Here is a 115,343-nt window from a genome sequence, read left to right as displayed (position 1 = left end):
ATGGAAATGATGCGAGCTTCCTGTTCTTCGCTTTTTGCGTTCAGGATCAGGTATGGCAGGCTCTCCTTGTCGAGAAGGGAAGCCAGGTGTTCGGATTGCTCGATGGAGGTCGTTCCAACAAGGATCGGACGTTCGGTCGCGTGAAATGATTTGATATCGGTCACGATTCGTTTGAACTTATCAGCAATTGTGCGGTAGACAACATCTGGCAGGTCAGCACGCTGTCTCGGGCGGTTCGTAGGAATCTCAACGACATTCAAATGATACGTGTTGTAAAATTCCTGTTTTTCCGTAGACGCTGTACCTGTCATGCCGGACAGTTTGCTGTAGATTCTAAAATAGTTCTGGATGGTAATGGTCGCCTGGGTCTCGTTCTCGTCTTTGATCTCAAGCCCTTCTTTTGCTTCAATCGCCTGCTGCAGCCCGTCACTGTAGCTTCGTCCTTCCATAACGCGTCCAGTGAACGAATCAACAAGCATTACTTCCCCGTCTCTTACGATGTAATCCACATCGCGTTTCATGACCGCGTGGGCACGAAGAGATTGAAGAACAAAATGGAACAACAGCTGATGCTCTTCATCAAAGAGGTTGGAGATGCCGAAAGAACGCTCGATCGTCTGGACACCTTTCTCGGTAAGGAAGAGCTGCTTCGTATCCGCAACAAGTTCATAATGATCATCTCTTTTAAACATGGAGACGATCTGGTTTGTAATATAGAAAAGATCAGCCGACAGCTGTGATTTATTGGCGATGATCAGCGGAGTTCTTGCTTCATCGATTAAAATAGAATCAATTTCATCGACGATCGCATATTGAAGCGGGCGCTGCACTTTTTCAGTAGAGTGAAGCACCATATGATCGCGCAAATAGTCAAAACCGAACTCATTGCCCGTTCCGTATGTAATGTCGGCGGAATAGGCTCTTTGCTTCTCTTCTTTAGAGATCTGTGATGTGTTCAAACCGACCTCAAGGCCAAGGAAACGATGGATCTTCCCAATGGTTTCAAAGTCACGGCTTGCGAGATATTCATTGACTGTGATAACGTGAACGCCTTTTCCTTCAAGCGCGTTCAGATAGCTCGGCAGTGAGGCAACGAGTGTTTTCCCTTCCCCTGTCTGCATTTCGGCGATCGAGCCCTCATGAAGGACGAGTCCTCCGAGAAGCTGTACGTCATAGTGGCGCTGGCCGAGGATCCGTTTGCCGGCTTCCCGGACAACCGCGAAAGCTTCCAGCTTGATATCCTCCAGCGTCTTTCCGCTGTTCAGCAATTCTTTAAAATAAGGTGTCTTCTGCTGCAGCTCCTCATCCGATAAGAGTGAAATTTGGGCTTCAAGCTCATTGATTTGCTGTACTTGCTTGTTAAATCGTTTAATATCTGCGGAAGAGTATCCTTCCATAACCTTTTTTACTATTCCCAGCATAATAAATTTGCTCCCTTTGTCACTTGCATATATATGGCATTTCTATCATATAAAACTATTTATTGGATGTCTATTCCAAATCAATAATATATTAACAGAATTTATCGGTGCCTGGCACCCTGTTTTGACAATTGTCAAAAAGAGGTGCCAGGCACCACTTTTTTGTCTTAAAGGTATTCAAAAATAGAGAAAACCTGCCGATATAACTACTATAAATCTCTGCAAATGCCTTGGCGTTTAAGTCTGTCTTTTCATCCATCAACATTCATCATCCAATCAGCCTTTTTATTTCAAGATAAAAACCTCCTGGAAAACGATCAGCACACCAAGTTGATAGAAAGGCAGTGCTTGCGGCCATATTAGCCGTCTTGCATTCGGATGAGGATAGAAAGGCAGTGAGAGATCCATTGCGTTCAAAGCTGAATATACTTATTCGTCCAATTCCTGGGAAGAAGTCTGTAAATCTGGAGATCCTTACAAAAACCGCTGTGAAGTTATTTCAAAAGAAACACAGACTCAATGAAACAGGAATACTGGATGCCAGCACCCGATTTTTGCAAGCAAGCAAGTTACTGGAGCTGCACAAAAAGCAAACAGCAGCCCAGCCAGCTTTATCGCAGAATGCCGTGTATGCTGAGCCTGCAGGACAGGTCAGCATTCCGGCTCCTTTTATACGTGTCCTTCAAAAAGGAAAGAGTAATAGATTTGGCGGGGGATAGATGGCCCTCGCTCTATCTATGTCGAATGAAAATTTTACAAAATTTAAAATAATTGTAGAAAAATAGGTTATTTTTCCTTACTATGTAATTAGTCGTAATTAAATACATATTTATACAATTTATAAGGACTTATGCAGGGGGAGAAGATGAAGAAAAAGAAGTTTCAAAGTTTACTGGTTTTATCCATGGCCATTTCCATCGCCTTTCCGTCTGCCGAGGCAGCTGCAGCGGATTCGCCTGCTTTAAAAATGGGGAGCAAGGGCACAAGTGTGAAACAGCTCCAGCTGGACCTGAAGAAAGAAACCGCCCCCAAAAAAGCACAAAGAGCCGCCTATCCATCAGGCTTCAGCAGGGATCTAAAAAAGGGGATGAGCGGAAATGATGTCGGCAAGCTCCAGTCCTATCTGATTAAGCTTGGACAAACCCTTAAGGCGGACAAGAAATTCGGAACTCAAACCTATAATGCGGTGGTCAGCTTTCAGAAAAAGAATAAGCTGAACGCTACTGGAACGGCAGATCTCAAAACATTAAACGCCATCGTAAAGGCAAATACAACGGCATCAGCGGCAAAGCCCCTGGCTCCAGCTGTACCGGTGCCTTACCCGGAAGGCTTTAAGCGGACACTAAAATCTGGCCACCAGGGACCTGATGTCCGGCTGCTTCAGGCTTACCTGACGAAAGCGGGATACAGGTTAGGTGTTGACGAAGTGTTTGGGAAAAATACGTTTGAAGCCCTTCGTAAATTCCAGCAGTCCATCAAGTATAAAGACAACGGGATTGCCGGACCGAAAACGCTGACGAGGCTCGTGCTGAAAGCTACTGTTTCGCCTGCCTACAAAGGCTATTCTTTCTCCGGAAAAGGGTGGGGCCACGCCGTTGGAATGACGCAATGGGGCGCACTCGGCATGGCGCAAAAAGGCTTCGGTTATCATGATATCCTGAAGTATTATTACACCGGGGTTGATTTTAAAAAAATCGACACGTCGAAACAAAATATTCGTGTCTGCCTCTCAAAAGAAAAAACATCGGTTGACTTGAACGGAACAGGGAGCTATTCCATCCAGGACATGCAGGGCAATGTATTATTTGAACCGGCTGCTCAAACTCCAACGAACGTTACCGTGGAAGACGGGGAGTTTCTACTTACTAACGGGGACGAAACAGCCTATATTGATCAGCCTTTTAAAGTGGTTTCTGTAAAAGGAAAATATTTGTCTCATAAGAAAATGAATTATAACGGTGTGCTGGAAGTGTCGTTTTCCGACAATAAAAAGAAACGAATCAATGTCATCAACCGCCTAAACGTGGAAACGTATCTGCAGGGAGTGGTGCCATCAGAGGTCAGTTCCAAATGGCATCCTGAAGCCATCATGGCCCAAACACTCGCTGCTAGAACCTATGCATTAAAGCACCTCAGTCCAGCAGGCAAATGGGACGTTTACGACACCATCGATTCACAGGTTTATAAAGGTGTAGGCCAGGAAGCAGCCAACGTCAATGCCATCATCAATGGTGAGACAAAAGGCGAGGTCATCACCTACAAAGGGGCCTTGATCAATGCTTACTTTTCTGCCTCAGCCGGCGGGTACACGGTGGGTTCTGGATTCGTTTGGAGTACGGATTTTCCTTATTTAGTCGGTAAGCCAGATCCATATGATCAGTCGAAATACGCGAAAAACTGGTGGACGTACGAACTAAGTTTTGAAGAGATCAGCAAAAGGGCTGCTTCGTTCAATATTGGTGAGGTAGTCAATATCAAGATCGTGGAAAAAAAGTATACCCGGCCTACGAAGGTAAGGATCACAGGGTTTAATGGAACAATTGAAGTATCAGGTTCTGCGTTCCGAAAACTAATGAACGGGGACGCCATGAAATCGGCCATTTATTCAGCAGATCTCGTTAAAAATGAACCAGTAAAAAAAGAGAGTTATCCAAAAGGATAACTCTCTTTTCAGGGGTTAGGGGTTAGGTGGTGGTTATATTAGCTATGTACCCCGGCTGTCTCTCATCTAAACCTAATTGAACAAATTTTTTTAAGATGCTGCGAAAACTTATTTATAAATCGTATACTGACGCTTAAAAGAGACCCTCAAGTCTTTTTTCTCCAATAAGAAGGGGTGATAGCTGGCGGTTCAATCACACCAGATTTACAAAAAATTGAAATACTGATTGTGGCTTGATTGACTACAGCGTAAAATAAAGGTAGCATGAATCATTAATGAATACATACAGCCTACACAGTTGTACTGAGCGAGGTATAAATATGAAGAAGAAAATTAAAGTAATGACGATTTTCGGCACTCGGCCTGAAGCCGTTAAAATGGCTCCGCTCGTCATGGAGCTGAAAAAGTACAAGGAAGAGATCGAGCCTGTTGTGACAGTAACGGCTCAGCATAGACAGATGCTTGATTCGGTGCTCGATACGTTTAACATCACACCCGACTACGATCTTAATATCATGCAGAACCGGCAGACGCTAAGCCAGATTACGACGAAGGCACTTACCGGACTGGAAGGGATCCTGATCGATGTCAAACCGGACCTTGTGCTGGTCCATGGGGATACAACGACGACGTTTGTGGCGAGCTTGGCCGCTTATTATCAGCAGATCGCGGTCGGCCATGTTGAGGCTGGATTGCGGACGCATAACAAGTTCTCGCCGTTTCCTGAGGAGCTGAACCGTCAGCTTACCGGTGTGATCGCTGACCTCCATTTTTCACCGACACCGGCTGCTGCCCGCAACCTGCTGGATGAAAATAAACAGGGAGACAGTATCTTCGTAACAGGAAATACCGCGATTGATGCGTTAGCCACGACCATTCAGGACGTCTACACGCATGAAGTGCTTGAAAAGGTTGGAGATGACCGTCTCATTCTTGTCACGGCTCACCGCAGGGAAAACCTCGGAGAACCAATGCGAAATATTTTCCGAGCCATTAAAAGAATGGTGGAAGACTTCTCTGATGTGCAGGTCGTTTATCCTGTTCACTTGAACCCGGCCGTTCAAGAGCTGGCTAACGAAATTTTAGGTGACGATCCAAGGATTCACTTGATCGAACCGCTCGGCGTCATCGATTTTCATAACTTCGCTTCACGTGCCCATTTGATTTTGACAGACAGCGGCGGTGTGCAGGAAGAAGCACCGTCACTCGGTGTTCCGGTGCTAGTGCTCCGCAACAACACGGAACGTCCGGAAGGTATCGGAGCAGGCACGTTAAGGCTTGCAGGAACAGAAGAAGAAAACATCTATACGATCACAAAAGAATTGTTAACCAACAGCCAGGCCTATGAGGAAATGGCGAAAGCGTCCAATCCGTACGGAGATGGACAGGCATCACGGCGGATCGTCGAGGCTATACTCTACCATTTCGGTTTCCGTACCGAGCGGCCGGATTCCTTTCATGCTTAATACTTTTACAATATAGTCCGCATGCCTTCATGAATTTTTTCATGAAGGTTTTTATGTTTTATTAAGGAGACATCTGGGGAATATAAGGCCGTATGTATTCAATATTTTATTGGAGGGATCGTATGTCTTCACCTTTTCGGCAGACAGCCAGAGAAATACTTCAGAGTGATAAAATCGAAATCGTGAATCACCCTTCGAGGAGGCTGGCCAAATGGTTTGGCCGCAAAAAGAAAATTACCGTCGTTACAGCGGCTTACAATGTAGAGACGTTTATTCAGAAGACTGTTGATTCAGTCATTCATCAAACCATGGACTTCGATGACATAGAATATATTATCGTGAACGACTGTTCTACGGATAAGACGAAGGAAATTCTTCATCAGTATGCGTCTATGCATAAAAACATATGTGTGGTTTCCTTAAAAGAAAACACAGGAACACCTGGTACTCCGCGTAACATTGGGATCGAGCTCGCAACGGGAAGGTACATCACGTTTTTAGACGGAGACGATTGGCTTGAGCCAGTCGGGCTGGAAACGCTCGTGAACATCCTGGAGGAGACCGGTGATGATTATGCGGTCGGGAAAACGATCAAAGTCACCTCGGATTCTGAGACTGTGATCGGCGAGCATGAGTCGGTAAAAGAGAGGCGCAGCATCACACCGTACGAGATTCCTCGCATGTTTTACCATATGGGACCACGGGCGAGAGCGGTAAAGCTGGATCTTCTCAAAGAGCATGATATCGGCTTCCCGGATATGAAGTTTGGAGAGGACAAGCAGTTTTTCTGTGATGTCTTTTTCCATGTAGATACGATTTCTACGACAACAAAGCCGGTGTTTTACGTCAACCGGACTGACGAAAATCCTGGTTCACTCACAAAGGTCACTTCTGTGCTGGATAAACGGCGCTGCGATCTGAAGGTCATACAGCATATTAAAGCGCAGAATCTGCCTGTTGAAAAAGAGAGAGCAGCGTTAACACGTCTGTACGAAATCGATATGTTCAAGACCTTTGACAGCCAGGTGTTTGTAAAATCGGATGAAAAAGAGGCGTTTGTTGACGTGCTCCGCGAGGCAATGGCAATGGCCAAAGACCTCCGCTATGACATCAGGGAGACTTTCCAGGTTCCGTTATACCGAGCGGCGGCTGATCTTTTTCTGGAGGACCGGATCGATGATTTCATCAGGCTGTTCACGTGGCTGAAAAGAGAAAAGAACAAAAAATACGTGATCAAAGAAGGGCTTCCGTATTATGAGCTTCCTTTTTTAAAAGACAAGTATCAGCACATCCGGATCCCGATGCTTGCACGGGCTATCGATTCCTATACCGAAAATGAAGAGTATGTGCAGACCTTCGAAATTTACGGCGATTACCTTGCCAATGTAAACACGGTGTTGATCAGGGACAGAAAAAACTATGTTAATGAAATTCAAGCGGATTTCAAGATCAGCGGCAATAAAGGAGAATTCCGTATCCCATATGAGAAGCTGAACGAATTGAAGACAGCATTCTTTACGGTTTTCATCCGGTACAACGATTATGAACTGATCAATATCAAACGTATCTTAAAAAACGAAATCAACTATAAGGACCGCAAATTTGATTTTTACTCTACAAAAGCAAATAATATCGGACTGAAAATAACGGAATAACCTAGCAAGCCAAGGACTTTAGCGGTCCTTGGCTTTTTTTTTCTAGCTTCAGCATAGTTCCTCGAGACGCTTCACTCTTACCTCTCAACACAAAAAAACGTGTTGCTGTGTAAGAGCTCCAGCGCTTGTCGGACCTTTGCAGGGCGCTTCAGCTTTTCGTAATTTCCAGAAGTTTGAACTAAAAAGATGGAAACCGGTTGTCAAAAAACCAATTATCTCTAAGAATACTATGAGTGGAAAGAAATTTGTCGAATTTTTGGGGGCATTTACGGCTTCTTTAAAAAATGTTTACAAAATAAAGTACAAACGAAAGGACTTTTTTTTATGCTTTTTAGTTCAACTGTATTCTTGTTTTTATTCTTGCCAATCGTATTGGTGCTTTATTTCCTTTCTCCGCGTCCGTTTAAGAATACGGTCTTGCTCGGTGCTAGTTTGTTTTTTTATGCATGGGGTGAACCGCGGTTTGCCATTATCATGCTCTTTTCCACCGCGATGAACTATGTGTTTGCATTGATCGTCGATGCGAAGCGTGAGGACACAACGAAGGTGAAGTGGATCATGGGAGCCATGGTTGTTTCTAACCTGCTTCTACTTGGCGTGTTTAAGTATTCGAACTTTATCGTGGATAATATTAACGCAATGTTGGGGACGGGCATCGATATTCCTAAGATTCCGCTGCCGTTGGGAATCTCCTTCTTTACGTTTCACGCCATAAGCTATGTGATCGATGTCTACCATAAAGAAAAAGCGCAGAAAAACCCGATCAACCTGGCGCTTTATATCGCGTTTTTTCCACAGCTGATCGCAGGGCCAATCGTCCGATATCATACGATTTCTGACCAGCTTAAAATGCGTTTTGAGACGTTCCAGCGGTTTGCTTACGGAACAAAGCGGTTCATTATGGGGCTGGGAAAAAAAATGATTCTCGCCAACGGCTGCGCTTATGTGGCTGACCATATTTTCGCCCAGAACCCGGGAAGCATGTCGACAAGTCTTGCCTGGATCGGAATCATCGCCTACTCCCTTCAGATTTACTTTGATTTTTCGGGGTATTCCGATATGGCCATCGGGCTGGCCAAGATGTTTGGCTTTGACTTTCTTGAAAACTTCAACTATCCCTACATCTCACGTTCCATCAGTGAGTTCTGGCGCCGCTGGCATATCTCGCTTGGCTCCTGGTTCCGTGATTATGTGTACATCCCACTTGGCGGAAACCGAAAAGGGGAGATGAGAACCTACTGGAACCTGTTCATCGTATGGATGGCAACTGGCATCTGGCACGGTGCGAGCTGGACGTTTATCGCATGGGGTCTGTATTATGGAGCATTCATCATGCTTGAAAAGGCGTTCCTCGGAAAGCTGCTCAAACAGCTGCCGCGTTTTATCCAGCACTCTTATGCTGTTTTTATCGTGATTATCGGCTGGGTGTTCTTCCGTTCTGAAACGTTCAGTTACGCTTATGCTTACATTCAGACCATGTTTGGATTCAATGGTACAGGTCTTTGGGACACACATGTTTCTTATTATCTTACCCAGTATGGAGTAGTCATCCTGCTCGCCATCATTGGATCAACGCCATTATTAAAGCTCTTGATCGACAAGGTCGAGGACAAAGCGGAAATATCCCAAGGAATCCGTATTTTCGGCCGGGATATCGCGGTGACAAGCTATTATGCTGTCATCCTCGTCATTACTGTCGTTTACATGGTGTCTAATTCGTTTAACCCATTCATTTATTTCCGTTTCTAAAAGATTTCATAGAGAAAGGAGAGGATCAAGTCATGAAGAAAAAAGCTGCTGATATTGTTTTGGTTGGATTTTTGCTGCTGTTCATCTTTGGCTTTGGATTATGGACATGGCTGAAGGATGATCAGCACGTGTCAGCCTTGGAGAACAGGGATTTGAAAATGCGCCCGGATGCGACGGTTCAGAGGCTGCTTTCCGGGGATTATTTTAAACAATTTGAAGCCTATTTTAATGATCAATTCCCGGGCAGACAGGCCTTTATTGAAGCCAATGCATCGGTTGATAAATACATCATGCAGAAGGATGAGATACGGGATGTGTATTCTCTAAAGAATGGCTACCTGATCAATCCGGTGCATCCGAAAGATAAGACGAAGGAAGTAAACGATAAGGTCAATTCCTTCGCTCATACGCTGAAAAAGAAAAACATTGATGTGTATTTTGCATTGCCACCGAATAAATCCACCATTATGGAGAAAAAACTCCCGGATTACATCGAGGCTCACGGCAATGAACTGTCGGACAAGCTGATGGCAGGTTTCTCAAAGGATGTTCATGCGATGGATTTAAGGCCGACTATTCAGCCTCATCTTCAAGAGGACAATATGTATTTCCACACCGACCATCACTGGAAACCGCGTGCAGCTCATTATGCGTATGAAAAGGTTATTGATGAAATGAGCAAACAGCATCCTGGTGTCGGCAAGCCGATTCCGAAAAGCCAGTTTACATGGAAAGAGGCTCCTGAGACATTTTATGGATCCGATGCACGGAAAACAACGAAGTCGTATGCTTCCAAATCGGATACGATTACGATTGCTAAGCCGAAGTTCAAAGAAAAGCCGATTTCCATCTGTTATCGAAAAACGTGCGGCCATAAATTTTATGACATGTCCAAGTTAAAGTCAGAAGGGACATATGCCAACCGTTATGAGACTTATTTCTCTGGAGATGTATCGGAGGCTGTCATCAAGAACCCCAACAAGCCAAAGGGACCTAAAGTGCTGATTCTGAAGGATTCGTATGTGAACCCGATGATTCAGTTCGTGTCCCGCAACTTTAGCGAGACACGGATCATAGATATGCGCCACTACAAACAGAAGAGCGTCTATGAATACATTGACCAGCATGATATTGATGCCGTCTTATTCGTGCACAATATCAACTCCATTAACATCACGCCAGCCTTTATAGACTTCAAACACCCAGGCGGCGGAGAGAACCAATAACCGTGTTAATGGCGCGGTGCCAGTTGTCGCCGTGTCAGGCACCGCTAATAGACAAATTGAGAAAACCATCCATACCGGGAGGACAGCCTCCTGGGAGTGGATGGTTTTTTTCTTTTTAAAAGCGAAAAAGGATGGCTGGGGCAGCAGTTTTTTTAAAAAGGACTAATTTGGGGTTTTAAAACTTACTCAGGGGCAACCAAAGCGGCTTTTTGGAGCTAAGATTCTCATTTACTGTCCAAAACACATGATTTACCCGCCAAAACAGAGAAAATACTGTCCAAAATAAGAAAATACAAGCCAAAATCGAAGAAATACGAGCCAAACGGACATTATGGAAACTAACATACGGCCAGGGGTATTCACAAAAAAACGACATCCAGCCAGACTCGCCAAAAAAACCCCCCTCCGCCAAGGAGAGGGGTTTTCACTTTCTTCCTATTTATTAGGCCGCCTGATGGCATTCAATACGGGTCTGTAATTTTGGCCAACCAGTCCGACTCCCTCAACAACAAGCTCAATGCCAAGGGTAAGGATGGCGATAATGAACAATGAGCCCCAAAGCGTTGATGTAGAGAAGAGGATCGCTGCAATTCCGAATACTGCGCTCATCGCATAGATGAGCAATACGGTTGTGCGGTGGGAGTATCCCAGGCGCAGCAGGCAGTGATGCAGATGCGATTTATCTGGTGCTGACAGCGGCTGCTTATGCAGAATCCGTCTGATGATCGCAAAGATCGTATCAGATATGGGAACACCAAGGATGATCACCGGGACCACAAGGGAAAACAACGTAACGTTTTTAAACCCGAGGAGTGATACGACCGAGATGATAAATCCTAGGAACAATGCTCCCGTATCCCCCATGAAAATTTTAGCGGGATGAAAGTTGTAGAACAAAAATCCAAGAGTTCCAGCTAAAACGATACCTGCAATAGCCATAACAAGGACGTTGCCCATGATAAAGGCCATTGCGGCAATCGTAAACAGTACTATAGAAGAAACACCTGCAGCAAGCCCGTCCAAACCGTCAATCAGGTTGATCGCGTTAGTGATTGCCAGGATCCACAGAACCGTTAGCGGAATGCTGAACCAGCCCAGCTCCAGGCGCCCATCGAAGGGAAGGTTGATGAAATGTACCTGAATGCCTCCGGAAACGACAACACAGAGAGCAGCTGCGATCTGGCCAGCCAGTTTTACTTTTGGTGATAATTCGTAAATATCATCGAGTAAACCGGTCATAATAATGATAGCTGACCCCATTAGGATGGGCATGGTATATGGGCTTTCCGGGTGTAAAATCCAGAAGCCGATTAAAAAGCTGATAAAAATAGCGAGTCCGCCTGCACGAGGCATCACTTTCGCATGTACTTTTCGGTTGTTGGGATTATCGATCGCTCCGATGAAGAAGGCGGCTTTTTTTACTAAAGGTGTTAGTATGATCGATGCTAGAAAACATACGAACAGTGTAACGTAAAGCATATGACACCTCATCAATTTCAAGATATGTTTCTGTATACTCTCATAAGGGTCGAAAAGAATTGTCTATTCTTGTAGGTTGCAACAGAAACAACATGGTTATTGTCAAAATTTTTATTTTTGTCTATCGAATTATATCATAGAAATTCCAATCTAATGTATAAAAATATAAATATTTGGAAATACTGCACAGTCCATTAAAAAATCCCCGGTAGGAGAAGCAAGAATGCTTTCCTTTCCAGGGATGGTTTGATGAAATTTTATCGGACTGGAACTTTCGTCATCTGCTGCATTTTGAGTTGAAGAACTTTAAAAGCAAATTGCGGAAGAGCGATCTGCCGTTTCCAGCGGGATGGCTGCTTCACTAGGCGGTAGAACCACTCCAGGTTCATCTTCTGCCAAACTTCTGGTGCACGCTGCACTTCTCCGGCAAGAACATCAAATGTGCCGCCGACTCCCATGAAGATACCGTGTTCGAAGCGGGAAAGATGCTGGCTGATCCAGGCTTCCTGGCGGCCGGCACCGAGAGCAACGAGAACGATGTCCGGTTTAATGTGCTCAATCGTGCTCGGGATTTTATCATCGTTCAGATCAAAGAATCCATGATGATAACCGGCGACGGTCACGTTTGGATATTCCGCTTCAATCGCTTCTGCAGCTTTTTCAATCACCTTGTCCTGACCGCCAAGCAGATAAACACTGTAGTTTTTCTCATTCGCAAGGCTTAGCAGGCGAAGGGTCAGATCAAAACCAGTCACGCGTTCAGGGAGCGGAAGTCCGAGAAGACCTGCTGATTTAATGATGCCGATTCCATCTGCTGTCACGTAGTCCGCGTTTTTGATGACACTCATAAAATCTTCTTCTTTACGCGCCTTCATCACGACTTCAGGGTTCGCCGTTACGACGAATGCCTTCTTACGGTCCTCAAGGTGAGATTGAAGTGTATTTATAAAGTTGTTAATCGTTGTATTTAGAAAGTCTATTCCTAATATGTTCACTGTATTGTTCATAGTTAATTCCCCACTTTTAGTGATTAAATCATGCACAGCCTCTGCAAAAGGACTAGGTTTGTCCGACGTCCTGTCTGCAGCTAAATGCCTAGAGCATTCAACAGCTGTTTAATATGTGAGTTGCATTTATTCCGAATGAATCGAGTGAGCAAGAAATAAATGTCATTGTTTATTAAGACCTTGTAAAAAGACCTTAAAGATTATATTATAAGTATTGACGTTCCAAAGGGGAACATCTTTTAAAACCTAGTATACCATGAAACTTCTAAGTTTGTAAAAAGTATATTAAGATTTCGTTAACGTAAGGCTGAAATGAGCTTATTGTCGGCCGCGCAGTGCTTTAACGCTATTATATAAAGAAGCTATTAATTTGTATTCCCTTTATATTATTCATAAAACATTTACAATAAGTTAATAAAACGTCAATTCCATGCGAAGAGATTAATAGCGAGAGAGACAAGCATTGATATAATTTACAAAATATTTACCTGTTATTAATTTATTGGAAAAAGGGTAAATACAACTAGATCAATTTAAGGAGAGGATTGTAAGATGAAAAAGGTGTTAACATACGGTACATTTGACCTGCTTCATTGGGGGCATATCAACTTATTGAGAAGAGCAAAAGATCTTGGTGACCATCTGACTGTTGGTTTATCAGCAGATGAGTTCAATGCGATCAAAAATAAAAAATCATACCATAGCTTTGAGAATCGTAAAATGATTTTGGAGTCCATCCGTTATGTGGATGAAGTCATTGCGGAAAAGACTTGGGACCAAAAAATCTCTGATGTCGTAGATAACAACATCGATATTTTTGTAATGGGTGACGATTGGGAAGGGAAATTTGACTTCTTGAAAGAGTATTGTGAAGTTGTTTATTTGCCGCGTACGATCGGAATCTCGACTTCTCAGATCAAAAAAGATCTATTTACTGTTAAAAATGGTTAAAGAAATAGCTATCTGGCTGTATCTGTTTTACTTCAAGCTTCAGTTTACATTTTGTAAACTGTTTCCTGTGCGGAAGAATAAGGTAACCTTTGTTGTCTCTTTTGGGGATAACTCCGTGTTTCTTTATGAAGAATTGAAGAAGCTGCAGCCGGATAGCCATATTGTTTTTTTGGCGGCGAAAAAAGCGATTCCTAAATTGCAGCCTTACCAAAACAGTGCAAAACTTATCACCTTTGAAAATTCGATAATGAGCATGGCCAGGTCGGCGTATCACCTGGCAACTTCCAGAGTGGTCCTTGTAGATAATTATTTTGGTTTCCTGTCAGTCACCAATTTTAAAAAAGAAACAGAATGCATACAGCTTTGGCATGCCGCGGGCGCTATTAAAACGTTTGGACTGAAGGATGAATCCATTTCCTTTAGAAGCCGGCGAGCGCATAAGCGGTTTTTACATGTTTACAAAAACTTTCACAAAGTCGTTGTTGGATCGGACGCGATGGCTGATATATTTAAAGAAGCTTTTCAACTTTCATCCGCCAATTTTTTACGGACCGGTGTACCAAGAACCGATCTTTTTTTTAGTGGAAATCGGACGAAAGCTGTTAAAGAAAAACTATATCGGGAAAATACTGTTCTGAAAGACAAAAAAGTGATTTTGTACGCACCGACCTATCGGGATGACCAGTTGGATGAGTTTGAACTGCAGCTTGATCTTGATATGCTGCAGCGTGAACTTGGAGCAGAATATGTGCTTCTGATCCGCAGCCATCCAGTACTTAAGAATAAAATCAATGTTGAAGAGCAGTATCCCGGCTTTGCATTTGATTATTCCACCGGTTCTGATATTAATGAAATTTTATTGATTACCGATATTTTAATTAGTGATTATTCTTCCATTCCTTATGAATTTTCATTATTAAACAGACCGATGATTTTTTACCCGTACGATCTAAAAGAGTATAGTAAAACAAGGGGGCTTTGGGACAGCTATGAAAAACTCGTCCCGGGGCCGATCGTGTTTGACAGCCTCGAAATGGTAAAGGTAATTAAAGAAAAGGGTTATGACATGAATAAGGTTCAGCAATTTTCGGCCATGTGGAACCAATATCACTTCGGGCACTCGAGCCGGTTATTGGCTGAATATATTCTTGAAACAGAAAGAGAGAGAAACGTAAATGCAAGCGGAAGCTAACTTACAGATCCAAGAAGGTTTTGCACCCACCAAAAGAAGAAAATGTATTCTTCATAATATTGAATTCAAACAAGATATTGCTATCGTAAAATATCTTTTGAAATACAATTCAGTCTTTCAGGAGCCTTTAGCCGGGCACCTTCTATTTGTTGAGCGTATGTCAGGCCGTGAATGGCAGATTCCTTTTATGGTGTTAGAGGCAAATGAACAATATTATGTCCTTGAATCCAGGCTGGATCAGGCTGAAATGGTAAAAGGGCTTGTTTGGGACGTTTACCTCATCATTCATGCGGAACAAGCAGTGTCTCCTGAGGAACAGGAACAGCCAGGAGACGTTAATGCAGATGATGACGCAGACGAAGGGGAAGCTGCTGAAGAAGAAACAGCAACAGATGCTGACAATGACAGCGTAAACGAAAATGACAGTGAAGATGATCCCGAACCGGAAGAAACCATTGAAGAGTTTGGAGTTATCGAAAAGAAATACCGTATGAGGACGAAGCATTCATTCCTTGAACTTGGTTCTATAGTCGATCCTGAAACGAAGCAGGCGATTACACCTTATACGACGAACAAAGGAAACCTTTCCTTTAAAGTCCATGACCGCGGTCCAGTTGTTAAAGTGGAAAATGCGGAGCTTGATAAAAGAGGAAACGTGACGCTGGAAGGGTTCTATTTTTCTCCTTTTCCATACGAAAATGAAGAACTGGAAAAAACGTTAGTCATCGGAGGCCCTGAAGGCTTTGAAGAACGTGTGATTCCGTTCGAGAACGTTGTACGGGAAGATCTTAATCCTTACTATCAGGAGCAGCAGCCATATAAAGCAAAAGGCTTTAAGGTGCACCTCCATGTAAAGGATCTGTGCAATACAGATGAGAATTCATTGACATTCCGCCTCTATTTCAAGTGGGAGGATGAGGACACTGCAGGGCCGGATCAAGGAGATTTGGCAATTCCGCTTCAGCTGATTTCTTTTAAAAGAAGGATCAACAAGTATATTATTCTCAATACGGACAGCGGAAAGAAGAAGGTCTCACTCATTGCACGGAAGAAAACGAGATCGATGCTCATTAAGGTGGTTCAATACAGCTTTGTGCAAGAGCTGAAAAAGAAAGTTCGCCGCACGATAACAAAGGTAAAACAGCACAAAAAGACGAAAAAAGCTTATATGGTTGCCTTTAAGATGGCTGGCTATCTGCCTGTTAAGAAGAACCTGGTCATGTTTGAAAGTTTTCTCGGCAAGCAGTACAGCTGTAATCCGCGTGCGATCTACGAATATTTAAAAGAGAACCGTCCTGAACTTGAGCTTGTCTGGAGTGTTGACGGAAGAAGTATCAGCAAGTTTGAGAATGCCGGCATCCCTTATGCCAAACGCTTCTCAATAAAATGGCTCTTTAAGATGGCACGTGCCCGCTATTGGGTGACCAACAGCAGGATGCCGCTATGGATTCCAAAAGCCAAACATACGGTTTATTTCCAAACGTGGCATGGAACACCGCTTAAGCGTCTGGCCGCTGATATGGATGAAGTTCATATGCCTGGAACGAACACAAAGAAATACAAAGCGAACTTCCATAAAGAATCAAGCAAATGGGACTATCTTCTATCACCTAACGCTTATTCGACCGAGATTTTCCGTCGCGCGTTTAATTTCAATAAAGAAGTAGTGGAGGTCGGCTATCCGCGGAACGATGTACTCTACACGAAGAACAATCCTGCGGCCATCAAGGAACTTAGAGAAAAACTTGAGCTTCCTCAAGATAAAAAGATTATCCTTTATGCGCCAACATGGCGTGATGACCAGTTCTACGGCAAAGGACGATATAAGTTTGATCTTGAGCTAGACCTTCTGCAATTGAAGGAAAAATTTGGGGAAGATTATGTTATAGTGTTAAGGATGCATTATCTTGTGGCGGAGAACTTTGATCTGTCGCCATACGAAGGTTTCGCTTATGATTTCTCTTACCATGGGGACATCAATGAGCTTTATCTCGTATCTGACGTCATGATTACCGACTATTCTTCTGTGTTCTTCGATTATGCGAACCTGAAGCGGCCGATGATTTTCTTTGTTTATGATATCGAATCATACCGCGATAAGCTGAGGGGCTTCTATTTTGACTTTGAACAGCTTGCGCCTGGTCCGCTCGTGAAGACAACAGATGAAGTCATTGCAGCAATAGAGAAGTTTGAGTCAGACGGATTTACGATTCATTCAGAGATCTTTGATGACTTTTATGAACGATTTTGCTACCTGGAAAATGGACAATCTTCTCACAAAGCCGTTCAAAAAGTATTCTAAACCAATCTCTTTGGGAGAGGATTACGAAAATGATTTCAGCTTTTAAAGTACTAACAGAACAACTTAACAGCTTTTACCTGATGATGCGTTTATCCATGTATGAGCTTAAAATTAAAAACAACAATAACTATTTGGGGATGCTTTGGGAGATCCTGAATCCTGCCATTCAGATCAGTGTGTATTGGATCGTCTTTGGGATGGGAATGCGAAGCAACCGTTCGGTCGATGGTGTGCCTTTCCTTCAATGGCTTGTTGCAGGGATTGTCGTCTGGTTTTTTATCAGCCCGGCCATCCTGCAAGGGTCAAAATCGATTTATACACGAATTAAAATTATCGCTAAGATGAACTTTCCATTAAGTGTTATTCCAAGCTATGTTATATTTTCGATTCTATATCCTAATGCTATATTATTGGGAATCATAGCAGTTATCTTTCAATTTACTGAAAAAGGAAAGATCTCATTATATTATTTGCAGCTTCCTTATTACATGCTAGCTGCGGTAGCACTCGTTTTTTCACTGTCATTGATCACCTCGACACTGTCAACGATCGTACGCGATGTACAGATGTTTGTGCAATCCATCATGCGGATGCTGTTTTATGTGACTCCGATTCTTTGGGATCCATTTAACAATCCAAAATTGCCGCATTTTCTAAAATTGATTGTAGAAGCCAATCCTTTTACTTATATTGTAGAAGGGTACCGGGATGCCCTCTTAAGCAAAGGCTGGTTTTTCGGTGATAAACTCGAATACACGCTGTATTTCTGGGGACTGGTGCTGGTACTGTTCCTGATTGGTTCCACGCTGCATGTGAAATTAAGAAACCGATTCGTGGATTACTTATGATGCGGAGAGATGGACATGAGTAAAACTGTTGTAGTAAGCAATGTTACGAAAAAATTTAAAATGTATAAAAAGCCCGCTGAAAAGCTGCTGGACATCATTCTGCCCAACGGATATGGCGAAGATTTTTATGCGATTCAAAATATAAGCTTTGAGGCAGATCAAGGCGATGTCATCGGCATCGTCGGGGTCAATGGATCAGGGAAATCCACGCTTTCCAACTTGATCTCCGGGATTATCCCGCCGACGTCGGGTACGATCGATCTAAAGGGAGAGGTATCGCTTATCGCGATCGCCTCTGGCCTGAACAACGAACTGACCGGCCGTGAGAACATTGAGCTGAAATGCTTGATGCTTGGCTTCAGCAAGCAGGATATCAAAAAGCTTGAACCGGAGATCATTGAGTTTGCTGAAATCGGAAAGTTTATCGATCAGCCGGTTAAAAAATATTCGAGCGGGATGAAGTCGCGTCTCGGGTTTGCTATTTCTGTGACGGTTGATCCTGACATCCTCGTGATTGACGAAGCGCTTTCTGTCGGTGACCAGACGTTTGCCGATAAGTGTCTCGACAAGATGAACGAATTCAAAGAGCGTGGAAAAACGATCTTTTTTATCAGCCACTCCATGGGGCAGGTAAAGAAGTTCTGTGAAAAGATTCTTTGGCTAGAATACGGAGAAGTCAGGGATTACGGACCAATGAAGGACGTACTTCCGAAGTATCAGGCGTTTTTAAAAGAATATAAGGCGATGACAAAAGAAGAGAAGAAACGATTTAAAGAACAAGTGCAAAGAAAGCAAAGCGGACTGTCGCCAGTGGATAAAAAAGAGTTGCAATCAACGAAATAATATATAACTGAAAATAAATTGGGTGCTGCTCTTGAAAAAGAGAATGCATCCTATTTTTTTTAGACAAGATAAGGGAACTTGATACAGTTTCTAACCATAATTTTTCTTTAAACGAAAATGAAAAAACAGATAATGATCTACGGCGACACAAAGGTTCATTTAGAAAAAGGAGAAGTTTTGATGAAGAGACAAGGGGATTTCCTAAATCGTATGATTAAGCCTTTTACACCACAACCCAAGATAAAAAAAAGAAACTCTTATAAACAAGCCTTGACGATCCATCAGGACAACGAAATTATTAGGCTGACCGGCCGGTTGGGTAAAGAAGATATTATTGCAAAAGAACTGCTTCTTTCCTCGAGGGAAGATGGAGAGATGATTAAAGTAGCAGAAGGAGGCAATTCGCCAGATTTCACTTTTGAATTCTCCATTCAGCAGATTCTTCCCTATTTTAAAGAAGGGGAAAAGAGCAATTTTGATCTGTATCTAAATATACAGCGACCTAAAGAACACTTTACCGAGGAATCCTTTACAAAGATTGAAGAACGGGCGGTTTTGCAAACGAGAGACGATGAAGGTACAGATGTCATCTACCACGTCCGCCTCGGCCGTTTTAACGAAATGGAGGTACTGCATTACGTTCCTTATGAGGATCAAGGTCTGCAGACGTTCATTTACGTAACAAAGAAAGGCAATGTGTCGCTGGCTGCCAATGCTATGGTCAGGCTCAAGCCAAAGGTGCAGATCGATGAGATTGTCATCCGTAATCACCAGCTATTCTTTAACGGAAAGCTATTTACAAGGGATGCAAGCATCAAGAAAGCTGTATTGCTGCTGAAAGGGCGCGATACAAATAATGAAGTAAGAATAGATGTTACTACGGAAAAATTAAGTGAACAGACGTTGAATAAATACGGGATGCACCGTTATAAGTACGAAGTGGAAGCTGATTTTCAAAGGATTTATGAAGATTTGGCGTTCGGACAGGACATCTATGATTTCTTCTTTGAACTAACCTTTGATTTTGCTGAAGAACCTCTGCTGATCCGTATAGGAAAACCCCGATTTAGAGCGAGGAACTTCTTAAAAGATGGCTATGTTGAAAGAGGACAGAATATCTATGCTTTGACCCCGTATTTCACGTTTAAAGGATTTAATCTATCCCTTCAGGCAGATGAATTCTCTCACGAGGCTTACTGGTATATGAAGAAAATTAAGCGATGGTCATGGCTCCTACGCCCCTTTTACCGCAGCCAAAACATATGGCTTGTCGGTGAGCGGCCTTATAAAGCACAAGATACAGGATTTCATTTCTTTAAATATCTCAGGGAGAAGCATCCGAAAAGAAAAGCGTATTACGTGATCGAAGAAACGTCGCCTGAATTAAATCAGGTGAAACCGCTTGGCAATGTTCTCTATTATAAGTCCAAGGAACATATATTCCATGCATTTATGGCAAGAAAAGTGATTGGGTCTCATCATCCTGATTATTTGTTTCCATTACGCACGAAAAGCTATAAAAAGGCGATTAAAGCAACAAAAGTCTTTTTGCAGCACGGTATTATGGGAACAAAGAACATGGTCGCCAATTATGGAAAGAGAGCACCGGGATTTGATACAGATCTATTTCTTGTCAGTTCTGATTTTGAAAAAAATATGATTGTCCGCGACTTTGGCTACCATTACGATGAGGTTAAAGTTACGGGGCTCTCAAGGTTTGACAGCCTTCTTGCAGGAGACGTGGAAACGAAACGCCAGATTCTCATCATCCCTACATGGCGGGACTGGATCATCAATGACGATATCTTTTTGGAAAGTGAGTATTTTGAAAGATACCGGGAACTGATCAATCATCCAAAACTGCATGAACTGGCCGACAAACTGGGTTTTGAATTGATCTTCTGCCTTCATCCTAACATGCAGAAATTCACTTCCTATTTTTCAGGTACGCGCGTGCGCATCATCAGTCAGGGAGAAGTGGATGTCCAGCGGCTTTTGAAAGAATCGGCTATGATGATTACCGATTATTCATCGGTCGGTTTCGACTTCAGTTTTCTTCATAAGCCCATTTTGTATTATCAGTTTGACAAGAACCGTTTTATCGGGAAAAGACGCTCACACCTTGATCTTGAAAACGATTTACCAGGTCAGATTGTCTATGAAGTGGATGACATTCTTGATGAAGTAGAAAAGTATGCGAATCAGCAATTTAAAGCTGAAGAAGAGTATATTCAGCGTTCGGCTAAGTTTTTAAAATACCGCGATCGGCATCATAATGATCGGATCTATGAAGCGATTCAAGAATTTGAACCCCGTAAGAACTGGTTTGTGAAGCTTAAAGAAAGTGAGCTTTTTCAGGTGTTGTTTAAACGGTACCGAAAGAGCAAATATTATTTTCCTACCATGCGTTTGTTCTATAATGTTGCGCGGCGGTTGATGCCTGTTGACCCAAACCTGATCGTTTTTGAAAGCGGGGTAGGCAAGCAGTATGCCGACAGCCCGCGGGCGATTTATGAAGAGATCGTCAGCCGTGGACTGAACTATAAGAAGGTATGGATCTATAACAAGAATATTAGATTTTCCGATGAGGATACGAAGATTGTTAAGCGGCTCAGCCCGAGCTATTATTACTATCTCGCTAAAGCACGCTACTGGGTGAACAATCAGAACTTCCCGACCTACCTTGGGAAACGCCCGCAAACGACGTATATCCAGACATGGCACGGAACACCGCTCAAGAAAATGCTGTTTGATATCGAAAAGGTTGAAGGCCGTGATGAAGGTTATGTTGAGCGTGTGCATCGGGCGACGAAGACATGGGATTATCTCATCTCACCAAGTGCCTATGCAACGAAAGCCTTCCGCAGTGCGTTCCGCTATGAAGGCGAGTTGCTTGAGATCGGCTATCCGCGCAACGATATCTTTTACCGCGATGACCGCGAGCAGCTGGCCGAAAGGATCCGCCAGCGCCTGAACATCCCAGAGGGGAAAAAGGTTATTCTCTACGCACCGACCTTCCGGGATAACCAGACGTCGAAAAACAATAAGTTTACGTTCGAGTTGCAGTTTGATTTTGAACAGATGCAGCGAGAACTCGGCGATGAGTATGTGCTGCTGCTTAGGATGCACGTCGTTGTCAGCAATAAAGTGTACATTCCGGAAGAATATCGAGACTTTGTGTACAATGTATCGAACTATCCAGATATTCAGGAGCTTTATCTTGTGACTGATGTTTTGATCACCGACTATTCTTCGGTCATGTTTGACTTTGCAAACATGAACCGCCCGATTCTGTTCTTCACCTATGATTTCGAGATGTACCGTGATCAGCTCCGCGGCTTTTATATGGACTTTGAAAATGAAGCGCCCGGCCCGCTGCTGCGCACATCTGATGAAGTAACAGCGGCGATCAAGAACATTGATCAGGTGAAGCATGACTATGAAGGCCGTTATCAAGCCTTTCATGAGAAGTTTTGTTCACTGGAAGACGGGCATGCGGCAAGCCGTGTAGTGGATCGGTTTTTTGATTAAGTGGATTTAAGAGGATTGGAGCCCGGATCTGTGTGCTGCTTGAGGGCAGTGTTCAGGTTCGGGCTTTTTTGTTGTGGGGAGGTGGGGCTTTGACGAAATCATTGTGTTAGAACCGGTCGAACGATGTCGAGCTTATCTTGTTCGATAATATATTGGGCGTTTTCGATAATATATTTGGTTTTTCGATAATAAAAAGCTATTTTCGATAATAAATTTGGAATATCGATAATATAAGATAGCTGCGATCCGGACGACAGATGTTTCCCTCTGATATGCCTGTTTTTGGCCGAAATAACTCGGAAAATGCTCTAAATTAGCTGACATAAGGCTAACGGAAAAGAATAAACCCTAATTAGTCTTTATTTTTATATAAAAACTCACCCAAAACAAACTGAAAGCCAACTAAATCATACAAAATCGCACATCCGCAGCAAAGCCCCAACATCCTATCAAACCCATCACTTCACCAAACCCCAAAGAAAAAAGCCGGCCCCGATGGCCGGCTTAAACTTAATTTCCGTTGTTTGCTTCCGAAGTGCTATCTGTAGTGGAATCGGTACTGCTGGAATTTGTTCCGGTACCCGTTCCGCTGTCCTGTGTGCCTGAGCCGTCATAAGCAAGATGCTCTTTCAGCTGGGCGGACACATTTTGTACTGATTGTTCGTTTAAGGAATAGTAATAAATATTATTGATTCTTGCGTCTGTTCCTTCTAATTTAAGCGATTCGACATCTCCTACGGATTTCGCGTATTTGAGAAGTGCGAGCATGTTGCCGAACGTAAAGTTGGTGGACATGTTGTCGCCGACGTTCTCGATAAGCTTGCCGTATTTAGGAATCGATTTGATCTGTGTTGATTCTTTAAGGATAGCTTCGACAATCTGTTTTTGCCTGTCGCCGCGCATGATGTCTGAGTCGGCATGACGCGTACGCGCGTATGCGAGAGCTTCCTCAGCGTTTAGCCTTTGCTGGCCTGGCTCGATTGTGATGGCTCTAGGACGGTCCTTGCTGTCCTGTTCGACGATTTTCTTCTGTACGTCGACATCAACGCCGCCAAGTGTATCTACAATCTGCAAGAATGCATCAAAGTTTACTCTTACATAGTAGTCGACCGGGATGTTGAACAGATGTTCCACTGTATCCACGGTAAGATCCATACCGCCGAACGCGTGGGCGTGGGTGATCTTGTCCTTGTTGATGCGCCCCGGAATCGTAACGTAGGAGTCACGAGGGATGCTCACCATTTTCACGGATTTTTTATCACGGTTGAAGGTGGCGAGAATGAGGGCATCTGTCCGGTTGCCTGCAAATCCCTTTTCCCCTTTACGGTGCTTGCTGTCGTCGATCCCTGCAATAAGGACGGAAAAGTTATCCTTGCCAGGGTCAACTTCATTCAGGCGCAGCTCTGATTTTCCTCCCCGTGATAGGGTTTCCTGCGCTTTTGATGATGCGTTGGCTAATTTATAGGTTAAATAAGATCCGAAACCGACTGTTCCTAAAAGAATCAGAATCAATGGGAAGACGATAAACTTTATACGTCTCTTTTTCTTCTTCTTTTTCCGCATTTGTTGACGGTCCATCTATAGTAATCTCCTTTTCTTCTCTACATCTATATCTATGGTTTTGTTGGTCTGTTATTTTCTTTTCTGGTGACAGAATAGGATCGTACAGACAATGCAACTTCGTAATCCTTGTCGAATTGGCTCGACATAAGGAACGTAAATTTATGGAAGCATACAATAAAGATACCTTTAAAGTTGTGTAAATACAATAAAAATCATATAAAGAATATTACAGTTTAATGAAGAATTCGGTAACTGTAAAGATAATTCGGACAAAGATTTACAAAAGCTTCATGAGAAATTTAAGTTGAGTTAATAAATGACCCCTATCATGATAGTTCAGGCCTCCGTTAGGCTTTTTATGCGAAAAACGGAATTGCAAAAATAAAAATCGGCCTGCGAAAGATTAAGAGAACACCCTTATATATGCTCTTTTTGGCAAGAATGATTAAGAGCTTCAGGATTCAAAGGATGGTGAACACATTGCAGAATGGCATAAAAACAGCAAGAGAGCACATGATCCTGATAACCAACCGTTATCCTTACCTGCCCGGGGAGCAGTTTTTAGAAACCGAAATGAAATACATGGAACACTTATTTGAAAAGATTGAAGTTGCTGTTGTAAACGGAACCGGAGAGCAGCGGCCTGTTCCTGAAAAAGTGCAAGTCCACCAGCTGCCGGGAAGGCCTGGGGGCACAAAAAAATACATTCATACGTTTTACAGTGTGACGGCAGATCCTCAGGGACGCCGCTGGCTTTCAAGAGAGCTTCCAAAAGCCCGTATGTTTGGCAGCAGAGGGTTGATGCAGGTGGCTAACTGGCTGAGCCATGCAATTCGGATTCGTGATGAAATCAAGAGAAAGTGGCTGGATGATCCGAATTTTGATATAAGCAATTCCGTTTTTTATTCGTACTGGCTGACGCCTTCAGCGGTAGCTCTTGCGATGCTGAAGGAAACGCACCGGGATCTTTTTGCGGTATCCCGCGCCCACGGAGGGGACGTGTACGATTACCGGCATTCACTGCCTTATCTGCCGTTTCAGGAAAGAGTGATCTCGTCACTCGATTCGGTGCGGATGATTTCTGATGACGGAAAGAACTATTTTAATACGAAATATCCAAACGCGAATGCCCATCTTCTCGTGAACCGGCTCGGGACTGAAAAACCTGGCTTTACCGCAGCCCCTTCACAAGACGGAATTCTCAGGATGGTTTCCTGTTCATACGTAAAGCCGGTAAAACGGCTGGATCTGTTGGTGGAGGCGCTAAAACAAACGTCATCGCCGATCCACTGGACGCATATTGGAGACGGTGAACAGCGGGAAGAGATCGAGAACAAAGCGAAAAATGAGCTGCCGGAACATGTCACCATCGATTTTAAGGGGCACTGGACCCAGCAGCAGATCTTTGAATTTTATCAGTCACAGCCGCTCGATCTTTTTGTGAACGTGAGTGAGAGTGAAGGAATTCCCGTGACCATTATGGAAGCATTCAGTACTTCGATTCCGGTCATAGCGACAGATGTCGGCGGTGTAAGGGAACTTGTTGATGAAAGCAATGGTTTCTTGATTCCGTCAGAGGTTTCGTCTGCTGAGCTGGCGGATGATATCGAGCGATTCGCCGCGCTGCCGGATGAAAAGAAAATGAAGTACCGTTCGAATGCCTTTGCCAAATGGGAAAAGGAATATGATGCAAAGAAAAATTACACAGACTTTTTAAAAAGTGTAAAGAAAGGGAGCGGATCGTGATATGAGCGACGGCAACCGAAGCTTTGTCAGAAACAGTTTCTTAACCTTTTCCAGACAGGTGACCAATATCGTCATCGGGATATTGCTGCTGGTTGTGCTGGCCCGGATCTTGGGTCCTGCTGGACAGGGTAAGTATGCACTGATCACCCTGCTGCCGACGGTTCTGCTGACCTTTTTGACGCTCGGCATCAACACGTCGACGATCTATTACATCAGCAGGGGAGACGTGAAGCTGAATACGGTCTACAACAATAACATCATCATCGGTACGCTGCTGAGCCTGGTCAGTATGGGGATCGGGGCTATTGTGATCTACTTTTTCTCGGAAAAGTTCTTCAACCATACTCCGCATACTTTGTTGTACCTTTGCTTATTGGCGCTGCCGTTCATGTTTTTGCGCGAATATTTCCAGACGGTCTTTCAGGGGCTGCAGGATTTTAAACTGTTCAATACGGCTATGGTCGTGAACCAGGTGGGAATTCTCGGCTTTGTCGCTGTTTTCGTCCTTATTTTCAGGCTCGGCCTTCCAGGGGCGATTATGGCGTTCATCGCCGGGAACTTGATCAACGTCGCCTACATGGTCTATCAGCTGAAGAAAAAGCATAGACTGCGTTTTAATATCAGGGGATTCTCTTGGGAGTATTTCCGCAAATCTGTCAATTACGGGCTTAAAGCGCATATCAGTAACTTTGCGAGCTTTTTGAACTATCGTATCGTTGTTTTCCTCATCGGGTTTTTCATGGTGGATTCAGCGGTAGGGATCTACGTAACCGCAATGAATATCGGGGAGAGGCTGACTATCTTTGCGGCTTCTATATCCAATGTCCTATACCCAAAAATCGCAGCCATTGAAACTGATGAAGAGAGAAACCATCTCACTTCTCTCGTATCAAGAAACATTATGGCGATTACGTTAGTCATTGCGCTGATTGGGACTATTGTCGCAAAGGATCTGATCGTTACGCTTTTCGGACATCAGTATGAGAACAGTGCGAGCCTGCTTCAAATCACTCTGCCCGGTGTGGCGCTTCTGTCGGTCGAGAAGATTCTGTCCAATGACATTGCCGGCCGCGGAAAGCCCGAGTTAAACATGTATCTTTCCATCTTCAATGTGCTGTTTAACCTGGTGCTGAACGTGGTGCTCATTCCGAGGTATGGAGTGACCGGAGCCGCATTTTCTGCGACGATCACGTATTTTGTCAGCTTCCTCGTAAAGGTCGTCTTATACAAAAAAGTGACAAACGAGCCGTACCACCGCTTTTTGCTGATCAAGAAAAGCGACCTGCGGCTCTATAGAACGGTTATTCGAAAACTAAAACTCAGGTACTGACGGGAGGATTCAGCATGAATGTATTGGTAACGGGCGGAGCAGGATTCGTCGGGACATTTACGAAAAACGCACTGATGAAGGAAGGGCATACCCCGATTTTGGTGGATAACTTTCTGACGGGAAGCGAAAGCAATGTAAACACGGAAGATGTGATCATCCAGAGTGATATTCTTGATCCCTCTCTGCCGGAACGGCTGCAGCCTTATGAAATTGACGCGATCATCCATCTGGCGGCCCAGACAAGTGTGCCTTCTTCCGTAGCAGACCCGCTTAACGATATGAGGATGAACATTGAAGGGACGGTCAGAATGCTGGAGCTGGCCAAATCTCTGAATGTGAAGAAGTTTGTCTTCGCATCAACAGCGGCCATCTATGGGGACAATGAAAATGTGCCGCTCAAAGAGGGTGAGCATTTTCAGCCAACTGCTCCATACGGGATTTCAAAAGCTACATGTGAAATGTACATCGCTAACTTTTGCGAAACACACAGCATAAGCTACTCCATTCTTCGCTATTCCAACATCTATGGACCGAAGCAGACGAAGGATGGAGAAGGCGGCGTTATCAAGATTTTCCTTGATAAGCTTCTGAGCGGACAGCCGGTCTCCATTTATGGCGACGGCAATCAGACCCGTGATTTTATCTTTGTTGAGGACGTGGCCCGGGCCAATACCGCTGCCTTGTTATGTAAGGACGGCATCTTTAACGTCAGCACGAACGAAGAGATCACGGTGAACGAGCTATACCGCGTTATGGCGAAGGAAATGGGCAGCAGCCTGGAGCCTGTTTACGGAGAGCCGCGTGAAGGTGATATCTACCGCAGCTGCCTCGACAACCGCAAGTTCATGGCGCTTGTGAACTGGAAGCCTGAGGTGCCCCTTGCAGAAGGCATCAAACAGACGGTGGTTCAGATGCAAGCACAGAGAATTTAACATAAATGCACGGACAATAAGAATATATATATAGCACTCTTCTTTTTACAGAGGGGTGCTTTTCTTATGGGCTCATCATGTTCTGCCTGTTTGAGGGGGTCGATTCGCATCTGGGGAGAATCTGCTTTATTAGGCTGTTTTTCACTTCATTGACAGGTTAATTGGAGTGCAAGGTGCGAGACTCCTGCGGGGTAAGCGTGACAGGTGAGACCCAAAGGCGCTTGCGCCGTGGGGCTCAGCGCACGCCCCGCGGAAAGCGAGCAGCCTGGAACGGAAATTAACCACCCTCAAGAGCAACAAAGGTTGCGAAAAGAGCCTTTTATTAAGAAAATGTAAATCCCGTACTGTGTGACGCGACAGGCCTTATGGGCAATAAGACCCGTCCTGCAGAGCCTTTTTGTAAATGGCCTTAACAATCTCTTAACCGAGAATTTACCTGAAATTCCTTGGAAATAATATAAAATGAACGAAGAAATCTAGTGAACAGAAAGTTATTGTTTTTAATCAAAAGGAGTTTTGTCGATGCTTAATTTTGCGATTGTAGGATGCGGACATATTGCGAAGAAACATGCAGAAGCCATTGACCGGGCAGAAGGCGCAGCACTTGCTGCTGTATGTGACATGATCCCGGAAAACATGGAGTTCTATCAGGAAACGTATAACGCCAAAACGTATACAGATTATGCGGAGCTGCTGGCCGATAAGGACATAGACGTGATTAACATTTGTACCCCGAGCGGCTTTCATGCAACGCTTGCCGTACAGGGTGCGGAAGCGAAAAAGCATATAGTCGTAGAAAAGCCGATTGCTCTTTTAATGGATGATACAAATGCCATCATCGAAGCGTGTGAACGTAACGATGTGAAGCTGGCGGTCGTTCACCCGAACCGATTCCGACCGGCGATGAAAAAGCTGAAAGAAGTGGTCGGGAGCGGCAAGCTGGGAAAGATCAGCCACATTAACGCAACGGTCCGCTGGAACAGAAACCAGGCGTATTACGATCAGGCGCCATGGAGAGGAACGAAAGGATTGGACGGCGGAGTACTCATGAACCAGGCCATTCATAACCTGGACCTCATGCTCTGGATGATGGGTGATGTGAACGAGGTGTTCAGCATGAGCGCCACTCGCATCCGTGACATCGAAGCAGAAGATGTCTGCACCGGGCTCGTGAAGTTTACGAGCGGAGCCCTTGGAGTGGTTGAAACAGCCACCACCATCTACCCGAAAAACTTTGAAGAATCACTCAGTATCTTTGGTGAAAAAGGAACCATTAAGATCGGCGGTCCTACTGCAGTCAACGTGGAGCACTGGAACGTTGAAGGCACGAGTGAAGAAGAAACGGCCGAACTTAAGAAAATGATAGAAGAAGATCCATTTGGAAAGCCCGGCCATCAATGCATCATCGAAGACATGGTCGAGGCAATAAAAGAGAACCGGGAGCCGATCGTAACAGGTGAGGATGGCAAAAAAGCGTTAGAACTGGTCCTTGCCATGTACGAATCAGCAGAAACCAATCAGCCTGTCAAAATGCAACCTCAGGAGGTTTTAAACTAATGGAAACTCTACAGACTACACAGCGAGATGTTACAAAGCAACTATTGAACAAGATCGAAACGAAAGAGGCTGTCATCGGAGTGGTTGGCCTTGGTTATGTCGGACTGCCGCTTGCCGTTGAAAAAGCAAAAGCAGGCTACAAGGTAATTGGCTTTGACGTTCAGGAAAACCGTGTTGAAATGGTGAATGACGGAATCAATTATATCGGAGACGTTGTGGACGAAGAGCTGGCGATGCTTACTTCTTCAAAACAGATTCGTGCGACAACGGATTACTCTCTGATCTCAGAAGTGGATGCCGTTGCGATCTGCGTGCCGACTCCATTGGATATTTACCGCCAGCCGGATACATCCTATGTAGAGAGCTCAGGTAAAGAAATCGCACAGTTCCTGCATGAGGGCATGCTGATCGTTCTTGAGAGCACGACATATCCGGGAACGACAGAAGAGCTTCTTCGTCCGATCCTTGAATCTTCAGGGTTTACGTGCGGTAAGGACTTCCACCTTGCGTATTCGCCAGAACGTGTCGATCCGGGCAACAAAGTGTTCAATACGAAGAATACGCCGAAAGTGGTAGGCGGAGTAACTCCGGAATGTACAAAAGTGGCTTCTGCTCTCTACCGTGCTGTACTTGAAGGAGAAGTGCATGAAGTTTCCAGTCCTTCAGTGGCTGAGATGGAAAAAATTCTTGAGAATACCTTCCGAAACATTAACATCGGGCTGGCGAACGAAATGGCCATCCTCTGCGACAAGATGAACATTAATGTTTGGGAAGTGATTGATGCTGCCAAAACGAAGCCATACGGATTCATGGCCTTCTACCCAGGCCCGGGCCTTGGCGGGCACTGCATTCCGATCGATCCATTCTACCTCACTTGGAAAGCACGTGAGTACAACTACCATACCCGCCTGATTGAAACAGCGGGGGAAATCAACAACAGCATGGCTGACTTCGTGATCGAACGCAGCATGAAAATTTTAAATGAGGAAAAGAAAGCGATGAACGGCGCGAAAGTCGTTATTCTAGGAGTCGCTTATAAAAAAGACATTGAGGACATGAGGGAATCACCGGTCATTCCGATTCTTGAAAAGCTGGATGCAGCGGGAGCCAATTACACGGTTGTTGATCCGCACGTTAACACGTTCCGCTACATGGGCGGTATCGTGGAAACTCATGACCTTTCCAAAGAAGTACTTGAAAGTGCCGACCTTGTTCTATTAACAACCGATCATACAGCGTTTGACTATGAACTGATCGCAGAACACAGCCCGGTATTGTTCGATACACGAAACGCGATGAAAGATCTGTCAGCGAAAGTGAAAAAGTATCACCTTCTATAAGCTTGTACGCTTATAAGATGGTTGTATGTGTAATCTTTGTTGCTCTTGAGAGGGTTGATTTCCGTTCCAGGCTGCTCGCTTTCCACGGCGCAAGCGCCTTTGGGTCTCACCTGTCACGCTTCTCCCGCAGGAGTCTCGCACCTTGCACTCCAATCAACTTGTCAAGGAAGATCTTACTAAAATCTTTCAAAGATCCAGTCTTTAGACCAAAAATAAAAAACCAGGCCAGCCAAGGTCTGGTTTTCCATGCGAATGGTAACTCCCAAACCAAAGGTAGTGAACGTTGCCGTGAAAATCTGTCATTTAACTTCAGTCCATCCCGCTGACGACATCCGTATTTTTGTGAAAGAATGCCGGTCGCTAGCTCTTGCGGGACACGATGTATATTTAATAGCACCAAATACCGAAAATAAAATAATAGACGGCGTAAAAGTTGTTGGTGTGTCCTCAACGGCAAGCAACCGCTATTCACGGATGATTGCTGCTGCAAAAAGTGTGTATCAGGCGGCGATTGAAGTAGACGCCGATGTATACCATTTCCATGATCCCGAGCTGATGATCATCGGTCTTCTCTTAAAAAAGAAAGGCAAGAAAGTCATCTATGATGTTCATGAAGATGTGCCTGAGCAGGTCCTCTCCAAACAGTGGATTCCGAAGCTGCTCAGAAAGAACATCTCGGTCTCGGTAAAAAAGATGGAGAAATACGCAGCCAGCAGGTTTGATGCCGTTGTGACGGCCACACCGACGATCACGAAGCGTTTTAAAACGTATAACGCCAGCACGGTGACGGTACACAATTTCCCGATCCTGCAAGAACTGATGGGAAATCCGTCAGAGAGCCATACTGCGAAACGGAAAGAAAACAGCTTCCTTTATATCGGGGGAATCACGGAACTTCGCGGCATCAAAGAGATGGTTTCGGCGATCGAAGTTCTGAACGGACAAGGAAAACAAGGCGAGCTCGTTCTCGCCGGCAAATTTGCTCCGGAACAGCTGGAACAGGAAATGAAGCAGCAGAAAGGCTGGAGCCATGTCGACCATAAAGGCTGGCTCAGCCGAAACGAAGTAAAGGACGTGCTTGACGAGTCCACCGCCGGGCTCGTACTGATCCGGCCGGAACCGAGATACATGGTCTCCTACCCGATCAAATTGTTTGAATACATGGCAGCCGGACTTCCATCCATCGCTTCCAACTTCCCGCTCTGGGAGGATTTCGTCATCGGGAACCACTGCGGACTATGTGTGGACCCGCTCGATCCTGACGCGGTAGCCGATGCCATGAGATGGATCATGGAACATCCGGAGGAAGCGAAACAGATGGGTGAAAACGGCAGGAAGGCCGTCATTGAGAAGTACAACTGGGAAAAAGAAAGCCAAGAGCTGGTTGCGTTATACGAAAGGTTGGCCATGGCTGACAACAGGTCTTTAAAATGGGGTGAACAAGCAGATGAAGGTATGGATTTTAAATCACGTAGCGTTAAAACCGTCGGAAACAGGAATAACTAGACACTATGACATTGCCCATGAACTCGTAAAAAAAGACCATAAGATTCGGATTTTCGCAAGCAGCTTTCTGGCTTATCGCTTTGTCTGGAGAAACAAGCAGAAGAAGAATTACAAGGAAAACGTGAACGGCGTTATTTTTGAATGGCTCTGGACCCTGCCTTACAAAGGGAACGGGGTCATGCGGATCTTGAACATGATTTCCTTCTTTTTCATGGCGCTGTGGCGCGGGATGATGAAAAAAGAGCGTCCTGATGCCATCGTAGGCTCATCGGTTCACTTGTTTGCCTGCCTGGCTGCCTACTTTTTAAGCAAATGGAAGAAGGCTGCTTACATTGTGGAGATCCGGGATCTATGGCCGCGGACGCTGATCGAGCTCGGTTCGATGTCGAAGCACCATCCCGCAGTTCTTATGTTCGGTGCAATCGAGAAGTTCGTGTATAAACGTGCGGACCAGATCATCGTTACGCTGCCGGGTGCGGCACAGTACATTAAGGAGATGGGAGTGGATGAAAAGATCATCCACGTCATCCCGAACGGCATCAACATGGACCGTATGGAAGAAAAAGAGGGCAAAAGCTCGCTTGAGGATGAGATCAGCAAGATCAAAGAAAAGCACGGACAGGTCGCGATGTATGTCGGCTCCCACGGTGTAGCCAACTCACTGGAAACGGTCGTGAACAGCGCCAAGTTTGTCTCTCCGGAGAAAACAGCCTATGTCCTTGTCGGAGACGGTCCGGAAAAAGACAATCTCAAAAATCTCGCCAGTGAATATGAGCACGTGTATTTCTTTGATGGCATTCCGAAAAAAGAAGTGATGCCAACACTTGCTCTTGCAGATGTATTGTTAGTTTCCATGCTGGATACCCAGCTTTATAAATACGGAATTTCGTTAAATAAACTGAACGATTACCTTCTGATTGGAAAACCGATCCTGTTTGCCGGCAATGTGTCCAACGACATTGTGGCAGAAGCGAAAGCCGGCAAGTCAGTTGCTCCTGAAAAGCCGGGAGAGTTTGCTGAAGGATTGGAAGAGTTATTGAATTTAAGTGAAGAAGAAAAAGCAGAGATTTCAAGGAACAGCTATCGGTATGTGAACGAGAAGCACAACATCACGAAGCTTGCTGACCGCTTCCTGGACATCTGTGCTTTCCAGGAGCGTGAGAACGCCTCCCGTGCCTACCAGCTCAGCGTAAAAGAAAATTAAGTAAATGCACAAACCAATAGCTTACTGCCGCTAAAAGAGACCCTCGAAGTCTCCCCTTCAGCGCGCCGGCTGGGGTTCGCAAAGCGAGCCACCAGTAGGCCAACCCGACTAAACATCGGTAGCAAAAGGTTTTAACAACAGTATGCAATACAAATATAGAGGAAGAAAGAGGGATCATAGATGAAAGTGCCTATGCTTGATCTATCAGAACAGTACCAATCATTGAAAGAGGAGATTTTTGCAAGCTTGGAAGATATCATGTCAGGGTCTCGCTTTATTTTGGGAGATAACGTTAAGAAACTGGAGCAGGATGTAGCAGAATACAGCGCGGCAAAGCATGGAGTGGGGGTAGCGAACGGCAGTGACGCCCTGCACATTTCTTTGCTTGGATGCGGAGTGAAACAGGGGGATGAGGTCATCGTTCCTTCTTTTACGTTCTTTGCAACTGCAGGTGCGGTGGCTCGTGCAGGAGCTGTTCCTGTTTTTGTCGACATCGATCCTAAAACGTACAATATTGATCCAGCAAAAATTGAAGCAGCGGTAACAGAAAAAACGAAAGCAATCATCCCGGTTCACTTGTACGGCCAGATGGCAGACATGGAGCCGATCGCTGAAATCGCGAAGAAGCATAACCTGGCGATCATTGAGGATGCAGCTCAAGCCATCGGTTCCAAATACAAAGGGAAAAATGTCGGTGAGCTTGGCACGACAGCAACCTACAGCTTCTTCCCGACGAAAAACCTTGGCGGGTACGGTGACGGCGGCATGATCATCACGAATGATGAGGACATTGCTGAAACGATGCGTGTGATCCGTGTTCACGGCAGTAAGCCGAAATACTATCACCACATCCTGGGGTACAACAGCCGTCTGGACGAGCTGCAGGCTGGAATCCTGAACGTTAAGTTTCCTCATCTGAACACATGGAGCGAAGCACGACGTGAAAAAGCTGCGATTTACACAGAACTGTTGAAGGAAAAGCTGGGTGATCTTGTTATCACTCCGTTTGTGGAAGAACACAACTATCATGTGTTCCACCAATACACGATTCAAGTGCCAGACCGCAGCGGTTTGCAGGAGTTTTTGAAAGAGCAGGGAATTGGATCTATGATTTACTATCCAAAACCGCTTCACCTTCAGCCGGTATTCAAAGAACTCGACTACAAGGAAGGTGACCTGCCTGAAACAGAAAAAGCAGCAGACCGAGTACTTTCACTTCCGATGTTCCCTGAACTGAAGAGGGAGCAGCAGGAGTATGTCGTTGAACAGATCGCCGCTTATTTCAGCAAAAATCCTGTAAACGAATCAAAAGAAAAATCATTCGCATAAACGCATTCAGCTTTTAGGAAGAAAGGGTGTTCTCATTGACGGTCAGCCAGGGGAGTAATGTAGTATTAGGAAAAGACGTACAGCTCGGTTCAAACGTGATCATCGGGCATAATGTGGTCATTTACGACGGAGTCTCAATCGGAGATAACTGCATCATCCAGGATAATGCGGTCATCGGCAAGCAGCCAGCAAGAGCAAAGAATTCAGCGCTGCCGGAATTAAAAACACTGCCGCCCGCAAAAATCGGTTCAGGGGTAACGATTGGAACCAATTCGATCATCTACGCCAGCGCAGAGCTGGCTGACGATGTCTTCGTCGCTGACCTTGCGACCATCCGCGAGCGGGTGACGATCGGCCATAAAACGATTATCGGACGTGGCGCTGCGGTCGAGAACGACTGCGTCATCGGAGTAAAATGCAAGATTGAAACAAATGCTTACATTACGGCTTATTCCGAGCTTGAAGACCTCGTGTTCATCGCACCGGGTGTTGTTACGACCAATGACAACTATATGGCCCGGTCCAAAGAACGGTTTAAACATTTTAAAGGCGTTACCGTAAAAAGAGGCGGGAGGATCGGAGCCAACTCCACGATTCTTCCTGGCAAAGTCATTGAACAAGAAGCAGCGGTGGCAGCCGGAAGCCTTGTTACAAAGGATGTAGAAAGCCAAGATCTCGTGGCCGGCCATCCGGCTAGAAAATTCAAAAGCGTGCCAGACGACCAGCTGCTGAAAAATCAAGAGGCGTAATTTCCCGTGTTTCCCTTGAAAACAGCGATGAAACTTGCATCTATGAAGGAAAGGCGAAGGGAGGGAAGTACATGCCTGATTTGCGGAGTCTTTTTCAATCGAAAATTACACAGCTCATTCTGGCGTTATGCTTTGCGGCCATTACGGGCAGCTGGCTGATCGACAGAGTGCCAGTCCAGTCACCGCTGCTTCTGACAGCGGCACTTGCAGGATACGTCGCTTTAATGGCTGTTTTTATCGCTATCAAACCGGTTGTGCAGCAGATTCCGATGATGAACTTGCTGCTTTATCTCCTGATTTTTTCATCATTCCTGGGCGCGGGAATCATGAGCATCCCCGTAGGGCCGATCTCGATGTTTCCGTACAGGATGATTTACGTTTTGATGGTTCCAGCCGTTCTTTATCTCGCCCTTTTTAGAAGAGACGTGCTGGATTGGGAGAAGGTAAAGGTCAAACCTATGCTGTACTTCCACCTGTTCTGGGTGCTGTACGCCCTCTTCTCCCTGAGCTGGAGCCGCTCCCTTTCAATGGGTGCGGTTGACCTGATCTTCTTGATCATCGGGATTTCTCTTATCTTTTTTATGGTCTTTCTCATGAAAAAGGAAGAGGAGTTTAAGCATGTGTACTGGATCTGGCTTGGCATGTTCGCCGTGCTGACCGTGATCGGGCTGTGGAACCATGTGACGCATCATCATCTTGCCATCTCAAGGATCAATAAAGTGGCAGAGTATCAAAAGGGGATACCGACATCCGTTTTTGTGAACGAGAATGATTTTGCGAGCTTTATTTCGGTCAGTTTTTTTCTCGTATTAGCCTTTGTCCACCGGACGAGGTCATGGCTGCTTAAGGCTGCGGGAGCCGTGTTGATGCTTCTCTCTCTTTATGTGATGGTCTTTACGTCATCCAGGGCGAATTTTATCGCGATCCCATTGGGTCTTGCCTTCTGGTTTGTCTTTTTAACAAACAAGAAAGTGAAAAGGAGATTTGTCATTCTCGGTTTCATAGGTATGACCGCTTTGGTGGTTTTATTTAAAGAAAAGTTTGCTGCTGCCATCGGAAAAGTAGAAGGCATGCTCCACAGCTTGCTGGCAAGCGGTTCACAAGCCGAGATCGCCTCGGTTGATATCCGGTCCAACCTTATTAAGAACGGACTGCTTTTTTTTGAAAAAAGCTTTGGATTCGGCATCGGTTCGGGGAACTCTAAATACTATCTCATGCATTATGCGGAATTTCCGACGAAGGGAATCATCAATGTCCATAACTGGTGGATCGAGATTCTCGTCAATTACGGAGCTGTTATTTTTGCCGGTTATGTCCTCCTGTATCTCTGGGTCATCCTGCAGCTTTTCCGCATCTTCAGGCAAAGTGATACCCTTTATGAAAAAATGATCAGTGAAGGGCTGCTTGGCGGCATGATTGCTTTCTCGCTTTCCTGCATCAGCCCAAGCTCGCAAATTTCTCTAAACTACCTCTGGCTGCTTTTCGCGTTCTCCATCAGCTATATTAATTTCTGGAGAGTGAAACAAAATGAGGTTCAATATCGACCAAAGAAGTAAGGGAGTAAGTGTATGGACAAGCAAATGAAAGAAATCACGGAAAGTATCTGGCAGCGGTTCAAAAAATTCTTCGTTCTATTGCTGCTGATTCCTGTTTTAACGACAGTGATCGCCTACTTTATGGCTTCAAAAGCGCCGAGCACGTCCCAGGCGACCGCGAAAGTGAAGCTGGGACAAGCTGAAAACTCCATCCTGAACACGCCGGACAGTGCGAAAGAGTACCTTACGAGCGAAGAGTTTTTACGTTCTGTCAAAGGTTTGAACAAGGATGAAGAAAAGGCGATGAAAGACAAGCTTCAGGTCGTTCCTGAAACAGATACTATCATCACGCTGTCATTGATGGATGAGGATAAAAGCAAAGCAAAGTCCCAATTGAAGCCAGTGGTGAAAGAATTCATGAAAGAAAGCAACCACCAAACTGAAAAATGGAAAACAACGCTGGAGGATCAAATCAAGAAGGTAGAAGGAACACAAGTCTCTGGTGAAGGCACCATTAAGAAGGAAGAATATTTATTTGACCTGAAAACAAGAGTGCTGAAAGTAAAAGAACCAAAGCTTCTTGAAAAAGTAGATACGACAGACATGGCCGGGGATCCGAAAAGGAAGGCTGTGCTGGGTCTCCTGGTGGGACTGATGCTTAGCGCCTCCATTCTGCTGCTGCCAGAAATTTTTAAAAAGTAGCTTCAAACCTCTGATTTAGTGGTAAAGAGTAGAGATGATCAGCAATTATGAAGCGAAAAATTCCGGTTCTTCAGCGGACAAGCATAGTTTTACTTTTGTTTATCACGGTTTCGAGATATAATTTCTGAAGAAGATGAATGCGAATTTTCATGGGGCGTTGTTGGGCAACATAAGCAGGAGGACCCTTGCTTAAATCCATTGAAGAGTTGGAAAAAGAGGGATAACATGAATGTTCAATTGATCATTGCTGCGGTTGTGTCGTTCGCGGTTGTCGTGGTCGCCATGCCTTTTATCATTAAGCTGGCGGTCCGCCTGAATGTGACCGACAAACCAAATCAACGAAAAGTACATCAAAAATTAATGCCTCGCTGGGGCGGAGTCGGTATCTTCCTTGGCGTAGTTGTCGGATATTTTGTCTCGGGCCTGTATGAAATGCAGCTAACCGGGATTATTGTAGGTGCAGTTCTTATTGTCGTGATCGGCATGATTGACGATAAATACGAATTAAGTGCGAGAGTTAAGCTTGTCGGCCAGATTTTTGCGGCCCTTCTCGTGGCTTCTACAGGATTAACCATTGATTTGATCACCATACCTTTTGTTGGTACATTTCATTTAGGTCCATGGGCATTCATCACGACTATCTTCTGGATTATCGCCATCACCAATGCGATCAATCTGATTGACGGCCTGGATGGCCTGGCAGCGGGTGTATCGGTCATCGTGATGGTGACCATCGCGATCATGGCGGGATTAAACGGAAACATGATGATTCTTTCCCTTGCCCTCATCATCGCAGCTTCTACGGCAGGCTTCCTGATGTACAACTTTAATCCGGCCAAAATCTTTATGGGTGATGCAGGATCTCTGTTCCTGGGCTACTCCATATCGATTCTGTCACTGCTCGGACTGTATAAAAGCGTTACTCTGTTCAGTTTCGTTGTACCGATCATCATCCTTGGCGTCCCGGTTTTCGATACTTCCTTTGCCATCATCCGCAGAATGGCGAACAAAAAGCCGATTTCTGCACCGGATAAAGGACATCTGCATCACCGTCTGATCAACTTGGGATGGTCCCACCGCAAGACCGTACTCGTGATCTACGCGCTCAGCATCGTGTTCAGCGTGGCTGCCGTCGTGTTTGAATCCAGTACATTGTGGGGCTCTGTCGTGATCATCATCGGACTTCTGCTGATGCTTGAAGTCATCGCAGAGATCATTGGACTCGTCCATCACAAATACCGCCCGGTGCTCTTCCTCTACAAGAAGTTCATCGGCACCATGCAGGTCAACAGCCCGGACAAGGAGTAACTAAATATAAGGTGCCAGGCACCCGTTTTTGACATATGTCAAAAGCCGGTGCCTGGCACCTTTTTTGTTTGTCTCACAGGCTTGTATAGGGATTTGTTCAAGTAGAAAACTCTTCTCCTTAAACTTGTTCAAAAAGCGTTAAATAAGGGAGATGTGAGGCTTACAGAAGGGGGATGCTCTCCTTTTATACTCTATCACTAGGGTAGTAGGCCCTCATTTAAAGGCATAACTGCGCAGCCAGTGACGCTTACTTGCAAAAATAACTGTTTTACTTGCGAAATTAGTCGGATTACTTGCGGTTCGACACAAAATACTTGCGAAACTTACCCAATTACTTGCGAAAACCTAAACTTTACTTGCAAACTAAAGCATTTTTCAAAAAAGGCACAAAAAGAAACCCGCCAATCGGCGGGTTTCTTCATTTATCTTATTCTCCTGTTCCCTGACTTTGCTCGCTAGTCCCATTAGAACTGCTGCTGTCAGCGGAAGCGGAGCCTTTTCCTTTATAATTAAGGATCTCTCTAATACGGTCTCTTACTTTTTGAACGACTTGCTCATCAGGGCTGAAGTAGTAAACACCGTTAATGTATTCATCCTGTCCACCGATGTTCATGCGTTCAAGCTCTTTACTTTGAATTTGTTTGTAGAAGTTTCTCATGCCGAACAATTCTTTTAAGGAGATATTCGTTTGAACGTTGTCTCCTACAGAGTTCAGCAGGTTGTCCGCCCTTGAGATGGACTTGATGGACAACGCTTTGTCCGCTACAGCTTTCATTGCCTGCTGCTGGCGTTCCTGGCGTCCAAAGTCCCCGCGTTTATCCTGTTTACGCATTTGTACGTAGGTTAGTGCTTCGTCGCCGTTCAGATCCATTTTTCCTTTATGGAAGTAGATCTTGTGGCCTTTCAGGTTCTTCTGATAGAAGTCGAATGGTACGTCTACTGTAATTCCGCCGACAGAGTCAACAACTTCTTTGAAGCCCTGGAAGTTTGTACGTACATAGTAATCGATCGGAACATCAAGGAAATGCTCTACCGCATCAATCGTAGCCTGCTCTTTATGGCCTTTCTTGCCGTAAGCATAAGCGTGGGTGATTTTGTCTTTGCGTCCCGCATCAGGCAAGTACGTTCTAGTATCCCTCGGGATACTTACAATCGATGCTTCCTTGGTATCCGGGTTGATGGTCAGTACCATCAGCGCATCGGAATGGCCTGGTGAGCCTTTATAGTCTTCGACACCCATCAGGAGAATGTTGACAGGGTCTTTACCCATTGTGACTTTATCCATGCGAAGATCGGATTTGTTGCCATGGGCAAGTCCTTTATAGCTGTTGTCTGCCGTTGATTTAACCTTATACGCTAAATAGCCGGCATACGCGACTCCGCCCAGCATACAAAGCACAAGGAGAACGAGAATAATACGGATCAAGCGCCGAAAAGGACGGCGTTTCCTTTTCTTGACTCTCCTTCTGACAAGCCGTGTCGGCTGCCTTTCTTCATTATAATAACTCATGTTTTATTCCTCACTTTAACGGAAAAGTTCCCTAATTGATCTCTCAATAATTCAACCCTACAGTCCATAGGTTTCGACAATATCTGAGATAAATGGGGATAGAATCACAAGATTTTTTCTTCCAGATATTCCAATGAACCGTCTTCTATTGTAGCATGTGCATTCGTGAGGTTTATTAAGTATTCTTTAAAGTTTTGTAAGTCTTTTACCGCAACATACGTTAAAATTTCGACCTGTTCGAGGTAATTGATCTCTTTGATCATATAGGGAGAGGACCTTATATCGTTTTCTACTTTGCCGAGAAGAGTGTAGTCGATTTTAGTATGCACAATTTGCATGAGTGTACGTTCAACGACCCCGATGGCGTTCAATCCTTCGCTCACGCTCTTTCCGTAAGCGCGTATCAATCCTCCTGCTCCGAGTTTAATGCCGCCGAAGTAACGGGTAACCACAACGACTACATCTTTTAATTTCCTTTTTTTCAGAACTTCTAACATCGGAACACCGGCTGTACCGCTCGGCTCTCCATCATCATTCGCCTTTTGGATATGGTCATGCTCCCCGATCAGATAGGCGGAACAGTTATGGTTGGCGCTATGATGCATTTTTTTGATGCGTTGAATAAATTCTATCGCTTCAGCCTCAGTCTTTGCCCTGGCGAAATGAGCGAGGAACCTTGACCGCTCGATGACAATCTCATGCTCGCCGGTTTCTTTGACAGTAAAATAATTGGATAACATTTTTAGCGTGCTCCTTACTAATGGATTTAAGTAAAAACCTTTAATTAGTAATAAATTTCAATAAGATAAATGGTAATGGAAAAATGTAAAGTTCTCATAAAAATTATCCCGAAAAAACTACAAATTCAGGGGATTTAGTGCTATCCTTCATTATAAGGCGCGAGCAACCTTCCTACAAATTTCTTTGCAGAATAGACATAAACTTCCTTTTTCATACGAAAGATTTATGGAATAAATGTTTTTATTTGGATTCATAGTAAGAAAGACCTAAGCTTAAATTAGGTAGGATGGTTCTAGAACTAAAGTCTGTTCTTCTTTATCGTTTTAATTGGAGGATATTTACAAGATGGCAGCTAAAACACAAATCGATCCAAAGCTTTTAGATGGCATTCTTACAGAAACCATCAATACCGTTAAAGTAAGCCAGACTCAAGTGTTTGATATCAGCGAGGAATCTCGCCAGGAGTTTCTTCGGCTGAATAAAGAGCTTGAAGATGTGAAGGAAAAAGCGCTCGAGGCCATTGACCGGTCGGACCTGCTTGAAGAAAGGTCCAAGATTGCCAGGTCAAAGCTCGCTCAAGTAAGCAAACATTTTCAAAAGTACAGTGAGGGCGATATTCGCGACGCATACGAAAGCGCGAACGCCATTCAGATCGAAATGTCCATTGCCCGCCAGACTGAAAAACAGCTGCGGGAAAAACGAAACGATTTGGAAAGGCGTTTAAATGGCCTGAAAGAGACGGTGTCTAAAGCAGAATCACTCGTCGGCCAGATATCGGTTGTCCTGAACTATTTAAGCGGAGATTTACTGAAAATTAATGAGCTTGTGGAAGATGCCAAGCAAAAGCAGGAATTTGGCCTTCAGATCATTGAAGCTCAAGAGGAAGAACGCCGCCGGGTATCACGTGAGATCCATGACGGCCCGGCCCAGCTTATGGCTAATGTGTTGATTCGTTCCGAGCTGGTCGAAAAGGTGTTTAATGAAAAAGGTACAAAAGCAGCAGTAACTGAAATTAGAGACTTAAGAGAGATGGTCAGAGCCTCCTTGAGGGAAGTCAGGAGAATTATCTATGATCTCCGGCCAATGGCGCTTGATGACCTTGGGCTCGTCCCTACATTAAAAAAATACTTGCGCAACGTCCAGGAAAGTACCGGTATTGAGATCGAACTCGTTCCGATGGGGAATGAGCGGAGATTTCATACGAAGATGGAAATAGCGTTATTTCGATTGATTCAAGAAGCTGTCCAGAATTCTTGCAAGCATGCAGAGCCGAAGAACATCTCTGTGAAAATTGAATTCACGGACCGCAATGTATCCTTATTTGTAAAAGATGACGGTAAAGGTTTCGATGCCACAGTACCGCAAAAGACCAATTCATTTGGGCTGATCGGCATGAGAGAACGCGTGGAGCTGCTGGAAGGCACTCTGAAAATCAATTCGCGTCTAAACATTGGAACCAACGTTTATATTCAAATACCTATACGAGATCGGGAGGGTTCAGAATGAGAAGTGTAGATGTTTATGAATCCAGTGCCTCTGCACCGGACAAAACAAGAATTGCAATTATTGATGACCATCGATTGTTCCGGGAAGGCGTAAAGCGCATCCTGGATATGGAGGACGAATTCTCTGTTGTAGCCGAAGGAGATGACGGTTCAGAAGCCGAGGATATCGTGAACGAGCACCATCCTGATGTTGTGCTGATGGATATCAACATGCCGCATATCAATGGTGTAGAAGCAACTCGCCGTTTGGTTGAAAAGGCTCCCGATACGAAAGTGATCATTCTCTCCATCCATGATGACGAGACCTATGTGACGCATGCGGTTCAGACAGGGGCTTCCGGCTACCTGTTAAAAGAAATGGATGCTGACTCCCTGATCGAAGCAGTGAAAGTCGTAGCAGATGGCGGAGCGTATCTTCACCCGAAGATCACGTACAATCTATTAAATGAGTTCCGCCGTTTGTCTACAACAACGAAGAACAATGCCAACAATCCGAACAACATCGGCCTTAACGAAATTGAGTACCGCAAACCGCTTCATATCCTGACACGCCGTGAATGTGAAGTACTGCAATTGCTGGCAGACGGAAAAAGCAACCGCGGTATCGGAGAAGACCTGTTCATCTCTGAGAAAACGGTTAAAAACCATGTGAGCAATATTCTTCAAAAAATGAACGTGAACGACCGAACCCAGGCGGTTGTTGAAGCCATTAAAAACGGCTGGGTAAAAGTAAAATAATAAATGATTGATGCAGCCCGGTTCTTTAAGAGCCGGGTCTTTTTATGCCTGCAGCTTTTTAACTTGCAGTAGGGCTTGGCAGTTCTTTCACGGCTTCAGCAGGAAGCGTGATCTCTGCAAGCGTCCCCTCACCAAGCGTGCTCGTGAACCGTAAATGCCCCATATGGTTATCCAGAATCTTTTGGCTGACCATCAATCCCAGTCCCTTGCCGTTCTCTTTCGTCGTGAAAAAAGGATGAAAGAGCTGTCTTAAATGGACTTCAGATATTCCCACACCTTCGTCATTGATCTGAATGAGCAGATTTTCGTTTTGAATGCCTGTAACGGTTATTGTTACCTTGCCGCCATCAGGCATAGCTTCGATCGCGTTCTTGATCACATTAACAAACACTTTCTTTAACTGGTTTTCTTCGCCTTTAACTATTCCGCTGTCAATGTAAAACTGCGTCTCAATCTGTGTATTGTTGAGGCTTGCCTGCCCGGTCAAAAGCAGGGTAACCTGTTTGATCAAGGGGAGCAGGTCGATCCGCTTTGTCATCGTCAAATGAGGCTTAGCCAGCACCATAAATTCATTGGTAATGAGATTAATGGATTCAATCTCTTCCAGCATGATATTTAAATATTCTTCACGGCCAGGAATGTTGGGATGATCTTTGAACATCTGTGTAAAACCTTTAAGCGAGGTGAGGGGATTGCGGATCTCATGGGCAACCCCAGCTGCAAGTTCTCCGACTACGGCTAATTTTTCCGACAGGCGTAATTTCTTTTCCATGCGCCTGAATTCTGTCAGGTCCTTGATCGTACCGATAATGCCGATCAGTTTGTTCTCAACAAAATAAGGGATATTTGTAATTTCCGCCTCGAACTCTGTTCCGTTTTTATGTTTGATGCGTGTCTCGCGTTTGACCGGTTCACCGGCAAGTGTACGCTGAAAAAACTCCTCTGTTCTCTCTGCTTCTGACGGGGCCAGGAGAAAGGTATAGAGAGAGCCCTGCAGTTCATCTGCAGAATAGCCCGTGATCTTTTCTAAAGAATGATTGCCGCCTGTAATCTTTCTGTCCTTGCCGATCATATAAACGCCATCTGGATTCAGTGCGATTAAGGAATGGTTGCGCTGTTCGCTTTCATCCAGCTGCAATGATTTCAGCTTCAGCTGCTGATCACTCATTGCCCCCAGTACATACAGAAGTGCGATGAACAACGAAGCAACGATTACAATAGCCGTAGCGATCAAAGAAAGACTTCCGAGGCGTGGATCGTGCATGACGAGAAAAATGTGATGAGACTTCATAAGCATCGCTTTTTCACCGATATAATGTAATCCCGTCAATGACAAAACCATAAACAGACTATTGATGAATTGGGTGAATAATGAGGGCTGAGAGGCAGAAAATTGGCGGTAGAGCGCGATGGCTGAAAATAGATAAGCGGCTGCAGCAGCAAGCGTAGACACAAAAAAGTCATAGTGGAGATTGGAGTTTATTGCTGCTGTTTTCATTCCGAAATAATGAAGGGCGATGATGCAGGAGCCCATGAAGAAGGCAGAAAGAAAGACACTGCTTTTTTTATGAAAGGATTTGGTGAAATAAAAGGCCCCATATGTTCCGGCAACAGCGATCAGCATACATTGGCTGATGGCGGGAATATGATGGGCTGCAGTCAAAGACATGTTCACAGACATCATCCCGACGAAATGCGTACCCCATATTCCGATCCCCATGGTCAATGAAGCGCTGAACAGCCACAAACGGCGGGATGACATCGTTTTACGGTTACTTCTGCGGACAAAATCTAAGGCGACGAATGTGTAGACAATGGAAACGACGACAGATAGTGCCACGATATATAGATTATGCTGCATAGTATGAAGTACCTCCAATTCATGAATATATTTTACTAATTTCTTACAATTTCGACGTTTTCCTTCTTTTACTCTCAAATTTTTACAAAAAATTATTAGGTCCATTGAACCCTCTTTAAGAAGGACTCTTACCATAGAACCATGTCCTGTTTTTAAACCGTTTTTTTCTATCCTGCCAGGGGTAATAGTAAGAAAAACAGGAGTGGTGGCATACATGGGAGATAAATATTACCTAACAACAGATATTGGCGGTACCAATGTGGAAGCAGCCCTTTTTGAAGCAGATGGTACAATGCTGGCAAACAGGGAATTTCCGACACAGGAATTTGTGGATTCCGGTGTTTTAATAGAATTGGCGAAACAAGCTAAAGAGATGGCTGAAGAAAAGAATGTCAGCTGGGAGGATATTGTTTCGGCAGGAATCGTGGCACCAGGTGTCATTGATCCGGATAAGGGCGTAGTGTTTCATGCCCCTAATCTAAAGTGGCAGGATTATGAGCTGAAAAAAGAAGCAGAAGAAATGCTGGGCGTACCTGTTCATATCGATAATGACGTAAATGGCGGATTGCTGGGAGAGGTCTATTACGGAGCCGCAAAAGGAAAGAAAAATGTCCTGCTATTCATGATCGGAACGAGCATCGGGGCAGGGTTATTGATCAACGGTGAAATCTACCGCGGAGCCCACTGGGCATCAGGGGAGGTGGGCCATATGATCAGCGATCCTGAAGCGGCTACGGGTTCATTTATTCCAATCAAGGACGGCTACGGCTTTTTAAGCAGCAAAATGGGCGGTGTGGCCATCGCACACCATTACCGGGAGGCAAAGCGGCTGGACGGTGAGGTTTCTGGAGAAGAGCTAAATAGACTGAAAGCATCAGATGTGTTTCAGTTCGCGGAGGAGGGAGACAAGCTCGCCCAGGGCATTATACGGGAAGGCATCCTTCATATGGGGATGGCCATCGTCAATGCTGCTGCCCTTATCAATCCTGAAACGATCGTCATCGGCGGAGGCGTTGCTCAGTCGGGAAATTGGTTCCTTGGAAAAATAAAAAGCATGCTTGAAGAGTTTGTGCCGTGCCCGACCGAGGTTGTCCTTGCGGGATTAAAGGATCAATCCCCGCTCTATGGGGCGCTGGCTCTTTGTCAGCTCATGGATAAAGAGAAAAAGGTTTGGGCAGGAAATGGATGAAAGATGGAGAAAGAAAGAAAAATAGAGATAAAGAAATGCGCCGTTTTAATGAAAACGGTGCCTGTTTCGTGTAATCTACTAACGTAGATGAGACAATGGACGAAATATTGTCAGGAAAGGAAATTACAATGAGCAAGGTAGCGATAATGACAGACAGCACGGCATATATACCGGAACACATCAGAAACGAAAAAAACATTGTAATGATTCCGCTCAACGTTATTTTTGGCAATGAATCGTATAAGGAAGAAGTGGAGCTTAACAAGGATGATTTTTACAGGATGGTTGGCAAGGGAGGAGCACTTCCTAAAACGTCACAGCCATCCATCGGCGAACTGGCAGACACGCTCGAACGATTGTCAAAGGATTATGATGAGGCGATCATGATCACCCTATCGAGCGGCATCAGCGGTACATACCAAAGCGCTCTAAGCGCCGCAGATATGGTCGAAGGCATCAAGTTCCATGTGTTTGATTCTGAGATCAGCTGCGCCCCGCAAGCCTTTTATACGTATAAAGCAGTCGATATGGCGAAGGAGGGAGCAAATGCAACGGAAATCATGGAGGAACTGAACTCTATTAAAGAGCGCGGCATTCCCGCCTATTTCGTGGTCGATGATCTCAACCACCTGCATCGCGGCGGACGTATGAACGCAGCCCAGCTTCTCGTCGGGAACCTTCTGCAGATCAAGCCTGTGCTTCATTTCCAGGATAAAAGAATAGTTCCTTTTGAAAAAATCCGTACGAAGAAAAAGGCGATCGCCCGCATACATCAGCTCATGGAGCAATCGGTAAAGCCGGATGAGAGTTTCAAAGTCAGTGTGATCCATGCCCAGCGTGAAGAAGAGGCGAAGGAAATCGCAGCCGATATTCAGGGGAGATATCCCAATGCTGATGTCTCGGTAGATTATTTTGGCCCTGTTATCGGGACCCACCTTGGCGAAGGATCGATCGGCATCACGTGGATGAAAGAGTAGTCTTTTAGATAACCTTTGTTGCTTTTGAAAGTGGTTGATTTACGTTACAGGCTGCTCGCTTTTACAGGCATAAACGCCTACTTTCGCGGGGCGTGCGCTGAACCCCTTGGCGCTTTGCGCCTGCGGGTTTCACCTGTCACGCTCGTCCCGCCGGAGTCTCGCACCTTGCACTCCAATCAATTGAGCAATGAAGATTATTTACAAGAATGCGGTCCAGGAAAAATCACGGCTGCTTTCGTAATCCTTGTTGCTTACTGAGAGTGGTTGATTTACGTTACACAGGCTGCTCGCTTTCGCGGGGCATGCGCTGAACCCCTCGGCGCTTGCGCCTGCGGGTTTCACCTGTCCCGCTCCTCCCGCAGGAGTCTCGCACCTTGCACTCCAATCAACTTGGCAATTAAGGATTCTTACAGAAATCTTCCCAAAGCAACAATCTTTTAGAAAAGAGCCTAAATAAACAAATGGAGGAATTGATAATGAAAATTCCTTATCAACAGGAGACGGCACCATGAGGTTCGTCTCTTTTTTTGTTGATGGAAAAAGCGTGGCGGTTCCTGAAGTGCTGAAGCCGCCAGTTGTCAGTACTGTGCCTGTTTCCTTTCACAAGCTTCAAGTCCTTGATACCCCCGATTTTAGTGAGGTATACCCCTTTTCTGCTGAACTACAAGCCTCTTTATCAGGCAAACTCCTCTTATTTGATGAACTACCCTACTCGATTGATGTGATTCATGAGCATTATCTTAATGGCTGCTTAACCTATGAAAAAGGAATAGAAGAAGCTGGCGGTTCGTTTGTATGCAAGCGTTGTGGCAACGATAAGCCGCGTTTATTTGCGTCTTTTTCCTGTTTTCGTTGTAAGGAGAAGCAATGTGTATACTGCCGGAAGTGCCTTGTGATGGGGAGGGTGAGCCAATGTACCCCGCTTGTCCGCTGGTGCGGTCCTGAGTTGGAATGGAAGCTGGATGAGGTTGCTTTGACGTGGAAGGGTGAGTTGTCGGCTGCTCAGAGGAAGGCTTCGGATGAGTTGGTTTCCCGGGTTGGGGGTAAAGGTGAGTTGCTGATTTGGGCGGTGTGCGGTGCTGGGAAAACAGAGGTGCTTTTTCATGGTGTAGAAAAAGCGCTGAAGGCTGGACAGAGGATTTGTTTGGCCACTCCGAGAACCGATGTTGTGCTCGAACTGCTGCCTCGGCTTCGCAAAGTGTTTCCTGGTATTACTTTGGCAGGTTTGTATGGAGGAAGTGAGGAAAAGCTGGAAGGTGCACAGCTTGTGGTTTCAACAACACACCAATTATATCGTTATCGGGATGCGTTTGATCTCGTGGTGGTTGATGAAGTGGACGCCTTTCCGTATTCGTATGACTCGTCCCTGGAGCATGCGGTTCACCAGGCAAAGAAGGAGGATGCTCTGCTTCTCTACTTAAGTGCAACCCCGGGAAGGAAGATGAAGAAAAGAACGGTGGCAGGAGGACTTCCGCATGTGAAGATTCCGCTTCGGTTTCATGGCTTTCCACTGCCTGTTCCACGGTTTGAATGGAGTGGTAACTGGAAGAAAGGATTGAAGAAAAGCAGATTGCCGAGCAACGTGATGAAATGGGTGGGGCGTCAGATAGAGATGAAGAGGCAGGGGTTTCTGTTTGTTCCGTCTGTTTCGGCTCTTCATCAGGTGGCGGCGTTATTGCAGGCAGTTTTCCCGGGTATTGAGGGTGTGCATGCGGAAGACCCTGATCGGCAAGAGAAGGTCATGAAGTTTCGGAAGGGCGATATATCCATATTGGTGACAACGACAATCCTAGAGCGCGGTGTTACAGTTCCCTATACGGATGTAGCAGTGCTCGGTGCAGAAGAGGATATTTTTACGGAGAGTGCACTCGTGCAGATTTCCGGTCGTGCCGGACGAAGCAAGGATGACCCAGACGGCGAGGTTCTGTTTTTTCATTATGGAAAAACGAATGCGATGGTGGATGCTAGACGGCACATTGAAGGGATGAATCGGGAGGCAGGTTTATGAATTATTGCATGTATTGTGATGAAGGCTTTTACGAGACGGTGAGCTGGAGCTTTGTGCTTGGCATTGCTGGTGATATGCACTTTTGCGAGGAATGCAGCTCTTCCTTAGAGAGAATTGAAGGGGAAATATGCGAGATCTGCGGACGCTCTTTTTCTTTATTTCCCGAGCAATATCGACAAGAAAATAGATGTAACGACTGTATACGTTGGGAAGAAGACGACAATTGGCGCGGTGTTCTTGTTAAGAACCGGTCATTGTATGTCTACAACGATTTTTTAAAGGAACTAATCAGCCGGCTGAAATATAGAGGTGATGCCGAGCTGGTGAAGGGGTTTAGACAGGAGCTTAGAAAAATTTATCTGCACGAGTTTAAAGGATTTGTAGTTGTACCTGTGCCATTGAGTCAGGAAAGGCATTATGAGCGGGGATTTAACCAGGCACAGTTGCTGGCGGAATTATTGGGTGTGGATGTCGTGCATGCACTGAAAAGGGTCTTGCATGAAAAGAAGCAGAGTAAGAAGTCGAGACAGGAGCGGCTGGAGATGAAGGAAACAATTTTTGAGCTGGCTGTTGACGCTAAGTTGACTAAAGGAAAATGCGTCGTTCTTGTTGATGACGTATATACAACGGGGGCAACGCTCAGACAGGCTGCAAGGGTGCTGAAGGAAGCAAGTGCTTTGCAGGTTTCGTCCATGACACTCGGCCGTTAAGGAAGGTTTTCACTTTTTTTGTTTAGTTAGGATGAGGGTGTATCAACATTCCAATCTTCCTTCCGATAATTACGGTAGAGATATTAGAGGAGTGATCGGAATGGGAGAATTGAAAAATTGCCCAAGCTGTGGAAATTTATATGTTCAGCACCTTCGTTCAGTATGTGATTCGTGCTACACGGAAGAAGAGCTGATGTTTGAAAAGGTGTTTCAGTATATGAGGAAGCGGGAGAACCGGCAGGCAACCTTGCTTGATGTTCATCAGCAAACAGGGGTGGATGAAGAGAAAATCACAAAGTTTATCCGCCAGGGTAGAATCCGTGTGGTCGGGTTTCCGAACTTTTATTATCCATGTGAAACATGTGAAGGGCCGACCCAGGAAGGGCGGCTATGTACCTCCTGCAAAAAAACAATCATGGGTGATCTGAAAACAAATGAAAAAGAATCACAAAAGAAGCTTGTTGATCTAGGAAGGTCTTACTATACCGATTAATCAAAAGTCCTATTTTTACGTGAATAGCTTCAGTCTTGTTATTTTAAACCGATATAAGAAATAGGAAATGCAGGAGCGATCCTGCTTAATAGAGGTGAATCCTATGAAGATCAATAGCTTTAATCATGTCAATATTAACCCTTACACTAAACAAAACCCACAATATTCCAAAAACGAGGAAAAGATGAAGCAGAGCGACGAAATTCAAATCTCAGCTGAAGCGAAAGAACTTCAATCATCACAGCAATTTTCAGTAAGCCGTCAGGATAAAATACATGAAATTAAAACCCAGATTGATTCCGGCCAGTACCAGCCAGACGCAAGAGAGGTCGCCCGGAAGTTCTATCAGTTCTGGAATAACTAGGAGGATCTCATGGCGCTAAAGGACATGAAATCTTTATTGAACGGGCTTCTCCACATCCACCGTGAACTTAACAGCATCGCTGAACAGAAAACAGCGATTTTAAAAACAGGTGACGTCAAAGCACTCGATGCCTTGATGCTTAAAGAGAACGAACATGTGAAGACCTTGATGGAGCTTGAAGAAGTGCGGAATGGAACAAGCACTCTCACGATGTCAGAACTGATTGAGCAGGCTGTTCCAAGTGAGAAAGAGCAGCTTGAAGCTCTTCAATATGAGCTTTCTAAAGAATACATGCTTTTGAAGGAACGCAACGAGCTGAACCAGCAGCTGATCCATCAGTCGCTGCAGTTTGTGAACATGTCATTGAACATGTTCATGCCGGAGCCGGAAAAAGTAACATACAGCCGTCCGCAGGCAAAGGAATATGCGGGAGCAGGGAGCTTTTCCCTGTTTGATTCAAAAGCCTAGAACGGAGGAACATTCATGGTATCAACGTTTCACGGGTTAGAGACCGCCCGCCGCGGAATGACAACCCAGCAATATGCCCTTCAAGTGACCGGGCAGAATATCGCAAATGCAAACACAGCCGGATACTCCCGCCAACGGGTCAATTTTACCCAGACGGAGCCTTACCCCGCACCAGCTATGAACCGCCCGCAAGTCCCTGGACAGATGGGAACTGGTGTACAAGCTGGGTCGATTCAGCGTGTGAGGGAAAGCTTCTTGGATGTGCAGTTCCGCGGAGAAAACACAAAATCAGGATATTGGGGAGCCAGGAGCGAATCTCTGGAGAAAATGGAAGATATCATGAATGAGCCAAGTGATAACGGCTTGTCCAAGACCCTCGATCAGTTCTGGCAATCACTACAGGATTTAGCAGTAAATCCTGAAGACGATGGTGCCCGTTCTGTCGTTCGCCAGCGCGGAGTAGCAGTCGCTGAGACCTTTAACTATCTATCAACCTCGTTATCTACCATTCGAGATGATATTAAGAGCCAGGTGGACATATCGGTTAAAGAAATCAACTCAATCGCTGAACAGATTAGCAATATTAATCGACAGATCAGCGAGATTGAGCCGCATGGCTATCTGCCAAATGATCTATATGATGAAAGGGATCAGCTAGTTGACCGTCTTTCCCAGCTTGTAAATGTGAAAGTTACTAAATCTTCTAGCAGCACGATAGATTCACCGCTGGCTGAAGGGAAATACACGATCGAGCTGATGGATCCATCCGGGACCTCATTAGGGAAACTGGTAGATGGCGCGAGCACTCCGATCTCTTTTAAAACACTGTCTGTTGATGAGAATAACGGGAATATTTCCGGCTTTTCATTAGGTGGAACAGCGTTGTCTTCCACTTCAGTTGGAGGAAAACTTGAAGGACTGACTTCGGCTTACAATAATGATTATCCAGCTATGCTGGATCAGTTGGATAATCTGGCTCTGGATTTTGCGAAGGCATTTAATACCGTCCATAGTAATGGATGGAGCTTGAATGATATTAAGAGTGGGACTCAAACCCCAAATGACTTTTTTGCTTTGGAGAATCCCGCTACAACAGCAAGTGATCAAGTGGAAATTGATGCTAGCACAAACAAGAAAGACGCAGCAAAGCTCCTTAAAGTTTCATCAGTAATTACGGATGACCTAAAAAACATTGCGGCAGCTACAAGTAAAGCGGCTGGTGATGGAAGCAATGCTTTGAACCTGGCAGGTGTAAAAGACTCTACCAATCTAAAGTCAAAATATGAAGGTGCGATTGGAAAAATGGCAGTTGATGCCCAGCAGGCGAACCGTATGGCTGCGAACTCGGATACACTCGCACATTCCGTCGATCAGCGCCGTCAATCGGTAAGCGGCGTCTCACTGGATGAAGAAATGACCAATATGATTCAATTCCAGCATGCTTACAACGCATCTGCACGAATGATTACAATGGTCGATCAGATACTGGATAAAATTATTAACGGTATGGGTGTTGGAGGAAGGTAGGTGACAAGTCATGCGCGTAACACAAAGCATGCTTTCAGGAAACATGCTGCGTAACCTTAGCAGCAGTTATGCAAAAATGGGAGAATACCAGGATCAGCTTTCCACAGGAAAGAAGATTACGAGACCCTCTCAGGATCCGGTTGTTGCGATGAAAGGGATGGCCTACCGCACGAATCTAACGGAGGTAGAGCAGTTCAAGAGAAACTTTGGTGAGGCATATAACTGGGTGGAAAGCTCTGACGATGCACTCGACAAAGCAACAAGTGCTTTACAGCGTATCCGTGAACTAACGGTCCAAGCTTCCAATGGAACCTATGAAGATAATCAAAAAGCGGCAATTGGTGAAGAAATCAAGCAGCTGAAAGAGCACTTAGTCACCATTGCCAACACACAGGTTGCAGGAAAGTATATTTTCAATGGGAATGATACAACTAATGCTCCAGTTACTTTGACAAATGGAGAAGTAACAAAAGTATCGATCAACAGCAACGATGTGAAAATTGAACTCTCCAAAGGTATCCAGCTTGGTGTCAATGTGAAAGGTTCAGAAATTTTTACAACTGGTACGAATCCCGGAGATGGTTTGTTCAGTGATCTATCTGCATTGGAAAAGGCCCTGGACTCTCAGACAACACCTGCTGGCTATACCAAAGAGATTGGTAATTTCCTGGGATTACTAGACGGGCATATTAATAAAATTGTTGCTGAAAGAGCAGAGCTGGGCGCCAAAAACAATCGCCTGGAACTCATGGAAGACCGGGTGGACGAACAGGAAGTTATTGCAAACCGTATTCTTTCTGACAATGAAGATGCCGACGTGGAAAAAGTGATCACCGACATGAAATCACAAGAAAGCGTGCTTCGAGCGGCAATGGGTGTAGGATCCCGCATTATTCAGCCATCATTATTGGACTTTTTACGCTAAAATGGAGCTATCAATGTGATAGCTCTATCTTTTTTAGGGGGAATTACTATGAGCGTTCCTCAGCTTAGAATGGAATCAACAAAAGGACAAATTGGAATAACCACCATACAGCCGGTGCAGGAAATTGAACAGCAGCCGGCAGATCTTGAAATTCAGCAGCAAAAAACCGATCTAAGTATTGAAACCACTCCTGGAAAGCTTACGATTGACCAGTCACAGGCACGGGCAGACATGGACTTAAAGCCCATTTCTAAGCGTATTGAAGAGTTTGCCCAAAAAGGATACAGTGACTGGCTGGATGGACTGGCACGAATGGCTCAGCAGGGTGATGAGCTGATGAAAATCGAAAACGGTGGCCAGCCAATTGCTGATCAGGCTAAGGAAAATGGAGAGGATCCAATGCTGGAATTCAACATTGGGTTTGTTCCTTCTCCTTTTAGTGTAAAAACAAACTATGAACCAGCAAAAGTTAATATTGACTGGCAAGTTAACAAACCAATTATTGAAGCTAGAATTAACAAACCTCTTCACAGCTACAAACCTGGTGAGGTGCATATTGATATGAAGCAATGGCCTTCTCTAAGGGTTGATGTAGCAGGCCAGGAGATTGACCAAATAAAGTAAAGTGGTGAAAACATGAAACTAAAAACCAAATTTCATGGTGATATAGAAGTTAATCAAGATGAAGTCATAACATTCGAACAGGGAATTCCAGGATTTGAAGATGAAAGAGAGTTTGTCATTCTTCCATTTGAAGATACTCCCTTTTCCGTCATGCAGTCCGTTACTACATCAGGGCTAGCCTTTGTAACAGCTGATCCGTTTACGTATTTTCCTGGCTACGATTTTACACTGCCTGAATCTGTTGTTCAGGGATTAGCCATCAAGGAGCAACAGGATGTTTTTGTACAAGTCATTGTAACATTACGAGATGAATTAAAAGAATCAACAGCCAACCTTCAAGCGCCGGTCATCATTAATAAAGTGAAGAGCCTTGGGAAGCAAGTAGTACTTAATGATAATGAGTATACGTCTAGGCATCTTATTTTCACCCTACAGCCAGAAGAGCGGGGTGTATAAATCATGCTAGTACTAACCCGTAAAACAAAAGAAGCGATTCAAGTCGGTGACGATATTGAAATCACTGTTTTGGAAATTGAAGGAGACCAGGTGAAACTTGGAATTAACGCACCGAAACAAGTAGAAATTCACCGTAAGGAAATCTACCTCTCAATTAAACACGAAAACAGTGAAGCTGCAAACACCTCAATCAGCTTGATGGATCAATTAAAAAAACTCTAAAAAAGTAAAAAGCTATAAACATTTCAATCTAAAAGACGATATTAGTGGTGAGCAAACAATCAAGATGTTTGACGGCCGCAATCGTCTTTTTTGTTTGATAACATGACCAACCACAAGGATGTGGGCGGAACACATTTCAAGGAGGAAATATAAATGCAAATCAATCACAATATTGCTGCATTAAACACTTATAACAGATTAAACGCGGCATCTAACGCACAATCAAAGTCAATGGAAAAATTATCTTCAGGTCTTCGTATTAACCGTGCTGGGGATGATGCTGCAGGGCTAGCAATCTCTGAAAAAATGCGTGGGCAAATTCGTGGGTTGGATCAAGCTTCTAGAAATGCACAGGATGGTATTTCTATGATTCAAACTGCTGAAGGTGCATTAAATGAAACTCACGATATTCTTCAACGTATGCGTGAATTATCAAACCAATCAGCTAATGGAACAGCTACTGATGCTGACCGTTCATCTATGCAAGATGAGCTAAACCAATTAACTTCTGAAATTAACCGTATTGGTAATACTACTGAGTTTAATACTCAAAAGTTGTTGAATGGTGGAATTGGCTCAAACGATGGAATGAAAATTACACAAGCAACAAGTGGGAAAGTCACTGGAGCTACGGTCAGTTCAACTGGAGCCCTAAGTGTTGGTGCTGGTATTAACATTACTGTTGATGGAAGAACATTTGATGTTGGTGCTTTGTCAATTGGTCATGCCGACCCAGATGCAGGAGGTCCATTAAGCGCATCTACAGCTCAAGAACAGGTTGATGAACTAAAGGAAAAGCTAGGTCAATTAACTTCAGGCGGAGTGAAATTATCTGATTTATTGGATATTAATTCGACTGGAGCTAAACTAGAATTTACATCAAAATCTACTGGTCCTGCTAGCCAAGTAATTGTTTCTGGTACTCTAGCTGAAACAGCTAAAATAGGTTTCATTACAGACCCGACTACTACACCGCCAACAGTAGTTCAAGGAAATGGAGATCCTTCACTCATAGAACGTGCTGGAATGCAAGGAACTACTGCTCTAACTGGTGGGGATAAAACCATTAATGCGACTGATACACTAAAGTTCACTGTAGGCAGTGACAGTGCTGTAGAAGTTAAGTTGAATTCTGGAACAACTCCAAAGATCTTTGACACACAAAATTCAGATGCTAATATTGCTAACGCTGCAATGCAAGACCTTGTAAAAGACTTAAATGCAGCATTACAAAGCGCAGGTTTAGATAGTAAAGTTACCGCATCTTTGTCCAAAGACAATATGATTCAGTTTGTCTCAGAGACTGGAAAAGATATTACAGTAGCGAATGGGACAGGTACTGCTTTATCAAGTTTAGGTTTTGCTGGAACCGAAAAAATTGGTAATATAAATCAAGTTGTAGGACCTGGTGCACAAGGATCTGGTTATTCAACTAAATTCCAAATTGGTGCAAATACAGGCCAAAGCATGTCATTAACTATTAACGATATGCGTTCAGCTGCTATTGGTATTACTGGGAATGCCGGACAAGTAGGGTTTACGAAAACTAACTCAGTAACAAATGGAACAAATGACGTTAAAGCTGAAGCTGCTTTAAACATTTCTAATAAAGAAGATGCCTCAAAATCAATTGCTGTTATTGACAAAGCAATCGCTTCTGTTTCTTCTGAGCGTGGAAAACTCGGAGCTGTTCAAAACCGCTTAGAGCACACAATCAACAATCTTGGTACATCTTCTGAAAACCTAACTGCTGCGGAATCTCGTATCCGTGACGTAGATTATGCTTTAGCTGCTTAGGCAGTGACAAGCACAGTCGTCCTGGCTGGTAACGGTCAGTGATAATTATCGGGTGAATTGCTGGAAACCCCTTAAGCTTTTCTTGCCACAACGTAGTTGGAAACGACAAGCGTGACGGTTCAAAAAAAGGAAAGATTGGGCAATCAGCAGCCAAGCTCCTGTCTCGAAAGAGTGGAGAAGGTTCAACGACTAGGATAGACCATCTAAGGCGAAAGCTATGATGATGAAATCCATAGGTGAAACAATGGTCATCAGCATTGTGAATCCGAAGTGCCCGACCCCTACTAGATTGCTAGAGGGTGAAGATATAGTCTGGTCATTTATGAAAGTAAATGTTCGCACGATGGCGAAAGAAATGATGAACCAAACAAAGAACTCTATTCTTTCTCAAGCTGCACAAGCAATGCTGGCTCAAGCCAACCAACAACCGCAAGGAGTTCTTCAACTTCTTCGTTAATTTTCCTAATGGTCATCTCTTTGGAGGTGGCCATTTTTTATTTGGAAACAAAGCTCTACAATTATGTTTTTTCTGAGGCCGGTCTTTTGTTGTAGATATTGTAACTGTTGAAGTCTTTCTGCTGGAATAGTGATTTGATACGGCCGATTAGAAATATCCGTACGCAATTGAGCAGTGTTCTGATATAGCCATTGAATTTCTTCAATGGTTTTCATCATTAGATGGGGAAGTTCTTTCATGGAATTTAATATATCCCTCGTAGGCTTCTCAATAAAAATACTGCTAGGCAGATATATTGTGGTTCTCTTTCGAGTAAGTTTTTGTAGGAAGTGTATTTCATTCGATAATTTTTTCCTTTCCATAATAATGTATGGTTCTACTATGGAGAGAAAATGAAGGATTTGGGGTTGGTTATAGAGGATGATGCGATTTTGCTTGTCCAATTTGAAGGATAAATTAAACTTGGAATAAAGAGTGTTTATTAAAAATTGATTTTCTTCTCTTGTAAAATAGTCTGTTGATAATATTAACTTTTTTACTTTATTGTTGGTGATTTTTAGATGTCCGTCATCCTGGTACCACCAAGCTAAACACAAAGGACTTATTACCTTTTCAATGATCTCTTTAGGAAGGACTTTTACATTGCCCTTGTACCAGCAGTCCTTTAATACTTCTAACATCTGGCTTGTCTTTGATTGAACATAAAAGTGTTCTGTAAATCCTGCTTTTATTCGTGTATCCATCACTTTTCGATAAACTGGAGGATTTACTGGGAGGTAGGTAAGTAATTCTTTATAACAATGCTCACACCAATTCTGATCGACTACCTTATGTGAAAAACGCAGACGTGTCTTTCTCCCGGGCTGAATCGTCAAGTTACCGTCCCCCAACAATTTTCCAGTAATCATCTCCAATGCTTCTTTCGGTATGTCTTTCCAGCTTTTATACTCCATAATCTGTTTACCACCTCCTTTATTTTAAAATACCATAAATGTTTCATTTTACTTATAAAACATCACCAGAATAGCTATTTAGTGGTTTATCCTAAATTTTGGTGTTTTTTTACCGATAAAATGATGAGATCAAATTTCTCAAATTGGGTCGCATATGTTATTTCATTTCATCAAAAAGGGGGAAATTACAATGAATCAAAAATCAAGTAAACTGTATACAAAACTAATTACCAGTGCACTTGTAGCAGGAAGTATCGTTATGCCTGCTTTTCAACCTACTGCGTTTGCTGAAGGTTCAACCTATTTCGCAGTAAACAATAATGTAGGAACAGCTGATTCTGTGACTTTTTTCAGTGCTAAAGCGAAAGATGTTGTTAAAGTATATAGTGCTGATGGAAATACGTTATTGGGGACGGGGAAAGCTTCTAAGGCTGGAGACTTAACCGTTAAACTAAAGAACCAATTAACTGAATCCAGTATTCAAGTGAGCTTGACCAACTACAACAAAAGAGAAAGTGAAAAGGTAGATGTTGATGTACCTGAAGAAGCAACTACGGAAGCATTATCATCAGACAATATCGTTGTAAACAATAATGTCGGTACTGCTGATACAGTAGTAATTAGCGGAGTCAAAGCGAAAGATGTTGTGAAAGTATACAATGCTGCGGGTGAAATCTTGCTGGGATCAGCAAAAGCATCGAAAGACGGTGCCGTAACGATAAAACTTAGATCTCAGTTGGCAGAAGATACTGTTCAAGTAAGCTTGAGTACATATAACAGCCTGGAAAGTGACAAAACAGATGCTGAAGTACCTGAAGAGATGGCATCTGATGAGTTATCAGCGGATTCGATTACCGTTAGTAATAATGTAGGCAACTCGGACACCGTATTCATTACGGGACTTAAAGCGAAAGATGTTGTAAAAGTGTATAACGCAACTGGCGAAACCCTCTTGGGGACAGGAAAGGTATCTAAAGATGGAGATTTAACGGTGAAATTGAAGGCTCAGTTGGCAGAAGAAAGTGTTCAAGCGAGTTTGACCAGCTACAACAAAATTGAAAGTGAAAAAGTGGATGCTGAGGTACCTGAAGAAACGACAACAGAAGCTTTAACACCGGAAACTATTATAGTTAACAATAACGTAGATATGGCAGACACTGTAGTTGTCCCAGGCCTTAAAGCGAAAGATGTTGTGAAAGTGTACAATGCATCTGGTGAGACCCTGCTTGGTACAGCGAAGGTTTCCAAAGATGGTGATGTGATGGTGAAACTGAAAGCACAATTAACTGAAGAAGGCACTGTCCAAGTAAGCTTGACCAGCTATAACAGCCTGGAAAGTGAAAAAGTGGAAGTTGATGTACTGGAGGAAGAAGTCACAGAGTTTCCCAATTAATTTTATTTAGAATCCTAGCAAAGGCTAGGGTTCTTTTTTGATTTCATCTTGATTTTTATGGATGTTTACCGATAAAACTAGTAGATCAACTTTTTCATTTCAGGAGAGATTATTGTGGAATTAACTCGTATCACTTCATCTGTAGCCCTAAACACACCATTAGATCTAGCAGAAAAAGTCAGCGAATTCCCAACGGACAACAAATCACCAAGTGAAAGCCCTCCGAATCCAAAAGAATTAAAAGAAATGGTGAAGGGAATCAACGATTTGTTAATTCCGGCCCACACTTCATCCAAGTTTGTACTCCATGAACAGTTAAATGATTATTACGTTCAAATTATTGATGATAAAACACAGGAAGTTATTAAAGAGCTTCCTTCCAAAAAGTTTTTGGACATGTATGCATCTATGCTTGATTTTGTAGGATTGTTTATTGATAAAAAAATATAATGCGAGGTGATGTGAATGACTACACGAATTAGCGGCCTGGCCAGTGGAATGGACATTGATTCTATGGTTAAGGATCTTATGAAAGCAGAGCGCGTGCCATTGGATAAGCTGACCCAGAAGAAACAGCTTCTGGAATGGCAGCGGGATGACTATCGCGATATGAATAAAGTGCTGAAAGACTTTGATCAGCTGATCTTTAACGGGGTAGGAAGGCAGAGTACTTTTCTGAAGAAAACGGTGACGAGTACAAATGAATCTGCTGTGACCGCTACTTCAAACGGTTCCTCTGGAAATATCAGCACGACGATGGATGATATTACTCTAGCTACAGCGAGAACCTGGATAGGCAACGGAGTAAAAGATTCGAACGGAAAGGTACCTGGTTCTGATGTGAAACTGAAGGATGCTGGATTGCTGCCATTGAATTCTACTTTGAAATTTAACCTAACCAAAGCTGGGGCAACAGATTATGTCAAAGAAGCTGACGGAACTACCAATAAAATATTTTCTATAACTATTGATCCAGAAACTGAAACCATGGACTCTTTGGCGAAAAAAATTTCTGATTCTGAACTAGGAGTAAATGCATTTTATGACAGCCGCTCAGGTCAGATGGTTATCACCAACAAGGAAACAGGTGCAGGTTCAAAAATTAAACTTTCAGATTCAAACACCCAGGATTTTTTTAAGTCTTTAGGTTTTACAACAAATACGTATAACAATTTGACAGGCAATTCTAATAGCACCCAAGGTACAGACGCAACCTTCACTCTTAATGGACTTAAAATGACTCGTCCATCCAATTCCTTCACTGTTTCTGGGGTTACGTACAACCTCAAATCCAATACAACGGATCCGGTTACTATATCAAGTTCAACGGACTCACAGGGGGTTTTTGATTCTATTGTAAAGTTTGTAGATCAGTACAATACGACCATTGGAAAGATCAACGATAAAGTTTCTGAAGAGCGTTATCGTACCTATACGCCTCTAACTGATGAACAGCGGAAAGATCTTTCGGATAAAGAGGCTGAGCTATGGGATGCCAAAGCTAAGAGCGGGATGCTAAAGGGAGACACCATTTTATCGAGCGGACTTAACCAACTGCGAAGCAACATGTATGCCAGTGTGAATACCGGAAAATCCGACTATGATCAGCTGGCGAAAATCGGCATTCAAACGTCTGCCAACTACCTTGAAAAAGGCAAGCTGATCATCACTGATGAAAATAAGCTGAAAGATGCCATCGCAAAAGATCCTGAAGCTGTTATGAAACTCTTTGCGAATAATGGAACGACAAGTAATACAAAAGGTATTGCCTTCCGTCTTCGTGATTCCATTGACTCTATTATGGATAAGGTTGAAGCGAAAGCAGGTAACGCGCTTCGTACGAACAATCAGTTTGTGATCGGAAAGCAGCTTATCGATATGGACACACGAATCACAAATTTCAACACAAGGCTAACGCAGGTAGAGGACCGCTATTATCGCCAATTCACCGCCATGGAACAAGCGATCTCATGTTCCAATCAACAAAGTATGTACTTGTCCCAACAGTTCGGCGGCGGACAATAACCAAGCAACAAAACCTAAGGGAGTGACATGATGTCTTTACCAAACCCGTACCAGTCGTACCAGAATAACTCAGTTCAGACGGCATCGCCCGGAGAACTGACATTGATGCTATATAATGGCTGTCTGAAGTTTATTGCTCAGGCTAAGCAAGCCATTCAAAATAAAAACCTTGAAGAGAAAAACACGAACTGTCTGAAAGCCCAGAAGATCATCCAGGAACTCATGGTGACGTTGAATATGGATGCTCCAGTTTCTCAGACGCTGATGCTGATGTACGATTATTTGAACCGCCGACTAATAGAGGCGAATGTACAAGGCAGTATTGAGATTTTGGATGAGGTGGAGAGCTTTGTGACGGAATTCCGTGATACGTGGAAGGAAGTTATCCAGATCAACCGCCGTCAGCAGTATGGACAGGGAGGACGAGTATAAGATGGGAGCGGTCAGCGTTTTACTTGAGATCACACATAACTTGCACGGCCACGTGGCGAGCGGTCTTCCGAAAGAAGAGCGCGAACCCTACATTGAGCGGTTGAATGAGCTTTTGGATCAGCGGGAATCGCTGCTGAGCGAAATCCCGGTTTCTTTTACGGAAGAAGAAAAGCGGATGGGGCTAGCCATCCTCCAGCTGAATGAAGTTGTTCAGCCTCTGCTTGACCGCCAGCTCGCTGAAATTAAGAGTGACATTACATTGATGAACCAAAAGAAAACCCACTCCGCACAGTACGCCAATCCGTATGCGGCAGTTTCGGGTGACGGCATGTTTTTTGATAAAAAGAACTAAGAACTCTGGCTTACTTAAGTCGGAGTTTTTTCTTTTCCACAAAAAAAGCAACGGCCCTGAAGCCGTTGCTCTCTAATCCTTCTATTATTCTAGTTCACCGCGCTCTCTACAAGCTTCGCATACGCAGAAGCGCCTTTTGGCTTGAGATGGACACCGTCCCCATAAAAGTACGAAGTTTGTCCATTGCTTGCCTGGTTCCAGTTTACAAGCTTGGTATGAGGATGTGAAGAAGCCACTTCCGCGAGCGTCCGGTTCACTTGCTTTTCCCACGAACGGGGAACCTGGCTGTTGATCAGTACGATTTCTTTGTCTTTACCAACTTTATCGAGTACGTTTACGAGCTGGTCTTTTGAGAAGGGGCCGTTCGTTCCAAGTCCGATGACGACTGTGTGTCCCAGGCTTCCGTTTGCCTTCATGTGATCGATGACATCTGAAGCATCCTTCAACTGGCGGCCGATCTTGGCGTCAACCGTTGCCTTGGGGAATTTTTCTTTGATATAAGGGGCCACGTTCACCATGACCGAGTCACCGATCACTGAAATTCGTTCGTCCGCCGGTTTAGGCGGCGGGACAGGTGCTGGTTTTGGATCAGGCTTTTGATCAGAATCCGGTTTTGGCTTTTCTTCCGGTTTAGGTTGTTCATGCTTCGGTTTCTCTTTTGGTTTTACAGGCTCTGGATGCATAATTGCCTGCTCGGCTTTCTTTTTCTGTCCGGCTTCAAGCTTGTGGAGCTCCGGGATGACAACCGTGAAAAAGATGACGACGATCACTGCTGCTGAGCAGCCAAGGATCGACTTTTGCACGAGTGTCGCACGTTTCCAGGAATGTGCAGTCATGTTCAGTTTCGCTCTCCATCGTTTCAATACTCCTTGACGGATAGGCTCCTCAATAAAGTGCCAGGACAGCGTGGCCAGAATAAGGATTAATGCAAACTGAGCGATTCTGAGCCATGCGGATGGATGTGCATTTTCCTGTGCCGGGTTGGTGAGAACAATAACCGGAAAGTGCCAAAGGTAAATTCCGTACGACCGGACACCGATCCAGCGAAGCGGCTTCCATCCCATCGCCATGCCGAGCCGGCTAGACGGATGGGCAAGCGCCGCTACGACAAATAAGGTGAAAATCGACAGAATGACCATACCGCCTCGATATAAGAAGCTATCAAATTGACTGGTGAATCCGATTAAGAGCAGAATGCCTAAGAGACTGAGTGTTCCTACGATATCCAGTGCTTTGCGCTGTTCTTTCGGCAGGCGGGTGGACAGCTTTCGGCTTGGCCAAATGATCGCAAGTCCGGCTCCGATCAGCAGGGAAAAGGCTCTCGTGTCGGTTCCGTAATACACACGGCTCGGATCTTCTCCCGGTGAGTAAATCATAGCCATCGCAATGGCTGAAAGGATGGCTGCGGCGAGTATGCTCCCGAGAATCAATCTATTATTTTTTATGTAGCGAAGGCCGAGTAACAGCACGAGCGGCCATATGAGATAGAACTGTTCCTCCACCGCCAGCGACCATAGATGGTTGAGCGGAGAGGGTGGACCGAACTGCGCGAAATAAGACACTTTGTGAAAAATGAGCCACCAGTTGCTTACGTACGTTAGGACAGAAAGCACATTGCCCCAGAGGTCCAGTAAAAACGATCGTTCAAAAAGAAGGACCCAAAGAATGACAAGAGCCAGCATGGACAGTAAAGCCGGCAGGAGTCTGCGTGCCCGTCTGATCCAGAACTGTTTAAAGTCGATTTCTCCGGTTCGATGGTATTCCGCTATGATTAAATCTGTGATCAGGTAGCCGGATAGAACGAAAAAGATGCCCACGCCCAATAATCCGCCAGGTGCCCATCCAAGATTTAAGTGATAAGCGATGACGGCGAGAACAGCGAACGCCCGCAGCCCGTCAATCCCTGGCATATACCGCTTGTTTTTCTGGGTAGGTTCAGGCATCCAGCTCCCCCCTTACCCTGAAATTTTTCTTCTTATTATATAGTAACGTTGCCGCCTCATAACCCGCAGTGAATTCTTGCTGCTGGCAGCATGCGATGTAAAACATGGTCGTTCTCCCTTCGCATAAAGCAGATCTTTTTATCTCCCCATAATAGTTTAGTGGTTTTCAAGGGTATTGGAAACAAAACAATTCTACTATTTTCGACAAATTTTTATGTTAAAAAATCCCTGCTGACGGGGGAATTTAGCCTAGAGTCTACTATAGTGCAATTGGATTTGCCGAATCAAGGAATAAATGGCTAATGAGGCGGGAATAGGAAATATGTCGCAGTGGAATGGGGATAAAAGGCTGAGTAATTACCTGATTTTAGTAAAAACGGCTAGTACCTCTGCCCGTGTGCCTTCTTTACAATAGGAAGAGAGAGAATAAGCAGGCGGTGATCGAATGTTTTTTGACAAGCAAAAATACAGAATGCAGGCGGATATGCTGGATTGGTATTCCGGCAAGGTATCGGAGTCGTTGCATAAGCTGGATCGACTCGGACGAGACCGCGCACACGTATTGACCAAAGCTCAAGACTGGGAGAGCAAAAGCAAAGCGAGCTACAAACAGATCATGTCAGAAGCAGCAAGTACCCACTTTTCGTCAGCAAGTACTGGGGAACAATTGAAGGATGCGTTGAAAAGAGAAGCGACTAGGCTTAGGGAAAAGGCGAACGATATCGAGAGGCAGGAAAAGCTGGATGAGTCAAATAAGCGTTAAGCCGGATGAACTGGAAGCGCTGGCCTCGGATATCGGTAAACAGGAGAGCCAGTGCAGTGATATTAAAGGTGCGTTAAAATGGGATTATCTCGCTCTCCATGCGGCCTGGGAATGTGATAACGGTGAATAGGAACCAATTATTAGAGGCTTGTGACGAGCTAAATATTAAGATAAAAATTAATCCCGATAACATCTTACAAATAAAAGGAGACTATGAGGCCTACAGTCAAATTGAAAATATAAATGGTAATTGGGAGTATTCAGTCATTAATTTTGAAAGGCGGACACCTCCGGAGAAAACTAATGTAAAAGTTTTTTCGGATGAAGAGTTTGCAATTACACATTTTTTTATAAATGTTTTAAAAGAAGCGTATTTCTATGAGGTATTTCCACCTAATAATCCAGCTCACGATGTGAAAAGTACTCAAGAATTAAAAGATCTTTTTGATGATATAGGGATTAAGGAAAGGCTATACAGTTTTAGAGATGTTGAACCTCAGCAAATATATGGTGAGATGGACAAAAATCAAACCTTAATAATTAGTTATATTAACGAAAATAAGCAGAAGCAATTTACTACTATGCCTTTGCCGCTTGAAAGAGGATTTTTTGTTATGTATAGACTTACTCATTTCTTGCATATTTTAAAGATGGTCGAAGAGAAACTAAAAGAAGACAACATATTAAATACTAGTTTTAATGATCAAGATATTGAAACTTTTATTAAATAATTTTTCGAACGCCTATTAAAGATTTTTTACTTTATTAGGCGTTTTATAGTTGTTTAAACAGAAAGGATTACTTAAATGGGTTGTTTAGGTTCAACGGGAAGGTACGAGAAATATAAACCTAAGAATCCAAGCTTTAGAGGGCTTCCTTCTAAAGCTCATTTTTTGTAGAAATCTCTGGAATAGCAACCCTTTTATTTCCAAAAGTGATGTATAATGTGGTTGATACATAGAATGAATAAATGTTCATTAGTTGGTTTTTAGCAATAACGATGTAAAAGCGGGGTGTCGCATGAAGGGTCCAGAATTGATCAAGGACTTGTTTGACCTGAAGGAAAAGGGATATTTGAGATACGAAGATTACTTAAGAGTGGTTGAAGGGATCAACCGCTATGAAAAGGACCAGAGAAGAATTGAAGAAGGGCAGGAACCGTATATACAGGCAACATCCGGACCAAAGCGCTCGGAGGAAACACCCCAGGTTGAGAGGGAACAGCCGATCATCACCAGCACGGTGCCAGCGGCTCAGGATCAGCCTGTACCGAAGCCGAGGCCAGTGACTCAACCAGCCCCCAAGCCGGCACTGACCGCTGAACAAAAGCGGGAGCGGAACTTGACGCTGCTCATGACAGCGGGTGTCGTGCTTCTTCTGCTTGGCGGGCTTACCCTTGCAACGAGCAACTGGGACGTATTCAGTTCTCTGGCGAAAACCTTGCTTGTAGGCGGAATCGCCGCTCTATTCGGAGGACTCGGTGCATTGTCACAGCGGGTGCTTCACATCAGGAAGACAGCATTTGCGTTCTTTGTGCTGTTTGCGCTATTCGTGCCGATTACCATTCTGTCGGCAGGATATTTTGAGCTGTTTGGCAGCTGGCTGAGTTTTTCGGGGAACGGTAAGTATGTGCTGGGGACTGTAACCAGTCTGATCTGTCTGCCGATTTATTGGATGTTCACGAAGTCGTTTTCATCCAAATTGTTCGCCTGGTTTACACTGATTGCTTCAGCTATCGGCTATGCGTTTATTCTTTTGGCGTTCGGCATTGAGAAGAACGCGTTCTATTTTGCATATGCCCTCGGAAATGCGGGTTACATCTATCTTTTTCATGTACGAAAAGCGAAGGAGGCAGCCATTTCTCAAAAGGTCTTGCCCATCTTTATTCAAAGCAATCTGATCTTATCCACGTTATTCATTATCATTTCGTTTGAACAGCCGCTTTCTCAGAGCTTTAACCTGATATTGACCGCTGTTCTGTATTTGGCGATGAGAATGGTCAACAAACGAGTGGAGTATGAGCTCTTGTTTATGGCTTTTGTTTCGTATGGCCTCTATCAGCTCGTTGAACAAGCGGCTGGTGCCGGCCTGAGCCTGGTACTCATTCCAATTGTGCCAGTGGTGCTTCTCGCTGTTGCCCGCTATTCGAAGGGCAATTTGAAAAAGTACTACCAGATCGCCAACGGGGCTGTCTCTGCTCTTGCGTTTTTACTCGTTACGGGAAAAGGGCTGATGCTTTCAAGCGGCGAGGGAAGCGTGTGGATGTTTCTGGGGTATCTCGTGATTGCCGGTAACTTTGTTTACTTAAGCTATAACACTGCTTTCCGCCTCTTTACGTATCTTGCGCCTTTTTACATTTTCAGCGCTGCGCTGGAGGTGTATCACCTCACCAGCCCGTCCAGCATAAAGTATTGGCCGCTTGCTATCGGAATATCCGGGCTGGTTGCATATGTGATCGGCCAGTTCATTGTGCCGATCCGTCGTTCCAGCCTTTATGTTGGCGGAGCGTTCCTGATGGCTGGTTTCGGATTGACGCTGCTGATTCCTGAGTATTGGCAGACAGTTGTTCTCTCCCTTCTGCTGACAGGACTTGGGGCTATACATTATTTGACCGAGCAGGGCATCTCCCAAAAAATATTTGGTGCAGGTGTCTCGGTCTTCCTGTTCTTTGCGGGCTTTTCAATGGGAATGGCGCTTATTCCTGACCCAGATCGTGCGCTCGCGATTGGAATAGGAACAATACTTCTGGCTGCACTGTATTATTGGAAAAAAACAGACCACATTCTCGGTCAATACGCATTGATCGGTGCGATGTTCGTTTCTCTTATCAGTTTTCTTGCCTCCTTTGACACGGAAGCCGACTGGATCCGTCTCGTCTGCAGTTTGCTGTTTAGTTGTATGATGTTCGTGGGGACGCGGTATTTTAAACAGAGTGTCGGTTATGGAGTGGTGCAGGCAGGATTGTTCTTTGTTTTTTATGCGCTGCTTCACTTGACGGCAGATCCGCTGAGCGAACGGCTCACACTGATCACGATTGCCGCTCTCCTTTTTGTTTCGCATGAGGCATTAAAACGAGTGGAACGCCAAAGCCATCTGCCTGCGCTGGTTGTCGGCCAAGCGGCTCTTCTGTACGCGGTATTCTATAACTTCATTACTTCTGGTGAAACGCTGCCGTATCTCTTGCTGACGATTTTATTTGGGTTATATGTATGGCGTTCGGTGTATGAAGCGGAGAGAAAATACAGTCTGTACGCTGGACTGACCGTTTTATCCGCGGCATTCGGTTTCATGGTCAATGAATGGTTTCCTAACGAGAACCGTCTCGTCTACAGCTTGTTGCTGCTGGCTGCTTATTTTGTTCTTTCAGAAGCCTGGAAGGAACGGCTCAGATGGTATATCGTTCCGTTCTCCATTCTGGTGATGGCCGAATACCTGGCTGATTCCTATTACAGCGGAGACATAATCTCTCTTTGGTTCTATATTGGTGTCATCTTTGTTTTCATGGCGTTTTTCCACTCACTAAAAGGGTATTGGAGAACGGCTGCAGCCTTTCCGTTGATTTTTTTCTGGCTCGGGATGGCCGATTTGATGGATATTTACAGTCTTTCTTCACCACTCCGTGCGGTCGTGTGGTATGCGATCGGTATTCTGTTTACCGCAATCGGAATGTTTTTATATGAAAAGCTGTATCATCACGAGAATGAGGAAAAAGTTGATTTTTACGGAATAGCGGGGCTGGTCTATGTATGGACCGGCTGCATGCAGGCTGTGGAATGGGTATTTATCGCAGGATTCACCCTGATTGCGATATTGCTGTATCAGGATTCAAGACGGATCAATGAGGTTCCCATCGCCCAAAAAGTGCTTCAAACGCTGTCGCTGCTCGTTTGTCTGTTAACCTACTATACGATCATCGACATGATTGATTTCCCTGAGTATCTCATGACAGAGCTGTATGTCTTGCCTTGGATCCTGGTCAGTTATCTGCTGACGCGAAAGACGTGGAATCTGAGCGAAAAGGTGATCATGTATGTTCAATACAGCTTGATCGGCGTCATCTCATTGATTCTTATGATTGATGCGATGTACAGCTATAAAATAATCGATGCGATTATTCTTGGCACACTGGCTGTTATCGCTATCCTCTATGGCTTTGTTTCCAAACAAAAAAGCTACTTTTTCAGCGGTTTGATCGTCCTGCTGGTCAATGTACTCGTGCAGACCCGGCCATACTGGGGCAACATGCCGTGGTGGGTGTACCTGTTGATCGCAGGAATCCTGCTGATCGGGTTTGCCGGCTATAATGAATTTAAAAAACAGAAGGGCATTGAGTCTCCATCGCTGAAAGAGCAGTTCCTCCGAAAATGGGGCACGTGGTTCGGGGCCTGGAAGTAAAATAGCGAAAGGACAGTTCCTCTTATAGGAGCTGTCTTTTTTGGGGTGTTTGTGGAAAGATTGTTCATAGTACTTGTACATTATTGGTATAAAGATGCTATATAGCATTTAATAAAAGGTTTTTTTCGTAAGCTTTGTTGCTTTTGGGAGTGGTTGATTTCCGTTTCAGGATGCTCGCTTTCCGCGTGGCGTGCGGTGAGCCTCCTCGGCGCATGCGCCTGTGGGTCTCACCTGTCCCGCTGCCCCCGCAGGACAAGGAAGGCTTCGGCAGCGTTATATCGCACGAAGAAAATGTGAAATTCATTTTCGAGGAGTCTCGCACCTTACACTCCAATCAACTTATCAATGAAGCTTCTTTACAAGAAGGTTCCCAAGCAACAATCTTTTAGAAAACAGCTTAATAAAAAATATCTTACGCCAATTCGGGTCACTTATTGATAAACTGACTTTGGAATTTTAATAAATGGATTCCCATCATCATATGATGCAATTTCATATTCATCATAATCTTGAAATAGCAGATAAATTCCGTCTTTATAAAACGAGAATTGAGAGTTTTTGTTAACTGGAACGTCGCTTAATTGAAATACAGAATCAGAATACGGTTTATGTGTACTAAGATATTTATATGCATACTTTTGTACTTTTTTATAATTACAAGATGTTTTAAGAATATCATTAATTTTATAGTGTTTACCTGTTGAAAGGTCAAAGTTATACATTGTTACTTTGCCTTTTCCATGTGCTCCACCAGTATAAGTGTATTCCAAATAATAGATACTCAATTTACCATTTGAATTATGCTTTACTTGATAAAGAGAGTTGAATGAATATTTACATTTTTTAGGGGTTTTTTTACAGAAATCTTCTTTTTGAATCTCTTTTTCTGCTTTCTTTACATTAAGGTATGATTTATACGAATTTTCAGCTGCTTTTTTAAGCGTGGAATTAATCTTACTAGCCGCATTTTTATTGATTCCGTAAACTTGAGGATACCGTAATAAATAAATACCTTTATATGAGTGTTTTGTAAATTCAGCTTTTTGTGAGCTTGCATCAGAGTCTGTACTTGGCACGAAAAAAGAAAAGGAAAAAACCATGATTAACAGAACTGCTGAGATCATTCTCAAAAAAGATGATCGTTTTTTCATGTGAAATCCTCCCAGTCCCAAAAGATTTCTAATTGAACATATAGGTAAAGAAATTCTCCGCTTGAACTTTGGTATTAATATCCTACGCCAATAACCCTTTATATGTTAGTCGAAATGTCTAGTAGGAAGTTACAAAATTTTATGGAAGGGCATGTATATTGCACAGTACGCCGATGATATGCCGCAGAGTTTGAATAGATACGCGAGTAAAATCTCCTAATATATTTCATCCCAAACTGCATTTTAACCATACGGTAAAAGAAGTTTTTGGGACAAAAAATCATTAATGCTTTGGTTTTTGTGTGTTTCTAGGCCTTTTGGACGGACTAATCACTTTTATCAACTTTTAAAAAACTTATAATTATCATATAATAGTAGATGTATAAAGCTATAAATAATTGTAATACATTATGATATGGTTATAACTGGGACAGAAAAAGTGTGTGACTAGATCGCATCTTAGCTTGGTGTGAGGCCTGCATCTTTTCTGCAAATTTTAGGCGAAAAGGTTGGTAAAAATGAGCAGCAGAGAAACTAACACTGACGTCATTTTAATTGGCGCCGGAATCATGAGTGCGACTTTAGGGACAATCTTGAAAGAATTAGTACCGGAATGGGAAATTAAAGTGTTTGAGAAGCTCGAAAACGCAGGAGAGGAAAGCTCTAACGAATGGAATAATGCGGGAACGGGGCATGCGGCACTGTGCGAGCTTAACTACACGGTCGAAAAACCGGATGGGTCTGTAGATATTAGTAAAGCTATAAAAATTAATGAACAGTTTCAGCTTTCAACGCAGTTCTGGTCCTATCTTGTAAACGGCAAGCTGATACGTAATCCAGAGAATTTTATCATGCCATTGCCGCATATGAGTATGGTACAAGGGGAAGAAAACGTAGCGTTTTTAAAGAAACGTTTTAAAGCGCTGTCAAACAATCCGCTATTTCAAGGGATGGAATTTTCCGATGTTCCGGAAAAACTGTTGGAATGGATTCCGCTTATCATGGAAGGCCGTTCATTGAATGAACCGATTGCAGCTACCAAAATTGACTCTGGAACAGATGTCAACTTTGGTGCGTTGACGCGTATGTTGTTTGACCATTTAAAGACTAAAAACGTCGATATCAAATACAAACATAGTGTTGATAATATTAAACGTACAAGCGATGGGTCGTGGGAATTGAAAGTGAAAAATCTCGATAGCGGCAGCGCAGAACGCCATACGGCAAAATTTGTCTTTATTGGTGGCGGAGGAGGAAGCCTGCATTTACTGCAAAAATCCGGTATTCCTGAAGGGAAACATATCGGAGGATTCCCGGTAAGCGGAATCTTCATGGTATGCAATAATCCGGATGTCATAGCGCAGCAGCATGCAAAAGTATACGGCAAAGCTAAGGTTGGGGCTCCGCCAATGTCTGTTCCGCATCTTGATACCAGATATATCGACAATAAGAAATCGTTGCTATTTGGACCATTTGCCGGCTTCTCACCAAAGTTCTTAAAAACTGGTTCCTTGTTCGATTTAGTAACTTCCGTAAAACCGGATAATGTCTTAACGATGCTGGCGGCAGGTGCAAAAGAGATGTCATTGACAAAGTATCTGATTCAGCAAGTTATGTTATCAAAGGAACAGCGCATGGAAGAGCTGCGGGAATTTATTCCGACCGCCAAAAGCGAGGATTGGGATTTAGTCGTAGCTGGCCAACGTGTGCAAGTTATTAAAGATACAGAGGCAGGCGGCAAAGGAACACTTCAATTTGGTACGGAAGTGATTACTGCTGCTGATGGCTCGATCGCAGCATTACTAGGCGCATCTCCGGGTGCTTCTACTGCCGTTCACGTTATGCTTGAGGTAATCAAAAAATGCTTCCCGCAGCATATGGAAGAGTGGGAACCGAAAATCAAAGAAATGATTCCTTCTTATGGTGTTTCACTAATGGAAAACCCAGAGCTTCTGCACGAAATTAATTCTTCAACAGCACAGGCGCTTGGTCTAAGCAAAAAAAAGGAGATGGCCTTTAGTTAATTCTTTGGATGTAGAAACTATTAATGGACAAGCTTTCTATGATGAAGAGATTGAAAAGACAATGATTGAATAAAACAGAGATAAAATAAAAAATTTACTTAAGGAATTGAGTAAATAGTTGAATATCAGTGGAAATAAAACACAGAACCTTTGATCTTTGGATTGAAGGTTCTTTTTTTAAAATTCGCAGTTAGAGAGGCTAAGGTGAACCGTATCTAAGTGAGAGTAAACTAATATGCAACATACTTTGCGAAAAGGGCCTTTTTTTACGTTCAATTGTTTGTATAAAAGAAAAGGGGTTGATAGAATGAACCTAAAAATCCCAGTCAGGAGGAACAGCAATGGATCTTAAAGGAAACACCATTTTGATAACAGGCGGGGCTTCAGGGATCGGACTTGCTTTCGCTGAACGTTTTATAAAAGAAGGTAACAAGGTCATTGCAGTTGGCCGGCGGGAAGAAAAGCTGGCAGAAGCAAAAGAGATTCTCCCAGAACTGCATACAAAAGTGTGTGATGTCTCCAAAGAGGAAGAACGCATTGAACTGGTTGAGTGGGCAGTCAATGAATTTCCGGATCTCAATCTATTGGTGAATAATGCCGGAATTCAGCAGCGAGTAAATTTGAAAAACGCCACCCATGACTGGAGTTATTATCAAAATGAGTTGGCGATCAATATTGAAGGTCCCATCCATTTGTCCATGCTGTTAATTCCTCACCTGAAAAAACAAAAAAGGGCAGCCATCATGAACGTAACATCAGGATTGGCGATACAGCCAGGAGTCTGGGTTCCGATTTATAGTGCGACAAAAGCTGCGATGCACTCCTTTACGCTTACACTAAGACATCAGCTGGCAGACACGAATATTGAGATCGTGGAAGTGATTCCTCCTGCTGTAAATACCGACCTGGGAGGGGTAGGTTTGCATACGTTCGGTGCTCCGTTGGATGATTTCGCAGATACCATTTTTGAAGGATTGAAAAAGGAAAAATTGGAGGTTGGTTACGGCGGGACAGAAGAGCGTCTTAGCGCTCCGAGGGAAGAAATTCAACAAGGAATCAAGATGGCGTGGCAAAACTTTCAAAAAAACAATCCGGATTTTATGAAGTAATATTTATTCCCCTTTCATTTGGAAAGGGGATTTTGTTGTTACAGGATTTTGGCAGATAGAGAGAAATAATGATCAGTTTTGGGGTGAATAACTCCATCTTGTGCTCTTTATCTGGCCTCAAAATGAGACTCTTCAATCCTGACGATACTGATCTCTTTATGTTGCTCTTTTATTTTTTTTGCCAGGCTTTCTACACCAAATATCTCGGTAAACGTATGGCTTCCGGCAATAAGATTGATTCCTGCAAACTGGGCATATTGGATACTGTATAACGTAGCTTCACCTGTTATGTAGGTATCACATCCGGCATCCACTGCCTTTTTGATAGTGTTGGAGGAATGGCCCGCTCCCGTCACCATACCGATCCGTTTCACTGGCCGGTCATGATGCTTCCAGGCACGAACGTGTTCGTTTAAGGTTTGGGTTGTTTTTTCAGTCAGGACTTCAAAGGATTGCGGTTCAGTCAACTCGCCGATCCCTGGAATGTCGCCCTCATCATAGATGGAGAGCTGAATGATATTGTTGATCTCAAGTGCGTTCATCAGCGATGTGCACGTTCCAAATTCCACATAATCAAGTGGCCCGTGAATATAGAAGTGGTTCATGTTGTATTCTTTTAACTTTTCCATGCAGACATCCCGCAAACCGTAGAGGAAATCCCACGCATCATGATGCGTCAGCAGCAGGTCAACGTTTTGAGCGGCTGCAAGCTCTATGGCTTCAAGGGAAAGATTTGTGCAGTAGCCAACTCTGTTAATCTCGTTCTTTACACAGCTCGTGAAACCATAATCATCATGAAACTCACTAAGAAGCTCTTCAGGAAAAAGTGATTTAATCGTATCTTCAAATCGATCCAGGTTCATAAGTGGAACTCCTTTTGATTTTATAGGTGCCATTTATAGGTGCCAGGCACCGCAATTACACAAGTATGTAAAAGCGGTGCCTGGCACCCGGTTTTTAAATGAATGAGCTCTCGACGCTGTTGGCTTCACAGTAGCATTCGCTTGAGCGCTTGTACTGTTTCTTCCGGTAATAATAATCGCCCAGCTGTTCATAGCACATCCGGATATACATGAATTCATCCTTCTGCTTGAAGATGGGAAGGGCGGTCTCTTCAAGAAAAATCTTATAATCTTCTTCGTTACGTCTTTTTTGCACTTGAAATTGCAGGATCTTCAGCAGGCAGTAGGTTTCGTTCAGTTCGCCTTTTAACAGCACTAGCCCTTTTTCAATCCAGCGGGTGGCATCTTCAATCTCGTTCAGCTGAAAAAGGTTACTGGCGAGAAGGTAGATCGTAAGCTCCCCGCCTTGCAGATCTTTGCGCACATTAAGAGATTTTAAGAAATAATCGATCGCTTCCCACGGCTTCTTTTGCTTATGATAGACAATCCCAATATTATGATAGATATGTATCTTTAAATGGCCGATGTCCGGCAGGGATTCGATGCCTTTCAGCGCCTTTTTAAAATAAGAGAGGGCAGTTGCGTGTTCGTTGATCCGGTTGTAGTTGATGCCCAACAGGATGTAGCAATCGACCACTTTAAAAAATAAGATGTTTTTGTTGAACTCTTCCATCGCCCTCTCGGAGTGAAAGATGGAAAGTGTAATCTTACCCAACCGGCTGTAGATGAGTGCAAGCTGGTAATGGTACTCCGGCTCATTTACATATTCGCTTGCTTTTAAATACAGCTCCAGCGCTTTTTGAAAGTGTCCTTTTAAGTATTCATTCAATCCTGAAAAGTAAAAGTAGTATCCTTCAATCTCTTTTGGCATATACGTCATGTATTTTTCGGCAAAAGCCAGCTGCTCTTCGGCTTTGTTAAATTCTCTAATAAGCAAAAAATGCCGGGTAGCGGCCAGGTGAAACATCGTTAAAAGTTCTATGTCGGTGATGCCTTTAATCTTCTTCTCGATCGCTGCGTAATGGTCGGCGGAAGCAGGTCGATTTCTTGCTTTTATATCTTCATACCAATTAAAAATCATCTTCTTGATGCCATCGCTTGAGGAGGATTGCAGCAGCTCATCGTATTCAATATTCAGCCTTTTGCAAAGCAAAATTAGAATTTCCCGAGAAGGGACGATGCTGTTGTTCTCGACTTTACTAAGGTAGGGAACTGAACATATGCCAGAAGTGAGTTCTTTTTGGGTAAGTTTATTTTTTTCTCTAAAATACTTAATTTTCTCCCCTCTAATCATGATCCACCTCTTTAATCCATTCTAGTTTTTTCTATCATATCATATAAAAAAACTGATTTTTCCTATTATATACATAATTTTGCCGATTTCTATCCTATTTTGTCTGTAAATGGCAAGGAGGTTTGATTTCAAAGAGGATAAGTCGAATTTCCTAGGAAATAATCTGTCGAAACCTGTTCTATATTTCCTGTTTTTAAAGGTAAAAAAGGACTTTACCCATCAAAGAAGAAGTTAGGCATAAGAATTTTTAATAAAGGAGTTGAGGGTTTTGAAAAAGCGTATTGGAATTGTGGGAAGCGGAACGACCGGATTGCAGCTGGCTTATGCTTTAAAGAATGATTTTGAAGTGGTCATTGTTTCTCATCGTACACCAGAACAGCTGCGCAGCGGGCGGATCATGTCCACGCAGGTTCATTTCAGTCCAACACGAGCCCGCGAGGAACGATTTCATATGCCGAAGTGGGAAAACGATTCAATGATTGAAAGCATTCATATCACGGTCGGTGACCAAAAGCTGTTTGCGGGTATGCTTGAAAAACCGGCATTATCCGTCGATCAGCGTCTGGCATACTCTCGTTATGCAGAAGAATTAGAGAGAGCTGGTGTGTCCTTTCAGCAGAAAAAGGTCATAAAAGAGGAGATTGAAGCATTCAGTGACGAGTTTGATCTGGTTATTGATTGTACAGGGAAAAACGGTCCGCTTGTTCCGTTTCCAGTCGAAAAAGAACTTACTCCATTTCAAACCCCGCAGCGAAAATGTATCGTCGGGTATTTTAAAGGAGTGAAACCAACTTCTCCTCTAGGTGTCAGTGTGACGGTGATTCCGGAACTTGGGGAAATGTTCGAAATTCCTTCTGAAACGGAGTACGGTCCTGTTACGATCCTGTTCATCACGGCCGTTCCTGAAGGGCCGCTGGATATGTTTAAAGGCATCAAGGCACCTGAAGCATTCACGATAAAAATGAGAGAAGCCGTCGAAATGTTTTTTCCTGAAATCCATGAGCGAATTGTAGATATCGAGTTCGCTCTATGTGATGAGAACGGCTTCTTACAAATCGCGATTACTCCAGAGGTACGCATACCTTATCTCAACGTGAACGATAAGCTGTTCCTTGGCTGTGGAGACAGCGTAATTCTCAACGATCCGATTACCGGACAGGGAAGCAATCTCTCATCCTATTGCGCGGAACAGCTGTCTGACTTGCTGATTGAACATAAGCATTCTGATCGATGGGATGAAGAACTCGGCCGTTTATACTGGGAGCGTATAAAGTCCTTCGTCAAAGAGGTGACAGAGTGGACGAACGCCATGACACAACCACTTCCAGGACATGTCATTCAGATGCTGCTGAGTGCTGCAGAAGATCAGCAAAAAGCGGATCAGATCGCCCGCTGGTTCGAAAACCCATCCACCGCTCACCAGGCATTTCTCGCGAAGGTTTAAGAGAGAGGGTGCCAGGCACCGTTTTTACACACTTGTGTAATCTCGGTGCCTGGCACCCTTTTCTTTTTTTTTCTCATGTCTAGTCCAATCATCCCGTCTTTTAGCAAATTTTAGTAACTTAGTCTAGTACCTCCATCCCTTTTTCTTTTTTACAATAGAGAGACAGAGATTGAGCAGGCGGTGATGTCGTGATTTTTGATAAGCAGAAATACAGGATGCAGGCTGAGAGGCTGGATTGGTATTCGCATAAAGTGAATGAATCGATGCAAAAGCTCGACCAGCTTAGATGGGATCGAAACCGTGTGCTGACAAAAGCTGATACATGGGAAAGCAAAAGCAAAGCCACCTACCTGCAAATCATGTCAGAAGCAGCAGTCACTCACTTTGCTTCGGCAAGTACAGGAGAACAATTGAAAGAAGCGTTAAAAAGAGAAGCAGCCCGGCTGAGAGAAATGGCGAATGAAATGGAAAGGCAGGAGAAGCTGGATGAGTCAAATCAACGTCAAGCCCGATGAACTCGAAGCCCTGGCCAATGATATAGAAAAGTTGGAAGATCAATGCGATGACATTAAAGATGCGTTAAAATGGAACTATAATCTCCTCCATGCAACCTACTGGGATATCGACAGTACCCATGCAGGAGGACTCTACCATAGCCTTATTCAAAAACTCGATCATTATAGAACCCTGCTGAACAATGCGCAGGAAGTCGTCAAAAGAACAGAAGCCCAGTTTCGTGAAGCCGATCAGGGTTGGTTTGGCAAGGCGAAGGAATGGGGCATGGAGCTCGTCGGCGTAAACGACGTTGTCCGTATTTTTGCCGAGTATGACCCGGTAACCGGTGAAAAGCTTGATGGATGGGACAGGCTTCAAGCTGTTGGCTGGACGGCGCTGACCATCTTTCCACCTGCAAAACTAGCGGGATTGGGAGGCAAAGCGATCATTAAAGGTGCGAAGGTTTTAAAGATGGGCGACAAAGCCGTCGAAACTTTCCGCGGTATGATGAAGGTGCTAGATCCTAAGATTATAAAAAATGCTTTTAACAGAGCATTAGCTGGCATAAAAGAGTTCCCTTTGTATCCTAGAACTATTTCTCAATTAACTACTGGGCATAATGTTATTGATTTTTATAAGGTTAAAGATCTAGGACAATTATTTTCTGTCGCAAATGGCAGCGCAGGAACAACTTTAAAAAAATCCGGAAAAGTTTTAAGAACCTCTTCAGGGGGTCTTAAATACAGAACCACACATGGCGAAAATGGAGAATTATTGTCCGCATTTGCAAAAATTGAAAAACATCATATAAACACAGGTACCGCTACTAATACTTCATCTCGTGAATTGGCTAGAGTACTTGGCAAATCAACGGATGATGCAGGGCATGCGATAGGGAAAAAATTAGGAGGACCCGGAGGGTCTAATTCTGGTAATATCTTTCCTCAAACTCCAAGCGTAAATCGTGGTGACTTTAGACAATTTGAAAAAGAAATTTCGCAAGAGGTATCCTCAGGTAAAGAGGTTTTTGTTAGGGTAGTGCCTAAATATCATAGTGGATCTACAAGACCTTATGAAATACTTTATCAGGTACGTATTGATGGTCAGACGATTAAAAGGATTTTTCCTAATCCTTAGTAGTTCTAGATTAAAGGAGTGTTAATTTTGAGTGACTGCTATCGAATAAAGATAAGTGATAGTGAAGAGACGCAAAGTCAGAACGACCTTTCTTTTTTAGGTGGAAAACCTAGAGTACCTAAATCTATTGATATACCTAAATGTGAATTATGTGGAGAAGAACAATCTTTTTTCTTTCAAATTGCTTTTCCAGAGAATCATAAATGGAATGAATTCAGTATGGCAGTTTTTGCATGCACTTCTTGTGCTCATGAAGGATATTTTATTCCAGAGATGCTTGAGGACGAGCTATCTGGAATTAATATACCGAGTGATTTTTTAAGAGAATATCAGAAAAATTTCAGAATAGAAGTTTTTAAAACAACTGATGGAGCTATTCAGACTAACTATAAAGAAAAAGTAAAATTCAAAAGGATTACTTTGATTGAAGAGATTGATAAAGAAATATTTAATAATAAAATTGGAGGTTCCCCAAATTGGGTAGCTGATGATGAAACTCCGGGCAGCTATAATAAAACAGAACCTATGGTTTTCCTGATGCAGTTGCTTGAAGATTTTAAATTTGAAAAATTACCTGATGCACCTTCACAAGTGAAACTAAGCTTAACTAAAAAGCAAGAACCTTCAAACAGGGATTATTATGAACTCTTTTTAGGTAATAATATTTACTTTTTTGGGACAGCAAGCCTTGAGAATCCGCTAGTTTACGTTCTTACTCAAATATAATAATTAAGAGTGAAGAAGCCTTGGATTTATTATTCCAGGGCTCCTTTTTACCTTTATTAAGAAAACTCCCCCTCCAACGCCTTCACAATCTCCTCCACCGATTGCCCCTGACAACTCTGGACAGCAGCCAGAAAAGCGCCTTCCACAAGGGGAACGTCCACAAATTGAATGGTTCGGTCACCGGTGTAGAGCTCCAGTGCCATCTCGGCGTTCATGGTCGCTGAGCCGATGTCGGTTAAGATGATGGCGTCGTCGGTTACTGAAGAAAAAGCTTCTTCAATCCGGGAGACATCTGTTCCGATCTTTCCGCCTTCTAAGCCTGCAGCATTGTGAATCTCCACATCCGACGCCATTTCGGCGAGCAGTTCTTTAAGACCGTCAACCAATTTTTCACTGTGAGATACGAGAATCAGATTAACCATTAAGCACCTCCGCGAACTGGCGAAGCAGAATGGAACTGGACAACGCACCTGGATCCTGAACACCCTTGGAGGCGTCGCCGAAGTAGGAGGCTCGTCCTTTTGTTGCCTTCAATTCCTTCGTATTAGCCAATGCTTTTTCAATCACTGTCTCAAGGGGTTCATCACTCTTAAGAGCTTCGGTAAACGGCTCCCAAACATCCAGCATCGTCTTTTGGCCGGCTTGAGATTTTCCGCGGGCGGCAATGCCGTCAACGGCTTCCTTAAATCCGTTGTACAACTCATCGCCTTCCACCGCATCTTTGCCGTTCCACTTGGCTGCGAATTTTACAAAAATGGTACCGAAGAGGGGTCCGGATGCGCCGCCGACTGTTTTGATCAAGGTCATTCCGACAAGCTTGGAAAGCTCACCGAGATCTTCAAAAGAATCCTTGTTCTCCAGTTCTTTTTTTACCGCCAGAAAACCGCGTGACATGTTGATGCCGTGGTCACCGTCTCCAATTTCCCGATCAAGGTCTGTGAGTTCATCTTTTTGCTGTTCGATCTGTTCTGCGGTTTGAAGCAGCACTTTTTGCAATCCTTCTGCAGTTAGTTTCATCTTATTCACCTCTCACTGGAAATCCTATCGTATTTGACGGGGCATCCAAGTACCCCAGTAATTCATCATCTACAGCTAGCAGCGTGATGGAAAAACCGTGCATCTCTAGAGCTGTCATATAGTTTCCTGTATAGCTGCGGACGATTTCATATTCTTTCTGTTCCAATTGTTCACTCACATATTTATAGGTTAGATAGAGTTCGGACACCGGGGTGCCGCCCATCCCGTTCACCATGACGGCGATCCGTTTGTCTGTCACTTCTGCGGTCAGTTTCTCCAGCATCTGAGCGACAATCTCTTTTACCGAAGCAATGGGTTTCCGTTCGATGCCTTTCTCTCCATGGATGCCAATGCCGATCTCCATTTCATCTTCGTGCAGTTCAAATCCCGGTTTTCCGCTTTCCGGCATATAGCAAGGGGAGAGGGCCATCCCAATGGAACGCACCTGGGCAATGGCTTTTTCTGCGATCTTTTTTACATCCTTTAACGATTTCCCTGCAGCCGCTGCGGCTCCAGCAATTTTATGAACGAACACAGTACCTGCAACACCGCGCCGGTCATCATGGTTCTTTATGGCGATGTCGTCGTTTACGATTACCGTTTCGACCTGGATGCCTTCAAGTTCTGCCAATTCTTTCGCCATGTCAAAGTTCATCACATCGCCTGAATAGTTTTTTACAATCAAAAGGACCCCGGCACCTGCATCTGCTGCCTTGATTCCTTCAAAAACCATGTCCGGCGTTGGGGAGGTGAAGATTTCTCCGCATACTGCCGCACTAAGCATACCATCACCGACATAGCCTGCGTGGGCAGGTTCGTGCCCGCTTCCTCCTCCGGAAACGAGACCGACGTGTCCTGAAGGTGTACCGCCTTTTCTTTTAATCACATTTACGCTTTCCACTTTTTCGTATTGATCGGGGTGGGAGCGTACGAGTCCGTCAACGATGTCTGATACGAATTGATTGGGATCCTGCATGAGCTTGTCCAACTTCATCTCTCCTTCTCTGCTTGAAATCGAGTACTGATAAGAACCCGTTATTATAACTTTCGCTGAAAATCTGGAAAACTGTCAAGGAATTAAAACGCTTTCTTACTATTCCCCGCGCTCTTTTGCTTTAATCATAGAATAGCAGTCTCGAAATTTAAAAACCCCTGCCGCTTAACTGACAGGGGTTAACGATCAATGGGTGCTTTCCACATCATCCATTTTGATCTCTGGGTCGTCGAGGGCTGAATGAACGCCCCAATAATAGAATATGAGTGAAAGAACGCCGGCCACAAACGTGTCCCAAGGTGCATGGATGAGATGGTCTGCTCTCGTTCCCGGGCCATAGCTGCCGACATATGACATGGCAAGCAGGAATAAGTAATAGATGATGAGCCACCATCCGGATTTCAAATGAAGCCTGACTTTTTCTTTTGAATATGATGCTTCACGGTACGCAAAAATGAAATATAGAATAAGTGATAAAATAATGATCGGAATGATGAACGAGACAACCTTCCATTTGCTCCAATAGATCACCAGTGTTGCACCGACAAAAGCAAGCGGAGTGACGATGTTGGCCGCTTTGAGCAAGAATGGACGCTTGAGTTCGGTCGCTCTATGGCGAAGGGACATTAAGGATACAGGCCCGACGACAAAGGTTAGCGCTTTCAGCGAGGTGCTGGCATCGACCAAGTCTGCCCATGCCTGGAAACGGTAGGGAAGCATCCAGATGATGGCCAGCGCAAGAGTAAGCCAGAGTGCCGCACGCGGCAATCCGCTTTTTTTATCAATCTTCTGAAAGATTTTAAAGAAATAGCCATTCTTTGCCCAGGCGAAGAGAGAGCGGGCTGTTGCTGAGAAATAGATATTCCCGGTAGCGGAAGGCGAGATGACCGCATCGACGAGCACCAGGTTGGCAAGCCATACGATTCCGAGTGCAGAAGCCAAGTCTGCCCATGGAGAGTCGAAGTGGAGGCCGCTCCAGCCTTTATCCAGCATATTTGACGGAACGGCTCCTATGTAGGCAATCTGCAGCAGCATGTAGACAAGGAGGCCGATCAGTACGGCGTAGATGATGGCAAACGGAATGCTTTTCTCCGGACGCTTCGCTTCACCGGCAAATTCGATCGGCTGTCGGAAGCCGTTAAATGCAAACACGATACCGGCTCCTGTAACGGCAGCGAATATCCCTTTGGCTCCGCCAGGCTGTGCACCGCTCACAGCGAAGTTAGAAGCATCAAAGTGCATGAAAAGCACGATGATAATGATGGAGGGAACGACGAATTTAAAGACAGTAAGAAAAGTATTGATCTTGCCGAATAATGCGACGCTCCAGTAATTCAGGAAAAAGAACAGAAGGATGAGACCGATCTGAACGGCAAAACCTGCGAACGTAGGCGTTCCGTCTTTATGGCCGAGGGCGTCAAACCAGTATTCCAAGTACCCCCTGACCGCTTGCGATTCAATACTGATGACCGCTGAATAGGCCAGCATGGAGATGAATCCGATCAGAAAACCGACGATGGATCCGTGAGTGAAATCCGGATAGCGGACAAAGCCGCCTGCAACGGGGATAGCCGCGCCAAGTTCTGCATAAACAAGTCCGATGAACATGATGATGACAGCCCCGATGAGCCAGGAAATCCAGGCATAGGGTCCTGCGTATTGAGCACCGGTGGCCGCTGCATACAGCCATCCTGATCCGATAATGGAACCGAGCCCGAGAAACGTTAAGTCCAATGTGCTTAGTCTTCGTTTAAATTTACCATTGCTTTGATCTGCAGCCACTTAAGGCACCTCCTTAATTTTGGTAAAGTGTATATATAGTAAAATTCCCCTGAAAATCAGCGGCATAAACGCTGTTCAAAATAAAAACCAGTTCTTTCAGGCTATAACCTGCAGAAACTGGCATCTTTTCTATCTTTTTATCATATTAAAATGCGCGTTCAACTGCCCCCTGATCATCGTATCCCGCAACTGTTCTTTTCTCGTTCGTTCCTCTGCTTTTTTCAGCTCCTTCCTGATTTCATGCGTCTGAACCCCGTCTTCTCTCTTGTCTGCTATGCTCATCAGCATCTCCACATCTGAAAAGGAATACTTGCGTGTGCCTTTTTCCGTCCGGGCAGGAAAGATTAAATTCCGCTCTTCATAATACCGGATCTGCCTGACCGATAACCCCGTTAAGTCTTTAACCGTGCCGATGGAAATCACTTTTTTCTCTTTATATGAGGAACTCTCATTAGACACCCACATCACTCCTTTGTCAGTGGTGGCACGAAGTTCTTTCCATTACTATAATGTTTTCTTACCTTAATGAAAAGAAGTATGTTAGATTTTCTCACATGAGTTTTTGCTCTTTGAAAAAAGTACGTAAGGTAATCTGACAGAATGGGAGATTTCTGTATTTTTCTTTTTTATAATAGCCTTAACCGTTCCGGGTAACAGAGGGGGGATCATTTTGAAAACATTGCTATGGCAGTTTGGGATCATCCTTATGGCCTTAGGAGCCGGAAACGCAGCTGCATCATTTTTTCATTTGCCGCTGTCCGGAAGTATCATCGGAATGTTTTTACTGTTGCTTGGCCTGTTGGCCGGAATCGTGAAGCTGGAATGGGTGGAAGGAGCGGCAAACTATCATCTCCGGCACATGACGCTTTTGTTTATTCCGCCGGTTGTCGGACTCCTGTTGAACTGGGGAACCGTTCATGTTCAGATATGGAAGGTGCTGCTCGTGCTTTCATTGAGCAGTTTATGTATTTTACTGGGTACAGGATTTTCTGTTGAATACTACGAAAAGAGAAAGAGGAGGAGAAATCGATGAGCATGATGTTGGGGAATGCCATGATAAGTATTGTCACAACGAGCCTCGCATATTTGTGCGGGTTGAAGGTCTATCGCAAGTCCAATCATAACGTCTGGCTGAATCCGCTATATACGGTTACGCTGCTGCTGTTTCTTCTGCTGCCTTTTCTTCATATGGATGTAAAAACGTATGAAAAAGGAAGCAGCATCTTTTCCATTCTTCTTCAGACGGCGATTGTATCGCTTGCTATTCCTGTTTACAAACAATACCCGCTCATTAAGAAAAATATAAAGAAAATCACGGTCGGAATTGTCAGCGGCGGGCTGGCAGGAGTTGTCTCTGCAGGTGCGTTCGCTGTCCTGCTCGGATTTAAAGGAAACGTGGTCGCATCATTGCTCCCAAAAGCGGCAACCTTGCCCGTAGCTTTATCTGTTTCGAATTCTCTTGGAGGAACAGCATCCTTAACTATTCTTTTTGTATTGTTCTCTGCTTTATTTTCGCTGATCGTCGGCCCCCGCGTACTGGACCGATGCAACATTAAAAGTAAAACGGCCCGGGGACTGGCAATGGGTGTTTCAGCACAGGCGCTCGGAGCCAACCGGTCGTTCCAGTGGGGAGAAGAAGAAGGTGTGATGGGAAGCGTCGGAATGACAACCACAGCTGTTCTTGTTTCTGTTTTCATTCCAGCGGGCATGATAATAATTGCGTATCTATAAAGGAGGTTATCATCAGTATGGAACAGAAAAAGCAAGTCTTGATCAGTAAGCTGATTGATGCAGGCTACTATAAATCAGAGAACGGCCATCTGCACGAACTGAGCGTAGAGGAACTATTGAAAGAATACCAGACGCTGAAACTTAAGGCGCTGTATCAATAGAGCGTGGCATTGGTGGTGCCAGGCACCGCCGTTACACAAGTATGTAAAAGCGGTGCCTGGCACCACAGTGCTGAGACACCACGTGCTGAAAAGTGAAGATGGAGAGTCGATTTAAACCGCCTGATCCTAGGCGGTTTTTCTTCTGCGGGTCTGTAACTTTTTCCACATTGGTACGTATATGTGGTATGGTTTGGATAGATAAAATTACAGATTCTTACTTCTTGCCGCAGAGATTATTGGGGGTATGATGAATGGCTGAAAGAGCTGAAAAAAAGAGCCAGTCTAAAATTTTGACGGTTCTGGCTGCAATTGGTGTATTTATTCTAGGAAAATTAAAATGGGTATTTGGATTATTGAAGCTTGGAAAATTTGCAACGCTCATTTCCATGTTCCTGTCGGTCGGTGCCTACGCCGTCTTTTACGGATGGAAGTTTGCTGTTGCCCTTGTGTACCTCCTTTTTGTCCATGAGATGGGCCATTTGGTCGCCATGAAGCGAAAGGGCATACCTACCTCGCCGGCGATTTTTATCCCCTTTATGGGTGCGGTCGTGGGAATGAAAGAAATGCCCAAGAACGCAAAGGATGAAGCATTTGTAGCTTATGCCGGGCCGCTGTTCGGTTTGCTGTCCTTTTTGCCGGCCGTTTATTTGTACGAGACACAAGGATCGCCATTCTGGGGATTGGTTGTATTTTTAGGCGCGATGCTGAACCTTTTCAACCTGTTTCCGGTATCTCCGCTGGACGGGGGCCGGATTGTAGGTGTTCTTTCCACAAAATTATGGCTGATCGGGCTGATCTGTATGATTCCATACATGTTTATTTCACCTGATCCGATTATCTTTTTGATCTTCTTGTTCGGAATCGCCACGTGGTGGAGAAGGGTGAGAGAGGATTATGTCCTGCAGGAGAGCAGCCAGGCGCTGGAAATCTGCCGCAGAGAAGAAGAAAAAATTCATTCTCTCGTGGAAGACATGAGTGAATACCGGGAGCTTCCTAACTTTCCATACATCGTGGATACTTTTATCGATGAAGGAAGGGTGCAGCAGCAGCGTTTGATGCGCCAGATTCCAACAGGAAGGAATATTCCATTCTTTCATGATAAAAAACGTCTGAAAAAAGCCGCATTGCTGACGGAGCTTGAATTGCTCGCTAAACGGGAAAAATGGTTCCTGCTTATCTACAAAGAAGAAGTCATGAAAGAGCGGGAGAAAGCGCGTATTCTTGCTGAGAGGTCTTTGCATCCAGAGGAAGAAACCCATTGGGAAGAGCCGGAGGGCGGACGTCCTGAAATCGTGGTTGAGGCCTATCTTTCGGCTGTGAGAGAAGAAGCAGATAAACAGCAGGAAGAGGTCGAACGGCGTAAGAATTATTATGTCGCAAACATGAAAACGAAAGTTATTGTGCTGATCCTGTATCTTGCACTCGCTGGTGTGTTATCCTACTTTGCCGTTTATGGGCATACCATCATGGAAGTCCACCGCGAGCTGCTGGGGAGATAATATTGAAAAAAATTCAGGTGCCAGGCACCGTCGTTACACAAGTGTGTAAACGCGGTGCCTGGCACCCTATTTCTGAATTTTCGTATAAATTTTTTCTCCTTAAAGCCGATAAAAAGGAAAATACAACTTTCTACAGCTTTAGGGGGATCAGAGGATGTTTAAAAAATTACAGACCAAGCTTATGGTATCCATTGGGATACTAGTTGCAGTTTCATTAGTAACAGTGTCCTTATTTACGTACCGTCAGACGAGCGGTGAAATGCAGACCAATATTGAAGAGCAAGCAACAGGGGTTACAGGCCATTTGAAGAAAACCACTGAAATGTATCTGACGTTATATGGTGATACGATCGAACGATACAGCAATGACAGCCGGGTAATCAGTTATTTAACTACATTGGAAAAGAATGAAAAGAAAGGTCTTGATCAAAAGTGGCCATTAGTGGATCAAGATTATCAATCTTTCTTAAATTTAAATAAAAATGTGGCAGTATTGTATGTAGGGGCAGCAACAAAGCAATTTAAAACGACCCCGAAAATTGACCTTCCTCCCAGTTTTGACCCTACTTCAAGACCGTGGTACCAAAATGCTGTGAAGCAGCCAGGTAAAATTCTGTGGACCGATCCATATGTTGATGCAAGTTCAGGAGAATACGTGGTTACGGTTGCTAAGAGTGTCATTCAACCTGGAAGCGGTAAAGTTCTGGGGGTAGTTGGACTTGATTTAAGTTTGGCCGGTTTATCCAAGATGATCAATGAAACGAATGTTGGTTATAAAGGGTATCCGATATTATTAGATGGAAAAGGGATTGCGCTAGTACATCCCTCACAGCAAAAGAAAAATCTTTCTAAAACAGGATATGTAAAAAAGATGTTGGAGCGCAAAGGAGGCTTGGCACATTTCACGAGCAACAGCAGCAAATTTGATCTGTTTTACCAAACGGTAGATAAGACTCATTGGAAAATAGGTGTAGTTTACGATCAAAAAGTATTAATGGCTGGTGCCGCCAAGCAAGGTAAAATCATGTTGTTTATTACCCTGTTATCGGTTATCGCTTCGTTAATTGTTACTTTCTTTCTTTCAAGGAGCATCGCAAAACCTATCAGTGAAATGAGAAATAAGATGGGATTGGTGGCAGAAGGGAACTTGACCATCAAAATGCAGGAAAAAGGGAGAGATGAGATAGCTCAGCTTACCGTTCATTTTAATAAAATGGTTGGTGATATACGAAGTTTGATCAGTTCTGTTGAAACGTCTATCTTTCAAGTTACGGATTCAGCCTCAAATTTAAGTGCGATCGCAGAAGAAACGATTGCAACAAGTGATGAAGTGGCAACCGCCGTTACGGAAATTGCTACAGGAGCTATGAAGCAAGCAGAGGATGCCGAAGAAACGAATAATAGAACACTGGAACTGGCTCATCACATTCAGCAGCTTAATAGCGAGACAGACAAGATGCTGGGCTTATCTGATCAAGCCTTTGAAGCGAATGAAACAGGTATTTCAAAGATAACTTTATTGGATGAAAAATCGGAAGAGACGAGTAATGTGCTCGAAACAATCGGCTTCGTTATTCTAGGGCTATCAGAAAAAGTACAGGAGATAGAAGAGGTTGTTCAAACCATCACCGACATATCCAATCAAACGAATCTATTAGCTCTCAACGCCAGTATTGAGGCTGCCAGGGCTGGAGAAAGCGGAAAAGGCTTTGCGGTTGTTGCGAATGAGGTCAGAAAACTGGCAGAGCAATCCAAAAACGCGACTGAGCGTATCCGCCAAACCATTGAGGGAATTGAAACGGAGACAGAACGTGTCGTTAAAGAAATGGAGAACACCAAAAACATCTCAGTTGAGCAAAAAGAAAGTGTTAAGAACACCATCGAAGCTTTTCAGCTGATCTCAAATACGGTCCTGCAAATTGTAGATTCCATCTCAGGCGTTCGTAAAGAGGTAGAATTTGTTCAATCATTTAAAGAAGAAGTTGTGGGATCCATTCAAAATATCGCTGCAGTAGCGGAACAATCTGCAGCAGCTTCAGAACAAGTCAGCGCTTCAACCGATGAACAGGTCCGTGCACTTGGTAGTGTGGCTCAATCGGCAAACGAACTCAATGCAGCAAGCAGCCATTTACAGGATCAGATTAAGCACTTTAACCTCGAGTCGTAAAATTAGATATCTTACTATAGCATTCGAATGTTAAGCACTGCCTTTAAACGATGTTAAGGCAGTGCTTTTAGCATTTTGGGATAACTTATTCATTTCCTTATTCCGTAGACGATGAGCCCCAGTCCCGCCAGGATCCACAACAGTTTACCTGTACTGATCTTGGCGGTGATGCCGACTAGCCCCAGGGACATCGTGGAAAAGAAGATGAATGGGCCGATGATGGATAAAGTGGAATTGATCAGCAGTGCTTTTTCCACAGAATTAAAGCGGAGCATCAGGAAAGCGGCGGATACTTCACATAAGCCGGAAACCATTCGGATCAATGCCATTCCAAGGACAATCTTCTCAAACACCTGAAACATATCTTCAACCCCCATTGCGGGTGCCAGGCACCAGGATTACACACATATGTAAAAGCGGTGCCTGGCACCGTCTGCTCCATACACTATATGTTGTCCACATGGAAGTAGAAGTGAATAATATTTCCCGGATTCTTATCCATGGATTAAGAAGGATTTTTCACAAATCCTGGTGTTTTTATTTAGTATTTTAAAAGAATATATCCAGAAAAAGATTATTCGACAAAACTTCTCACTATTCGCTAAATGAAGAGTTTGACAACAAATTTTTAAATATGTAATACTATGATTGTATAGGGTAACTATACAGATCGTCATGATGAAGGGATAGTGAAAGTGCATGCAAGGTAAAGTAAAATGGTTTAACGCAGAAAAAGGTTTCGGTTTTATTGAAAGAGAAGACGGAGACGATGTATTCGTACATTTCTCAGCAATCAATTCTGATGGTTACAAATCTCTTGATGAGGGCCAAGAAGTTGAGTTTGAAATCGTAGATGGAGCTCGCGGACCTCAAGCAGCTAACGTAACGAAACTATAATTTAAACTAACCGATACATCGGATAATAACCCGGCATTCACAGAATGCCGGGTTATTTATGTTCTGATTTTTGATGTGGTGCCAGGCACCACCTAATGAGGCACCAACTAATGGCACCGCATAAACCAATCAATACTCTTCTTCGGATTTGTGGACTTTCTTGAACTTGCCGAAGCGGGAGCCGAGGAAGTAAGCGCCGAGGATGACGGCGACGAAGCCCAGACTGATAAAGAAGCCGACGCGCTGGTTCGTGTGGAGCAGGGAACCAGCGATTGTAAATGCGATCAGCGCGATTCCTAAATAAGAAGTCACCGGGTAGGATGCAGAACGGTAATGTTCTTCCTCAGCACCGATCAGCTTTCTTTTTTTAATATGAGAGGCCAGGATAATCAGCCAGTTCAAAATAAGCATGATGCCTGCAGAGGTGGTCATGTATTCATAAACGGTATCCGGAAGCAAAAAAGAAAACAGTACAGAGATGGCAAGCCCGATTCCGCTGAGCATCAGCGCTCCTGAAGCTACACCTCGACTGTTTTTCTTCTGCAGGCGCCCCGGTTAACACTTTGTTTTACAACATTTTGATTATGCACGGTCATCCCTCCTGATTTATACATACCCATTGTTCCCGGAACCTATCACTTCCATAAATGTAAATGCAAAATGAAAGATATGTCGATAAAGTAAATTTTTTGTCAAGAGATTTTTAAGTTTACGAAGGAATTGATAAAGGGTATATCGAAATATATATACATCACGGAAGGAGGAGTTAAGATATGCAATTTAACATTCGTGGAGAAAACATTGAGGTGACTCCAGCTTTAAGGGAGTATGTGGAAAAGAAAGTTGCTAAACTTCAACGCTATTTTAACGAAACTCCGAACACTGACGCGCATGTCAACTTAAAGGTCTATAACAATGACCAATCTGTTGAGGTGACCATCCCTATGACAGGGTTGCTGCTCCGTGCTGAGGAAAGCCATACGGATATGTATGCTGCAATCGACCTCGTGATTGAAAAACTAGAGCGTCAGATTCGTAAACATAAAACGAAGGTGAACCGCCGTTCCAAACAAAACGGAGGCATTCATGAAATGATTGCCAACAGTGCAGATGCAACAACAACTTTAGTCATTGATGACGAAGAGGAAGACGAGTTTGAAATCGTCCGTGAAAAACGATTTGATTTAAAACCGATGGATACTGAAGAAGCCATCTTACAGATGGATCTGCTGGGCCACAACTTTTTCGTATATAATCATGCGGAAACCGGTACTACAAACGTGGTGTACAAACGCAGAGATGGAAGATATGGCTTGATCAGCCCAGAATAACTTTTTACTTTTACTAAAAATAAAAAAATCAGCCGGCTCGAGGGACATACAGTGCCCTTTGAGCCGGCTTTTATTTTGCCTGCCTTTTCCTCATTCCTGATTTCATTAGAGGACTTTTGCTGCTCGGCAAGAAATGAGAAAGAAAGAGAAAAAATTGGGGGATCCACATGCTAACAGAAAAACAGCTGTCAGATATCAAAAAACTTCAGCAGCAATGCGAATCAGATGAAAACCTGCAATTAAAGCTGAACTGGGACATGCTTGAACAGCGGACTGATGAGAGAAAGGAGGATTTTTTTCATTATGAGGCAGGTGAATTAGCTGCTTTTATTGGTCTTTACGGCTTTGGCAATAAAGTAGAGCTCTGCGGGATGGTCTCACCGGAATATCGGCGAAAAGGGCTGTTCACCTCCTTGTTCAAGGAAGCGCTGGAAGCTGTTAAATACCAGGGCTATGAACAGATCCTTTTGAATGCACCAGCCAATTCGAATACAGCAAAAGAATATTTAAAAACCGTTCCGTGCCGTTTCGCGTTTTCTGAACATCAGATGAAATGGCAGGAGGCCCCGCTTCAGCTTGAAGAGGGAGTCACGTTAAGGGCGTCCCGTCCAGAAGATCTGATGTTTGAGGTACAGATTGATGTTGACTGTTTTGGGTTTAACCTTGAAAAGGCAAAAGACTACAACCATCGAATAAAAAATGATGATAAACAGCAATTCTACATCATTGAGAATGATGGAAAAGCGGTAGGAAAAGTACGAGTGGCAGTTGATTCTGGTGAAGCTTGGATTTATGGTTTTGCGGTTACTCCGTCGGAACAGGGAAAAGGAATCGGCCGAAAGACACTGAAGACCATTATCGCAGCTCAGAACGCGAAGGGAAATTCGGTCTTTCTGGAAGTGGAAGCGAAAAATAACCATGCCTTGAAACTTTATGAAGCTTGCGGTTTTAAAGCGTACTACACTCAGGATTATTTTCGTTTATCCAATTGATTGATCTGTTGAACACTCATTGTAATTTTCTGCAATAATGCCTATAATTTACATGATCATGATAAAGGGGATATTAACTATGAAGAGTATTTTAAAGACTTACCGTTTTCCGCTCATTCTTCTGCTGTCGATCGTCATCGGAAGCATCATCGGTTTTACGGAAGGCAAGGATGCTGCCGTATTAAAACCGTTTGGTGATATATTTTTGAATGCGATGTTTATGATCGTCGTACCGCTCGTTTTCTTTTCCATTTCATCAGCCATTGCCTCTATGGGAGGAGTCAAGCGGTTCGGAAAAGTGATGGGCTCAATGATGGTCGTTTTCCTTTTTACAGGAGTCGTTGCTTCCGTGATAGCCATGGCAGGAGTAAAGCTTTACTCGCCATCTAAAGGAGTTAACATCGATCTTGTAAAACCTGAAGATGCTGCGGACAAGGTGTCACTGGGTGACCAGATTGTCCAAACATTAACCGTTTCTGATTTCTCTGAGCTGTTTTCACGCAATAACATGCTCGCTCTCATCCTATTTTCTGTGTTGATGGGAGTAGCCGTTTCTATGATCGGTGAAAAAGGAAAACCATTCGCGAACTTCCTGAAATCAGGAAGCGAAGTAATGCTGAAGATGGTCAGCCTCGTCATGTATTATGCGCCGATTGGTCTTGGTGCTTATTTTGCAGCCTTAATTGGAGAGTTCGGACCGACGCTTCTTGGATCTTATTTCCGCGCGGTTCTGTATTACTACCCGCTTGCTATTATTTATTTCTTTGGATTTTTCTCGCTGTATGCGTTTATGGCCAGTGGAAAAGAAGGTGTCCGTCATTTCTGGAAAAACATGCTTTCTCCATCGCTGACGGCTCTTGCCACTTGCAGCTCAGCTGCATCGATTCCTGTTAACCTTGAAGCTTCTAAACGAATGGGTGTGCCGAATGATATTAGTGAGACAGCCATTCCGCTTGGAGCGACGCTTCATAAAGACGGCTCAGTAATGGGCGGTGTCCTGAAGATCACTTTCTTGTTCGGGATCTTCGGACATGATTTCTCTGGGATCGGTACGTACCTTCTCGTTCTTGTCGTTTCTTTATTGGTAGGAATGGTCATGGGTGCGATTCCGCAAGGCGGGATGATCGGTGAAATGCTGATTCTTTCACTCTTCGGGTTCCCGGTTGAAGCCTTGCCGATCGCCGCTGCGATCAGTACGATTATTGATCCGCCGGCTACCTTGCTGAATGCAACTGGAGATAATGTGGCCAGCATGCTGACAGCACGACTCGTAGAAGGCAAAAAGAGAATGAAAGAAACCGTCATGAAACTTGGAGAACAAAAAGGAGCGTAACAGCTCAGGGCACAGCCATGGAGGCTGTGCTTTTTTGTATGTTATCATGCGTTTAAAAGGACAGCAGGGAGTGTATCCTTATGGATGAAAGGAAAATGCCTTTGCCAATTTAGCTTTAGCTTGTGTTACGGCTTTTTGTAAATTCTTTTACATTTCCACCATTCAATTTATTTTTCTTTATACTGAGAAACAGAGAGTTTGTGAAAGGACGTGCGAAAAATTGAATTGACAGTTGAAGAGATTTCAGCTTTCTTGTCGTAAAATTCACAAACTGATAGAATAAGTAATAGCACTTATTTCCTGAACAGAGGAGCGTTAGCAGATGATAGGATTGCTTAAAAAGATTTTTCCAAGTACGAACGATCGAAATTTAAATAGATACCAGAAGATCGCTGATCAGGTAGATGGACTGGGGGATGCTCTTAAAGGTCTTTCCGAGGATGAACTTCGTCAAAAAACGGAGGAATTCAGAGAGCGCATCGCCAAAGGGGAATCTCTGGATGCCCTTCTTCCTGAGGCGTTTGCGGTTGTCAGAGAAGCGGCAGAACGTGTACTCGGAATGCGTCCATATCCTGTTCAAATCATGGGGGCGACTGCACTTCATGAAGGAAACATTTCTGAAATGAAAACCGGTGAAGGTAAAACACTCGTAGCGACGATGCCTGTTTATTTGAATGCCCTTGAAGGCAAAGGCGTTCACGTGGTCACAGTCAATGAATACCTTGCCCGCCGTGACTCCGAATTGATGAGTCCTCTGTATAATTTTCTTGGCCTTTCGGTTGGTCTGAACATCTCCGACCTTTCCAGAGAAGAAAAGAAGGAAGCGTATGCAGCCGACATCACGTACGGTACAAACAACGAATATGGCTTTGATTATCTTCGTGACAACATGGTTGTTTATAAAGAACAAATGGTTCAGCGTCCGTTGAACTATGCCATCGTCGATGAGGTGGACTCTATTCTTATTGACGAAGCCCGTACACCGCTGATCATTTCGGGTTCAGCTCAAAAGTCTACGGAAATGTACATGATGGCCAACATGTTTGTCCGCACACTGAAAAAAGAAGAAGATTACACCGTTGATGTGAAGACAAAAAACGTTCAGCTCACAGAAGATGGGATTACAAAAGCAGAAAAATATTTTAATATTGATAACTTGTATGATTATAACCACGTTACCCTGAACCACCATATCAACCAGGCGCTTAAAGCGAATATCATTATGATTCTTGATGTGGATTATGTTGTTCAGGATGGCGAAGTTGTCATCGTTGACCCGTTCACCGGCCGGCTGATGGCAGGCCGCCGCTACAGCGAAGGTCTCCACCAGGCGATTGAAGCAAAAGAAGGTCTGGAAATTCAGCGCGAGAGCATGACGCTTGCAACGATTACCTTCCAAAACTACTTCCGTATGTACAATAAGCTTTCCGGTATGACGGGTACAGCAAAAACGGAAGAAGAAGAATTCCGCAACATTTACAATATGGAGGTTGTCGCGATTCCGACGAACCGTCCGATTGCGCGTGAAGATAACTCCGATTTTGTTTATAAATCAATGGCAGGCAAATTCCGCGCCATCGTTAAAGAAATTCAGGAACGCCATGAGACCGGACAGCCGATCCTCGTCGGTACGGTTGCAGTTGAAACATCTGAGCTGCTTTCACAAATGCTTCGCAAAAAAGGGATTCCGCATAATGTTTTGAATGCGAAAAACCACGAGCGTGAAGCGGAAATCATTGAAAATGCAGGCCAGGCCGGCATGGTTACCATCGCCACAAACATGGCGGGCCGTGGTACGGATATCAAGCTTGGAGAAGGTGTCCGTGAACTTGGAGGCCTCCATATTTTAGGTACAGAACGCCATGAATCACGCCGTATCGATAACCAGCTCCGCGGACGTTCCGGACGTCAGGGAGATCCAGGCTCTTCTCAATTCTACATCTCCATGGAAGATGAGCTGATGCGCCGATTCGGTTCAGATAATATGATGAACATGATGGAACGCCTTGGGATGGATGAAGATACGCCAATTGAAAGCAAGCTCGTCACCAAAGCGGTTGAATCTGCGCAAAAACGTGTTGAAGGATCCAACTTTGATGCTCGTAAGCAGCTTCTTCAATATGACGATGTTATGCGCCAGCAGCGTGAGATCATCTACAAACAGCGCCAGGAAGTGCTTGATGCTGAAAATCTAGGTGACATCGTTCTTAGAATGGTGGATTCCGTTATTGACCGTATCGTTAAAGCACATACTGCTGACGAAATGGTTCAGGAAGAATGGGATCTTACTGAGATTGTAAATTACGCTGTCGCTACTTTCCTAAATGAAGATGACGTGACAGTCAAAGAGCTTGAAGGACTGGATCAGGAAGAAATCATCGAGCTTCTGAAAGAAAAAGCGCACAACGCGTTTGCTGAGAAAGAAGCGATGATCGAGCCTGAACATATGCGCGAGTTTGAAAAAGCGGTCATCCTGCGTTCTGTTGACTCCAAATGGATGGATCACATCGACCAGATGGAACAGCTTCGACAAGGGATCCACCTTCGTGCATACGGACAAAACGATCCACTTCGCGAGTACCAGTTTGAAGGATTTGAGATGTTCGAGTCCATGATTGCTGCAATTGAAGAAGAAGTCGCAATGTATATCATGAAAGCTCAAGTGGAGCAGAACATGCAGCGTGAGCAAGTGGCTGAAGGTAAAGCGGTTGTTCCTAGCGATAAGCAGGAGACCAAGCGCCAGCCAGTTAAAAAGAAACAGGATATCGGCCGAAACGCCTTATGTCCATGCGGCAGCGGCAAAAAATATAAACAATGTCACGGTGCAGCGGAGAATTAATCCCGCCGTGGTGATATAATAAAGGAAGAAGCAGGAGAGTCGGGTTTTAAGGCTCTCTTTGCTGTGTTTTTTCACAGCAAAACAACTTATACTCACGATTAGGATATAACCAAAAACACGAGGTGGCAGAATGGAATTAGTAGAGATTAAGCAGGAACTGAACATTATGGCTAAGCGATTAGCGGACTTCAGGGGGTCTCTTTGACCTCGATAACAAAAAAGTAAAGATAGCAGAGCTCGATGAAAAAATGAGCGCACCGGCATTCTGGGATGACCAGAATGCTGCGCAAACGGTCATCAGTGAAGCAAACGGACTGAAAGAGCAAGTGAACCAGTTCGAAGATTTAAACGGACGTTACGAAGATCTTGAAGTCGCACATGAAATGCTGAAGGAAGAACCCGATGCTGACATGCAGAAGGAACTTGAGCGTGATTTAAAGGAACTGTCCAATGCTTTAAATACATTTGAGCTTTCTCTTCTTTTAAACCAGCCATACGACAGCAACAATGCGATACTCGAACTTCATCCGGGTGCTGGGGGGACCGAGTCACAGGACTGGGCTTCCATGCTTCTCCGCATGTACACACGCTATGCGGAACGTAAAGGGTTCAAGGTAGAAACGCTGGATTACCTGCCTGGAGATGAAGCGGGTGTAAAAAGCGTAACGCTTGGCATTAAAGGCCACAATGCATACGGTTATTTAAAAGCGGAAAAAGGAGTTCACCGATTGGTCAGGATCTCACCATTTGACTCATCGGGACGCCGGCATACTTCGTTCGTATCATGCGACGTCGTTCCAGAGATCAATGATGATTCTGAAATTGATGTTCGTACCGAAGATTTAAAAGTGGATACGTACCGGGCCAGCGGAGCAGGCGGCCAGCACGTTAACACGACGGACTCTGCCGTACGGATTACCCATATTCCTACAAACACCGTCGTATCGTGCCAAACTGAACGCTCACAGATCAAGAACCGTGACCATGCGATGAAAATGCTGAAAGCGAAACTTCTTCAGCGGAAGATTGAAGAGCAGCAGGCAGAATTGGCTGAAATCCGCGGAGAACAAAAAGAGATCGGGTGGGGAAGCCAGATTCGTTCCTACATTTTCCATCCATACAGCCTCGTAAAAGACCACCGTACCAATACGGAGATGGGGAACGTTCAAGCAGTTATGGACGGAGACATCGAAAGCTTTATCGACGCGTATCTGCGTTCTAAAATTTAATAGGATAAGGGAAAAGGCTGGTCCTGGGTGGGCCAGCCTTTTTTTGTATTTGTTTGTATGAAAATGATGCGTTTTGCAAGTAAACCTTGTCGAACCGCAAGTAAACATAGCATTTTCGCAAGTAACGCGAACCAAACTGCAAGTAAAGCGTGTCGAACTGCAAGTAACGGCACGCAATGGCACGCACGAGCCTCGGCAGAGCCTGCTAACATAGATCTTTTCATTCCAAAATGAACAAAAAAACTATCCAGATCGCACCCTGGATAGTTTCGATTCTTTCTCTATGTAATTATTGCAGAGGCAAGGCCTCATCAGCTCCGGGCACATTGCGCTGAAGTATTTCGATCTCATGCTCCAGGTGGGATATATAGTGTTCCATCTGCTCAAAACGCTGGAGTACGGCGGAATGATAGTTTTCCATTCCTTGATCAAGCTTATTGAAATTGGTTTCAATGATTTCAATTTTAGCTTGATAACGGTCGAGTCTGCCGAGTGCTTCCTCCATACGCTGCAAAAGGAGGAGATACAGCTTTTTTTCATCCATCTCAATTTTTATCCCCTTTCCTGTCCCTCAATATGTTGTTACTAGTTTAACGGAAAGCTGTCTGAATTTGTAAAAAACCGTTCGACAAAAGAAAGCCCGCCAAGTTCCCGGAAGCAGACCGGACGCGGCGGGATGATGGATTATTCATTATCTTTTGCGGATAAAAGATGGTTGAGCTCTTCAGTCAGGTCAGTTAACGATTGTGAGATTTCCAATACGTGCTGAACGGTCTCAAGCTGCTCTTACTTCTTGTATAGAGCTGTTGGCTGAAGCGGCCTGATCGGACGCAGCGGCCATCTGCTGAAGCGTATTGTTTAATTCTTGTTTAAATAAATTTCATCTAATTTACGGTTAAAAATATAATCGGAAATTTCAATTTTATTCCTTTACCGCGTCATCGGGATCGCGTTCACAGGGCAGACTAGTAGTGATATAATGATTCGGGTTTTACCATTTTACGAACTTAGGTGGTTTAGAAAGTAGGGTAATGTAGCAATGATGACAGCTTTGCGAAGACGTAATGGGGTTTTGCCGCCAAAGGCAGAGCTCGCTTTGGAATATATATTTGTGGTGATCGGTTCGGCCTTCGTAGCGCTTGCCTTTTCTGTGTTTTTGCTGCCGAACAAGATTGCTTCCGGCGGGGTGAGCGGGATCAGTACCATCTTAAAATGGGTGGTAGGCTGGGATCCGTCGATTGTCCAATGGGCACTTAACATTCCGCTATTTTTTGCCGGTATAATTTTTCTCGGAAGGCAGTTTGGCGCTAAAACACTCGTCGGCACTGTCGTTTTACCCCTCTTCGTTTTTGTATTCAGCGGTTGGGGACCAGCTACGAACGATCCGCTGCTTGGTGCATTATTCGGAGGATTGGGTGTTGGAGCCGGACTGGGCATCGTATTCCGAGGAAAAGCATCAACAGGCGGTGTTGACTTGCTGGCGCAGATCCTTCACAAATATGCCGGAATCTCCCTCGGGACATGCATTCTGTTTATTGATGGAACGATTGTTTGTACATCCGCACTTGTTTTCGGTCTTGAAAAAGCTCTTTACGCTTTGATCGCCATGTTCCTGACGGCAAAAACAATTGACGTTGTGCAAATGGGGCTTGGCGTTTCTAAAGTGGCACTGATCATCTCGGATCAGGAGGAAGAAATGCGCCAAGGGATTCTTACCGAGATCTACAGAGGTGTAACAAAGATCAATGCGTTCGGGGGATATACACAGGATGAGCGTCCGATGCTCATGTGTGTAGTCGCTCAATATGAGGTGACCAAACTGAAGCAATTTGTCAAAAGTATAGATCCTTCTGCGTTCATTATCCTGTTGAACGCCAATGAAGTTCTGGGCGAAGGATTTAAGCGTGCATAATCGATAAAAAACACACCGGTGAGCAAATTGCTCGCCGGTTTTTTTTATGAAAAGACTGAGAAATGATGGATTTTGTCCGATTTCATGAAACGTACCGACATGATAACAGAAAAAAATACGAATGGGTATGTTTGTCGGCTAAGCAAATAGCAGTGATTTTTTAGAACATTACAGCTTAATTAAAATCGTAAATAACGTATTCTCCAACCGCTGACAGAAAAATGCGAATAATGTCGTAATATATTTGTCGAAAAGCTGTAAAGATAGTGAAAAAGTCACTTGTTATTCGAAAATAACGTCGTAACTTGAAATGAAACTGTAATAAATTTTACAGTTTCCGATGTTATAATAGGAATTACGGGAAAAAACACTGATTTTAATAAATTGGTTGTTATAGATTGTCGAATTTAAAAGGCGGATGGGGAAATACGCAGTTCTGAATTAAGGAAGTGATGAATTTTGATAGAAATGAAAGATGTATGGAAAACATATCCCAATGGTGTTATGGCTTTAAATGGGATCGATATCTACATAGATAAAGGAGAATTTGTTTATGTAGTAGGGCCGAGTGGAGCCGGTAAATCTACATTCATCAAGTGCATGTACAGAGAAGAGAAGCCGACAAAAGGTTCGATCCTCATACAAGGCACAGATCTGGCAAAATTAAGGGAACGAAACATTCCTAAAATGCGCAGGAAAATTGGAGTAGTCTTTCAGGACTTTAAACTTTTGCCAAAGCTGACAGTATATGAAAATGTTGCTTTTGCACTTGAAGTTATCGAAGAGACTCCAAAAGTAATCCGCCAGCGCGTCATGGAAGTTCTCGATCTGGTTCGGCTGAAAAACAAAGCACGTTCTTTTCCCGATGAGCTATCAGGCGGAGAGCAGCAGCGTGTATCGATCGCCCGCTCCATCGTTAATCATCCTCCAGTTATTATTGCGGATGAGCCGACAGGAAACCTTGACCCTGAAACGGCATGGGAGATCATGGACATCTTCAAGGAAATCAACGAACGTGGTACGACAGTTGTCATGGCCACTCACAATAAAGATATTGTTAACAGTTTTCAAAAGCGCGTAATCGCCATCGAAGGCGGACGAATCGTGCGTGACGAGCAGAAGGGGGAATACGGCTATGAAATCTAGAACCCTAAAGCGTCACTTTACAGAAGCATTTAAAAGCCTTGGGAGAAATGGCTGGATGTCATTTGCCTCCGTTAGTGCAGTAACGGTTACTTTATTGCTTGTCGGCGTTTTTCTAGTGGTCCTATTAAACTTAAATCATCTTGCAAGCCAGATTGAAGGCGATGTAGAGATTCGGGCGTATATTGACCGCACGACAAAACAGACGGAGTATGCTGATCTGCAGCAAAAAATGGAACAGGTTCCGCATGTCAATGAAGTGAAATTCCAATCCAAAGAAGATGGATTGAAAGAATTGATCAAAAGCCTTGGAGATGAAGGAAAAGCTTTCTCATCTCTGAAAAAAGAGAATCCATTGCCAGATGCATACATCATTAAAACGAAAAAGCCTCAGGATACCGCATCTGTTGCTTCTGAAATAGAGAAATTTGACCACATCAAGAAGGTTGATTACGGCCAGGGAACCGTAGAAAAGCTGTTTAAAGTGACAGGCGCTGCCAGAAATGTTGGGATTGTATTGATCGTTGGATTGATCTTTACAGCAATGTTCCTCATTTCAAACACGATTAAACTTACAATTATATCCCGGCGTAAAGAAATTGAAATTATGAAACTTGTTGGCGCAACAAATGGCTTTATTCGCTGGCCTTTCTTCATTGAAGGGTTTGTACTGGGTGTGATGGGGGCGATTGTTCCGATCCTCGTTATCGTGTTCGGATACGAATTCCTGCACGGCTCAGTCAATAATCAGCTCGATACCGTCTTTGTCAGACTGCTGCCGGTCTATCCGATGGTGCTTCAGCTTTCAGCATTGCTGGCCATTATTGGTGGATTGATTGGAGTATGGGGAAGCATTTCATCCGTACGTAAATTCTTAAAAGTATAAATTCATTTTTAGCAAGATTGTGCTTTGGAAACAATTTTGCAAAGAGACTTCATGGACAAGTTGATGGAGTGCAAGGTGTGAGACTACGGCTGGGAGAAGCGTGACAGATGAAATCCACAGGCGCATGCGCCGAGGGGTTCAGCGCACGCCCCGCGGAAAGTGAGCAGCCTGGAACGGAAATCAACTGCTTCCATGAGCCACAAAGATTACGAAAGATATACATGAAAATTGGGGTAGAAAAGGGGAGGACTTGATTTGAACAGAAAGATCGCAGGATTAACACTTTCATTAAGCCTCGCTCTTAGCGGTATTACAGCATACCAATCATCCACGACAGCCAGCGCAGAAACGCTAAAGAGCATACAAGAGAAAAAAGAGGCGAATAAAAAGAAACAAGGCGCCGCTAACGCAAAACTAAAGCTCAACGAAAAGAATCAGGCAGCTACAAAAAAGGAAATTGAACGCATCGATAAATCAACGATGGCTACAGAAAGCCAGATTAAAAAGAAAGAAAACGAGATCCAATTAACGCAGGATCAGATCGATCAGCTTAAGAACGAGATTGATCTTGTTCAAAAGCGGATTGACAAGCGGGACCAGCTGCTGAAGGAACGCGTCAGCTCCATGTACGAGAGCGGTGGAGCTGTCCAGTATCTTGATGTGGTTCTCGGATCAAAAAACTTCGGTGACTTTCTTGACCGGGTTGTCGCATTGAACCTGATTGCGGATCAGGACCGCCAGCTATTGGAAGAGCAAAAGAAAGATAAGGACCTTTTAGAGCAGAAGAAACAAAAGGTTGAAGATCAGCTTTCTGCTCTCCAGGACAAAATGCGTGAGCTTCAGGATCTGAAGAAGCAGCTTGATGCACAAATGGAAGAGAAAACCCGTTTGATGTCTTCATTAAAGAAAAAGCATTCTGAAATTGAGGACGAAGTGGAAAAGTATGAGCATTCAGATGAGCTTCTAAGCAGCCAGGAGAAGGCCATTAAAGAAGAACAAGCTCGAGCCAAACAGGCTGAGGAGCAAAACAGCTCGAAGGGAAGCGCAGGCGGAAATGCTGCGAATACCGGATCAGGAATGATCATGAAGCCGGCAGCGGGTATCTTTACTTCCGGGATCGGTTCTCGCTGGAACAAGTTCCATGCGGGTGTTGATATTGCCAAGCCAGGTACAGTTCCGATCTACGCAGCGGCAGATGGTACTGTCATCCGTTCAGATTACTCTTCATCCTATGGAAATGTAATCTTCATTACCCACTCGATCAATGGACAAACGTGGACCACGGTTTACGGGCACATGAGAGAGCGTGTCGTTCAGGGCGGTTCTGTAAAACGCGGCCAGCTGATCGGATATATGGGGAACACCGGCCATTCAACAGGCCAGCACTTGCATTTTGAACTTCACAAAGGGCCATGGAACGCATCGAAATCCAATGCAGTTGACCCTCGTCCGTATATGTAATCAGAGAAATATATGGACATAAAAATACAAGCTGTTCATAATATAGAGTAGGAGTTTCGGGCGGACACATCAGGTCCATCTCTTACTTTGAAAATTGGCATCGCATCGGGAAGGTGTGATGCCTTTTTCTGCCAAAAATGAGGTGAGCGAAATTGAAAAGAAAAGTTGTTGCGCTTCTTATGGTTTTATCGCTTGTTATTGGAGCCGGCGGAATGTACGGCTACATGCAATGGTCCAATAAAGATCAATCATTGGGCAACGCCGGCTCTGTCAGTGAGATGAAAAGCACCAAAGCGCCGGTGAATCAGGATCAGGAATTTGCGAAGCTTCAAAAAACGTACGAGCTGATCTCCTCGAGGTATTATCAGAAAGTAGATTCAGAGAAACTGCTTGAAGGTGCCATCGACGGGATGGTAAGGACATTAAAAGATCCTTACTCTGTCTATATGGATGAAGACACGGCCAGCCAGTTTACCCAATCACTGGATTCTTCCTTTGAAGGTATTGGAACAGAAGTAAGCATGCAGGACGGAAAAGTAACCGTTATCGCACCATTTAAAGATTCACCTGCAGAACGTTCAGGTGTGAAGCCGAATGACCAGATCGTTTCAGTTGACGGCAAAAGTCTTGAAGGGCTTGATCTGTATCAGGCTGTTCTAAAAATCCGAGGCAAAAAAGGTTCTACAGTTACACTCGGCATTAAGCGAAAAGGTGTTAATGACACGCTTAACATCGATGTGAAACGCGACACGATTCCGATTGAGACGGTTTATTCTAACGTTCGAAACGTAAACGGCAAAAAAATCGGTGTCCTCAACATTACCTCTTTCTCTGAAGATACAGGAACCGATTTTAAAGATAAACTGGGTGAACTTGAAAGCAAAGGTATCCAAGGGCTTGTCATCGATGTCCGCGGAAATCCAGGCGGCTATCTGAATGCGGTCGACAGCATGCTGAAGGAAATTATTCCGGCAGGCAAACCGTTCGTTCAAATTCAAGACCGCAAAGGCAACAAGGAACGGTATGTTTCTCAGCTGAAAGAGAAGAAAGCCTATCCTATTGTCGGTCTCGTAGATGGAGGAAGTGCCTCAGCTTCTGAAATCATGGCTGGAGCATTAAAAGAAGCAGGCGGCTATCCGCTAGTCGGCGAGAAAACGTTCGGAAAAGGAACGGTTCAGCAGACCATCGATCTGGGGGATGGCAGCAATGTGAAGCTGACGCTTGCTAAATGGCTGACTCCGGACGGCAATTGGATCCATAAAAAAGGCATCAAGCCAAATTATGCCGTAAAACAGCCGGCTTACTTCTACACAAGCCCGCTTACAATCGAAAAACCGCTTGTTTTTGACATGAACAGCGAGCAAGTAAAAAATGCACAGAAAATGCTTCAGGGCCTTGGCTTTGATCCGGGACGCACAGACGGCTATTTTGACGAAAAAACAGAAACAGCCGTTACTGCTTTCCAAAAAGCCAACAAGCTCAGCCCATCCGGCAAAGTGGATCAAAAAACAGCCGGCAAGCTGGAAAGCAAGATCATCACTGAGATCAGAAACAAGAAAAACGACGTCCAGCTTCAAACTGCTTTGGAGATGGCGGCAGAAAAGAAAAAATAACGAAGGATTCCGCAGGTTCTTGCCTGCGGAATTTTTTTGTTGATTGAGAAGCTGGAGAAATGCTGTGTTTGGCATGTAAAAGGTGGAAAGTGGCACGTTAAGGCAATAAAGCTGCACGTAAAGTGATTAAACTGGCACGTAAATGCTAAAAACCCGCACGTAATTCATGAAAACCCGCATGTAAACCCAACCGAACGTCTGCTCATCTTCTGACAAACGATCTGTAAGCGCCTTTCTTTATGAAAAGCTACACATTTTTCTCACACTCCTTGTTCTTTTCGGGTTATACTTAAAAATATTAACTACATAATGCTTGTGTAAATTTACATTCCAGGCAGAAGCCGGAATCACATTTTGAATAGATTACGAACGTTGAGAAAAGAAGCATTAAGGAGAGGTTTGCGTGATGGATATCTATGTAAAGGAACTGCTTGAGGGCATAGCGGCTCTTTTTTTACATCCACTTTCATACGTGTTTGTGATTGTTGCTTTTGTTATTGGTTTTAAGCGAGTAAAACGGGAACGAAAAGAATTTAAAGTGAAGGTCCACCCTGTGATTGATAATTTGATCCAATCGTTTTTTCCTGGTCTTGTCATTGGTATTATTTTTTCCGTTGTTCTGCTCGGCGCAGGTGTCGTCGTTCCGATGGGAATGGTGGCCTTGATCGGCGCAATGTACGCGTTGCTTGGCTTAACACTGAGAACAAGGTTTTTAAACCCGGCTTATGCGATCGGACTCGCATCAATAGTTGCACTTGTTCTCCCGCATATCACGACGAATGTAGTTCTGCTGGATACATGGCTGAGGGATATCCGCAACACGCCGCTTGATGCTCTCGGTATTCTAATGGCGCTCCTCCTCATTCAGGAAGGGATTCTGATCATCTGGAAAGGGTCAAATCGAACGTCTCCCCGTCTTTTGAAAGGCAAGAGAGGTCAATACGTGGGTGCGCATGAGGCAACAAGGTTCTGGCTTGTCCCGCAATTTTTCCTCATCCCGATCGGTGCCATTCCCGCACAGGGAGATTGGCCGATCTTTGGATTGCAGGCTGTAGGATACTCCATTCTCCTTGTCCCATTTGCGGTAGGTTTCCGTCAGCTGAATTCTCATTCCCTTCCACAGGAGGCGATTAAAGCGACCGGAAAACAAGTACTGGCTCTCGGCGCACTTATTGTGGCGATTGCGCTGGTTGGTTTCTTTACAGACTTGCCGCTGCTTGCGGTTATCGCTATCATTGGCGGAACGCTTGGCCGTGAGCTCATTACCGTCATTAACAGCCAGCGTGATGAGAGCGGCAAGCCATTCTTCACACGCCGGAATGAAGGACTCGTTGTCCTCGGTGTGGTGCCTGGCACCCCTGCTGCCAAGATGGGAATCCAGGTTGGAGAAGTCATCATGAAGGTGAACGGAGTCGCCTTGAAAAATGAGCGTGAATTCTACCGTGCATTGCAGATTAATGCAGCCTTTTGTAAACTCGAAGTTCTGGATCATAGAGGAGAGCTCCGTTTTTCCCAGCGGTCGCTCTATGAGAATGAACATCACGAGCTCGGCTTGCTGTTCGTGCATGAAGTGACAGAAAAGAAGAGTGTGGAAGTATCGTAATTTCCTATGAACGTAATCGATACTGAAGCAGACATTGAGGACTGTAAAAAAGGTTGACAGAATAGAGGGGGCTGTCCTGAAAGTCGAAAATTGACCTTCAGGCAGCTCCTTTGACGTGAAAAATCTTCAATGAAAAGTTGATTGGAGTGCAAGGTGCGAGACTCCTGCGGGACTAGCGTGACAGGTGAGACTCCCGCAGGCGCTAGCGCCAAGAGGCTCACCGCACGCCCCGCGGAAAGCGAGCAGCCTGGAGCGGAGATCAACAGCTACCAGACTTCTTGGACAGCCCCTTTTTACCATCTCTTAAATCAAGTAGAATATAAAACCCGAAATAGTAGGAAATCAGGTCGGCCATTTCGGTTTCCAAGTGGAAAACGAGGAAGAAGTGATAAAACACAAGGATCGTTTAGAGAAGTTAGGATTTTTTGCCCGTGAAGAAATGGATGTATACTGCTGCTATGCCACTCAGGATAAATTTTGGGTGACGGATCCAGAAGGGAATGAGTGGGAATTCTTTTATACGAAGAGTGATAGAGAAGTACATGAACCAACAAAATCAGCGTCTTGCTGCTAAATCATACTATGTCACCTGTTATTCTGGCAGGTGACTTTTTGTTGATACGAATTTATGGTTGCGTACATAAGTATATACTTATATAATGATGACGGATAATGTAATGATATTGGAGGTGCTTGCTGGATGGCCAGTCAAGAATTAAAATTGGAAACCGCTGCTAACATACTAAAATTATTAGGCGATAAAACACGGTTAGCCATGGTGAAAATATTGTCTGAGAACGAATGCTGTGTCTGTGAATTTGTCAATCTGTTTCAGATGAGCCAGCCAGCCGTTAGTCAGCACCTGCGAAAGTTAAGGGATATCGGTTTAGTTAAAGAACGGAGAAACGGGCAATGGATCTATTATTCATTAAATGCTGCTTATCCTTTTCGTTCGTTTGTCCTGCAAGTCATTCAGGGCTTACCGAGTCAGCAGTATCGTATAGAAGAATTAGAGGCACAGGGAAAACGAATTTCTTGTGATAGTTAAGGAGGTATTATATTTGTGAGTTCAGTCATTATTGCCAGTATCATTTTTTTAGCCACACTGACGTTTGTGATCTGGCAGCCAAGAGGTCTTAGTATTGGATGGTCAGCTTGTGGAGGAGCTCTTATTGCTTTGCTCTTTCAAGTGGTCTCCTTTCAGGATGTAATAGATGTAACGGGAATTGTTTGGAACGCTACTCTCACATTTGTTGCTATTATCATTATTTCTCTTATTTTAGATGAGGTAGGGTTCTTTGAGTGGGCGGCTCTTCATGTGGCCCGCTATGCAAATGGAAACGGGATCAGAATGTTTTTGCTGGTAACGGTATTAGGAGCAGTGGTGTCCGCTTTCTTTGCCAACGACGGAGCTGCGTTAATCTTAACTCCTATCGTTTTAGCGATGGTTCGCCATTTGAAATTTGAGCACAAAATGGTGATCCCATTTATCATGGCCAGCGGGTTTATTGCAGATACGACTTCCTTGCCGCTGATCGTCAGCAATCTGGTGAATATTGTTTCAGCCGACTTTTTCGGCATCAGTTTTTCAGAGTATGCCAGCCGTATGATTATTCCCAATCTCTTTAGTCTGCTGGCAAGCATTCTTGTACTCTATCTGTATTTCAGAAAAAGCATACCAAAGACATACGATGTCAATCAGCTGAAAAAACCGGCAGAGGCCATTAAAGATGTAAAAATGTTTACATTGTCATGGTATGTATTAGCTGTTCTGCTCGCTGGATACTTTATAGGAGAATTCTTCTCTGTACCTGTATCCTTCATCGCAGGAGTCATCGCGGTTATTTTCTTGGCAGCTGCAAGAAAAAGCTCAGCCGTCCAGACAAGAACAGTAATAAAAGGTGCACCTTGGGCGGTCGTATTCTTTTCCATCGGTATGTATGTTGTCGTGTATGGTTTGCGAAATGCAGGACTGACCAATTTATTGGCTAGTGCCATTGAATCCGTCACACATCATGGACTATTTGCAGGAACGATAGGAATGGGCTTTATCGCAGCAGTCATCTCTTCTGTGATGAATAATATGCCAACCGTTATGATTGATGCGTTAGCCATATCTGATACCCATACTACAGGTGTCATGAGGGAAGCCTTGATTTATGCGAACGTGATCGGTTCGGACTTGGGGCCGAAACTTACACCGATTGGTTCGTTAGCTACATTATTATGGCTTCATGTGCTGAATACTAAAGGCGTGAAAATAACATGGGGATACTACTTTAAAATTGGGGTCGTTTTAACCGTTCCAACCTTGTTTATAACGTTGACAGGTCTCTATCTATGGTTAATTATCCTTCATTAAATTGAGTTAAGGAGTGTTTGAGAATGGCTAAAAAAACAATCTATTTCTTATGTACCGGAAATTCATGCAGAAGCCAGATGGCAGAAGGCTGGGCTAAAAAGCATCTTGGTGAAGAATGGGAAGTAAAAAGCGCAGGGATTGAAGCACATGGCTTAAATCCCAATGCGGTTAAAGCGATGAATGAAGTGGAGATTGATATTTCGAATCAAACGTCTGACATCATTGATCCCGATATTTTAAATAACGCAGATCTTGTTGTCACGCTCTGCGGGGATGCGGCTGACAAGTGCCCGATGACTCCTCCGCATGTAAAACGAGATCACTGGGGATTTGATGATCCGGCGAAAGCGGAAGGAACAGAAGAAGAAAAATGGAAGGTGTTCCAGCGCGTCCGTGATGAAATCGGAGAACGTATCGCAACGTTCGCGAAAACAGGAAAATAACAAGCAAGGCTTACCCGTCGAGGTAAGCCTTTTTTTTTGCCGTTTTAATATGGCGGATGATAGAAAGTCTGAGGATAATGGCTTGGATAATACTGATCTTGGCGTTGTTCTCCACTGCAGTTTTTCGGCGGCCCGATAAACGTGGTGGACTGGACGGGTGCGACCGTTTGGATCCATTGTTTTTCATTCATGCAATATGTGTGAGCCATGATGTTGGACGGGGTGAATTTTAAAAGATCGGAACCCAGGATGACATCCGGGGTCGGTGAGTTGAATATAGCCAGCAGGTGGGTTTGGTCAGATGTAGCCACTTCATAATGCCACCAGCCTTGAGGAACGTTAGCAACCTGCCGGGGTCCGATCGGATAGTGATGGAACTGTTTCGTAAAAGGATTGAAGATGGAAACAACAGCAGAACCGGAAATGCAGTACACAAGCTCTGCGGCATTTTGGTGATAATGAGGTTCGACGACGTTATTGGTGCTCAAGAAAATGTCCAATAAGGAAACATTGTCTAACGTGTTTAACTGCTGGATTCCCAAAACATTTATATAATTCTCGCGGTCTTTGGTGAACACGTTGCTGCTGACATCGGCGGTGTATTGAGTGGATGGTGATGTGTAATCCAGGTTTTGTACCATAGTTTACCCTCTTTCTTTTGGCAGATGGTCACTACCATACCCTATGCAGATGCCCAGATGGCGTGAAAGTATTTTTTCCTGCTGCGGCCTCATTTGTCCACTTTGTGACAAATGAAGCAGAACAAGCCTTATTTTTATGAAAGTGTGATTTATATCACATATGAGAAAAGCCCCTCCGTTATAGCATGAAATAGTACTTATTACACTCCGTCAGGAAGATAGAAACACTGTTTCAGGTTATGAAAGGAGAGGTCACACATGAAGAAACATACGTCCGGCTATCTTTGGAAGGTTTCTGCTCTGGGCATCACACTGTTAGCACTTCTAACAGGATGCGACCGGCGGTATCTCGTCTTTAATCCGTCCGGCCCTGTCGCGCAAAAGGAGCTTGACTTAATTGTATTGTCAGCGGTTTTATGTGCCGCTGTGGTGATACCGGTTTTAGTTTTGCTGTTTTATATCGTATACAGGTACCGTGACAAACCGGGCAATAAAGCACCGTATACGCCAGAGTGGAATGACAGCAAAATATTGGAGATCGTGTGGTGGGGAATTCCGGTCATCATTATTTGTATTTTAGGCGTTTACACTGCCAAAACAACGTATTCTCTTGTCAAACCGCCGGTGACGGATGTAAAACCGATTACCATTCAGGTCACCTCACTCGATTGGAAGTGGCTGTTTCAGTATCCCGATCAAAAAATTGCGACTGTCAACTATGCGGAAATTCCGGCTGGCGTTCCAGTTCAATTCCAATTAACATCGGATTCGATGATGAACTCGTTCTGGGTTCCGGAGCTTGGCGGACAAGAATATACGATGCCGGGAATGGCGATGCGGCTCTGGCTGCAGGCGGAAAAACCGGGAACGTACTTTGGATCTGGTGCCAACTTTACCGGAAAAGGTTTTGCCCATATGAAATTTAAGGTGGTTGCCAAGCCGCAGGCTGAATTCAACCAATGGGCACAACAAATTAAAAAATCAGCTCCGGCGCTAACTCAGGAGAGATATGATCTGCTGACGAAAAAAGGACTGGCAGAGAAACAATCATTTTCTTCGTATCCTGAATCCTTGTTTCATGAAACGATCGACCGCAACGGCGGCAAATATATGAAGCCTGAGATGAAGCACGGGGGACATGACATGTCGATGATGGACCACGATAAATAATAGAAAAGAAGAAAGGGGGAAAAACAGATGGCAGACAAGGCGAAAGGATTTTTTGTAACCGGCGATCCGCTGATTTACGGCGCGGATGTTGCCATTGTGATCACGCTTCTTGGTATTTTGGTTTTTCTTACGTTTTTCAAAAAATGGGGCTGGCTGTGGCGCGAGTGGCTCACAACCGTTGATCATAAAAAAATCGGAATTATGTATTTGGTATCCTCCCTCCTCATGCTGTTCAGGGGAGGAGTTGACGCACTGCTCATGAGAATGCAGCTGGCGTTTCCGAATTCACACTTTTTGGATTCCCAGCATTACAATGAGATTTTTACGACGCATGGCACAATCATGATTTTGTTTATGGCGATGCCCTTTATGTTTGCACTGTTTAACATTGTGGTGCCGCTGCAGCTCGGAGCGCGCGATGTCGCATATCCGTTCTTGAACGCGCTGAGCTTTTGGCTGTTTTTCTTTGGCGCCATGCTGTTCAACTTATCCTTTGTTGTGGGAGGATCACCGGATGCCGGCTGGCTAAGCTATCCGCCGTTATCCGAACTTGCGGGAAGCCCGGGGCCGGGACAAAACTTTTATATCTGGGGAATTCAAATCTCGGGGATTGGAAGCCTGGCAACAGGAATCAACTTTCTCGTCACCATTTTAAAGATGCGTGCTCCCGGCATGAAACTCATGAAGATGCCGCTGTTCTCCTGGTCTGTACTGGCCAGCTGCATCACGATCATCTTCGCATTTCCTGTATTGACGGTAACGCTGGCGCTATTGTTTGTTGACCGCTTTTTCGGTGCCCATATCTTTACGGCAACCGGCGGCGGAAACCCGATGATGTATGTCAACCTGATCTGGATGTGGGGACATCCAGAAGTGTATATCGTAGTGCTGCCGGCGTTCGGTATCTACTCAGAGGTCGTCAGCACCTTCTCGAAAAAGAAAATTTTCGGCTATAAATCCATGGTATTTTCCATGATGATCATCAGCGTACTTTCCTACTTTACATGGGTGCATCACTTTTTCACAATGGGTGCCGGAGCCGATGTGAATACTTTCTTTGCCATAACAACGATGGCAATCGGTATTCCGACCGGTGTTAAAGTATTTAACTGGCTGTTCACGATGTTCCGCGGCCGCATCAGCATGACGCAGCCGATGCTCTGGACGCTTGCTTTTATTCCCTGCTTTGTCGTCGGGGGAGCGACAGGGGTCATGCTGGCTGTTGCGCCGGCTGACTATCAGTACCATAACAGCTATTTCCTGATTGCCCACTTTCATCAGGTCTTGATTGGCGGGGTTGTCTTCGGGTATTTGGCAGGACTCTACTACTGGTGGCCGAAAATGTTCGGCTTTAAATTGAACGACCGCCTCGGCAAATGGGCGTTCTGGACGTGGAACATCGGGTTTTATGTATGCTTCATGCCGCAATATGCGCTTGGATTCATGGGCATGACCCGCCGTGTCTATACGTACGGATGGGACATGGGCTGGGCGCCGTACAACCTTGTTTCCACGGGTGGCGCGTTCCTTATGGGAATCGGCTTCGTGTTCCAGGTATGGCAAATCCTCTACAGCATCAAAAACGGCGAGCGCGATCTTACCGGAGATCCGTGGAACGGCCGGACGCTGGAGTGGTCCATTCCATCTCCTGCTCCGCTTTATAACTTTGCCCATATTCCAGAGGTGAAGAGTGATGATGCCTGGTGGGATGTGAAAGAACATAAGCATGGAGCTGCATCTGAAAAAGAAAATAAAGAGTTTGAACCGATCCACATGCCTAAAAACTCAGGTATTCCATTTTTCATGGCAGCGTGCTGGTTTGTAGCTGGATTTGGTCTTACCTTTGAATGGGTGTGGGTAGGAATCGCCGGCTTGGCTGGTGTAGCCATCTGCTTGCTGGCCCGTTCCTTCCAGCGGAAAACGGACTACTACATTCCTGTAGATGAAATCAAGCGGACGGAAGCTTCTTTAGGGAGGGTCGTGTGATGGCACAATCGGTAACGTCTATGGATACCCGCCACGAGGCGCATCACGATACGTTTAAATTGCTGGGCTTTTGGATTTTTCTTGTAACAGACTGTATTATTTTCGCTTGTTTGTTTGCTGTATATGCCGTATTGAGGACTCACACAGATGGAGATCTTACAGGGCATGAGCTGTTTGAGGTTAAGGGCTTTACTGCTGAAACCTTCATCCTTTTGGCAAGCAGCTTTACGAGTGGGCTTGCTTCACTCGCGATGCATAAGGGAAACAAAAAACAGCTGATGGGATGGCTGGCGGTCACCGTATTGCTCGGTATGTCCTTTGTGGGACTTGAAATTACGGAGTTTGCCAAAATGGCAGCTGAGGGAGCAACGATATCCACTAACGCATTTCTTTCTTCCTTTTTTACACTGGTCGGAACGCACGGACTTCACGTCACGTTCGGTTTGATCTGGATGATTGGTGTGATGGTTCAGATCGGCAGGCACGGCATCGACCATCTGACAAAAGAAAAAGTAACGATTGTCGGCCTGTACTGGCATTTTCTCGATGTCGTCTGGATTTTCATCTTTACCGTTGTTTATCTGTTGGGGGTGATGTAGATGAACGGACATGAAAACCATGGTTCAGCAAAGACATACATTATGGGTTTTCTCTTTTCCATCATTTTAACGATCATCCCGCTGTGGCTTGTGATCCAGCATGTGATGAGCAAGAGCATGCTGACGGTTTCCATTCTTTTGATCGCTTTACTGCAGCTCATCATTCAGTTTTTCTTCTTCATGCACATTAGAGAAGGAGAGAAGCCGAGGTATCATGTGATGGCACTTGTGCTTGGAGCTGTCATGGTGTTCACAATCGTAGCCGGCTCCATCTGGATCATGACGTTTAATTCTCAGGTTCATTAAGGGAATAGACTTTACCTTTTGTAGTTCCTGTGTGCTGGAGCTGCATGTCAGAAAGCAAACATGAGCGATAAATCGAGATGAAAGCTGGAGAAAGTGCCGGCACTGCTGCTTAGTGATGGTCGGCTGAATAAGAAAATAATAATCTTGTAAAGAGGAAATGTGGGCATCGCTTAATGAATAGGAGCAGGCGATGCAGACCCATTTTCCTCTTTTTCTTTTCATGGGAAGGGTAAAACATACCGGGCAATGCACGCCGGTGAGAAGGTCAGTTTTAGGAATCAGGAAGTATTCGAGGGGATCGAATGTTTCAGGTGTATGCTGTTTGATAAGAAGTGGACAACCGTTTTAACTGTTTTTGCTCAGAATCTCATTTGTGTGCAGTTGGTTAAGGTGTTCTATTTGGTTCGAATGATGGTCCGGGGACTGCTGATAACAACGAGGCATTCGATAGGGAGCGGTGGTAGACGGTTCTTTGTAAGCCATTCGGTTAACAGCTTTTTATGGCGTTGGATTTGTATGAACGGATATGCAAATCCTTCTTCTTTACCTTCGTGTGTACGTATCAGCTGTTGATGTGTTTCGTCAAAAAGAAGGGAGCCTGAAAAATTCTTCACTTCTAGATTGAGAAGGTAATAGGGTGTAAGAATGAGTAAATCCATTTGAAATTGACTGTTGAGAGCAGGAAGGCGAATGTCATGGAGGATAAGATGGTCTTTCGATGGAAGTTCTTGCAGATAAAAGTCGAGAGACTGTTCGCCCCGGTATCCTTTGAACCGGCTGGCCAGCTCTTTTTCGATGATTGGCCGTTTTGGATGGTTTGGGGGCAGTCTGCGAAGCAAGGCTTCTAGTTTTTTGATGATAAGAGGAACTTGTATAGGTTTGACGATCATAGCAACACTCCTTATTAGATAGATTTCTCTTTTTTAGTAGATTTTCCTGCTTTAGAAGGGTGGTTTTATGGAGTGAGGAGAGCGGATGGGGAGTTTATGTGAAGAATGGAGCG

Annotated in this window: 99 protein-coding genes and 3 pseudogenes (1 of these 102 only partly in view); 80 read left to right on the top strand and 22 right to left on the bottom strand. The window is 44.3% G+C overall.

From position 1 onward, the window contains the following. On the bottom strand, positions 1-1,421 hold the 5' portion of the coding sequence (gene secA2, locus M1K46_RS02020; RefSeq protein WP_256224652.1) for an accessory Sec system translocase SecA2. The gene continues 958 nt to the left of window position 1, outside the view; 1,421 of the gene's 2,379 nt are visible here — the first part of the coding sequence; the start codon lies at positions 1,419-1,421; the stop codon falls past the left edge of the window. A 395-nt stretch (positions 1,422-1,816) separates the two neighbouring features. Between secA2 and M1K46_RS02015 the strand changes: the two genes are divergently transcribed. From M1K46_RS02015 to M1K46_RS01990, 6 genes are all read left to right on the top strand, one after another. After that, a complete protein-coding gene (locus tag M1K46_RS02015; RefSeq protein ID WP_256224651.1) occupies positions 1,817-2,140 on the top strand; it encodes a peptidoglycan-binding domain-containing protein in 324 nt (107 codons plus the stop codon). A gap of 146 nt (positions 2,141-2,286) precedes the next feature. Beyond that, positions 2,287-4,083: a SpoIID/LytB domain-containing protein gene (locus tag M1K46_RS02010; protein ID WP_256224650.1), complete on the top strand. Its 1,797-nt coding sequence runs from the start codon at positions 2,287-2,289 to the stop codon at positions 4,081-4,083. A gap of 320 nt (positions 4,084-4,403) precedes the next feature. Further along, positions 4,404-5,549, top strand: a complete 1,146-nt coding sequence (gene wecB / locus M1K46_RS02005; protein WP_256224649.1) for a non-hydrolyzing UDP-N-acetylglucosamine 2-epimerase — start codon at positions 4,404-4,406, stop codon at positions 5,547-5,549. 122 nt (positions 5,550-5,671) lie between these two features. Then, the gene (locus M1K46_RS02000; protein ID WP_256224648.1) at positions 5,672-7,204 is read left to right on the top strand and encodes a glycosyltransferase family 2 protein; all 1,533 of its coding nucleotides are present in this window, start codon (positions 5,672-5,674) and stop codon (positions 7,202-7,204) included. A gap of 324 nt (positions 7,205-7,528) precedes the next feature. Beyond that, positions 7,529-8,953 (top strand): MBOAT family O-acyltransferase, encoded by a 1,425-nt coding sequence (locus tag M1K46_RS01995; protein ID WP_062237703.1) that lies wholly within the window; start codon positions 7,529-7,531, stop codon positions 8,951-8,953. A gap of 32 nt (positions 8,954-8,985) precedes the next feature. Beyond that, positions 8,986-10,179, top strand: coding sequence for a DHHW family protein (locus M1K46_RS01990; protein WP_256224647.1), 1,194 nt, complete (start codon positions 8,986-8,988; stop codon positions 10,177-10,179). 435 nt (positions 10,180-10,614) lie between these two features. Here the strand turns inward: M1K46_RS01990 and M1K46_RS01985 are convergent, their stop codons facing one another. Further along, on the bottom strand, positions 10,615-11,658 hold the full coding sequence (locus M1K46_RS01985) for a glycosyltransferase family 4 protein (protein ID WP_256224646.1): 1,044 nt from the start codon (positions 11,656-11,658) through the stop codon (positions 10,615-10,617). A 257-nt stretch (positions 11,659-11,915) separates the two neighbouring features. Further along, complete coding sequence (locus M1K46_RS01980; RefSeq protein ID WP_256224645.1) at positions 11,916-12,665, bottom strand: WecB/TagA/CpsF family glycosyltransferase; 750 nt, start codon at positions 12,663-12,665, stop codon at positions 11,916-11,918. A 552-nt stretch (positions 12,666-13,217) separates the two neighbouring features. Between M1K46_RS01980 and tagD the strand changes: the two genes are divergently transcribed. From tagD to M1K46_RS01950, 6 genes and pseudogenes are all read left to right on the top strand, one after another. Beyond that, entirely contained in the window at positions 13,218-13,616 is a 399-nt protein-coding gene (gene tagD, locus M1K46_RS01975) for a glycerol-3-phosphate cytidylyltransferase (protein ID WP_091002799.1), read from the top strand. After that, complete coding sequence (locus tag M1K46_RS01970; RefSeq protein ID WP_062237712.1) at positions 13,609-14,808, top strand: CDP-glycerol glycerophosphotransferase family protein; 1,200 nt, start codon at positions 13,609-13,611, stop codon at positions 14,806-14,808. The genes tagD and M1K46_RS01970 overlap by 8 nt, the downstream gene beginning before the upstream one ends. After that, positions 14,792-17,110, top strand: coding sequence for a CDP-glycerol glycerophosphotransferase family protein (locus tag M1K46_RS01965; protein ID WP_256224642.1), 2,319 nt, complete (start codon positions 14,792-14,794; stop codon positions 17,108-17,110). Before M1K46_RS01970 ends, M1K46_RS01965 begins: the two co-directional genes overlap by 17 nt. A 29-nt stretch (positions 17,111-17,139) precedes the next feature. Then, a complete protein-coding gene (locus tag M1K46_RS01960; protein WP_256224641.1) occupies positions 17,140-17,958 on the top strand; it encodes an ABC transporter permease in 819 nt (272 codons plus the stop codon). Positions 17,959-17,973: 15 nt separating this feature from the next. Beyond that, positions 17,974-18,759: pseudogene (gene tagH / locus M1K46_RS01955) on the top strand (teichoic acids export ABC transporter ATP-binding subunit TagH); the annotation flags it as partial. A 222-nt stretch (positions 18,760-18,981) separates the two neighbouring features. Then, the gene (locus M1K46_RS01950) at positions 18,982-22,332 is read left to right on the top strand and encodes a CDP-glycerol glycerophosphotransferase family protein (RefSeq protein ID WP_256224640.1); all 3,351 of its coding nucleotides are present in this window, start codon (positions 18,982-18,984) and stop codon (positions 22,330-22,332) included. 510 nt (positions 22,333-22,842) lie between these two features. Here M1K46_RS01950 and M1K46_RS01945 read toward each other — a convergent pair. Continuing rightward, positions 22,843-23,910, bottom strand: a complete 1,068-nt coding sequence (locus M1K46_RS01945; protein WP_256224639.1) for an LCP family protein — start codon at positions 23,908-23,910, stop codon at positions 22,843-22,845. A gap of 453 nt (positions 23,911-24,363) precedes the next feature. Between M1K46_RS01945 and M1K46_RS01940 the strand changes: the two genes are divergently transcribed. The 12 genes from M1K46_RS01940 (at position 24,364) to M1K46_RS01885 (ending at position 39,133) form a co-directional block, all read left to right on the top strand. Next, positions 24,364-25,641 (top strand): glycosyltransferase, encoded by a 1,278-nt coding sequence (locus M1K46_RS01940; protein WP_256224638.1) that lies wholly within the window; start codon positions 24,364-24,366, stop codon positions 25,639-25,641. A 1-nt stretch (position 25,642) separates the two neighbouring features. Next, complete coding sequence (locus M1K46_RS01935) at positions 25,643-26,971, top strand: flippase (RefSeq protein WP_248253951.1); 1,329 nt, start codon at positions 25,643-25,645, stop codon at positions 26,969-26,971. A 14-nt stretch (positions 26,972-26,985) separates the two neighbouring features. Beyond that, positions 26,986-27,903, top strand: a complete 918-nt coding sequence (locus tag M1K46_RS01930; RefSeq protein WP_256224637.1) for an NAD-dependent epimerase/dehydratase family protein — start codon at positions 26,986-26,988, stop codon at positions 27,901-27,903. A gap of 522 nt (positions 27,904-28,425) precedes the next feature. After that, complete coding sequence (locus M1K46_RS01925) at positions 28,426-29,460, top strand: Gfo/Idh/MocA family protein (protein ID WP_091002816.1); 1,035 nt, start codon at positions 28,426-28,428, stop codon at positions 29,458-29,460. Next, complete coding sequence (locus M1K46_RS01920; RefSeq protein WP_256224636.1) at positions 29,460-30,800, top strand: nucleotide sugar dehydrogenase; 1,341 nt, start codon at positions 29,460-29,462, stop codon at positions 30,798-30,800. Before M1K46_RS01925 ends, M1K46_RS01920 begins: the two co-directional genes overlap by 1 nt. 246 nt (positions 30,801-31,046) lie before the next feature. Next, positions 31,047-32,306 carry a glycosyltransferase family 4 protein gene (locus M1K46_RS01915; RefSeq protein ID WP_256224635.1) on the top strand — a complete coding sequence of 420 codons (1,260 nt, stop codon included), beginning with the start codon at positions 31,047-31,049 and terminating at the stop codon, positions 32,304-32,306. Further along, positions 32,248-33,510, top strand: a complete 1,263-nt coding sequence (locus tag M1K46_RS01910) for a glycosyltransferase family 4 protein (RefSeq protein ID WP_256224634.1) — start codon at positions 32,248-32,250, stop codon at positions 33,508-33,510. The genes M1K46_RS01915 and M1K46_RS01910 overlap by 59 nt, the downstream gene beginning before the upstream one ends. A gap of 180 nt (positions 33,511-33,690) precedes the next feature. Next, complete coding sequence (locus tag M1K46_RS01905) at positions 33,691-34,839, top strand: DegT/DnrJ/EryC1/StrS family aminotransferase (RefSeq protein ID WP_256224633.1); 1,149 nt, start codon at positions 33,691-33,693, stop codon at positions 34,837-34,839. A gap of 26 nt (positions 34,840-34,865) precedes the next feature. Next, positions 34,866-35,588: an N-acetyltransferase gene (locus tag M1K46_RS01900; RefSeq protein ID WP_053356961.1), complete on the top strand. Its 723-nt coding sequence runs from the start codon at positions 34,866-34,868 to the stop codon at positions 35,586-35,588. Between the two features lie 71 nt (positions 35,589-35,659). After that, entirely contained in the window at positions 35,660-37,144 is a 1,485-nt protein-coding gene (locus tag M1K46_RS01895; RefSeq protein ID WP_256224632.1) for an O-antigen ligase family protein, read from the top strand. A 12-nt stretch (positions 37,145-37,156) separates the two neighbouring features. Beyond that, positions 37,157-37,825, top strand: a complete 669-nt coding sequence (locus tag M1K46_RS01890; protein WP_256224631.1) for a hypothetical protein — start codon at positions 37,157-37,159, stop codon at positions 37,823-37,825. Between the two features lie 225 nt (positions 37,826-38,050). Further along, positions 38,051-39,133, top strand: a complete 1,083-nt coding sequence (locus tag M1K46_RS01885) for a glycosyltransferase family 4 protein (RefSeq protein ID WP_256224630.1) — start codon at positions 38,051-38,053, stop codon at positions 39,131-39,133. Positions 39,134-39,560: 427 nt separating this feature from the next. Here the strand turns inward: M1K46_RS01885 and M1K46_RS01880 are convergent, their stop codons facing one another. Together M1K46_RS01880 and M1K46_RS01875 are read right to left on the bottom strand one after the other, a co-directional pair. Then, on the bottom strand, positions 39,561-40,643 hold the full coding sequence (locus M1K46_RS01880; RefSeq protein ID WP_256224629.1) for an LCP family protein: 1,083 nt from the start codon (positions 40,641-40,643) through the stop codon (positions 39,561-39,563). A gap of 104 nt (positions 40,644-40,747) precedes the next feature. Beyond that, entirely contained in the window at positions 40,748-41,383 is a 636-nt protein-coding gene (locus M1K46_RS01875) for a YigZ family protein (RefSeq protein WP_256224628.1), read from the bottom strand. A gap of 346 nt (positions 41,384-41,729) precedes the next feature. Between M1K46_RS01875 and M1K46_RS01870 the strand changes: the two genes are divergently transcribed. After that, the gene (locus tag M1K46_RS01870) at positions 41,730-42,890 is read left to right on the top strand and encodes a sensor histidine kinase (protein WP_053356967.1); all 1,161 of its coding nucleotides are present in this window, start codon (positions 41,730-41,732) and stop codon (positions 42,888-42,890) included. Continuing rightward, positions 42,887-43,627, top strand: coding sequence for a response regulator (locus M1K46_RS01865; protein ID WP_053356968.1), 741 nt, complete (start codon positions 42,887-42,889; stop codon positions 43,625-43,627). The genes M1K46_RS01870 and M1K46_RS01865 overlap by 4 nt, the downstream gene beginning before the upstream one ends. Positions 43,628-43,685: 58 nt before the next feature. On the opposite strand, the gene M1K46_RS01860 is transcribed toward M1K46_RS01865, so the two are convergent. Then, positions 43,686-45,488, bottom strand: a complete 1,803-nt coding sequence (locus M1K46_RS01860; protein ID WP_256224627.1) for an ATP-binding protein — start codon at positions 45,486-45,488, stop codon at positions 43,686-43,688. A gap of 214 nt (positions 45,489-45,702) precedes the next feature. Between M1K46_RS01860 and M1K46_RS01855 the strand changes: the two genes are divergently transcribed. The 14 genes and pseudogenes from M1K46_RS01855 to M1K46_RS25720 all read left to right on the top strand — a co-directional run. After that, the gene (locus M1K46_RS01855) at positions 45,703-46,677 is read left to right on the top strand and encodes an ROK family protein (RefSeq protein ID WP_256224626.1); all 975 of its coding nucleotides are present in this window, start codon (positions 45,703-45,705) and stop codon (positions 46,675-46,677) included. A gap of 128 nt (positions 46,678-46,805) precedes the next feature. After that, entirely contained in the window at positions 46,806-47,654 is an 849-nt protein-coding gene (locus M1K46_RS01850) for a DegV family protein (RefSeq protein ID WP_256224625.1), read from the top strand. A gap of 508 nt (positions 47,655-48,162) precedes the next feature. Next, on the top strand, positions 48,163-49,662 hold the full coding sequence (locus M1K46_RS01845) for a DEAD/DEAH box helicase (protein WP_256224624.1): 1,500 nt from the start codon (positions 48,163-48,165) through the stop codon (positions 49,660-49,662). Continuing rightward, the gene (locus M1K46_RS01840; protein ID WP_256224623.1) at positions 49,659-50,372 is read left to right on the top strand and encodes a ComF family protein; all 714 of its coding nucleotides are present in this window, start codon (positions 49,659-49,661) and stop codon (positions 50,370-50,372) included. Before M1K46_RS01845 ends, M1K46_RS01840 begins: the two co-directional genes overlap by 4 nt. Positions 50,373-50,472: 100 nt before the next feature. After that, complete coding sequence (locus M1K46_RS01835) at positions 50,473-50,865, top strand: TIGR03826 family flagellar region protein (protein ID WP_256224622.1); 393 nt, start codon at positions 50,473-50,475, stop codon at positions 50,863-50,865. A 103-nt stretch (positions 50,866-50,968) separates the two neighbouring features. After that, entirely contained in the window at positions 50,969-51,229 is a 261-nt protein-coding gene (gene flgM, locus M1K46_RS01830) for a flagellar biosynthesis anti-sigma factor FlgM (RefSeq protein ID WP_256224621.1), read from the top strand. A gap of 9 nt (positions 51,230-51,238) precedes the next feature. After that, the gene (locus M1K46_RS01825; RefSeq protein ID WP_256224620.1) at positions 51,239-51,697 is read left to right on the top strand and encodes a flagellar protein FlgN; all 459 of its coding nucleotides are present in this window, start codon (positions 51,239-51,241) and stop codon (positions 51,695-51,697) included. Positions 51,698-51,712: 15 nt separating this feature from the next. Continuing rightward, positions 51,713-53,224: a flagellar hook-associated protein FlgK gene (gene flgK / locus M1K46_RS01820; protein ID WP_256224619.1), complete on the top strand. Its 1,512-nt coding sequence runs from the start codon at positions 51,713-51,715 to the stop codon at positions 53,222-53,224. Positions 53,225-53,234: 10 nt separating this feature from the next. Next, positions 53,235-54,149: a flagellar hook-associated protein FlgL gene (gene flgL / locus M1K46_RS01815; RefSeq protein WP_256224618.1), complete on the top strand. Its 915-nt coding sequence runs from the start codon at positions 53,235-53,237 to the stop codon at positions 54,147-54,149. A gap of 48 nt (positions 54,150-54,197) precedes the next feature. Continuing rightward, positions 54,198-54,773, top strand: a complete 576-nt coding sequence (locus tag M1K46_RS01810) for a DUF6470 family protein (protein ID WP_256224617.1) — start codon at positions 54,198-54,200, stop codon at positions 54,771-54,773. A gap of 12 nt (positions 54,774-54,785) precedes the next feature. Then, the gene (gene fliW, locus M1K46_RS01805) at positions 54,786-55,229 is read left to right on the top strand and encodes a flagellar assembly protein FliW (RefSeq protein WP_256224616.1); all 444 of its coding nucleotides are present in this window, start codon (positions 54,786-54,788) and stop codon (positions 55,227-55,229) included. 3 nt (positions 55,230-55,232) lie between these two features. Beyond that, on the top strand, positions 55,233-55,451 hold the full coding sequence (gene csrA, locus M1K46_RS01800; RefSeq protein WP_256224615.1) for a carbon storage regulator CsrA: 219 nt from the start codon (positions 55,233-55,235) through the stop codon (positions 55,449-55,451). A gap of 153 nt (positions 55,452-55,604) precedes the next feature. Further along, the gene (locus M1K46_RS25605) at positions 55,605-57,248 is read left to right on the top strand and encodes a flagellin (RefSeq protein ID WP_305583853.1); all 1,644 of its coding nucleotides are present in this window, start codon (positions 55,605-55,607) and stop codon (positions 57,246-57,248) included. Positions 57,249-57,588: 340 nt separating this feature from the next. Continuing rightward, positions 57,589-57,705 (top strand): annotated as a pseudogene (locus tag M1K46_RS25720) (flagellin); the annotation flags it as partial. Between the two features lie 5 nt (positions 57,706-57,710). On the opposite strand, the gene M1K46_RS01780 reads toward M1K46_RS25720, so the two are convergent. Next, positions 57,711-58,658, bottom strand: coding sequence for an endonuclease (locus M1K46_RS01780; protein ID WP_256224614.1), 948 nt, complete (start codon positions 58,656-58,658; stop codon positions 57,711-57,713). A gap of 190 nt (positions 58,659-58,848) precedes the next feature. On the opposite strand from M1K46_RS01780, the gene M1K46_RS01775 reads away from it, so the two are divergent. The 5 genes from M1K46_RS01775 to M1K46_RS01755 all read left to right on the top strand — a co-directional run bounded on the left by M1K46_RS01775 (position 58,849) and on the right by M1K46_RS01755 (position 62,860). Further along, positions 58,849-60,051, top strand: coding sequence for a hypothetical protein (locus tag M1K46_RS01775; RefSeq protein ID WP_256224613.1), 1,203 nt, complete (start codon positions 58,849-58,851; stop codon positions 60,049-60,051). A gap of 114 nt (positions 60,052-60,165) precedes the next feature. After that, entirely contained in the window at positions 60,166-60,501 is a 336-nt protein-coding gene (flaG, locus tag M1K46_RS01770; RefSeq protein WP_256224612.1) for a flagellar protein FlaG, read from the top strand. A gap of 15 nt (positions 60,502-60,516) precedes the next feature. Continuing rightward, a complete protein-coding gene (locus M1K46_RS01765) occupies positions 60,517-62,076 on the top strand; it encodes a flagellar hook-associated protein 2 (protein WP_256224611.1) in 1,560 nt (519 codons plus the stop codon). A 30-nt stretch (positions 62,077-62,106) separates the two neighbouring features. After that, entirely contained in the window at positions 62,107-62,508 is a 402-nt protein-coding gene (gene fliS, locus M1K46_RS01760; RefSeq protein ID WP_256224609.1) for a flagellar export chaperone FliS, read from the top strand. A 1-nt stretch (position 62,509) separates the two neighbouring features. Beyond that, positions 62,510-62,860, top strand: a complete 351-nt coding sequence (locus M1K46_RS01755) for a hypothetical protein (protein ID WP_256224608.1) — start codon at positions 62,510-62,512, stop codon at positions 62,858-62,860. A gap of 89 nt (positions 62,861-62,949) precedes the next feature. Here M1K46_RS01755 and M1K46_RS01750 read toward each other — a convergent pair whose 3' ends face one another. Then, positions 62,950-64,803 carry an acyltransferase family protein gene (locus M1K46_RS01750; RefSeq protein ID WP_256224607.1) on the bottom strand — a complete coding sequence of 618 codons (1,854 nt, stop codon included), beginning with the start codon at positions 64,801-64,803 and terminating at the stop codon, positions 62,950-62,952. Between the two features lie 445 nt (positions 64,804-65,248). On the opposite strand from M1K46_RS01750, the gene M1K46_RS01745 reads away from it, so the two are divergent. From M1K46_RS01745 to M1K46_RS01730, 4 genes are all read left to right on the top strand, one after another. Beyond that, complete coding sequence (locus M1K46_RS01745) at positions 65,249-65,566, top strand: hypothetical protein (RefSeq protein WP_256224606.1); 318 nt, start codon at positions 65,249-65,251, stop codon at positions 65,564-65,566. Continuing rightward, entirely contained in the window at positions 65,547-65,696 is a 150-nt protein-coding gene (locus tag M1K46_RS01740) for a hypothetical protein (RefSeq protein ID WP_256224605.1), read from the top strand. The genes M1K46_RS01745 and M1K46_RS01740 overlap by 20 nt, the downstream gene beginning before the upstream one ends. Beyond that, entirely contained in the window at positions 65,689-66,297 is a 609-nt protein-coding gene (locus M1K46_RS01735; protein WP_256224604.1) for a hypothetical protein, read from the top strand. The genes M1K46_RS01740 and M1K46_RS01735 overlap by 8 nt, the downstream gene beginning before the upstream one ends. Positions 66,298-66,586: 289 nt before the next feature. Beyond that, a complete protein-coding gene (locus M1K46_RS01730; RefSeq protein WP_256224603.1) occupies positions 66,587-69,961 on the top strand; it encodes a hypothetical protein in 3,375 nt (1,124 codons plus the stop codon). Between the two features lie 431 nt (positions 69,962-70,392). Here the strand turns inward: M1K46_RS01730 and M1K46_RS01725 are convergent, their stop codons facing one another. Beyond that, on the bottom strand, positions 70,393-71,112 hold the full coding sequence (locus M1K46_RS01725) for a PdaC/SigV domain-containing protein (protein WP_256224601.1): 720 nt from the start codon (positions 71,110-71,112) through the stop codon (positions 70,393-70,395). A gap of 518 nt (positions 71,113-71,630) precedes the next feature. Here M1K46_RS01725 and M1K46_RS01720 point away from each other — a divergent pair. Both M1K46_RS01720 and M1K46_RS01715 read left to right on the top strand, forming a co-directional pair. After that, a complete protein-coding gene (locus M1K46_RS01720) occupies positions 71,631-73,136 on the top strand; it encodes a malate:quinone oxidoreductase (protein WP_256224600.1) in 1,506 nt (501 codons plus the stop codon). Positions 73,137-73,477: 341 nt separating this feature from the next. Further along, positions 73,478-74,245, top strand: coding sequence for an SDR family oxidoreductase (locus M1K46_RS01715; protein ID WP_256224599.1), 768 nt, complete (start codon positions 73,478-73,480; stop codon positions 74,243-74,245). Between the two features lie 107 nt (positions 74,246-74,352). Here the strand turns inward: M1K46_RS01715 and M1K46_RS01710 are convergent, their stop codons facing one another. Together M1K46_RS01710 and M1K46_RS01705 are read right to left on the bottom strand one after the other, a co-directional pair. Then, positions 74,353-75,108: a Nif3-like dinuclear metal center hexameric protein gene (locus M1K46_RS01710; RefSeq protein WP_256224598.1), complete on the bottom strand. Its 756-nt coding sequence runs from the start codon at positions 75,106-75,108 to the stop codon at positions 74,353-74,355. A 94-nt stretch (positions 75,109-75,202) separates the two neighbouring features. Next, a complete protein-coding gene (locus tag M1K46_RS01705) occupies positions 75,203-76,441 on the bottom strand; it encodes a helix-turn-helix domain-containing protein (protein WP_053356997.1) in 1,239 nt (412 codons plus the stop codon). Positions 76,442-76,709: 268 nt separating this feature from the next. Here M1K46_RS01705 and M1K46_RS01700 point away from each other — a divergent pair, with 268 nt between their 5' ends. From M1K46_RS01700 to M1K46_RS01685, 4 genes are all read left to right on the top strand, one after another. Then, positions 76,710-77,885 carry a styrene monooxygenase/indole monooxygenase family protein gene (locus tag M1K46_RS01700; protein WP_256224597.1) on the top strand — a complete coding sequence of 392 codons (1,176 nt, stop codon included), beginning with the start codon at positions 76,710-76,712 and terminating at the stop codon, positions 77,883-77,885. Between the two features lie 188 nt (positions 77,886-78,073). Next, complete coding sequence (locus M1K46_RS01695; RefSeq protein WP_256224596.1) at positions 78,074-78,400, top strand: hypothetical protein; 327 nt, start codon at positions 78,074-78,076, stop codon at positions 78,398-78,400. Further along, positions 78,372-79,517 carry a pre-toxin TG domain-containing protein gene (locus M1K46_RS01690; RefSeq protein ID WP_062237806.1) on the top strand — a complete coding sequence of 382 codons (1,146 nt, stop codon included), beginning with the start codon at positions 78,372-78,374 and terminating at the stop codon, positions 79,515-79,517. Before M1K46_RS01695 ends, M1K46_RS01690 begins: the two co-directional genes overlap by 29 nt. Before the next feature lie 27 nt (positions 79,518-79,544). Continuing rightward, positions 79,545-80,243 (top strand): hypothetical protein, encoded by a 699-nt coding sequence (locus M1K46_RS01685; protein ID WP_256224595.1) that lies wholly within the window; start codon positions 79,545-79,547, stop codon positions 80,241-80,243. A 56-nt stretch (positions 80,244-80,299) separates the two neighbouring features. On the opposite strand, the gene dhaM is transcribed toward M1K46_RS01685, so the two are convergent. The 5 genes from dhaM to M1K46_RS01660 all read right to left on the bottom strand — a co-directional run bounded on the left by dhaM (position 80,300) and on the right by M1K46_RS01660 (position 84,495). After that, complete coding sequence (gene dhaM, locus M1K46_RS01680; RefSeq protein ID WP_256224594.1) at positions 80,300-80,665, bottom strand: dihydroxyacetone kinase phosphoryl donor subunit DhaM; 366 nt, start codon at positions 80,663-80,665, stop codon at positions 80,300-80,302. Next, the gene (dhaL, locus tag M1K46_RS01675) at positions 80,658-81,260 is read right to left on the bottom strand and encodes a dihydroxyacetone kinase subunit DhaL (protein ID WP_256224593.1); all 603 of its coding nucleotides are present in this window, start codon (positions 81,258-81,260) and stop codon (positions 80,658-80,660) included. The genes dhaM and dhaL overlap by 8 nt, the downstream gene beginning before the upstream one ends. Before the next feature lies 1 nt (position 81,261). Continuing rightward, positions 81,262-82,248, bottom strand: coding sequence for a dihydroxyacetone kinase subunit DhaK (dhaK, locus tag M1K46_RS01670; RefSeq protein ID WP_091002880.1), 987 nt, complete (start codon positions 82,246-82,248; stop codon positions 81,262-81,264). 192 nt (positions 82,249-82,440) lie between these two features. Beyond that, positions 82,441-84,036 carry an APC family permease gene (locus tag M1K46_RS01665; RefSeq protein WP_256224592.1) on the bottom strand — a complete coding sequence of 532 codons (1,596 nt, stop codon included), beginning with the start codon at positions 84,034-84,036 and terminating at the stop codon, positions 82,441-82,443. Between the two features lie 129 nt (positions 84,037-84,165). Next, positions 84,166-84,495, bottom strand: a complete 330-nt coding sequence (locus tag M1K46_RS01660) for a MerR family transcriptional regulator (protein ID WP_053357005.1) — start codon at positions 84,493-84,495, stop codon at positions 84,166-84,168. Positions 84,496-84,706: 211 nt separating this feature from the next. Here M1K46_RS01660 and M1K46_RS01655 point away from each other — a divergent pair, with 211 nt between their 5' ends. The 5 genes from M1K46_RS01655 (at position 84,707) to M1K46_RS01635 (ending at position 89,594) form a co-directional block, all read left to right on the top strand. Next, positions 84,707-85,069 carry a CidA/LrgA family protein gene (locus tag M1K46_RS01655; protein ID WP_234293321.1) on the top strand — a complete coding sequence of 121 codons (363 nt, stop codon included), beginning with the start codon at positions 84,707-84,709 and terminating at the stop codon, positions 85,067-85,069. Continuing rightward, a complete protein-coding gene (locus tag M1K46_RS01650; protein ID WP_256224591.1) occupies positions 85,066-85,767 on the top strand; it encodes an LrgB family protein in 702 nt (233 codons plus the stop codon). Before M1K46_RS01655 ends, M1K46_RS01650 begins: the two co-directional genes overlap by 4 nt. A 17-nt stretch (positions 85,768-85,784) precedes the next feature. Then, the gene (locus M1K46_RS01645) at positions 85,785-85,928 is read left to right on the top strand and encodes a Fur-regulated basic protein FbpA (RefSeq protein WP_082683571.1); all 144 of its coding nucleotides are present in this window, start codon (positions 85,785-85,787) and stop codon (positions 85,926-85,928) included. Positions 85,929-86,179: 251 nt separating this feature from the next. Next, positions 86,180-87,427 (top strand): site-2 protease family protein, encoded by a 1,248-nt coding sequence (locus M1K46_RS25800; RefSeq protein WP_375162166.1) that lies wholly within the window; start codon positions 86,180-86,182, stop codon positions 87,425-87,427. 154 nt (positions 87,428-87,581) lie between these two features. Beyond that, positions 87,582-89,594, top strand: a complete 2,013-nt coding sequence (locus M1K46_RS01635) for a methyl-accepting chemotaxis protein (RefSeq protein ID WP_256224590.1) — start codon at positions 87,582-87,584, stop codon at positions 89,592-89,594. A gap of 89 nt (positions 89,595-89,683) precedes the next feature. Here M1K46_RS01635 and M1K46_RS01630 read toward each other — a convergent pair whose 3' ends face one another. Continuing rightward, entirely contained in the window at positions 89,684-89,956 is a 273-nt protein-coding gene (locus tag M1K46_RS01630; RefSeq protein ID WP_053357009.1) for a YqhV family protein, read from the bottom strand. Positions 89,957-90,293: 337 nt separating this feature from the next. Here M1K46_RS01630 and cspD point away from each other — a divergent pair, with 337 nt between their 5' ends. After that, complete coding sequence (gene cspD, locus M1K46_RS01625; RefSeq protein WP_053357010.1) at positions 90,294-90,491, top strand: cold-shock protein CspD; 198 nt, start codon at positions 90,294-90,296, stop codon at positions 90,489-90,491. 129 nt (positions 90,492-90,620) lie between these two features. Here cspD and M1K46_RS01620 read toward each other — a convergent pair whose 3' ends face one another. Further along, positions 90,621-91,037, bottom strand: coding sequence for a hypothetical protein (locus M1K46_RS01620; RefSeq protein WP_256224980.1), 417 nt, complete (start codon positions 91,035-91,037; stop codon positions 90,621-90,623). Positions 91,038-91,264: 227 nt separating this feature from the next. Here M1K46_RS01620 and hpf point away from each other — a divergent pair, with 227 nt between their 5' ends. The 5 genes from hpf (at position 91,265) to prfB (ending at position 98,215) form a co-directional block, all read left to right on the top strand. After that, complete coding sequence (hpf, locus tag M1K46_RS01615; RefSeq protein WP_053357012.1) at positions 91,265-91,822, top strand: ribosome hibernation-promoting factor, HPF/YfiA family; 558 nt, start codon at positions 91,265-91,267, stop codon at positions 91,820-91,822. A 167-nt stretch (positions 91,823-91,989) separates the two neighbouring features. Then, a complete protein-coding gene (locus tag M1K46_RS01610) occupies positions 91,990-92,814 on the top strand; it encodes a GNAT family N-acetyltransferase (protein ID WP_256224589.1) in 825 nt (274 codons plus the stop codon). Positions 92,815-92,893: 79 nt separating this feature from the next. Further along, positions 92,894-94,147, top strand: a complete 1,254-nt coding sequence (locus M1K46_RS01605; RefSeq protein WP_256224588.1) for a dicarboxylate/amino acid:cation symporter — start codon at positions 92,894-92,896, stop codon at positions 94,145-94,147. A gap of 322 nt (positions 94,148-94,469) precedes the next feature. Beyond that, positions 94,470-96,986, top strand: a complete 2,517-nt coding sequence (secA, locus tag M1K46_RS01600) for a preprotein translocase subunit SecA (protein WP_256224587.1) — start codon at positions 94,470-94,472, stop codon at positions 96,984-96,986. A 130-nt stretch (positions 96,987-97,116) separates the two neighbouring features. Continuing rightward, a protein-coding gene (gene prfB, locus M1K46_RS01595) for a peptide chain release factor 2 (RefSeq protein WP_256224586.1) occupies positions 97,117-98,215 on the top strand; the annotation gives its coding sequence in 2 pieces (ribosomal slippage) (positions 97,117-97,179 and positions 97,181-98,215; 1,098 coding nt in all). A 289-nt stretch (positions 98,216-98,504) separates the two neighbouring features. Here the strand turns inward: prfB and M1K46_RS01590 are convergent. After that, positions 98,505-98,759 carry a hypothetical protein gene (locus M1K46_RS01590; RefSeq protein WP_053357016.1) on the bottom strand — a complete coding sequence of 85 codons (255 nt, stop codon included), beginning with the start codon at positions 98,757-98,759 and terminating at the stop codon, positions 98,505-98,507. Positions 98,760-99,254: 495 nt separating this feature from the next. Here M1K46_RS01590 and M1K46_RS01585 point away from each other — a divergent pair, with 495 nt between their 5' ends. The 10 genes and pseudogenes from M1K46_RS01585 (at position 99,255) to arsC (ending at position 109,638) form a co-directional block, all read left to right on the top strand. Beyond that, positions 99,255-100,127 carry a YitT family protein gene (locus M1K46_RS01585; protein WP_231689207.1) on the top strand — a complete coding sequence of 291 codons (873 nt, stop codon included), beginning with the start codon at positions 99,255-99,257 and terminating at the stop codon, positions 100,125-100,127. A gap of 459 nt (positions 100,128-100,586) precedes the next feature. Continuing rightward, complete coding sequence (gene ftsE, locus M1K46_RS01580) at positions 100,587-101,273, top strand: cell division ATP-binding protein FtsE (protein ID WP_062237838.1); 687 nt, start codon at positions 100,587-100,589, stop codon at positions 101,271-101,273. Next, positions 101,263-102,156: a permease-like cell division protein FtsX gene (gene ftsX, locus M1K46_RS01575; protein ID WP_091002895.1), complete on the top strand. Its 894-nt coding sequence runs from the start codon at positions 101,263-101,265 to the stop codon at positions 102,154-102,156. The genes ftsE and ftsX overlap by 11 nt, the downstream gene beginning before the upstream one ends. Positions 102,157-102,411: 255 nt before the next feature. Continuing rightward, positions 102,412-103,617 (top strand): murein hydrolase activator EnvC family protein, encoded by a 1,206-nt coding sequence (locus tag M1K46_RS01570; RefSeq protein WP_256224585.1) that lies wholly within the window; start codon positions 102,412-102,414, stop codon positions 103,615-103,617. 152 nt (positions 103,618-103,769) lie between these two features. Beyond that, entirely contained in the window at positions 103,770-105,230 is a 1,461-nt protein-coding gene (locus tag M1K46_RS01565; RefSeq protein ID WP_062237841.1) for a S41 family peptidase, read from the top strand. Between the two features lie 406 nt (positions 105,231-105,636). Beyond that, entirely contained in the window at positions 105,637-106,833 is a 1,197-nt protein-coding gene (locus M1K46_RS01560) for a PDZ domain-containing protein (RefSeq protein WP_256224979.1), read from the top strand. 316 nt (positions 106,834-107,149) lie between these two features. Continuing rightward, a pseudogene (locus M1K46_RS01555) lies at positions 107,150-107,407 on the top strand (VOC family protein); the annotation flags it as partial. 126 nt (positions 107,408-107,533) lie between these two features. Next, positions 107,534-107,881: an ArsR/SmtB family transcription factor gene (locus tag M1K46_RS01550; protein WP_256224584.1), complete on the top strand. Its 348-nt coding sequence runs from the start codon at positions 107,534-107,536 to the stop codon at positions 107,879-107,881. Between the two features lie 15 nt (positions 107,882-107,896). Further along, the gene (locus tag M1K46_RS01545) at positions 107,897-109,195 is read left to right on the top strand and encodes an arsenic transporter (RefSeq protein WP_091002903.1); all 1,299 of its coding nucleotides are present in this window, start codon (positions 107,897-107,899) and stop codon (positions 109,193-109,195) included. 23 nt (positions 109,196-109,218) lie between these two features. Next, positions 109,219-109,638 carry an arsenate reductase (thioredoxin) gene (arsC, locus tag M1K46_RS01540; RefSeq protein WP_256224583.1) on the top strand — a complete coding sequence of 140 codons (420 nt, stop codon included), beginning with the start codon at positions 109,219-109,221 and terminating at the stop codon, positions 109,636-109,638. A 44-nt stretch (positions 109,639-109,682) separates the two neighbouring features. On the opposite strand, the gene M1K46_RS01535 is transcribed toward arsC, so the two are convergent. Next, the gene (locus M1K46_RS01535; RefSeq protein ID WP_256224582.1) at positions 109,683-110,279 is read right to left on the bottom strand and encodes a cupin domain-containing protein; all 597 of its coding nucleotides are present in this window, start codon (positions 110,277-110,279) and stop codon (positions 109,683-109,685) included. 258 nt (positions 110,280-110,537) lie between these two features. Here M1K46_RS01535 and M1K46_RS01530 point away from each other — a divergent pair, with 258 nt between their 5' ends. The 4 genes from M1K46_RS01530 to cyoD are packed head-to-tail and all read left to right on the top strand — an operon-like array spanning position 110,538 to position 114,340. After that, positions 110,538-111,449, top strand: a complete 912-nt coding sequence (locus M1K46_RS01530) for a ubiquinol oxidase subunit II (RefSeq protein ID WP_256224581.1) — start codon at positions 110,538-110,540, stop codon at positions 111,447-111,449. A gap of 27 nt (positions 111,450-111,476) precedes the next feature. Continuing rightward, positions 111,477-113,435 (top strand): cytochrome aa3 quinol oxidase subunit I, encoded by a 1,959-nt coding sequence (qoxB, locus tag M1K46_RS01525; protein ID WP_256224580.1) that lies wholly within the window; start codon positions 111,477-111,479, stop codon positions 113,433-113,435. Continuing rightward, complete coding sequence (gene cyoC, locus M1K46_RS01520) at positions 113,435-114,034, top strand: cytochrome o ubiquinol oxidase subunit III (protein WP_091002915.1); 600 nt, start codon at positions 113,435-113,437, stop codon at positions 114,032-114,034. The genes qoxB and cyoC overlap by 1 nt, the downstream gene beginning before the upstream one ends. Further along, positions 114,035-114,340 (top strand): cytochrome o ubiquinol oxidase subunit IV, encoded by a 306-nt coding sequence (cyoD, locus tag M1K46_RS01515; RefSeq protein WP_053357028.1) that lies wholly within the window; start codon positions 114,035-114,037, stop codon positions 114,338-114,340. A gap of 395 nt (positions 114,341-114,735) precedes the next feature. Here cyoD and M1K46_RS01510 read toward each other — a convergent pair whose 3' ends face one another. After that, on the bottom strand, positions 114,736-115,230 hold the full coding sequence (locus M1K46_RS01510) for a nuclease-related domain-containing protein (RefSeq protein WP_256224579.1): 495 nt from the start codon (positions 115,228-115,230) through the stop codon (positions 114,736-114,738). Between the last annotated feature and the right edge of the window lie 113 nt (positions 115,231-115,343).

This window comes from Fictibacillus sp. WQ 8-8, assembly GCF_024494405.1.
Classification (GTDB): Bacteria; Bacillota; Bacilli; order Bacillales; family Fictibacillaceae; genus Fictibacillus_C; species Fictibacillus_C marinisediminis.
Note: the sequence above shows the minus strand (reverse complement) of the source record. Positions and strands in the feature narration are given on the sequence as shown.

Coding starts and splice junctions, on each gene's coding strand:
- M1K46_RS02010 (WP_256224650.1), top strand. CDS start 2,287: ATGAAGAAAAAGAAGTTTCAAAGTTTACTGGTTTTATCCATGGCCATT.
- wecB (WP_256224649.1), top strand. CDS start 4,404: ATGAAGAAGAAAATTAAAGTAATGACGATTTTCGGCACTCGGCCTGAA.
- M1K46_RS02000 (WP_256224648.1), top strand. CDS start 5,672: ATGTCTTCACCTTTTCGGCAGACAGCCAGAGAAATACTTCAGAGTGAT.
- M1K46_RS01995 (WP_062237703.1), top strand. CDS start 7,529: ATGCTTTTTAGTTCAACTGTATTCTTGTTTTTATTCTTGCCAATCGTA.
- M1K46_RS01990 (WP_256224647.1), top strand. CDS start 8,986: ATGAAGAAAAAAGCTGCTGATATTGTTTTGGTTGGATTTTTGCTGCTG.
- M1K46_RS01985 (WP_256224646.1), bottom strand. CDS start 11,658: ATGCTTTACGTTACACTGTTCGTATGTTTTCTAGCATCGATCATACTA.
- M1K46_RS01980 (WP_256224645.1), bottom strand. CDS start 12,665: ATGAACAATACAGTGAACATATTAGGAATAGACTTTCTAAATACAACG.
- tagD (WP_091002799.1), top strand. CDS start 13,218: ATGAAAAAGGTGTTAACATACGGTACATTTGACCTGCTTCATTGGGGG.
- M1K46_RS01970 (WP_062237712.1), top strand. CDS start 13,609: ATGGTTAAAGAAATAGCTATCTGGCTGTATCTGTTTTACTTCAAGCTT.
- M1K46_RS01965 (WP_256224642.1), top strand. CDS start 14,792: ATGCAAGCGGAAGCTAACTTACAGATCCAAGAAGGTTTTGCACCCACC.
- M1K46_RS01960 (WP_256224641.1), top strand. CDS start 17,140: ATGATTTCAGCTTTTAAAGTACTAACAGAACAACTTAACAGCTTTTAC.
- M1K46_RS01950 (WP_256224640.1), top strand. CDS start 18,982: ATGAAGAGACAAGGGGATTTCCTAAATCGTATGATTAAGCCTTTTACA.
- M1K46_RS01945 (WP_256224639.1), bottom strand. CDS start 23,910: ATGGACCGTCAACAAATGCGGAAAAAGAAGAAGAAAAAGAGACGTATA.
- M1K46_RS01940 (WP_256224638.1), top strand. CDS start 24,364: ATGGTGAACACATTGCAGAATGGCATAAAAACAGCAAGAGAGCACATG.
- M1K46_RS01935 (WP_248253951.1), top strand. CDS start 25,643: ATGAGCGACGGCAACCGAAGCTTTGTCAGAAACAGTTTCTTAACCTTT.
- M1K46_RS01930 (WP_256224637.1), top strand. CDS start 26,986: ATGAATGTATTGGTAACGGGCGGAGCAGGATTCGTCGGGACATTTACG.
- M1K46_RS01925 (WP_091002816.1), top strand. CDS start 28,426: ATGCTTAATTTTGCGATTGTAGGATGCGGACATATTGCGAAGAAACAT.
- M1K46_RS01920 (WP_256224636.1), top strand. CDS start 29,460: ATGGAAACTCTACAGACTACACAGCGAGATGTTACAAAGCAACTATTG.
- M1K46_RS01915 (WP_256224635.1), top strand. CDS start 31,047: ATGCGAATGGTAACTCCCAAACCAAAGGTAGTGAACGTTGCCGTGAAA.
- M1K46_RS01910 (WP_256224634.1), top strand. CDS start 32,248: ATGAAGGTATGGATTTTAAATCACGTAGCGTTAAAACCGTCGGAAACA.
- M1K46_RS01905 (WP_256224633.1), top strand. CDS start 33,691: ATGAAAGTGCCTATGCTTGATCTATCAGAACAGTACCAATCATTGAAA.
- M1K46_RS01895 (WP_256224632.1), top strand. CDS start 35,660: ATGCCTGATTTGCGGAGTCTTTTTCAATCGAAAATTACACAGCTCATT.
- M1K46_RS01890 (WP_256224631.1), top strand. CDS start 37,157: ATGGACAAGCAAATGAAAGAAATCACGGAAAGTATCTGGCAGCGGTTC.
- M1K46_RS01885 (WP_256224630.1), top strand. CDS start 38,051: ATGAATGTTCAATTGATCATTGCTGCGGTTGTGTCGTTCGCGGTTGTC.
- M1K46_RS01880 (WP_256224629.1), bottom strand. CDS start 40,643: ATGAGTTATTATAATGAAGAAAGGCAGCCGACACGGCTTGTCAGAAGG.
- M1K46_RS01875 (WP_256224628.1), bottom strand. CDS start 41,383: ATGTTATCCAATTATTTTACTGTCAAAGAAACCGGCGAGCATGAGATT.
- M1K46_RS01870 (WP_053356967.1), top strand. CDS start 41,730: ATGGCAGCTAAAACACAAATCGATCCAAAGCTTTTAGATGGCATTCTT.
- M1K46_RS01865 (WP_053356968.1), top strand. CDS start 42,887: ATGAGAAGTGTAGATGTTTATGAATCCAGTGCCTCTGCACCGGACAAA.
- M1K46_RS01860 (WP_256224627.1), bottom strand. CDS start 45,488: ATGCAGCATAATCTATATATCGTGGCACTATCTGTCGTCGTTTCCATT.
- M1K46_RS01855 (WP_256224626.1), top strand. CDS start 45,703: ATGGGAGATAAATATTACCTAACAACAGATATTGGCGGTACCAATGTG.
- M1K46_RS01850 (WP_256224625.1), top strand. CDS start 46,806: ATGAGCAAGGTAGCGATAATGACAGACAGCACGGCATATATACCGGAA.
- M1K46_RS01845 (WP_256224624.1), top strand. CDS start 48,163: ATGAGGTTCGTCTCTTTTTTTGTTGATGGAAAAAGCGTGGCGGTTCCT.
- M1K46_RS01840 (WP_256224623.1), top strand. CDS start 49,659: ATGAATTATTGCATGTATTGTGATGAAGGCTTTTACGAGACGGTGAGC.
- M1K46_RS01835 (WP_256224622.1), top strand. CDS start 50,473: ATGGGAGAATTGAAAAATTGCCCAAGCTGTGGAAATTTATATGTTCAG.
- flgM (WP_256224621.1), top strand. CDS start 50,969: ATGAAGATCAATAGCTTTAATCATGTCAATATTAACCCTTACACTAAA.
- M1K46_RS01825 (WP_256224620.1), top strand. CDS start 51,239: ATGGCGCTAAAGGACATGAAATCTTTATTGAACGGGCTTCTCCACATC.
- flgK (WP_256224619.1), top strand. CDS start 51,713: ATGGTATCAACGTTTCACGGGTTAGAGACCGCCCGCCGCGGAATGACA.
- flgL (WP_256224618.1), top strand. CDS start 53,235: ATGCGCGTAACACAAAGCATGCTTTCAGGAAACATGCTGCGTAACCTT.
- M1K46_RS01810 (WP_256224617.1), top strand. CDS start 54,198: ATGAGCGTTCCTCAGCTTAGAATGGAATCAACAAAAGGACAAATTGGA.
- fliW (WP_256224616.1), top strand. CDS start 54,786: ATGAAACTAAAAACCAAATTTCATGGTGATATAGAAGTTAATCAAGAT.
- csrA (WP_256224615.1), top strand. CDS start 55,233: ATGCTAGTACTAACCCGTAAAACAAAAGAAGCGATTCAAGTCGGTGAC.
- M1K46_RS25605 (WP_305583853.1), top strand. CDS start 55,605: ATGCAAATCAATCACAATATTGCTGCATTAAACACTTATAACAGATTA.
- M1K46_RS01780 (WP_256224614.1), bottom strand. CDS start 58,658: ATGGAGTATAAAAGCTGGAAAGACATACCGAAAGAAGCATTGGAGATG.
- M1K46_RS01775 (WP_256224613.1), top strand. CDS start 58,849: ATGAATCAAAAATCAAGTAAACTGTATACAAAACTAATTACCAGTGCA.
- M1K46_RS01765 (WP_256224611.1), top strand. CDS start 60,517: ATGACTACACGAATTAGCGGCCTGGCCAGTGGAATGGACATTGATTCT.
- fliS (WP_256224609.1), top strand. CDS start 62,107: ATGTCTTTACCAAACCCGTACCAGTCGTACCAGAATAACTCAGTTCAG.
- M1K46_RS01755 (WP_256224608.1), top strand. CDS start 62,510: ATGGGAGCGGTCAGCGTTTTACTTGAGATCACACATAACTTGCACGGC.
- M1K46_RS01750 (WP_256224607.1), bottom strand. CDS start 64,803: ATGCCTGAACCTACCCAGAAAAACAAGCGGTATATGCCAGGGATTGAC.
- M1K46_RS01745 (WP_256224606.1), top strand. CDS start 65,249: ATGTTTTTTGACAAGCAAAAATACAGAATGCAGGCGGATATGCTGGAT.
- M1K46_RS01740 (WP_256224605.1), top strand. CDS start 65,547: ATGAGTCAAATAAGCGTTAAGCCGGATGAACTGGAAGCGCTGGCCTCG.
- M1K46_RS01730 (WP_256224603.1), top strand. CDS start 66,587: ATGAAGGGTCCAGAATTGATCAAGGACTTGTTTGACCTGAAGGAAAAG.
- M1K46_RS01725 (WP_256224601.1), bottom strand. CDS start 71,112: ATGAAAAAACGATCATCTTTTTTGAGAATGATCTCAGCAGTTCTGTTA.
- M1K46_RS01720 (WP_256224600.1), top strand. CDS start 71,631: ATGAGCAGCAGAGAAACTAACACTGACGTCATTTTAATTGGCGCCGGA.
- M1K46_RS01715 (WP_256224599.1), top strand. CDS start 73,478: ATGGATCTTAAAGGAAACACCATTTTGATAACAGGCGGGGCTTCAGGG.
- M1K46_RS01710 (WP_256224598.1), bottom strand. CDS start 75,108: ATGAACCTGGATCGATTTGAAGATACGATTAAATCACTTTTTCCTGAA.
- M1K46_RS01705 (WP_053356997.1), bottom strand. CDS start 76,441: ATGATTAGAGGGGAGAAAATTAAGTATTTTAGAGAAAAAAATAAACTT.
- M1K46_RS01690 (WP_062237806.1), top strand. CDS start 78,372: ATGAGTCAAATCAACGTCAAGCCCGATGAACTCGAAGCCCTGGCCAAT.
- dhaM (WP_256224594.1), bottom strand. CDS start 80,665: ATGGTTAATCTGATTCTCGTATCTCACAGTGAAAAATTGGTTGACGGT.
- dhaL (WP_256224593.1), bottom strand. CDS start 81,260: ATGAAACTAACTGCAGAAGGATTGCAAAAAGTGCTGCTTCAAACCGCA.
- M1K46_RS01650 (WP_256224591.1), top strand. CDS start 85,066: ATGAGCATGATGTTGGGGAATGCCATGATAAGTATTGTCACAACGAGC.
- M1K46_RS01645 (WP_082683571.1), top strand. CDS start 85,785: ATGGAACAGAAAAAGCAAGTCTTGATCAGTAAGCTGATTGATGCAGGC.
- M1K46_RS25800 (WP_375162166.1), top strand. CDS start 86,180: ATGGCTGAAAGAGCTGAAAAAAAGAGCCAGTCTAAAATTTTGACGGTT.
- M1K46_RS01635 (WP_256224590.1), top strand. CDS start 87,582: ATGTTTAAAAAATTACAGACCAAGCTTATGGTATCCATTGGGATACTA.
- M1K46_RS01630 (WP_053357009.1), bottom strand. CDS start 89,956: ATGTTTCAGGTGTTTGAGAAGATTGTCCTTGGAATGGCATTGATCCGA.
- cspD (WP_053357010.1), top strand. CDS start 90,294: ATGCAAGGTAAAGTAAAATGGTTTAACGCAGAAAAAGGTTTCGGTTTT.
- hpf (WP_053357012.1), top strand. CDS start 91,265: ATGCAATTTAACATTCGTGGAGAAAACATTGAGGTGACTCCAGCTTTA.
- M1K46_RS01610 (WP_256224589.1), top strand. CDS start 91,990: ATGCTAACAGAAAAACAGCTGTCAGATATCAAAAAACTTCAGCAGCAA.
- M1K46_RS01605 (WP_256224588.1), top strand. CDS start 92,894: ATGAAGAGTATTTTAAAGACTTACCGTTTTCCGCTCATTCTTCTGCTG.
- secA (WP_256224587.1), top strand. CDS start 94,470: ATGATAGGATTGCTTAAAAAGATTTTTCCAAGTACGAACGATCGAAAT.
- M1K46_RS01590 (WP_053357016.1), bottom strand. CDS start 98,759: ATGGATGAAAAAAAGCTGTATCTCCTCCTTTTGCAGCGTATGGAGGAA.
- M1K46_RS01585 (WP_231689207.1), top strand. CDS start 99,255: ATGATGACAGCTTTGCGAAGACGTAATGGGGTTTTGCCGCCAAAGGCA.
- ftsX (WP_091002895.1), top strand. CDS start 101,263: ATGAAATCTAGAACCCTAAAGCGTCACTTTACAGAAGCATTTAAAAGC.
- M1K46_RS01560 (WP_256224979.1), top strand. CDS start 105,637: ATGGATATCTATGTAAAGGAACTGCTTGAGGGCATAGCGGCTCTTTTT.
- M1K46_RS01550 (WP_256224584.1), top strand. CDS start 107,534: ATGGCCAGTCAAGAATTAAAATTGGAAACCGCTGCTAACATACTAAAA.
- arsC (WP_256224583.1), top strand. CDS start 109,219: ATGGCTAAAAAAACAATCTATTTCTTATGTACCGGAAATTCATGCAGA.
- M1K46_RS01535 (WP_256224582.1), bottom strand. CDS start 110,279: ATGGTACAAAACCTGGATTACACATCACCATCCACTCAATACACCGCC.
- M1K46_RS01530 (WP_256224581.1), top strand. CDS start 110,538: ATGAAGAAACATACGTCCGGCTATCTTTGGAAGGTTTCTGCTCTGGGC.
- qoxB (WP_256224580.1), top strand. CDS start 111,477: ATGGCAGACAAGGCGAAAGGATTTTTTGTAACCGGCGATCCGCTGATT.
- cyoC (WP_091002915.1), top strand. CDS start 113,435: ATGGCACAATCGGTAACGTCTATGGATACCCGCCACGAGGCGCATCAC.
- cyoD (WP_053357028.1), top strand. CDS start 114,035: ATGAACGGACATGAAAACCATGGTTCAGCAAAGACATACATTATGGGT.
- M1K46_RS01510 (WP_256224579.1), bottom strand. CDS start 115,230: ATGATCGTCAAACCTATACAAGTTCCTCTTATCATCAAAAAACTAGAA.